The sequence below is a fragment of the Kitasatospora sp. NPDC056076 genome (assembly GCF_042266305.1).
Lineage (GTDB): Bacteria > Actinomycetota > Actinomycetes > Streptomycetales > Streptomycetaceae > Kitasatospora.
In genome coordinates, this window is record NZ_JBHJWG010000040.1 from 1 (window position 1) to 84445 (window position 84445).

Below are 84445 nucleotides of genomic sequence, written 5' to 3' on the forward strand. Positions count from 1 at the left end.
GCAACGGGGCTACAGCGTTCAGGTGGAGTTGTTGATCGGCGCTCGTTTCGGCGAGCTGCCCAGTAATTCCCGAGAAGCCGCTCAGCCCGTGGTCAGGCCCGCGACCAGTTCGTCGGCCGCGCCGTACGGGTCCAGCTCGCCGTTGACCACCCGCTCGGCCAGGCCGGCCAGGTGGCGGTCGCCGGAGAGGTCGCCGATCCGGGCGCGCAGCTCGGCCAGCGCGATCGCCTCGATCTCCTGGGCGGCCCGACGGCGGCGGCGCGCCGCCAGCTCGCCGGTCTCCTCCAGCCAGGCGCGGTGCTTCTCCAGGGCCTCGACCACCTCGTCCACGCCCTCGCCGCGGGCCGCGACGGTCTTCACGATCGGCGGGCGCCAGTCCCCCGCCTCGCGGGCCTCGCCGAGGCCCAGCATGTGGTTGAGCTCCCGGGCGGTGGCGTCGGCGCCGTCCCGGTCGGCCTTGTTGACCACGAAGACGTCGCCGATCTCCAGGATGCCCGCCTTGGCGGCCTGGATGCCGTCGCCCATCCCGGGGGCCAGCAGCACCACGGCGGTGTCCGCCTGGGCGGCGACCTCGACCTCGGACTGGCCCACGCCGACGGTCTCGACCAGGATCACCTCGCAGCCCGCCGCGTCCAGCACCCGCAGCGCCTGCGGCGCCGCCCAGGACAGCCCGCCCAGGTGCCCGCGGGTGGCCATCGAGCGGATGAACACCTCGGGGTCGGTCGCGTGGTCCTGCATCCGGACCCGGTCGCCCAGCAGCGCCCCGCCGGAGAACGGCGAGGACGGGTCGACGGCGAGCACCCCGACCCGCTTGCCGAGCCGCCGGTAGGCGGAGACCAACGCCGAGGTGGAGGTGGACTTGCCCACCCCGGGCGAGCCGGTCAGGCCCACCGTGTACGCCTGCCCGGTGTACGGCGCGAGCGCGGCCATCGCCTCCCGCAGCTGCGGGGCGGCGTTCTCGACCAGCGTGATCAGCCGGGCGACCGCCCGCGGCCGGCCCTCCCGGGCCTGCTCGACCAGCGTGGCGACATCGATCATCAGGAGCTCCTTGCGCGGATGCCGGCGGGTGGCGGCGGCGTACGGCGGCGAACGACGGCAGATGCCGAAGGGGCCGCGGACCACTTGTGGCGGTCCGCAGCCCCGGAGGTCGGAACAGATCAGGCCTTCGGCACGCGCACGATCAGCGCGTCGCCCTGGCCGCCGCCGCCGCACAGCGCGGCCGCGCCGACCCCGCCGCCGCGGCGCTGCAGCTCCAGCGCGAGGGTCAGCACCACGCGGGCACCGGACATCCCGATCGGGTGGCCGAGCGCGATCGCGCCGCCGTTGACGTTGACGATGTCGGCGGAGACGCCGAGGTCCTTCATCGACTGGTGGGCGACGGCCGCGAACGCCTCGTTGATCTCGATCAGGTCGAGGTCGGAGACCTCCAGGCCCTCCTTGCCCAGCGCGTGCCTGATCGCGTTGGACGGCTGCGACTGGAGCGAGTTGTCCGGGCCGGCCACGTTGCCGTGGGCGCCGATCTCGGCGATCCAGGTCAGGCCCAGCTCCTCGGCCTTGGCCTTGCTCATCACGACCACGGCGGCGGCGCCGTCGGAGATCTGCGAGGAGGTGCCGGCGGTGATCGTGCCGTCCTTGGTGAAGGCGGGGCGCAGCTTGGCCAGGCCCTCCACGGTGGTGTCGGCGCGGATGCCCTCGTCCTGGCTGAACAGCACCGGCTCGCCCCTGCGCTGCGGGATGGCGACCGGGACGATCTCGGCCTCGAAGACGCCGTCGGCCTGCGCCTTGGCGGCCCGCTGGTGGGAGGCGGCGGCGATCTCGTCCTGCACGTCGCGGGCGATGCCCAGACGGGTGTTGTGCTTCTCGGTGGACTCGCCCATCGGGATGTTCTCGTAGGCGTCGGTCAGACCGTCGTACGCCATCGCGTCGAGCACCTCGACCGCGCCGTACTTGTAGCCCTCGCGGGACTTCGGCAGCAGGTGCGGGGCGTTGGTCATGGACTCCTGGCCGCCGGCCACCACGATGTCGAACTCGCCGGCCCGGATCAGCTGGTCGGCCAGGGCGATGGCGTCCAGGCCGGAGAGGCAGACCTTGTTGATGGTCAGCGCCGGGACGTTCATCGGGATGCCGGCCTTGACGGCCGCCTGGCGGGCCGGGATCTGGCCGGCGCCGGCCTGCAGCACCTGGCCCATGATCACGTACTGGACCTGCTCACCCGTGATGCCGGCCCGCTCCAGCGCGCCCTTGATCGCGAAGCCGCCGAGGTCGGCACCGGAGAAGCCCTTGAGGGAACCGAGCAGGCGGCCCATCGGGGTCCGCGCACCGGCAACGATCACAGAGGTGGTGTTGGTCATGGGACGGGCCCCTTCGCACGTCGTGGCCAGGTGGTGAGGATGCGCTCAGGGTACTGACCCGTTTTCCGCCCGTCACCGGAGCGACGGTGTGATCGAGCGCACTGGCACCGTCCAGTCAACACCGTGTCAATGCGATCCGGGTGAACGTCCGGGTGATTCCCGGCGTGTGAGCAGGCTCGCACGTCCGGCACTGGCGCCGCCTCGGGGCCGTACGCTGCACTGGGTGCCACTGTCCGTCCACCGCCCCCTGGAGGCGCCGTGCTGACCCGCATCGACCACATCGGCATCGCCTGCCGAGACCTCGACAAGACGGTCGAGTTCTACCGCGCGACCTACGGCTTCGAGGTGTTCCACAGCGAGGTCAACGAGGAGCAGGGGGTCCGCGAGGCCATGCTCCGGATCAACGGCACGGACGACGGCGGCGCCTCGTACCTCCAGCTGCTGGAGCCCACCCGCCCGGACTCCACCGTCGCCAAGTGGCTGGAGAAGAACGGCGAGGGCGTGCACCACATCGCCTTCGGCACCGCCGACGTGGACGGCGACGCCGAGGCGATCCGCGACAAGGGCGTCCGGGTCCTGTACGACCAGCCGCGGATCGGCTCGATGGGCTCGCGGATCACCTTCCTGCACCCCAAGGACTGCGGCGGCGTGCTGACCGAGCTGGTCACCTCGGCCCAGCCGGGCGAGCACGAAGGGCACTGAAACGACCTCGGAACCGCTCCCGGTGCCGCCCGCTCCCGGGCGGCACACCGGAATTCGGCACTAGCGACCCGTCAGTAACGTGGTCCGGCAGCCGGAAAACCCCCACGCGGCCATTCCCCCGCGGTGCGCGCCCACTACAATGCCCAGGTGCGCGAAGACTCCGGGGGACGGAGGCGACGGGCACGGCCGATGACAGGCCTGTCCGCCCTCCGGTGGCCGGCCCGTCGCAGGGGAGTCCAGTACGCGGGCACGGCTGAACAGTCGCAAGACGGATCTGTCACCATTCTCCACAGGCAAGAGTTCGCCCAGGAGTCCACCCGGACGGGGGAACGCGGCACGTCCGCGCTCCCGCGACCAGGACTCCGACGACCGCGGCGGACGGCTCCGGCTTGGCAGCGGGTCGTCCGGTGGGCGCGGATGCAAGGACCAGTCGGACCAGGACCCCGGACACGGGTGGCCGGGACCGGCCCGGTCGAGGACGCGACCAGGAGATGGATGGGACCGCGGAGTGCGGGGCAACGACCGCTACGAGGTTGACGATCACCTCTCCCAGTTCGAGGCCGAGATGGGTCGGACTCGGAAGGAGCGGGACAAAGCAGTCGAGCATGCCGAGGACCTCGCCTACCAGGTGGAGGTGCTCCGGGCCAAGCTGCACGAATCCCGGCGCATGCTCGCCCAGCCGCGCGCCTTCGACGCCGTCTCCGGCCAGGCCGAGCAGATGCTGCGGACCGCCGAGATGCAGGCCCAGCAGATGCGCGCCGACGCCGAGCGCCAGCTGCGCGACTCCCAGGCCGCCACCCAGCGGATCATGGCCGAGACCGCCGAGCGCACCGCCCGGCTGGAGGCCGAGCTCGCCGCACGCCGCCGCCAGCTGGAGGACGAGCTCACCGAGCTGCGCCGCTCCGCCGAGCAGCACGTCAACGGCTGGGCCGAGCAGACCCGGTCCGGCTCCGAGCAGGAGGCCCAGCGCCTCCTCCAGGACGCCCGCGCCGAGTCCGAGCGGATGGTCGCCGCGGCCCGCGCCGAGGCCGCCGCCCTCTCCGACCACGCCCGCGCCCAGACCGCCGCCGACGTGGACGCCGCCCGCGGCGAGGCCCAGGCCGCCGCCGAGGCCGCCCTCCAGAAGGCCCAGAACGACGCCGAGCGACTGCTGCGCGCCGCCTCCGAGCACGCCCAGCAGGCCGGTGCCCAGGCCGCCGCCGATGTGGACGCGGCCCGCGGCCAGGCCCAGCAGGAGCTGGCCGCCGCCCACGCCGCCGCCGAGCAGCAGCTGGCCGTCGCCCACACCGAGATCAGCCGGCTCAAGGAGCAGGCCGCCGCCGAGCAGGCCCGCGCCGAGCAGCAGCTGGGCGCCGCGAAGGCCGAGATAGAGCGGCTGCGCGACGCGGCGATCGCCGAGGCCGAGCGCGCCCGCCGGGAGGCCACCGAGCTGCGGGTCCAGGCCGAGCAGGCCGCCGAGCAGCTGCAGGCCGACGCCGAGGCCGCCGCCGAGCGCAAGGTCGCCGACGGCGAGGCCGCCACCGAGCAGCGCTCGCAGACCGCCCGGGCCGAGATCGCCCGGCTGGTCGCCAACGCCACCAAGGAGTCCGAGGCCATCCGGGCCGAGGCCGAGGCGATCCGCAGCAACGCCGCCACCCGGCAGGCCGAGGCGGACGCCGCAAAGGCCGCCGCCGCCGAGGAGAGCGAGCGGCTGCGGGCCACCGCCGAGTCGGTCGCCGCCCAGTTGAAGGCCGAGGCCGAGGCGGCGATCGCCGAGCTGCGCGCCCAGGCCGACCGGGACGTGGCGGAGCTGCGGGCCCAGGCCGACGCCGACGCCCAGCGGCTGCGCGGCGAGGCCGAGGAGGCCGGCCGCGCGGCCGGCGCCAAGGACGCCACCGTGCACCTCGCCAAGGCCGCCAAGACCGCCGAGGAGGTGCTCGGCCGGGCCAACCAGGACGCCGAGACCGCCCGCGGCGAGGCCTCCGCCGAGGCCGAGCGGATCCGCGCCGAGGCGCACGCCGAGGCCCAGCGGCTGCGCGAGCAGGCCCAGGCCGCCGTCGAGCAGGCCCAGAACGCCGCCCTGGACGACGCCGCCGCGATCCGCGAGCGGATCGAGCAGATGCAGGACGAGGCCGCCCGGCTGCGCGCCGAGGCCGAGGAACTGCGCGCCCAGGCCGCCGCCGAGGCCGACCGGGCCCGCAGCGAGGCCCGCCGCCAGGCCGTGCTGCAGATCGAGGAGTCGGCGAAGAACGCCGAGGAGCTGCTCACCAAGGCCAAGGCCGACGCGGACGAGCTGCGCGCCGGTGCCGCCGGGGAGATCGAGCGGCTGCGCACCCAGGCCCAGGAGCAGGCCGCCGAGACCCAGGGCCGGGCCGAGCAGACCCTGGCCCGGGCCCGGACCGAGGCCGAGAAGATCACCTCGGCCGCCGAGCAGCAGGGCCAGGACGCGGTGACCGCCGCCAAGGCCGCGGCCGCCGAGAACCGCGCCGCCACCGAGCGGGAGACCGCCGAACTCCGGCGCGGCGCAACCGAGTTCGACCAGCAGGTGCGCACCGCGGCAACCGCCGCCGCGGAGGCCCTGGCCGCCGAGTCCCAGGCCGAGGCGAACGCCGTCCGGGACGCCGCGGTCGCCGACGCCGAGCGGGTGCGCTCCGAGGCCGACACCGAGGCCGCCCGCACGAGGGCCGAGGCCGAGGCCACCGCGAACGCGCTGCGCGAGGAGAGCCGGCGCGAGCACGAGGAGGCCGCCGCCGGGCTGCAGCGCGAGCGTGAGGAGACCGCCGAGCAGCTGGCCGGTGCCCGCACCGCCCGCGAGCAGGCCGAGCAGGGCGCCGCCGAGCTGACCGAGCGCACCGCCCGGGAGAGCACCGAGGTCCGCGCGGCCGCCGACCGGTATGCCGCCGAGCAGCGCGAGAACGCCGACCACGAGACGGCCGAGCAGCGCGAGGAGGCGGAGCAGTACGCCGCCGAGCACCGCGCCGAGGCCGAGCGGGCCGCGGCCGAGCTGCGCGCCCTCGCCCAGCAGGAGACCACCCAGCAGCGCGAGAGTGCCGAGGCCTACGCCGACCGCGTCCGCACCGAAGCCGAACAGCACGCCACCGAGCACCGCGCCGAGGCCGAGCAGTACGCCGCCGACCACCGCACCGAGGCGGAGCGGGCCGCGGCCGAGCTGCGCACCCTCGCCCAGCAGGAGACCACCCAGCAGCGCGAGAGTGCCGAGGCCTACGCCGACCGCGTCCGCACCGAAGCCGAACAGCACGCCACCGACCTGCGCACCGAGGCGGAGCAGTACGCCGCCGACCACCGCACCGAGGCCGACGAGCTGCTGGAGCAGGCCGGCGCCGCCGCCGAGCAGCGCCGGGCCGAGGCCGCCCAGGACGCCAAGGCCACCCGCGAGAAGGCCGCCGCCGAACTGGCGCTGGCCGACGAGCAGGCCGAGACGGTCCGGGCCGAGGCCGGCCGGGAGCTGTCCGAGGCCCGCGCCACCGCCGACGCCATCCGCGCCGAGGCCACCGCCGAGCTGGAGCAGGCACGCGCCGACGGCCAGGACGTGGTGGCCGCCGCCCGGGCCGAGGGCGCCGAGCTGGTCTCCACCGCCGAGGACGAGGCCGCCGAGGTCCGCCAGTCGGTGGCCGGCCTGCACGAGGCCGCCGCCGAGCAGATCGCCGCGCTGCGGGCCACCGCCGAGCAGGACGCCGCAGACACCCGCGAGCGGGCCGAGCAGGACGCCGTCGAGGTGCGCGAGCTCGCCGACCGCGAGACCGCCGACCAGCGCGACCTCGCCGAGCGGGAGACCACCGAGCAGCGCGAGGCCGCCGACCGGTACGCCGTCGAGGTGCGCGAGCTCGCCGACCGCGAGACCGCCGAGCAGCGCGACCTGGCCGACCGCGAGACCGCCGAGCAGCGCGAGCTCGCCGACCTCGAAACGGCCGAGCTGCGCGCCCGGACCGAGGCCGAGACCACCGCCCTGCGCGAGCGGACCGAGCTGGAGCTCACCGCCGAGCGCGAGGCCGCCGAGGCCGAGCTCGGCCGGCAGCGGGCCGAGGCCCAGGCCTACGACGAGCAGCTGCGCGCCGAGGCCGACGCCGAACTGCGGGCCGCCCAGGAGGCCGCCGAGCAGCTGCGCGCCGACTCCGAGGCGCAGGCCGTCCGCACGGTCGCCGAGGCCGACGCCCAGGGCCGGCGGGCGATCGCCGACGCCGAGGAGCTGGCTGCCGGGCTGCGCGCCGAGGCCGAGGAGTACGCGCTCGCCACCCGCACCCTGGCCGACGAGTACGACGCCTCCACCCACGCCCGCGCCGACGCCTACGACGCGCAGACCCGGGAGGCCGCCGAGCAGTTCGACAAGGCCACCCGGGACCGCGCCAAGTCCGTGCTGGAGAAGGCCTTCGCCGACGCCGAGTCGCTCGGCGAGGACGCCCAGACCACCGCGCTGGCCACCACGGCCGCCGCCGAGGAGCAGGCGGACGCGATGGTCGCGGCCGCCCGCAAGGAGGCCGACCGGCTGGTCGCGGCCGGCGAGGCGGCCGGTCAGGCCGAGGTCGAGAAGGGCCGTTCCGACGCCGACGTGCTGCTCGCCGAGGCCCGCCGGGACGCCACCGCGATCCGCGAGCGCGCCGAGGAGCTGCGCGAGCGCACCGACGCCGAGGTGGAGGCGCTGCACGAGCGGGCCCGCAAGGAGAACGCGGCGGCCATGAAGTCGGCCGGCGAGCGGGTGGACGCGCTGGTGACGGCCGCCCAGGAGCAGCTGACCGAGGCCGAGGAGCAGGCGGTGGCCACCGTCGCCGAGGCCGAGGACCGCGCCGCCGCCCTGGTCGCGGCCGCCGAGGACCGGGCGTCCGAGCTCACCTCGGAGGCCTCTGCGGAGGCCAGCAAGGTCCGGCTGTCCGCCGTCCGCAAGGCCGAGGGCCTGCTCAAGGAGGCGGAGACCAAGCTCGCCAACTCCACCGACCGGGCCGAGTCGCTGATCGAGAAGTCCGAGGCGAAGCTGCGCGCGGCCGAGACGGAGGCCGAGGAGCGCCTCGACGGCGCGGCCGCCGAGGCGGAGAAGCGGCTGCGCGACGCCGACCGCACCGCGGACGAGCAGATCGAGCTGGCGAAGGCGGAGGCCGAGCGGCTGATCGCCGAGGCGAAGGCCGAGGCCGAGCGGGTCACCGGCGAGGGCCGGCGCGAGCTGGACGAACTGGTGCGCCGCCGCAAGGACATCAACACCGAGATCTCCAGGGTCCAGGACGTGCTCTCGGCGCTGGAGGCGTTCGAGGCACCGACACCGGTCGCCCAGGTCAACGGGGGAAGCAACACCAAGAAGGACGGGGGCGCCAAGGCCGGTGCCGGAGTTGGCTCCCCCCGGTCGGGTGGCAATCGTTCCAAGAACGCACCACCCGATTGAGCGGACATTGACGGTCATTGTCCGTGAGACAACGGCATTTCGCCGTCGACACTCCGGTACCGTGTCAGGATTCCCTCAACCACCTCAGCGGTTTGACGACAGGAAGCCCAGAGTCCCATGAGCGACAGTCACTCCCCTCACGGCTTCGACCTGGTACGCCGTGGGTACGAGCGCGCCCAGGTCGACGAGCGGATCACCAAGCTGGTGGCCGACCGTGACAGTGCCTTGACCCGGATCAGTGCACTGGAGAAGCGCATCGAGGAGCTCCACCTCGAAACCCAGACCGCCCAGGCGGCGGTCGCCGAGCAGGAGCCCTCCTACGCCGGTCTCGGCGCCCGGGTCGAGAAGATCCTGCGGCTCGCCGAGGAGGAGGCCAAGGACCTGCGCGACGAGGCGCACCGCGCTTCCGAGCAGCACCGCGAGCTGGCCGAGGCCGCCGCCCAGCAGGTCCGCACCGAGGCCGAGAACTACGCCAAGGACCGCAAGGCCAAGGCGGAGGACGAGGGGCTGCGGATCGTCGACAAGGCGAAGAGCGACTCCGCCCAGCTGCGCGCCGAGGCCAACAAGGACGCCCAGAACAAGCGTGAGGAGGCGGACGCCCTCTTCGAGGAGACCCGCACCAAGGCCGCCCAGGCCGCGCTGGAGTTCGAGACGAACCTGGCCAAGCGCCGCGAGCAGTCCGAGCGCGACCTGGCCGCCCGTCAGGCCAAGGCCGAGAAGCGCCTGGCCGAGATCGAGCACCGGGCCGAGCAGCTGCGCCTGGAGGCCGAGAAGCTGCGCACCGACGCCGAGCGCCGGGCCCGCCAGACCGTCGAGACGGCCCAGCGCCAGTCCGAGGACATCGTGGCGGACGCCAACGCCAAGGCGGACCGCATCCGCAGCGAATCGGAGCGCGAGCTGGCGGCGCTGACCAACCGTCGCGACAGCATCAACGCCCAGCTGACCAACGTCCGCGAGATGCTGGCGACGCTGACCGGCGCGGCCGTGGCCGCCGCCTCGCTGCCGAACGACGACACCATGGGCGTGCCCGCCCAGCAGTCGCGCTGACGCAGCCGCTGACGCAGTCGCCGGCACAGCCGCCGACGCGGTCGTACGACAGGCCCTCACCCGCCCGGGTGAGGGCCTGTCGCGCGTGCGGCTGTCACCACCTCGGGGGCATTTACCGGGGGTAGGCCCCGTCCGGCCGCTGGTACCCGCTGCTGAGCTGGTTGCCCTCGTCGTCCGACACGGTGCCGTACCAGGAGGTGCACCAGACCGACACCGAGTCGGGCCAGTACTGCACCTCGAAGGGGTGCCCGGACCCGTAGTCGCCGTACGAGGTGACGATGAAGGTCTCGCCGGGGCGCAACCAGTAGTCCTCGCCCAGCGGCTCCAGGGTCAGCTCCACCAGCCCCTCGCCGCGGTTGGTCACCGGCATCCGGCCGGTGACCTCCAGCGCGGAGAAGTCCCAGCCCGCCTCGTCCGGGCTCATCCGGCGGCCGCCCGGGCGAGCAGCCGGCGCGCGGCCGCGTCGAACGCGCCCGGGGACTCCAGGGCGCTCAGGTGGCCCACCCCGGGGACGACGGTCAGCTCGGCGTCCGGGCGGGCCCGGTGCATCAGTTCGGCCTCCTCGGGCGCCACCAGGGCGTCCAGGGCGCCCGCGAGGAACGTCACCGGCACCCGGAGCCCGGCCAGCACCTCCAGGGAGTCAGGACGGGCCGCCATGGCCCGCTGGGCCCAGGCGACGGAGGCGGGCGGCGCGGCGGCCACCATCGCCTGCACCCGCTCCACCAGGTGCTGGGAGTCGGGCCCGAGCTGCCCGGCCGCGACCCGCTCGTCCAGCAGCAGCTGGACGCTGCCCCGGGCGGTCACGGCGGCGGCGATCCGCTCCCGGTCGGCCCGGGTGGCGTCCCGGTCCGCGGTGGCGCGGGTGTTGGCCAGCAGCAGGCCGGACAGCCGGTCCGGGTGGCGGCGGGCGAAGGCGAGCGCCACGTAGCCGCCCATGGAGAGCCCGCCGACCACCGCGCGGTCGATCCCGGCCGCGTCCAGCAGCAGCGCCAGGTCGTCGGCGACGAGGTCCAGCGAGGGTTCGTCGGCACCCAGCTCGGTCCCGCCGAAACCCCGCTGGTCGGGGGCGAGCACCCGGGCCTCGTCCCCGGTCAGTCCGGGCAGCGCGTCCAGCTGGGCGGACCACATCGAGGCGTTCAACGGAAAGGCGTGCAGCAGCACGAGGGGTGTTCCGGTACCGCTCTCGCGGACGGACACTGCGGAGGGGAGCTGACTCATGCAGCCACCGTATTGCGGCACGCCCGACGGGCCCACTCAGCGGGCCGCGATATCCGCTTTGTCCTAGCCTGCCAGAGAGCAAGGGAGCGCCAATGATCGAGTTGCACGACCTGACGAAACGTTACGGCAAGACGCTCGCGGTGGACCGGCTCAGCTTCTCGGTCCCGCAGGGAGTGGTCACCGGCTTCCTCGGCCCCAACGGCGCGGGCAAGTCCACCACCATGCGCATGATCCTCGACCTGGACCGCCCCACCAGCGGCCGGGTCACCCTCGACGGCAAGCGCTACGGGCAACTCAGCGAGCCGCTCAAGTACATCGGCGCCCTGCTGGAGGCCAAGGCCGTCCACCCCGGCCGCACCGCCCGCGACCACCTGCTCTGGCTCGCCCAGAGCAACCGGATCCCGGCCGGCCGGGTGGACGAGGTGCTCGCCCTGGTCGGCCTCACCCCGGTCGCCCGCAAGCGCGCCCGCGGCTTCTCCCTCGGCATGGGCCAGCGCCTGGGCATCGCCTCCGCCCTGCTCGGCGACCCGGAGATCGTCATGTTCGACGAGCCGGTCAACGGCCTCGACCCGGAGGGCATCCTCTGGATCCGCAACCTGATGAAGCGCCTGGCCGGCGAGGGCCGGACCGTCTTCGTCTCCTCCCACCTGATGAGCGAGATGGCCGTCACCGCCGACCACCTGGTGGTCATCGGCAGGGGCCGGCTGCTCGCCGACCTGCCGATGCCGGAGTTCATCCGGCGCAACTCCCGCTCCGCCGTCCGGCTGCGCACCCCGCAGCCCGAGCGCCTGCTCGACGTCCTGGCCGGGGCCGGACTGCGGCACGAACCGGGCCCCGACGGCTCCTACGAGGTGGTCGACGGCGACATCGCCCGGCTCGGCGAACTGGTCTCCGCGCACGGCGTGGTGCTGCACGAACTCAGCCCCCAGCAGGCCTCGTTGGAGGAGGCGTTCATGCAGATGACGGCGGACTCGGTGGAGTACCACGCGGGCGACGGCCCCGGCCGGGACGCCGCCGGCGCGCCCGGCACCTGGGGCGCGGGCTGGCAGACGGACGGAGCGGCGCCGACCGCGGCGGCGCAGCAGGAGGAGAACTGAGATGACGTCCTTCCCGGCGATCCTGCGCTCCGAGTGGACGAAGATCCGCAGCGTCCGCTCCACCGTCTGGACCCTCGCGCTGGCCTTCGTGGTCACCGTCGGCATCGGCGCGCTGCTGTCCCTGCTCACCAACAACAACTTCACCGAGTTCAGACGCCACGAGGAGACCCCGTTCGACGCCACCGGCACCGCCTTCTCCGGCATCATGCTCGGCGAGCTGGCCATCATCGTCTTCGGGGTGCTGGCGATCGGCAACGAGTACAGCAGCGGCATGATCCGGGTCACCCTGGCCGCCGTCCCCCAGCGCGGCACCCTGCTGGCCGGGAAGGCGACGGTGCTCGGCGGGCTGGCCCTGGCGGTCTCGCTGGTGACCGCCTTCGTCACCTTCTTCGTCGGCCAGGCACTGCTCGGCCCGCACTCCACCACGCTGGGCGAGCCGAACGTGCTGCGCGCGGTGCTCGGCGCCGCGCTCTACCTGACGATGCTCTGCCTGTTCTCGGCCGGCGTCACCGCCATGCTGCACAACCAGACGCTCGCCCTGGGCGTGCTGGTGCCGTTCTTCTTCCTGCTCTCGCCGATCCTCTCGGCGGTGCCGAAGGTCAAGACCCTGGCCCACTACTTCCCCGACTACGCCGGCTCGCGGATGCTGCTGGTGTACGAGCAGAACGGCCAGCCGTACGGGCCGTGGGCGGGCTTCACGATCTGCCTGGCCTGGACCGCGGCCGCGCTGGTCGGCGGCGCGCTGGTGCTCAAGAACCGGGACGCGTGACGGCCCGGCGGACTCAGTGGCGCGGAGCGCCGCGGCCCCGCAGCACGTTGGAGGCCCGGCGCTCCCGCGCTCCCCAGCACGCCCGGTGCCAGTGCCGCCGGTCGTCCACCCCGGCGCCGTGCATCGGCCAGGCCACCACGTGGCCCACCCCGGGCGGGATCTCCTGGTCGCAGCCCGGGCAGCGGTAGAACCGTCCCGACGTCCCGGCGACCGTCTGCACCACCCAGTCGTCACCCTGGTAGTTCTCGGTGCGGCGCAGCGATCCGCCCAGCGGGGCGGCGGCCGGTTCGGCGTTCTCGCGGTCGGCGGCGCTGTTGATCCGGTTGCGGCGGGGCACGGCGGACTGCCTCTCTTCCGGGGGCTCGAAGTCGCTCCAGCCTACGGGTGTCAAACCCTTTTATTGGCCCCTATCACGGCTTCGGTCGACCCGTCCGGGGTTTTTGCCGAGATCCACCCGATCATCGGGGAAATTCGGGGTTCCGCGTGCCATTGGCACATGACATCGGATACCCACGAGTGGACAGGCGGGGCCCGCAGACCCTGCGTGCACCCGAGGAGGCCCCCAGGATGACCAAGACCAGCCCGCGCGCCGAGACCCGCCGACCCGTCGGCGTGCGCCCACCCGCCCCGGGCCCGGCGCTCACCTGCGTACCGCCGCTGGCCGTCACCGGCGAACCGCTGACCGCCGCCCAGCGCACCGGCGCACTGCCGCCCGACACCGCCCCGGTACGGGTCGGCGCGTTCCTGTTGTCCGCGCAGTTCCCCGGGCAGAGCCACGGCGAGGTGCTGGAGCGCACCGTCCGGGCCACCGTCGAGGCGGAACGCGCGGGCCTGGACAGCGTCTGGCTGGCCGAGCACCACTTCGTCCCGTACGGGGTCTGCCCGGACGCCGCCACCCTCGCCGCGCTGCTGCTCGGCCGCACCCGCCGGATCGGCATCGGCACCGCCGTCAGCGTGCTCTCCACCAGCCACCCGGTGGCGCTCGGCGAGCAGGCCGCACTGCTGCACCTCACCTCCGGCGGGCGCTTCACGCTCGGGGTGGGCCGCGGCGGGCCGTGGATCGACCTGGACGTGTTCGGCAGCGGCGTGGACGCCTTCGAGAACGGCTTCCCGGAGCGGCTGGACCTGCTGCTGCGCTGGCTGCGCGGCTCCCGGGTCGGCGCGGACGGACCGCAGTTCTCCTTCCCCGAGGTCGCGGTGGTGCCGCGGGCCACCGAGCCGGTGCGCCGGCCGGGCCTGGGCAGCTGGCTCGGCCTGGACGAGCCGACCGGCCCGGTGCGCTTCCCCCGCCAGCGCCAGGACGCCGACGGCCTCGCCGAGGAACGCGACCGCACCGGACGGCCGGTGGCCGGCCCGCCGGTGGTGGTCGCCTGCACCTCCCCGGGCGGGGTGCGGCTGGCCGCCGAGCGCGGCCTGCCGATGCTGCTCGGCATGCACTCCGGCGACGAGGACAAGGTGCGGATGCTGGAGCTCTACCGCACCGCCTGGCTGGCCGCCGGGCGCGGCGAGGAGCAGCTCCGCCGGGTGACCCGCCAGCACGTCGCGGCGGGCGTGGCCCAGGTGGACGACCGCACCTCGGCGGCCCGGGCCACCCTGCTGAACGCGATGCCCGGCTGGTTCGAGTACGGGCTCGGCGCCCACCGCACCGTGGACGGCCGCGAACGCAAGATGCGCGACCCGCACCAGTACACCGAACTGCTCTGCGACCTGCACGCGGTGGGCACCCCGAAGCAGTGCGCCGACCGGCTGCTGGCCACCGCCGAGCGCACCGGCATCCGCCGCTTCGCCCTGCTCGCGGAGGGCAGCGGCGACCGCGAGGCGACCCTGCACAACATCGCCCGGCTCGGCTCCGAGGTGCTGCCGCAGCTGGGCTGACCGCCGGCCCGGACCGCCGCCCCTCCCCCCGCACCGGGGGACGGGGGCGGCCGGCTCCGGCCGGATCAGCAGTCCCGCAGCTCCTCGGACTGGTTGAGCAGCTGCTCCCGGACGGAGGTGAAGCGGTCGTACCGCGCCTCGTTGGCCTCCGACGGCACGAACACCGCCACCCGGTGACAGTTCTGGAAGGCCAGCCGGACACCGAAGTGGCGCTGCAGGGCGCCCCGGATGGCATCGCTGGCCAGGGCGCGCAGCAGCTGGCCGCGGGCCTGCTCGCTGGGCGGCGGCACCTGGTTGTCGGCGAAGTCGGTACCGTCGACCTTCGCCTGGGCGACCAGCGAGCTGATCAGGTCCCAGGCGTACGGCAGCGAGACGCGGACGCAGTCGACGAATTCCCGCTCGTCGACCTCGCCCCGCTCGGCCTTTTCCAGCAGGGCCGGTGAGACGTCGAGCGACATGGATTCTCCTCTCGCGGTCCACCCGCGCGGCGCCCGGGTGGTCATGCGTAGTCCAAGCTCACAGTGAGGGTGGGCGAAATCGCAGGAGGTGTCCGGAACACCGTCGGACCGGGGTTTCCGGCACCTGTTGCGAAGGCGGCGGCGCCACGGGACGTGACGTCCTGAACACCGACCGCGTCAGAACAGCGTGGCAGTCAACGGCGGAGCAGGCCGGTCGTTCCTGCGGATTGCTCCGGAAATACGCCGTGGTGCACCAGATTGGCCTGATCCCGTCGGATCGTTCATCTGAAGTCTCCGTCCCCGTTGACAGCGACCCCGCATCCGTAGCGTCACACACCGTAGCGACCCCGGGGGGCGTACGCCAGAGCGCGGCGAGCGGCGGCGGGTCCGCCGAACCTCCATGTTCGCGGGGTTCGCGCTTTCTTCACCCGGTCGTCTCGGAATCGCATCAACTGGCCCCGGTGGGCTAGCGTGGTCGACCGTGCGTCTCGTAATTGCCCGCTGCTCAGTCGACTATGCCGGTCGGCTCTCCGCCCATCTGCCCTCCGCCACCAGGCTCATCCTGGTCAAGGCCGACGGCAGCGTCAGCATCCACGCCGACGACCGCGCCTACAAGCCGCTCAACTGGATGTCCCCGCCGTGCGCCCTCAAGGAGGCCGACGGGGTCTGGACGGTGGTGAACAAGGCCGGCGAGAAGCTCATCATCACGCTGGAGGAGGTGTTGCACGACTCCTCCCACGAACTCGGGGTGGACCCCGGCCTGATCAAGGACGGCGTCGAGGCGCACCTCCAGGAGCTGCTCGCCGACCGGATGGAGGTGCTCGGCAGCGGCTGGTCGCTGATCCGCCGCGAGTACCCGACCGCGATCGGCCCGGTCGACATCCTCTGCCGCGACGCCGACGGCGCCACCGTCGCCGTCGAGATCAAGCGCCGCGGCGAGATCGACGGCGTCGAACAGCTCACCCGCTACCTCGAACTCCTCAACCGGGACCCGCTGTTGGCCCCGGTCAAGGGCGTCTTCGCCGCGCAGGAGATCAAGCCCCAGGCCCGCGTCCTGGCCACCGACCGGGGCATCGGCTGCGTGGTGCTGGACTACGACGAGCTGCGCGGCATCGACGACGACAAGCTCAAGCTGTTCTGACCGGTCACGGGGACTTCGTCCCCGTCGGGGACGGGGTGGCCGGACCGGTCGGCACGGCCGGGGTCGTCGCGGGTGCGGTCGGCGTCGCCGAGCCGGTCGGCTGGCTCGGCGACGGCGAGTTGCCGCTCCCGCCACCGGTGCCGCCGCCGGTCTGACCACCGCCGCCGTTGCCCCCGCCGTTGCCGCCCCCGCCCGACCCGCCGGGCTTCTGCCCCGGCGGCTGCTCCGACGGCTGCGGCTGCCCCGGGCCGGGCTGCTGCGACTGCTGCGGGGCCGCCGACCCGGTGGCCCCCGGCGAGGCGCTCGACCGCTTCGACGGTGTGGCGCTCGGCGAGTGCGAGGCACTGCCGCTCGCCGAGGGCTCCGTACCGGCCGCCGTCCCCGCCGGGGCACCCGGCTCGGTGCCGCCCGCCCCGGCCGTGCCCGGGGAGGCGTCGGGGGACGGCGCCGGCACCGGCGCGTTGCCGGTGTCCCCGACCTGGTCCAGCTGAGCGTGCGGGTCCTTCCCCTGGTGCTCCTCGGGCCCGGCGAGGCTCATTGCCACCGCCGTGCCGAGCACCCCGAAGGTGAGCAGGGCCGCGGAGGCCACCACCACCTTGCGCCGCCGCCCGGCCCGGGCCCGGGCCTTGAGGCCGGCCGGCACCCGGGCGGCGATCTTCCGGATCACCGGTCCGCGGCCCGACGCCGCCGGGGTCGCGGCGGCCGGCAGCTGACGGCCGTCGGCGCGCAGCAGGTCGATCATCCGGCCCGCGGCGGCCACCCCGCGCGGCTCCCCCGCGGTGGCCCGCAGGGTCAGGGCGGTCTCCAGTTCGGCGATCGCCCGGGAGGGCTGCCGGAGGCAGATCGCGAGCACGCCCGCCTCGTGGTGGAACCAGGCCTGGTCGACCGTCGAACCGGTCCGCCGGGCCGCCTCCAGGCCGAGCTGGAGGACCCGCTCCCAGGCGCCCCAGCGCAGCGCCAGCGCCAGTGCGGGGGCGGCGGCCCGGGCCAGTCGGACGACCGCCTCGTGCCGCCCCGCCGTCCGGTCCGCAAGCAGCACGCCGACCAGCACCTCGGCCTCGGCGGCGATCTGCGCCAGCGACACCGAGCTGTGCCCGACCCACCAGGCGAAGTGCTGGGCGGCGCCGTCCACGCAGCCGCGGGCCGGCCAGTGCGGGGCGAGCAGGTCGAGCGCCCCGGCGGTCAGCCGGTGGTGCCCGCCGATGGACACCGCGAGCCCGGCGTCGGCGAGTTCGGCCAGCGCGCTCTCGCCCTGGCCGACGTCGATCAGCGCGGGCAGGTGCGGCGCGGTGGGGCACTCGCCGCCGAGCGCGACGGCCAGCCGCAGCACGGCCTGCGCGGCCTCGCCGAGCCCTTCGGCGAGCCGGACGGCGGGCGAGGCGGTCTCGGCGACCGAGGGCAGCGGCACGGTGCGCCGCAGCGCGTTCTCCCGGATCGCCGGGTCGGGGTCGTGGGCGGGCTCCTCGACCGCGCCGAAGACGTCCCGCCGGTCCTCCTCCGCGGCGACCAGCGCGTCCACCGAGACGTCCCGCTGGCGCAGCAGCGCGGCGGCCTGGACGAAGCGCAGCGGCAGGCCCTCGGACTCGAACCAGAGGTCGACCGCCCAGGCCTTCTCGGCCACGTCCAGCGGCCGCCCGGCGAGCCGGGCGGTGAGGGCCAGACAGGCGGGCCGGGAGAGGCCGGGGACGAGGTGGTCGCGCAGCCGGGAGTCGGCGGGCAGCACCGGGCCGCCGGGGGCGACCGAGATCAGGAAGGCGCAACCGGGGGCGGCGGCGAGCAGCTCCTCCAGGTCGTCGCCGGCGGGCTCGGCCTCGTCGATCACGACGACCGCGCCGACCCCGGCGAGGTGGGCGGCCAGTTGGCCCGGGTCGGGGCGGTAGCCGGGGGCGTGGTGGGTGGCCGCGAAGAGGTCCTGGAGCAGGTCGGCGGCGGTGCGGCGGTGGCCGCAGAGCTGGACGACGCCGCCGGGGGCGAGGTCGGCGGCGGCCGCGGCGACGGCCGACAGCAGGGTGCTGCGGCCCGAGCCGGCCTGGCCGACCAGGCGTATCGAGCGGCCCTCGGCGAGCAGGCCGAGGAGTTCGGCGATGTCGGCCTCGCGGTCGAGCAGCGGCAGGTCGGTGGGGCCGGCGCCGAGGGCGAGCGGGCCGACCGCCCGGCCGACGCCGCCGACCGGGCCGCGGGCGGGCTCGCTGCGTTCGATCCGGCGCGGGCGGGGCCGCCACTCCTCCGGACAGGGCCGGGCCTCGGAGCCGTCCGGGGCGCCGACGCCGACCAGCAGGCCGCCGGAGACCAGTTCGCCGCCGCGGGTGCGGGCGGCCTCCTGCCGGAACTCCCCGGATGGCTGTGCCACGTTCTGCTCCGCATCGTGTTCGGCCGCCGGCGCCCCGCGCCGGCCGGCACACGTCTCGGTCGCGGCCGCGGGCGGGCTGTGGGCAGCCGGCCCCGGGCGGCCGTCATCTGACGGGCAGACTCTCGCACATCCGGGCCCGGCCGTGCAGTGCGGTCCCGGTGCGGGGAAGGTGAAGGCCGGAGCCGCCGGTCGGGCCCGGCCCGGTCAGGAGGGCGGCCCGAGGGGCGCGCGAACGGGCGTGCGGCATGTTCCGCGAGCCGCTCCGTACGCCCCCGGAACGGGCGTCAGGAGGCCTGGACCTCGGGGATCCCGCCGTCGACGGCGAGGATGCGGTGCAACTTGGTGGCCACCAGCAGCCGCTGGAGCTGGGCGGGGACGGCCCGCAGCACGAGCCGGCGGCCGATCCGGCCGGCCCGCCGGTGGGTGCCCATGATCACGCCGAGGCCGGTGGCGTCCCAGAACTCCAGCCGGCCGAGGTCGAGCACGAGGTCGCCGAGGCCGCCGTCCACGGCCTGGTGCAGCCGGGCCCGCGCGTCGGCGGCGGTGCGCACGTCGAGGCGGCCTTCGATGGCCAGCGCCGTGTGGTCGCCGGTGATGCGCATGCTCTCCTCCTTCGCCTGGGTGGTCTGGTGCGGGGCGGGTCCGGCCCCGGCCGGGACGGACCGGGAGGCGGGACGGCCCCTGGATCGGAGTGGGAGGGCCCGGGCGGAACGCCTGCGACGGCTCGGCTCGCGCCCGGCCCCGGTCGGAGTGCCGGGTTCCCTCATCTGACGGTGGAGCAGCGCCGCAGGTTGCTGGTTTCCGCCCTGATCTGAAGCAACTTCACTCGTCCGAGGGAATATACGCAGGAACTCTCCACACCTACGCTCGATTACCGCCCAAATCACCCGTCTGCGGCACCGGGCGTGAGGAAACTCACCCGGCCCGGTACGGCGGGCCGTACGATGCCCCGATCGCACGGCCCACCAGGGCGTTCGCTCAGTCCCGCGGGCTCACTTGCCCTCGTACGGGTAGAAGCCGCGGCCGCTCTTGCGGCCGAGGTCACCGGCCGTGACCATGCGGGCCATGATCTCCGGGGCGGCGAACTTCTCGTCCTTGGTCTCGGTGTAGATGTTGTGGGCGGCGTGCAGCAGGATGTCGACGCCGGTCAGGTCGGCGGTCTGCAGCGGGCCCATCGCGTGGCCGAAGCCGAGGCGGCAGGCGGTGTCGATGTCCTCGGCGGTGGCGACGCCCGACTCGTACAGCTTGGCGGCCTCGACGACCAGCGCGGTGATCAGGCGGGTGGTGATGAAGCCGGCCACGTCGCGGTTGACCACCACGACGTCCTTGCCGACGCCCTCGGCGTACGCGCGGGCGGCGGCCAGCGTCTCGTCGCTGGTCTTGTAGCCGCGGACCAGCTCGACCAGCTTCATCATCGGGACGGGCGAGAAGAAGTGGACGCCGACGACCGACTCCGGCCGCCGGGTGACGGCGGCGATCCGGGTGATCGGGATGGCGGAGGTGTTGGAGGCGAGGACGGCGCCGTCCTTGGCGAGCTTGTCCAGCTCGCGGAAGACGCCCTCCTTGACCTCCAGGTTCTCGAACACGGCCTCGACCACGATGTCGGCCTCGGCGACGGCGCCCAGGTCGGTGGTGGTGGTGATCCGGCCCAGCGCGGCCTCGGCGTCCTCGGCGCTCAGCCTGCCCTTGGAGACGAACTTCTCGTACGAGGCGCGGATGCCGGCGAGGCCCCGCTGCAGCGCCTCCTCGGTCACGTCCCGCAGCACCACCGGGTGGCCGGCCTGCGCGGACACCTGGGCGATGCCGGCGCCCATCAGGCCGGCACCGATCACGGCGATCTGCTTGCTGGACGCATTGCTCATGGCTGGGTCTCCCGACGCCGTCGCCGCCCTGCGGGCGGGCCCTGAAGGCGGCTCAGGGCAGGGGTCGCCGCCAAGGAGCCGCATTGCTCTGGCGGGGACTCTAATGCCCAGATCGCCCGTGCCATAGCAATCGGGAGTGTGATCTGCAACCGACCTGGTCACCCGACCAGGATGGTCGTCAGATGGTCAGACCGAGGTCCTGGGCGAGGATCGCCGCCTGCACCCGGCTGCGCAGCCCCAGCTTCGCCAGGATCCGGCTGACGTGGGTCTTGGTGGTCGCCTCCGCCATCTCCAGCCGGAGCGCGATCTCCCCGTTGGACATCCCCGCCCCGAGACAGGCCAGCACCTCCCGCTCACGCGCGGTCAGGCCCGTCACCGCCGTCCGGGCCTCCGGTCCGACCGGCCGCCCGGGGCGGGCGAAGGTGCCGATCAGCCGCCTGGTCACCGAGGGCGCGAGCATGCCGTCCCCGCGCGCCACCGTGCGGATCCCCTCGACCAGGGTGTCCGCCTCCAGGTCCTTGAGCAGGAAGCCAGCCGCGCCGGCCCGCAGCGCGCCGTAGACGTACTCGTCCAGGTCGAAGGTGGTCAGCACCAGCACCTGGGCCGCGCCGGCGTCCACCACCTGGCGGGTCGCCGAGACGCCGTCCAGCCGGGGCATCTGCACGTCCATCAGCACCACGTCGGGGCGCAGCTCCAGGGCCAGCCGGACGGCCTCCTGCCCGTCGGCGGCCTGCCCGACCACCTCGAACCCGGGCTCGGCCCGCAGGATCATCACCAGCGCCGCCCGCACCGCCGCCTGGTCCTCGGCCACCAGTACCCGGATCGTCATGCCCGTCCCCCGCTCTCCCGGCCGCACGGCAGCTCCGCGCGCACCCTCCAGTACCCGTCCCGCGGCCCGGCCTCGAAGCTGCCGCCGAGCAGCGCGGCCCGCTCCGACATCCCCACCAGCCCGGCCCGGGCGCCGGGCAGTTCGCGGCCCGGCCCGCCGCGGTACGGGCTGTCGACCGCGATCCGCAGCGCGTCCGGGCCGAACTCCAGCCGCAGTGCGACCAGTCCGGGCCCGGCGTGCTTGAGCGCGTTGGTCAGCGACTCCTGCACGATCCGGTAGGCGGCCAGCCCGACCGGCACCGGGAGGTCGCCGCGCTCGCCGCTCTCGGTCAGCTCGAAGTCCAGTCCGACGTCCTGCCCGGCGGCCCGGGCCCCCTCCAGCAGGGCGTCCACCGCGGCGAGGTCGGGGGCCGCGTACGACTCGTCGGCCTCTCCCCCGCCGCTGTCCCGGAGCAGCCCGATCATGCGGCGCATTTCGGCCAATCCCTGGACGCTGTTCTCCCGGATCACCGCCAGCACCTCGACCAGCGGATCGCCCTCCGGCAACCGCCGCCGCCGGGCGGCCGACTGGGCGCCGGTGGCGTGGATCGCGATCGCCGACAGGTGGTTGGCCACCACGTCGTGCAACTCCCGCGCCATCCGGGCGCGTTCGGCGACGACCGCCTCGCGCCGGTCCATCTCCGAGAGCAGCGCGGTCTGTTCGGCCCGCAGCCGCTCGTTCTCCGCCTGCTCCCGGTGCTTGCGCACCAGGTCCCCGGTCCACACCGGCGCCAGGAACACCAGTGAGCCGACCACCACGACCAGCAGCCCGGCCGAGGTCCCGGCGACGTACCAGACCAGGCTGGAGAGCACCAGCACGGTCGCGCCGCCGGTCAGGTGCAGCACCCGCGACATCCGGCCGGTGCCGTAGAGCACCGCCGCGTACAGCAGGTCGGTGTACATGATCGTGGTCGCCAGCAGGCTGCCGGCGACCAGGCTGCCCGCGAAGGCCAGCCCGCCCAGCGACACCGCCAGCACCGGCCGGGTCCGCCGGACCAGTTCCAGCCCCGCCATCACCAGCAGCGGGGCCGTCACGGCCCACAGCGGCAGCCGGTCCGCCCGGTCGTAGACCTTGAAGGCGATCAGCACCGCGCCGCCGAGCAGCCCGCTCAGGGCGATCAGCCGGTCCATCCGGCGCGGGGCGAGGGAGGGTACGAGCACGCCCCCATCTCACCATCCCCGGCGGCCCGCCCGGCTCCGGTGCGCGGAGGAGCCCGCTACATCGAAAGGTGCAGGCCCGGACGGCACCGGGCGACGACGACAGCAGCGCGCCCGCGCACGAGGCTGGGGACACCGTCGGAACGACCGGGAGCAGAAAGTGATCGTCACCCTCATCGTCGCGGCCGAGATCTCCTGGTGGATCGTGCTCGGCCTCGCCCTCTCCGCCCGCTACCTGCTGCGGATGCGCCGCACCAGCACCGTGCTGCTGATCGGCCTGCCGGTGGTGGACCTCGCCCTGTACGCCCTCACCGTGCTGAACCTGCGCGGCGGCGCGCAGGCGGGGTGGACGCACGCCCTGGCCGCGAGCTACGCCGGTTTCTCGGTCGGCTACGGCCCCTCGCTGGTCGCCTGGGCCGACCGGCACTTCCTGCACCGCTTCGCCGGCGGCCCCGCGCCGCTGCCCTCGCCCACGTACGGCCCGGAGCGGACGGCGCACGAGTGGCGGATCGCCCGCCGGACGGTCGTCTCCGCCGTGATCACCCTGGCCCTGATCAGCCTGCTCGTCCCGCTGTCGGCCGGCTCCGCCCACTTCAGCGCCTTCACCCAGTGGTACTGGAAGCTGGGCATCGCGGCCGTGGTCAACGTGGTCGTGGCCGGCTGCTTCTCGCTCTGGCCCAAGGAGGCGCCGGCGGGCGTCACCGTGGTGGACGGCCGGGTGGTCGAGCGGCCCGCCCCGGAGAAGGCGTCCCAGGACGCCTCCTAGGGCAGGCCCTAGCGGTTCTCCCCCGGCACCCAGAGCACGTCGCCGCGCTCCTTGTTGGCCACCCGGGCCAGGATGAACAGCAGGTCGGACAGCCGGTTGAGGTACTTCGCGGTCAGCGGGTTGACGGAGTCCCCGTAGGCGTCGATCGCCGCCCAGGTCGAGCGCTCGGCCCGCCGCACGACCGTGCAGGCCAGGTGCAGGTGGGCGGCGCCGGGGGTGCCGCCGGGGAGGATGAAGCTGCGCAGCTTCTCCACCTGCTCCAGGTAGTGGTCGCAGTCCCCCTCCAGCCGGTCGACGTAGGACTGCAGCACCCGCAGCGGCGGGTACTTCGGGTCCTCGACCACGGGCGTGGAGAGGTCGGCGCCGACGTCGAACAGGTCGTTCTGGACCCGGACGAGCACGGCCGCGACGTCCTCGGGCAGTGCGCCGACCGCGAGGGCCACCCCGATCGCCGCGTTCGCCTCGTTGGCGTCCGCGTACGCCATCAGCCGCGGGTCGGTCTTGGTGGTCCGGCTCATGTCGCCGAGCGCGGTGCTGCCGTTGTCCCCGGTACGGGTGTAGATGCGCGTCAGATTGACCATGCGGCCAGCCTAGCCGGGCACGTTAGGCGACGTTAACCCTTTGCCCGGGGGGAGCCGCCTCCAGCCAGGCCAGGAAGCCGGTGAGCGCGTCCTCGCTCATCGCCAGCTCCAGCGGCGCCCCGTTGTGCAGGCAGCGCAGCACCACCGAGCCGGAGAGCAGCGCCAGCTCCTCCTGGCCCTCCGGGTAGCGCCGGCCGAGGACCTCGATCTCCCGGCGGGGCAGGACCTTGCGCGGGCGGGGGGCGTACGAGAAGACCCGGAACCACTCGATCGAGTCGCCGCTGTAGCGGCCGATACCAAAAACCCACCCCTTGCCGTCGGTCGGTGGGACCGGGGCGGAGGTGGGCTTGCCGTTCTCGTCGAGGTCGGGCTGCGTCGAGGCGTCGGCGGGCATTTTGAGCCGGTAACTGCAGTCGAACGTGCCGCCGACCCGCTGGATCAGGCGGCGGCGTACGGCGAAGGCCATCAGGCCGATCACTCCCAGCGCCACGACCGCCGCACACACCACAAGCGCGAGGACCATGCTCACCTACCTCCTCGCTACCCGCGTTCCCCGTTTCACGGCCGTCCCGGACGGCCGCGCTGACCTACCAACTACGACGACAGTCCCGGGGTCACGCTCGCGCGTCCCCGGGACCGTCGGTCGACCCCGCCAAGTCGGGGTCCGGCACACTCAGGCGTGGGCCTTGAGGCCGCGCGCCGCGAACAGCCGGACCTCGGCGCGACGCTCGGCGTGCGCGTCCAGGTCGGACTTGGCCTCCTCCAGCGCGCGCTCGGCACGCGCGACATCGATCTCGTCCGCCAGCTCGGCGATCTCCGCGAGCAGAGACAGCTTGTTGTCGGCGAAGGAGATGAAGCCGCCGTGCACCGCGGCGATGACGGTGCCGCCGTCCACCGTGCGGATGGTGACCGGACCGGTCTCCAGCACGCTCAGCACCGGGGTGTGGCCCGGCATGATGCCGGTGTCACCGGAGGCCGTACGGGCGACGACGATGGTGGCCGCACCGGACCACACCTTGCGGTCGGCTGCGACCAGCTCGACGTGCAGCTCAGCCAACGTGGGCTCCTAGGCTCATGCAACCCCCGATTACTCGGGAGTTTCGGTAAGAATAACGGCCCCGCGCCTCCGGCATGAAACCGGCGGCACGGATTTGACCGGAATCACAGCCGATGTGCCGCGAGGGGTGGTCCCCAGGCTCGGGGGCCACCCCTCACGGTCACTCAGCTGCTACCGGCCGCGATTACTTCTTCGCCAGCTCGGCGGCGTTCTTCTCGAGGTCCTCGATGCCACCGCACATGAAGAAGGCCTGCTCCGGAACGGAGTCGTACTTGCCGTCGGCGATCGAGTTGAAGGCCTCGATGGTCTCCGACAGCGGCACGGTCGAACCCTCGACACCGGTGAACTGCTTCGCCACGTAGGTGTTCTGCGAGAGGAAGCGCTCGATGCGACGGGCACGGTGGACCGTGATCTTGTCCTCTTCGGACAGCTCGTCCATACCGAGGATGGCGATGATGTCCTGGAGGTCCTTGTACTTCTGCAGGATCCCCTTGATACGGACGGCCGTCTCGTAGTGGGTGGCCGTGATGTACCGCGGGTCGAGGATGCGGGACGTGGAGTCCAGCGGGTCGACGGCCGGGTAGATGCCCTTCTCCGAGATCGGGCGCGACAGAACGGTCGTCGCGTCCAGGTGGGCGAAGGTGGTGGCCGGGGCCGGGTCGGTCAGGTCGTCCGCGGGGACGTAGATCGCCTGCATCGAGGTGATCGAGTGACCGCGGGTCGAGGTGATGCGCTCCTGGAGGAGGCCCATCTCGTCGGCCAGGTTCGGCTGGTAGCCCACCGCGGAGGGCATGCGGCCGAGCAGGGTCGACACCTCGGAACCGGCCTGGGTGAACCGGAAGATGTTGTCGATGAAGAGGAGCACGTCCTGCTTCTCGACGTCACGGAAGTACTCCGCCATGGTCAGCGCGGAGAGCGCGACGCGCAGACGGGTGCCCGGCGGCTCGTCCATCTGGCCGAAGACCAGCGCGGTCTTGTCCAGGACGCCCGAGTCGACCATCTCGTCGATGAGGTCGTTGCCCTCACGGGTGCGCTCGCCGACGCCGGCGAACACCGACACACCACCGAAGTTCTCGGCGACGCGGTAGATCATCTCCTGGATCAGAACGGTCTTGCCGACACCGGCACCACCGAACAGACCGATCTTGCCACCCGTGACGTACGGGGTGAGCAGGTCGATGACCTTGATGCCGGTCTCGAACATCTCGGTCTTGGACTCGAGGTCCTTGAACTCGGGGGCCTTGCGGTGGATCGGCCAGCGGACCTCGACCTGCTTGTCGAACTCCGCCTTGTCGACGTTCAGCACGTCACCGAGGGCGTTGAACACCTTGCCCTTGGTGATCTGGCCGACCGGCACCGAGATGGCGGAGCCGGTGTCGGTGACCTGCGAACCGCGGACCAGGCCGTCGGTCGGCTGCATCGAGATGCCGCGGATCAGGCCGTCGCCGAGGTGCTGGGCGACCTCGAGGGTGAGGGTCTTCTTGCCCGAGCCGTCGGGGTTGTCCACCTCGACGTGCAGGGCGTTGAACATGTCCGGAATCGCGTCGACGGGGAACTCCACGTCGACGACCGGGCCGATGACCCGCGCGACGCGGCCCGTCGCCGTGGTCGGCTCAACAGTGGTGGTCATACTCATTCGCTCCCGCGGCTAGCGTCGGCGAGGGCGTTGGCGCCGCCGACGATCTCGCTGATTTCCTGGGTGATCTCGGCCTGACGGGCCGAGTTGGCAAGCCGCGTGAGCGACTTGATGAGCTCGCCGGCATTGTCCGTCGCGCTCTTCATCGCGCGGCGGCGGGCGGCGTGCTCGGAAGCGGCCGACTGCAGCAGCGCGTTGTAGATCCGGCTCTCGACGTACCGCGGCAGCAGCGCGTCGAGCACGCCCTCCGCCGACGGTTCGAAGTCGTACAGCGGGAAGATCTCCGACTTGGCCGGCGTCTGGTCGCTGAGCTGGACCTCGTCCAGCTTCAGCGGCAGCAGCCGCGCCGCGACCGCGTCCTGCGTCAGCATGGACACGAACTCGGTCGAGACCACGTGGAGTTCGTCCACGCCGCCGGTCTCGGCCGTGAAGGCCTCGATCAGCTCGGCCGCCACCGTCTTCGCGTCACCGTAGGTCGGCTTGTCCGAGAAGCCCGTCCACGAGTTCCCCACCGCCAGGTTGCGGAAGGTGTAGTACGACAGACCCTTCCGACCGACGATGTAGGTCACGACGTCCTTGCCCTCGCCGCGCAGGCGCTCGGAGAGCGTCAGCGAGGCCTTGATGGCGTTGGACGAGTAACCGCCGGCCAGGCCGCGGTCCGCCGTGATCAGCAGGACCGCCGCGCGGGTGGCGTTCGGGTTCTCGGTGGTGAGCGGGTGCTTGGCGTTGGACCGGGTGGCCACCGCCGTCACCGCCCGGGTGAGCTCATCGGCGTACGGAGCGGAGGCCGCCACCGCGCGCTGCGCCTTGCCGATGCGCGCCGCGGAGATCATCTCCATCGCCTTGGTGATCTTCTTCGTCGCGGTGACAGAGCGGATCCGGCGCTTGTAGACCCGAAGCTGTGCTCCCATGGGTCGTTACGTCCTTTCCCTCGCTACCGGACTCAGGCCTGCTCGGAGAGCAGCTTGCCGTCGGCGGTCTGGTACCCCTGCTTGAACGACTCGATCGCGCCGGTCAGGGCGTCGACGGTGCCGTCGGCCAGCAGGCCGGTCTCGACGATGCCGGCGAGCAGGTCCTTGTGCTGCAGGCGGACGAAGTCGAGGAACTCGCGCTCGAAGCGGCGGATCTCCGCGACCGGGACGTCGTCCAGCTTGCCGGTGGTGCCGGCCCAGATGGAGACGACCTGCTCCTCGACCGGGAACGGCTGGTACTGGCCCTGCTTGAGCAGCTCGACCATGCGCGCACCGCGCTCCAGCTGGGCCTTGGAGGCCGCGTCCAGGTCGGAGCCGAAGCCGGCGAAGGCCTCCAGCTCACGGTACTGGGCGAGGTCCAGGCGCAGACGGCCGGCGACCGAGCGCATGGCCTTGATCTGGGCGGAGCCACCGACGCGGGAGACCGAGATACCGACGTTCACGGCCGGGCGGATGCCGGCGTTGAACAGGTCGGACTCCAGGAAGCACTGGCCGTCGGTGATGGAGATGACGTTGGTCGGGATGTACGCCGAGACGTCGTTGGCCTTGGTCTCGATGATCGGCAGACCGGTCATCGAGCCGCCGCCGAGGGCGTCGTTCAGCTTCGCGCAGCGCTCCAGCAGGCGGGAGTGCAGGTAGAAGACGTCACCCGGGTAGGCCTCGCGCCCCGGCGGGCGGCGCAGCAGCAGGGAGACGGAACGGTAGGCCTCGGCCTGCTTCGACAGGTCGTCGAAGATGATCAGGACGTGCTTGCCGTCGTACATCCACTCCTGGCCGATGGCCGAACCGGTGTACGGCGCCAGGTACTTGAAGCCGGCCGGGTCGGACGCGGGAGCGGCCACGATGGTGGTGTACTCCAGCGCGCCGGCCTCCTCCAGGGCGCCGCGGACGGACGCGATGGTGGAGCCCTTCTGGCCCACGGCGACGTAGATGCAGCGGACCTGCTTCTCCGGGTCGCCCGAGCGCCAGTTGTCGCGCTGGTTGATGATCGTGTCGACGGCCACCGCGGTCTTGCCGGTCTGGCGGTCACCGATGATCAGCTGACGCTGGCCACGGCCGATCGGGGTCATCGCGTCGATGGCCTTGATACCGGTCTGCAGCGGCTGCTTGACCGACTTGCGGGCCATGACGCCGGGGGCCTGCAGCTCAAGGGCGCGACGGCCGCTGGCGGCGATCTCGCCGAGGCCGTCGATCGGGTTGCCCAGCGGGTCCACGACGCGGCCGAGGTAGCCGTCGCCGACCGGAACCGAGAGGACCTCGCCGGTGCGGCGCACGGTCTGGCCCTCTTCGATACCGCCGAACTCACCGAGGACGACGACACCGATCTCGCGGGTGTCGAGGTTCAGCGCGAGGCCGAGCGTGCCGTCCTCGAACTTCAGCAGCTCGTTCGCCATGACCGAGGGCAGGCCCTCGACATGCGCGATGCCGTCCGCCGCGTCAGTGACCGTGCCGACCTCTTCCACAGAAGCGGCGTCCGGCTGGTACGACTGGACAAAGTCGGCCAGCGCGTCCCGGATCTCCTCCGGACGGATCGTAAGCTCCGCCATCAGGCTTCCCTGCTCTCCTAGTTTGCGATCCTCGGCCCGCCGTTGAGGGCCGGCCGCAAGTACTCGACTCTCGGCCGGGTCGTATGAACCGGCCGTACGTTTTGCCGACTCCTTGGGGAGCCGGTTTCCCGACCGAGGGTCGGATGTGCTGCTCGGTCCTGCTCAGCCTTCGAGCGACTGGCGAGCGCCTTCGAGGCGGCTCGACACGGTGCCGTCGATGATCTCGTCGCCGATCTGCACCCGGACACCACCGACGACCTCGGGGTCGACGTCGATGTTCAGGTGGACCTGGCGGCCGTACATCCGGCCCAGAGCACCGCTGAGACGCTCCTTCTGGGTGTCCGACAGCGGCACCGCGCTGGTGACCAGGGCCACCATGCGGCCGCGGCGCGCGGAGGCGAGCTTCGAGTAGGACTCGAGGCCCTGCTCCAGGCTACGACCACGCGGCGCGTTGACGAGGGCGGTGACCAGCCGCACGGTGCCCGCGTTGGCGCGGCCGCCGAGCAGCTTGTTGATCAGCGCGGTCTTCGCGACGGCGCCGGCCTTCGGCTCGGTGAGCGCGGCGCGCAGCTCGTGCGAGCCGCTCACCACCCGGCCGAAGCGGAACAGCTCGTCCTCGACGTCGTCCAGGGCGCCGGCCTTGTCCGCGGCGATGACCTCGGCGTAGGCGGCGAGCTCCTCGGTCGCGTCCACCAGGTCACGCGCACCCGACCAGCGGGACCGGACCAGTCCGGAGACCAGGTCGACGGTCTCGCCCGAGACCTGACCGGTCAGCAGCGAGGTGACCAGCTGGGCCTTGTCCTGACCCGACCGGGACGGGTCGGTCAGGACGCGGCGCAGCGACACCTCGCGGTCCAGCACGACCGTGACGGCGGCGAGCTCCTCGGCCAGCTTGGCCGCGTCCACCGAGGTGGAGTCGGTCAGGCTGTCCAGGTTCTTCCGGCCGGCGGCGAGCGCCTCGCGGCTGGCGCCGATCACTTGGCCGCGCCCTGAGCCACGGTGGCCTTGGCCTCGAGCTCGTTCAGGAAGCGGTCGATCACGCCGCTCTGCCGGGCGTTGTCCTCGAGGGACTCGCCGACGATGCGGGAAGCCAGCTGGGTGGCCAGCGAACCCACGTCCTGACGCAGGGCGGCAGTCGCCTGCTTCTTGTCGGCCTCGATCTGGGCGTGGCCGGCGGCGACGATGGCCTCGCGCTGACGCTGGCCCTCCTCGCGCATCTCGGTGAGCTGGGCGGCGCCCTGCTCGCGAGCCTGCTCGACGATGCGGGCGGCCTCGTGGCGCGCCTCGGCGAGCTCGGCGCGGTACTGCTCAAGCAGGGCCTGGGCCTCGGCCTGAGCGGCCTCGGCACGCTCCATGCCGCCTTCGATGGCGTCCCGACGCTCCGACAGCACCTTCTCGATGCTGGGGAGGAGCTTCTTGCCGAGCAGACCGAAGACGATGAAGAAGCAGAGCAGGCCGATGATGACCTCGGGCCACGCGGGAAGCAGGGGGTTCATCTTCTCCCCCTCCTCCGCGAGGTTAGCCACGAAACTCATATCTGGACCTTCCTCGAAAGGGTCTAACGGCGGGGAATTACTTGCCGGCGCCGAAGACGAACGGCATGACGATGCCGATGAGGGCGAGCGCCTCGGTCAGCGCGAAGCCGATGAACATGTTGGAGCGGATCAGGCCGGCAGCCTCGGGCTGACGGGCCATGGCCTGGACACCGTTACCGAAGATGAGACCAACACCGATGCCGGGGCCGATCGCGGCGAGGCCGTAACCGATCGAGGCGACGGAACCGTAGACCTCAGCGAGGTTCTGCATTTCAGCTTGTCCTTTGCGGGGTGGTGGACCGGTGGTGGTTGGCCACCGGGCGTTCGGGAGGGGAAGCAGCCGGGGCTGCGAGGCTCAGTGCGCTTCTTCCAGGGCACCGGCGATGTAGCTGCTGGCCAGCATCACGAAGATGTAGGCCTGCAGGAACTGCACCAGCAGCTCGAAGGCGGTGAGGCCGACGGCGACCACGAAGGAGGCCGAGCCGTACAGCGCGCCCAGGGTCGGGCTGAGCAGGTACCAGGAGGCGACGGAGAACATCACGACCAGCAGGTGGCCCGCGAACATGTTCGCGAAGGCTCGGACCGCCAGGGTGAAGGGGCGCACGAAGATGTTCGAGAAGAACTCGATCGGGACCAGGATGAACATGACCCAGCCGGGGATGCCCGACGGCCAGCAGAGGTTCTTCAGACCGCCGACGAAGCCGTGCTTCTTGAAGGTCAGCGTCATGTAGGTGATCCACACGACCGCGGCCAGGCCCGCGGGGAAGGCGATCGACGCCGTCACCGGGAACTGCGCGAACGGGATGATCGACATGATGTTCATCAACCAGACGAAGAAGAACATCGAGACCAGCATCGGAACGTACTTCTCGCCGTTCTTGCCGATCGTCTCCATCACGATGGAGCGCTTGACGAAGTCGTAACCGATCTCGCCGACCAGCTGCAGCTTGCCGGGGACCAGTCGCGGCTTGGCGAAGGCGGCCCAGAAGAACACGACGACCAGCAGCGCGACGATGATCGACAGCAGCATCGGCTTGTTGAAGTCGATGCCGCCGACCGAGAAGATCGGCTTGAACTGGAACTCGTTCAGACCCGGGGCCGGGAAGCCGCAGCCAGCGTCCCCGAAGTGGCAACTGCCTGAGGCGAGGGACGTGAGTTCAGCACTCACCACGGACTCCTTCGTCGTGACGCATGGTTACGGCAACCTCGGTGTGTCGGCGTGGCCTGCGACCACGGAGCGGCACTGGAACTTGATGGGTATCTCGCCGACCCCGCACGACGGCGCGCTGCGCTGCTGCGGGATCATCGAAGACTGCGCGGGTCCGGGGGGCGATCAGTCCGCGATCCGGACAGACCAGGCCTCTTCCCGTACTCCGTTGTTGCGACGGACGATAGCAGCCCGTCAGTGCGGCATAAACACCGCCCCCCTCGTTGGGGGGACAGTTGGGCCTCGTCACTGTTGACGACCCTTGTCGGAGGGCTTGTCACCCTTGCTTTCCGAGGCGTGAGGGTCGACGTAGAACATCTTGGCCTTGAGTGCGCCGCGCACCTGGAAGCCGGTGAAGATCAGCACGCAGCCGATCAGCGTGAACGCGAAGGTCTGCCGGTTGAAGAGGTCGGTGTCCTTGAAGACCGCCAGGACGATGCCGACCAGCAGGATCTGGGTGGTGTACACCAGCAGCGCCGCGGCCATCATGATCTGCGGGTTCGACCTGGTCAGCCGGTCGAGCGCGATCTGGCCGGAGCTGAAGAAGGCCAGGACGAGCAGGGCGCCGAAGAGGGCGCCGAGCAGGCCCTTCCCACCGGCGACGGCGAAGGAGATCGCCATGGCGATGATCCCGGCGACCGCAGTGGGAATCGCGGCGCCTCGGAGGACCCGGGCGTCGGGGGACGGCATGTCGGCAGCTCCGGCGGCATGTCGATGTGGCGGGGGACGGGCACAGATGGTGGCGGGGTGACACCGGACCGAGTGGCCGCCGCCGGACCGCCCGCGGTGAGCGGCGGATCCGTCGAAGGAGACCGACCAGGGACGGAAGTCCTCCACCTGTCAGGTCTTTCGGCGCGTTCTCGGTACTCGTGAACGGTATCACAAACTATTTGATGAGAGCTTTACCATGAATGTGTGGCTCCTGTCACACTGATGGCGCAACGAATCCGCCGTACGGGTGAGCCCATTTGACGGATCGTCAACTTCGGTGTCACCGGCGGCCGGTGGCCTTGTGGTGGTCGGCGGACGCGGAGGACCCGTGGCCCGCTTCACCCAGAAGTTGCTTGTCCTTCGCCGACAGTTCGGCCATCGGGGCGGACGACGAGCGCCGCCGGTACCGCGGCGGGACGAAGGACTGCACCGCCCGGGGCGCCCGCGGCCGGAACCGCGGCGTCAGCAGGACCACCAGGCCGACCAGGCAGAGCCCGGCGAGGGTCAGCACCACCGTGCGGCCGGTCTTGGTCACCGAGAAGGCGACCGTGCCGAAGGCGATCAGCGCGGCCCAGAAGTACATGATCAGCACGGCCCGGCTGTGCGAGTGCCCGACCTGGAGCAGCCGGTGGTGCAGGTGGCGCTTGTCGGCGGCGAACGGGGACTGGCCGGCCCAGGTGCGGCGCACCACCGCGAGCAGCAGGTCGGCCAGCGGCAGCGCGATGACCGTCAGCGGCAGCAGCAGCGGGATGTAGATCGGCACCAGGGTGTGCACGGTGGCGGTCTGCGAACCGGTCTCGCTGTTGATCAGGTCCGGGTCGACCCGGCCGGTGATCGAGATCGCGGCGACGGCCAGCATCAGGCCGAGCATCATCGAGCCGGAGTCACCCATGAAGATCCGCGCGGGGTGCATGTTGTGCGCCAGGAAGCCCAGGCACATGCCGATCAGCAGCACGCTGAACAGCACGGCGGGGGCCGCGTCGGAGATCGTGTAGCCGTACCAGAGCCGGTAGCTGTACAGGAAGAAGGCCATCGCGGCGATGCAGACCATGCCGCCCGCCAGGCCGTCCAGCCCGTCGATGAAGTTCACCGCGTTGACCATGACGACGACCAGGGTGACCGAGATGACCATGCCCTGGGTCGGGCTCACCGCGACCGAACCGACGCCGGGCACCGGGAGGCTGATCACCGTGACGCCCTGCCAGACCATCACGCCGGCGGCGATCATCTGGCCGCCCAGCTTGACCAGGGCGTCCACGCCCCACTTGTCGTCCAGCACCCCCAGCAGGAACATGATCCCGGCGCCGGACAGCAGCGCGCGGATGTCACTGCCCCCGTTGAACACCTTGCTCAGGTTGTCCAGCTGGGAGGCGACCAGGATGCCCGCGCACAGTCCGCCGAACATCGCGATGCCGCCGAGCCGCGGAGTGGGCTCGCGGTGCACGTCGCGGGCGCGGACCGGGGGCATCGCGCCCGCCGCGATGGCGAACTTCCGGACCGGACCGGTCAACAGGTAGGTGACGGCGGCGGTGCAGAAAAGCACCAGCAGATACTCACGCACCACTGGCCTCCTGCATCACTGTCGAACGGGGAGGTACCGAAGGTACTCCCCTGCCTTCCCGGGGTTCGAGGTGCGTCGCCACGGCACACACCTTATTGAGTCGGACGCCCGGGACGTGCATCGCGGTTCGCTCTCCCGGGTAGGAGATCCGAATACCTGTGGACCCGCGGGCCTCAGACTCCCCCGGCGAAGGCCGCCGCCAGCTCCCGGACCCGCGCCGCGACCGGCCCCGGGGCCTCCCCGGCGAGCAGCCGGGCGATCAGGGCGGCGATCGCGGTCAGCTCCGCCTCCCCCATCCCCTGGCTGGTCACGGTACCCGTGCCCAGCCTGATCCCGGAGGTGTCGGCGGCCGGCGCCGGGTCGTACGGCAGTGCGCACTTGCCGAGCAGCAACCCGGCCGCCGCGCAGCGCCGTTCGGCCTCCGCGCCGGTCACGCCGAGCGGGCTGACGTCGGCGGTCACCAGGTGGGTGTCGGTACCGCCCGTCAGAGGGCGCATTCCGGCCTCTGCGAGCCCCCTGGCGAGCGCCTGCGCCCCGGACACCGCCCGCTGGGCGTACTCCTGGTAGGCGGGCGTTCCGGCCTCTGCGAGGGCCACCGCCTTGCCGGCCACCTCGTTCATCGCCGCGCCGCCCTGGCTGAACGGGAACACCGCCCGGTCGATCCGCTCGGCCAGCTCCGCGGTGGACAGCAGCAGACCGCCGCGCGGGCCGCGCAGCAGCTTGTGGGTGGCGGCCACCGTGACGTCCGCGTACGGCACCGGGGAGGGCGCCACACCGGCCGCGACCAGGCCGGTGGTCTGCGCGACGGAGGCGATCAGATAGGCGTCCACCTCGTCGGCGATCTCCCGGAAGGCCGCCCAGTCCGGGTGCCGGGGGTGGGAGATCGAGCCCGCCACGACGGCCTTCGGGCGGTGCCGCCGGGCCAGCTCGCGCACCTGGTCGAGGTCGATCAGGCCGTCGTCCGCGCGCACGCCGTAGCCGGTGAACTCGAACCAGCGGCCGGAGAAGTTGGCCCGCGAGCCGCAGCTGAGGTGGCCGCCGTGCTCCAGCGACATCGCCAGCACCCCGTCACCGGGCCGCAGCAGCGCCGCGTAGGCCGCGAGCATCGCCGAAGTCGCCGAGCGGGGCTGGACGTTGGCGTGCGGCGCGGCGAACAGCGCGCGGGCCCGGTCGATCGCCAGCAGCTCCGCGGCGTCCGCCAGCGCGCAGCCGGTGTGGTGCCGGCGGCCGGGGTAGCCCTCGGCGTACTTGTCGATCAGCGGCCCGGTCAGCGCCGCCAGCACGGCGGGCGAGGTGAGGTTCTCCCCCGCCAGCAGCTGAATCGTTTCGGCGCGCCGCTCGGACTCGGCGGCCAGCAGGTCGGCGATCTGCGGATCCGCCCGGTGCAGCGCCTCGGACGCCCACGGGCGCCCCGTCGTCGTGGTCGGGCCGGTCGCGGCATCGGTGACGGTCATGGCAGGGCTCCCGGGCGCGGCAGGGACGGTGCCCCCAGCGTAGGACCGCCGCCCCCGTACGGCCCGCCGAGAAGGGGCCGTTCGGGCCCGTCATCTGGCGCTCGGCTCGCTCTGTTTGTCTGGCGCTCGGCTCGCCTCCGGGCCGCTCTCACCCGGTGCCGACGGTCGGCGCTCCAATGCCCCTCTCCCCCAGCCTTCGGCCGGGGGTACCCCCATCTCGGGGCCTCCTCGCTTCTCCCTTTCGGCACCGGCGCGGCCCTTCGGCTCGCTCGCGCGGCTCACTCGGGCGCGTCAGCGCGGCGCGGGCACGCCCGTCAGCGCGGTGACCACCGGGTCGACCGCGTGGAATATCTCCTCGCCGCAGTTGCGGAACATGCCGATCGGAGCGCCGTACGGGTCGTCCACCTCGTCGGACTCCGGGGTCGCGGCCAGCAGCCAGCCGCGCAGCGCGGCGGCGGCCCGCACCAGGGCGCGGGCCCGCTCGGTGACGTCGGCGCCACGGCGCGGGTCGGGCAGGGTGCCCGGGTCGATCGTCCGGACCAGCCGGGTGAACTCCTTCATCGTGAAGGTGCGCAGGCCCGCCTCGTGGCCCATCGAGATCACCTGGGCGCGGTGGTCCAGGGTCGCGGTCAGCACCAGGTCGGCCTCGACCACGTGCTCGTCCAGCAGCTCCCGGCCGGTGAAGCCACCGCTGTCGGCGCCGTACTCGTCGAGCACGGTCGCCGCGTGGTCCTCCATCGGCGCCCCCACGTGGCCCCAGGTGCCGGCGCTCTCCACCAGGATCCGCCCGGCCACCCGGGGACTCAGCCGGGTGTCCAGCTCACGCCGGGTGAGCCGCTCGGCTATCGGCGAGCGGCAGATGTTCCCCGTACAGACGAACAGGATCCGGAAGTGGTCCAGCGGCCTGGGACCCACGCTCAGGTACGGCGCTATGCCGGGCCCGTCATGGAGCGAGGCGGTGGGTGTCAACTTCCGGCCTCCAGGTCGGGGACGACCTCCCTCAGCTGCTCGATGCTGATCGCCCCGGCCCGCAGGAGCACGGGCACCTTGCCGGTCACGTCGACGATGGACGAGGCGGTGGCGTGGTCGGCCCTGCCGCCGTCCAGGTAGACCGAGATCGCGTCGCCCAGCTGGGCCTGCGCCTCGTCACAGGTCGCCGGGGACGGGCCGCCGGTCTTGTTGGCGCTGGAGACCGCGAGCGGGCCCGTGCTGTTCAGCAGCTCGATGGCGACCGGGTGCAACGGCATCCGGACCGCGACGGTGCCGCGGGTCTCGCCGAGGTCCCAGCGCAGCGAGGGCTGGTGCTTGGCGACCAGGGTGAGGCCGCCGGGCCAGAACGCGTCGACCAGTTCCCAGGCCTGCTCGGAGAAGTCGGTGACCAGGCCGTGCAGGGTGGTCGGCGAGCCGACCAGGACGGGCGAGGGCATGTTGCGGCCACGGCCCTTGGCGGCCAGCAGCTCGCCGACGGCCTCCGGGGAGAAGGCGTCCGCACCGACCCCGTACAGGGTGTCGGTGGGCAGCACGACGAGTTCGCCGCGGCGGATGGCCGATGCGGCCTCCCGCAGGCCGGTGGCGCGGTCCCCGGCGTCGGCACAGTCGTAGCGGCGGCTCATCGGTGCGGTCCCCTTCCGGAAAGGCTCATGACGTTCACGGCGAGCTTCACAGCGCGGCCCTGCGGGCGGTCGTGCTGTGCTCGATCGTTCACAACCCGACCCTTCGGGCGGTTGTGAAGCGCGGTCGGTTGTTCAGGTCGCGGTGGTCGGCGGTGTCCGTCCACCCGCGTTCCTCGTTGAAGATCCACGGCACCTGGCCGCCCTGCTGGTCGGCGTGCTCGATCACCACCGCGCCGCCCGGGCGCAGCAGCCGGGCGGCCACCCGCTCGATGCCGCGGATGGTGTCCAGGCCGTCCTCGCCGGAGAACAGGGACATCTGCGGGTCGTGGTCGCGGGCCTCCGGCGCGACGTACTCCCACTCGGTGAGCGGGATGTACGGCGGGTTGGAGATCACCAGGTCGAAGCGGCCGTCCCAGGAGCGGTCGTCCTCGAAGGCCTTGGTGGCGTCACCGGCGTGCAGGGTGACCCGGGCGCGGTCCGGGCTGGCCTCGATGTTGCGCCGGGTGTACTCCAGCGCCCCCTCGTCCAGCTCGAAGGCGTGCACGGTCGAGCGCGGCAGCTCCTGGGCCAGGGCGAGCGCGATGGCGCCGGAGCCGGAGCACAGGTCGACCACCAGCGGCTCGGCGACGTCCATGTCGCGCACGGCGTCTATGGCCCACTCGACGACCGTCTCGGTCTCCGGCCGGGGCACGAACACCCCGGGGCCGACCGCCAGTTCGAGGTAGCGGAAGAACGCCCGCCCGGTGATGTGCTGCAGCGGCTCGCGGGCCTCGCGGCGCGAGACCGCCTCCCAGTAGCGGGCGTCGAAGTCGGCGTCCTGCACGGTGTGCAGCTGGCTGCGCTTGACGTTGTGGACGTAGGCGGCGAGTTCCTCCGCGTCGAAGCGCGGCGACGGCACGCCGGCCGCGGCCAACCGCTGGGTGGCCTGGGCCACCTCGGCGAGCAGCAGGTTCATCCGTACGACCTCATGTTTCTGCGCTCCGGCTCCGGTCTTGCGTCGGGCCGGGGCGCGCCGGTCTCAGTTCTCTTGGGCCGCGGCGAGCTTGGCCGCCGCGTCCTTGTCGACACAGGACTGGATCACGGCGTTCAGGTCGCCGTCCAGGACCTGGTCCAGGTTGTACGACTTGAACCCCGTGCGGTGGTCCGAGATGCGGTTCTCCGGGTAGTTGTACGTCCGGATCCGCTCGGAGCGGTCCACCGTGCGGACCTGGCTGCGACGCGCGTCCGAGGCCTCCCGCTCGGCCTCCTCCTGCGCGGCGGCCAGCAGCCGCGAACGCAGGATGCGCATCGCCTGCTCCTTGTTCTGCAGCTGGCTCTTCTCGTTCTGGCAGGACGCCACGATACCGGTCGGCAGGTGGGTGATCCGGACCGCCGAGTCGGTGGTGTTGACCGACTGGCCGCCGGGGCCGGAGGAGCGGTAGACGTCGATCCGCAGGTCGTTCGCGACGATCTCGACCTCGACCTCCTCCGCCTCGGGGGTGACCAGCACGCCCGCCGCGGAGGTGTGGATGCGGCCCTGGGACTCGGTGGCGGGGACGCGCTGCACGCGGTGCACGCCGCCCTCGTACTTCAACCGGGCCCAGACGCCCTGGCCGGGCTCGCTGTTGCCCTTGGTCTTCACGGCGACCGAGACGTCCTTGTAGCCGCCGAGGTCGGACTCGTTGGAGTCGATGATCTCGGTCTTCCAGCCGATCCGCTCGGCGTAGCGCAGGTACATCCGGAGCAGGTCGCCGGCGAACAGCGCGGACTCCTCGCCGCCCTCACCCGCCTTGATCTCCAGGATGACGTCCTTGTCGTCGCTCGGGTCGCGCGGGACGAGCAGCAGCCGCAGTTCCTCGGTCAGCTCGTCGCGGCGCGCCTCGGACTCCTTCACCTCGGAGAGGAACTCCGGCTCCTCGGCGGCGAGTTCGCGCGCGGCCTCGATGTCCTCGCCGGCCTGCTTCCACTGCCGGTAGACCCGGGTGATCGGGGTCAGCTCGGCGTACCGCTTGGCCAGCTTGCGGGCGTTGTTCTGGTCCGCGTGGACGGACGGGTCGGCCAGCCTCGTTTCGAGGTCGGCGTGCTCGACGAGGAGCTCTTCGACTGCCTCGAACATGGGGTGGCCTTCTTCCCGGTGACTCGGATCGTGTGGAGGGCGGAGCGGGGCGGAGCTGTGCGGTACGCGCTGGGACGCGAACGGCGCCGGCCCCCAGCGCCCCCGACAACGAGTACGGGGGCACCGGGAACCGGCGCCGAGGGAGCGCTAGGCCTTCGCGCTGTGCTGCTTGCCGAAGCGGGCCTCGAAGCGGGCCACGCGGCCGCCGGTGTCGAGGATCTTCTGCTTGCCGGTGTAGAACGGGTGGCACTGCGAGCAGACCTCGGCGCGGATCACGCCACTGGTCTCGGTCGAGCGGGTGGTGAACTCGGCGCCGCAGGTGCAGGTCACATTGGTGACCACGTACTCCGGGTGAACGTTGGGCTTCAAGGGGTTCTCCTAGTTTTCGGGAGGGCACCGGGTCGGCGGCTGGAATGCCGCACGTGAACCGGGACCGACGGACCAGTCTGCCAGGACCGGCCGCATCTTCCCAAACCGGGGCCCGCCGCGGCTTATTCCGGGGGACATTCCGGACGCTTCGCACCGGCCTCCCGGAGGGTGGCGCGGGCGCGCGCGGGCCGGCGGCTCAGCGGACGGCGGAGGCCTTCGCGGTGGGCTGCACGGACGACTTCACGGACGGCTTGGCGGCGCCCGCCGCCGGGGCCGTGGGGGCCGCCTGGGCGGGGTTCTCCGGCTGGGCCGAGACGACCGCCTGCGGGAGGGGCTGGTCGGCCTTGAGCGCCGCCCAGACGTTCCCGGCCTGCGGCTGCTGCTCGACCACCCGGTTGGGGTCGCTGGGCGCGGTCACCACCGGCAGGGTGACCATGGACAGCTGGTCCGGCCCGATCCCCTTGAGCTCCTGCACCAGCCCGACCAGGGAGTTCACCGAACCGAGCGCGGAGTCGGTGGTGACGCTCTTGGTCATGGTGTCGCCGATCGACCACAGCTTGACCGGGTTGGAGAACAGTCCGATCCCGCCGGCCTGCCGGAGCAGCGACTTGACCATCTGCTTCTGCAGCTCGATCCGGCCGAGGTCGCTGCCGTCGCCGACGCCGTGCCGGGTGCGCACGAAGGCCAGCGCCTGCTGCCCGTCCAGGTGGTGCTCGCCGGCCGGCAGGTCGAGCCCGCTGTCCTTGTCGTGGATGGCCACCGTGGTGGTCACGGTGGCCCCGCCTATCGCGTCCACGACCCGGGCGAAGCCGGCGAAGTCCACCTGGAGGTAGTGGTCCATCCGCAGCCCGGTGAGCTGCTCGGTGGTCTTGACGGCGCAGGTCGCGCCGCCCGCCTCGAAGGCGCTGTTGTACATCGCGCGCTTGGCCGCCGGGACGGCCTTGCCGGCGCCGTCGGTGCACTGCGGGCGGTCGACCAGGGTGTCGCGCGGGATCGAGACGATCGAGGCCCTGGAGTGGTCCTGGTAGACGTGGACCACCATCGCGGTGTCGGAGCGCGCGGTGTCACCGGTGTCCCCGCCGGCCAGGTCGCCGTTCTCGCCGACCCGCGAGTCGGAGCCCAGCACCAGGATGTTGAAGGAGCCGTCGGTGGCGGCCGGGGGCCGCGCCTCGCCGAGGCGGGAGTCGATGTCGACGCTCTTGATGTTGCCGTTGAGCTTCAGGTACGCGTACGCCCCCGCGCCGCCGCCGGCGACGACGAGCGCGGCGACCGCGCAGGCGGACCACCGCAGGACCTTGCGGCGGCGACTCGGGACCCTCTTGTGCTCGGCCATACGGTCCAGAGTAAATCGGACAAGAAGATCAAATAGTCCCAAGCTGTCCCAACTCTGGAACAAAGCGGCCCTGAACGCACGGAACCCCGGACCGCTCGCGCGATCCGGGGTTCCGTGCTGCAGCGGAGTCCGCCTACGGTCAGTCGCCCGAACCGGGGGTGGTCTTGGCGATCTGCATCAGGAACTCGGCGTTGCTCTTGGTCTGCTTCATCTTGTCCAGGAGCAGCTCGATCGCCTGCTGCGAGTCGAGCGCGTGCAGCACCCGGCGCAGCTTCCAGACGATGGCCAGCTCCTCGCTGCCGAGCAGGATCTCCTCCTTGCGGGTGCTGGAGGCGTCCACGTCGACGGCCGGGAAGATGCGCTTGTCCGAGAGCTTCCGGTCGAGCTTGAGCTCCATGTTGCCGGTGCCCTTGAACTCCTCGAAGATCACCTCGTCCATCCGCGAGCCGGTCTCGACCAGCGCGGTGGCCAGGATGGTCAGCGAGCCGCCGTTCTCGATGTTGCGCGCGGCACCGAAGAACTTCTTCGGCGGGTACAGCGCGGTCGAGTCGACACCACCGGACAGGATGCGGCCGGAGGCCGGCGCCGCCAGGTTGTAGGCGCGGCCCAGGCGGGTGATCGAGTCCAGCAGGATGACCACGTCGTGGCCCAGCTCGACCAGGCGCTTGGCGCGCTCGATGGCCAGCTCGGCGACGGTGGTGTGGTCCTCGGCCGGGCGGTCGAAGGTCGAGGAGATGACCTCGCCCTTGACCGACCGCTGCATGTCGGTGACCTCTTCCGGACGCTCGTCGACCAGGACGACCATCAGGTGGCACTCGGGGTTGTTGTGGGTGATCGCGTTGGCGACCGCCTGGAGCACCATGGTCTTGCCGGTCTTCGGCGGCGCGACGATCAGACCGCGCTGGCCCTTGCCGATCGGCGACACCAGGTCGATGATCCGGGTGGTCAGCACGCCCGGGTCGGTCTCCAGGCGCAGCCGCTCCTGCGGGTACAGCGGGGTGAGCTTGTTGAACTCGGGGCGGCCGCGGCCGGTCTCCGGGTCCATGCCGTTGACGGAGTCCAGCCGCACCATGGCGTTGAACTTCTCGCGGCGCTCGCCCTCGCGCGGCTGGCGCACGGCACCGGTGATGGCGTCACCCTTGCGCAGGCCGTTCTTGCGGACCTGGGCGAGCGAGACGTAGACGTCGTTCTGGCCCGGCAGGTAGCCGGAGGTGCGCACGAAGGCGTAGTTGTCGAGGATGTCGAGGATGCCCGCGACCGGGATCAGGACGTCGTCGTCGCCGATCTGCGTGTCGACCGCCGGACCGGCCTCGAAGCCGTCACGGCCGCGACGGCCCCGACGGTCGCGGTAACGGCCCCGACGGCCGCGACGGCCGTCGCCGAACTCGTCGTCGTCGTAGCCGCCCTGCTGGACCTGCGGCTGCTGGGCCTGCTGGCCCTGGCCGCCCTCGCGGCGCTGCTGGCCGTCGCCCTGGGCCTGCTGCTGGCCCTGCTGGCCCTGGCGGTCGGTGCGCTCGCGGCGGTTGCGGCGGTCGCGACGCGACTCGCGGCCGTCGGCGTCCTGCCCGGCCTGGGCCTCGCCGGCGTCCTGACGCTCGGTGCGCTCCGTACGCTCGGTGCGCTCGGTGCGCTCGCCGCCGTCCCGGCGGTCACGGCGCTCGCGGCGGTCGCGACGGGTCTCGCGACCCTCCTCGCGGCCCTCGAAGGCGCGGGTCTCGGCCGGACGGTCGGCCTGCTTGGGCTCGGCCACGGCGACGGTGGCGGCCTCGGCGACGGCCTCCGCGGCCGCGACGGGCGCGGTCGGGGCGCCGGCGGCCGAGGTGGCGCGGCGGCGGGTGCGCTCGGCACGGGCCGGCGCGGCGGTCTCGGCGGCGGCCTGGACCGGGATCTCGATCTGGGCCTGCGGCTCGGCGGCCGGGGCCGCGGCAGCGGCTGCGGCGGCCTTGGTGCGGCGGGCCGGCTTCTCGGCCGGGGCCTCGGCGTCCGCCTTGGCGGCGGTGCGCTTGGCGGCCGGGGCGCCACCGGCGGCGAGCAGCGGGTCCCCGCCGCTCTTCTCCTTGATGGTCTCGATCAGCTGGCTCTTGCGCATGCGTCCGGTACCGGTGATGCCCAGGTCCGCGGCGAGCTTCTGCAGCTCGGCGAGGACCATGCCGTCCAGGCCAGCGGCGGCACTGCGGCGGCGGCGAGCCGGGGCAGCGGGGGCGGCGGTCGCGTCCGACGCTTCGGCGTCCGGGCGCGCGCCCATCAGATCGGTGGAGTCGCTCACTAAGGGTCCTTCCCTGGAGCGGACGTCGGCCTGTCTGGCTCGGCGACCGGTTGTGCTGTCCTGACCAACGCTCGACTGCGTCGGTCCGAGGCGGTGATCCCTCGAATGGCGGGAGCCCGTCGAGGGAGAGCTGCGAGGTGCGGTGCGTGAAGCACGGTGGTGCTGAGGTGGCGCGTGGGCCGGTCGTGTGTCGACCTCCCCAGAGGGCGTTGCGCCCACGCTGCCTGCGAATCCCGGGCCCCCGTCGCGTGACGGTGGCCCGCGCTCCGCCCGTCCTGGCCCCTAGTGGGAGGCCGCGGGTGGGAGTCAGGTGCCGTCACGGCTTCGGGATGCGACCGCTTGTCGCGCAGGCAGGCTGCGTACGCGCTGCGGTGGGCTCCCGGAGAATCGTCGCCCCGGACCTCGCGGCGGTTCCACGGCAGTGGAACGCTGGGATCGGGACGCGGCGCACCTAGCCCCGGAGGGCACCTGGTGCAGCAATGAGGTTAACACTACCGACCCCCTCAGACATTCCCCGACCTCGAGCTTGCCAATCGTGTCCGGACGGCCCGGCTCTGCGCCGGGCCGAACCGGCAGCTCAGACGCCCAGTGGGAGCACGGTGGCCCCGGTGCGGTCGACGTCGAGCCGGTGCGCGGCGAACGCCGGGTCGCCGCCGTGGCCGTGGTGCCCGGCGAAGGAGAGCACCTTGTCGACGCCCGCCTCGTCGGTGAGCGCCAGCACGGTCGGGCCGGCCCCGGAGATGACCGCGGGGACGCCCTCCGCGCGCAGCGCGCCGACCAGCGCGGCGCTGTCCGGCATGGCGGAGGAGCGGTAGTCCTGGTGCAGCCGGTCCTCGGTGGCGGCGAGGAGCAGTTCGGGGCGCCTGGTCAGGGCCTCCACCAGCAGGCCGGAGCGGCCCGCGTTGACGGCGGCGTCGGCCAGCGGGACGGTCTTGGGCAGCAGGCCGCGGGCGGTCTCGGTGAGCACCTCGCCGGCCGGCACGAACACCACCGGGACGACCTGCGCGGAGGGCTCCAGGGCGACCGCCTTGGCCGACTCCTCGTCGGTCCAGGCGATGGTGAAGTTGCCGCGCAGGCAGGCCGCGACGTTGTCCGGGTGGCCCTCCAGCTCGGAGGCGAGGGCCAGCAGCGCGTCGTCGTCCAGCGCGGACGGGCCGCCGATGGTGACGGCGCGGGCGGCCACGATCCCGGCGCAGATGGCGGCCGAGGAGGAGCCCAGGCCGCGGCCGTGCGGTATCCGGTTGGCACAGACCACTTCGAGGCCGCGCGGCTGGCCGCCGAGCCGGTCGAAGGCGGCCCGCATCGAGCGGACCAGCAGGTGGCGCTCGTCCCGCGGCAGCGTCTGCGCGCCCTCGCCGGCGATGTCGACGGAGAGGCCGGAGTCGGAGACCCGGACGACGACGTCGTCGTACAGGCCCAGCGCGAGCCCGAAGGCATCGAAGCCCGGGCCGAGGTTGGCGCTGGTCGCGGGAACCCGGACCCGGACGGCGGCGGCACGGAACGCAGGACCGGCCATGCGGTGGACTCTCCTGGGGAAATCGGGCGGCGCGGAGCGCGTCGTCGGTGCGAGGTGGGGAAAGGGCCGCGGCCTCTCGGGCCTGGCGGTCGCTGTCGTCGGCGCGGCCCGTACCAGGACGGGCCCGGGGCATGTGCCACACGGCCGGTCCCAGAGTATCGAAGAGAGGTTCCCCAGTGGTACACCCCGTGGGCCTTCGATCTGGTGTGTTGCCGGTTCTGGCCGGAATGCGCACCCCCCGCGGTCAGGGAGTGGGGTGGAATCGGATCGGAATGCGCAGCGGAATTGACACAAAAGTGTCACCGGAGAACTGTGACGGGCCGACCCCCGAAAGGGTCGGCCCGTCGAACTGTCAGGCCCCGCCGTCAGTCCAGCAGTCCGAGCCGCTGGGCCGCGGCCTCCGGGTCGACCGGGACGACCTGCGGCTGCGGCGCGCCGGCCACCGCCCAGTCCGGGTCCTTGAGGCCGTTGCCGGTCACCGTGCAGACGATCCGCTGGCCCGGGTCGACCAGGCCGGCCTCCGCCTTGGCCAGCAGGCCGGCCACCGAGGCGGCCGAGGCGGGCTCCACGAAGACGCCCTCCTGCGCGGCCAACAGCCGGTAGGCGGCGAGGATCTGACGATCCGTCACCTTGTCGATGAGGCCGCCGGACTCGTCCCGCGCGGCGAGCGCGAAGTCCCAGGAGGCCGGGTTGCCGATCCGGATCGCGGTGGCGATGGTCTGCGGCTTGAGGACGGGCGCGCCGTCCACGATCGGGGCCGAGCCGGCGGCCTGGAAGCCCCACATCCGCGGGGTGCGGGCGGCCATCCCGTCGGCGGCGTACTCCCGGTAGCCCTTCCAGTAGGCGGTGATGTTGCCCGCGTTGCCGACCGGCAGGACGTGGATGTCCGGGGCGTCGCCGAGCATGTCGACGATCTCGAAGGCCGCCGTCTTCTGGCCCTCGATCCGCACCGGGTTCACCGAGTTGACCAGCGCCACCGGGTACTTCTCGGACAGTTCGCGGGCGAGCGTCAGGCAGTCGTCGAAGTTCCCGTCGACCTGGAGGATCTTGGCTCCGTGCACCAGCGCCTGGCCCATCTTGCCCAGGGCGATCTTGCCCTGCGGGACGAGCACGGCGGAGACCATCCCGGCCCGCACCGCGTAGGCGGCGGCGGAGGCCGAGGTGTTGCCGGTGGAGGCGCAGATGACGGCCTGGGCGCCCTCCTCCTTGGCCTTGGAGATGGCCATCGTCATCCCGCGGTCCTTGAAGGAACCGGTCGGGTTGGCGCCCTCGACCTTGAGGTAGACCTCGCAGCCGGTGCGCTCGGAGAGCACCTGGGCCGGTACCAGGGGCGTGCCGCCCTCCAGCAGGGTGACCACCGGGGTGGCCGCGGTGACCGGCAGGCGGTCCCGGTACTCCTCGATCAGGCCGCGCCACTGGTGGGTGTGCGCGCCTCGGACGACGTTCTCGGCAACGGCGTTCATGGCTGGTTCCTTATTCCCCTTCGACCCGCATGATGCTGGCCACGTCCCGCACGCTGTCCAGCGCGCGGAGCTTGTCGACCGTCGCCGACAGCGCGGCGTCGGTGGCACGGTGGGTGACCACGACGAGCGAGGCGTCGCCGTCGCGGCCCTGCTGGCGCACGGTGTCGATGGAGACGCCGTGCTCGGCGAAGACGGACGCGACCTGGGCGAGCACGCCCGCCCGGTCGTCCACGTCCAGGCTGACGTGGTAGCGGGTGACCACCTCGTCCATCGGCTTGGCGGGCAGCTGCGTGTACACGGAGTCACCGGGACCGGTGGACCCGGCCAGCTTGTTGCGGCAGACCGCGACCAGGTCGCCGAGCACCGCGGAGGCGGTCGGCGAGCCGCCCGCGCCCGGGCCGTAGAACATCAGCCGGCCGGCCGCCTCGGCCTCGACGAACACCGCGTTGTACGCCTCGCGGACGGACGCCAGCGGGTGCGAGAGCGGGATCATCGCCGGGTGGACCCGCGCGGTGACGGACGCGCCGTCGGCGGCCCGCTCGCAGATCGCCAGCAGCTTGACCACGCAGCCCATCGCCTTGGCGGAGGCGATGTCGGCGGCGGTCACCTCGGTGATGCCCTCGCGGTAGACGTCCGCCGCGGTGACCTCGGTGTGGAACGCGATCCCGGCCAGGATGGCGGCCTTGGCGGCGGCGTCGAAGCCCTCGACGTCGGCCGTCGGGTCCGCCTCGGCGTAGCCGAGCGCGGTGGCCTCCTCCAGCGCCTCCGAGTAGCCGGCGCCGGTGGTGTCCATCTTGTCGAGGATGAAGTTGGTGGTGCCGTTGACGATGCCCAGCACCCGGTTGACCTTGTCCCCCGCGAGGGACTCGCGCAGCGGGCGCAGCAGCGGGATCGCGCCCGCCACCGCGGCCTCGTAGTACAGGTCCACGCCGGCCGCGGCGGCCGCCGCGTGCAGCTCGGTGCCGTCCTTGGCGAGCAGCGCCTTGTTGGCGCTGACCACCGAGGCGCCCTTCGCGAAGGCGGACAGGAGCAGCGATTTGGACGGCTCGATGCCGCCCACCACCTCGACCACGACGTCGATGTCACCGCGGCCCACCAGGGCCTCGGCGTCGGTGGTGATCAGGTGCTCGGGCACCCCGGGGCGCACCCGGCCGGCCCGGCGGACCGCAATCCCGGCGAGCTCGACCGGGGCACCGATGCGAGCGGCGAGGTCGTCGGCCGTCGTCGTCATGATGCGCGCCACCTCGGAGCCCACCACACCACAACCCAGCAACGCCACCTTCAGCGGGCGCGTACGCATCATCCGACTCCGCTCTGCATTCTTCGTGCTTCGGTATTTCCGGCGGTTTTCAGGGGCCGCCGGTCACTTCGGTCCGTACCAGTCTCGGGGACTTTCCGCACGGATCTACGGTCGTTCCATGATCTGAGACGAGAATTTCGTCATCCGATATCCAGGCGCAGGAGATCCTCCTCCGTCTCGCGCCGGACGATCACCCGGGCCGCACCGTCCTTGACGGCGAGCACCGGAGGCCTGAGGGCGTGGTTGTAGTTGCTCGCCATCGAGCGGCAGTAGGCGCCGGTGGCGGGCACCGCGATCAGGTCGCCCGCGGCCAGGTCGGACGGCAGGAAGGCGTCCCGGACGACGATGTCGCCGGACTCGCAGTGCTTTCCGACCACCCGCACCAGCATCGGCTCGGCGTCGCTGGTGCGCGACACCAGCGCCACCGAGTACTCGGCGTCGTACAGCGCGGTGCGGATGTTGTCGGACATCCCGCCGTCCACGCTGACGTAGGTGCGCAGGCCCTCCAGCGGCTTGACCGTGCCGACCTCGTACAGCGTGAACGCCGTCGGGCCGACGATCGCCCGGCCCGGCTCCACGCTCAGCCGGGGGGCGTTCAGGTCGGCGGCGGCGCACTCCCGGCGGACGATCTCGGCCAGCGCGGCGGCGATCTCGGCCGGCTCGCGCGGGTCGTCCTCGCTGGTGTAGGCGATGCCCAGGCCGCCGCCCAGGTCGATCTCGGGCAGCTCGACGCCGTGCTCGTCCCGGATCCCGGCCAGCAGGCCGACCACCCGGCGGGCGGCGACCTCGAAGCCCGCCATGTCGAAGATCTGCGAGCCGATGTGCGAGTGGATGCCGCGCAGCTCCAGGCTGTCGTGGCCGAGCACCCGGCGCACCGCCTCGGCGGCCGCTCCCCCGGTGAGGGACAGGCCGAACTTCTGGTCCTCGTGCGCCGTGGCGATGAACTCGTGGGTGTGCGCCTCGACGCCGACGGTGATCCGGATCAGCACCTGCTGGCGCACGCCCTGGCGGGCGGCGATCGCGGCCAGCCGCTCGATCTCCTCGTAGGAGTCGACCACGATGTGCCCGACGCCGGTCTTCACGGCGTGCTCCAGCTCGTCCACCGACTTGTTGTTGCCGTGCAGCGCGATCCGCTCCGCCGGCATCCCGGCGGCCAGCGCCACCGCCAACTCCCCGGCGCTGCACACGTCGAGGTTGAGGCCCTCCTCGTGCAGCCAGCGCACGACCGCCTTGGAGAGGAAGGCCTTGCCGGCGTAGTAGACGTCCGCGTCGGCGCCGAAGGCGTCCCGCCAGGCGCGGGCCCGGCTGCGGAAGTCCTCCTCGTCCAGCACGTAGGCCGGGGTGCCGAACTCGGCCGCCAGCCGCTTGACGTCGATCCCGCCGACGGTGGCCACGCCCTCGGCGTCGCGGGCGACGGTGCGCGACCAGACCTTGGGGTCGAGCGCGTTCAGATCGGCCGGCGGGGCCTGGTAGTGGCCCTCGGGCAGGACATCACCGTGACGGGGGCCTGCGGGGTGTGCGGAGCGACTCATGTCCAAAGTCCTTCGAGACCTATGGCGAGGGGCGGCGACGGTCCTCGTTGACCGTCAGCCGCCCCCGCTGTGCGCTTGGGGGTGGTGCTTACATCCGCTCGGGCGCCGTCACGCCCAGGAGCGTGAGGCCGTTGGCGAGCACGGTGCGCGTCGCCTCGACCAGCCAGAGGCGGGCCCGGTGCGTGTCGTTGAGCTCCTCGTCGCCCTTGGGCAGGAACATGCAGTTCTCGTACAGGCGGTGGTACTTGCCCGCGAGCTTCTCCAGGTAGACGGCGACGCGGTGCGGCTCGCGCAGCTCGCCGGCCGTGGCCAGCACGCGCGGGAACTCGGCGAGGTGGCCGAGCACGTCGGACTCCCACTCGGTGGCGAGCAGCTCGGGTTTGAACTGCTCGGCCGTGCCCTTGTCCACGCCCAGCTCGGCCGCCTTGCGGGCGACACCGCACATCCGGGTGTGGGCGTACTGGACGTAGTAGACCGGGTTCTCGTTGGTCTGGCTGGTCAGGATGTTGATGTCGAGCGTGATCGTCGAGTCCGTGGAGGAGCGCGCCAGGGTGTAGCGGGCGGCGTCGACGCCGATCCAGTCGACCACGTCGTCGATCGTGATGATGTTGCCGGCCCGCTTGGACATGCGGACCTCTTCGCCGTCGCGAAGCATCTTCACGAACTGGCCGATCTTCACCTCGATGTTGTGGTTCATGTCGTCGCCCGCGCAGGCCGCGATGGCCTTGAGGCGGTTGACGTAGCCGTGGTGGTCGGCGCCCAGCATGTAGAGCGCGACCTCGGCGCCGCGGTCCCGCTTGGACAGGTAGTACGCGGCGTCGGCGGCGAAGTAGGTCTTGTCGCCGTCGGCCTTGATCAGGACGCGGTCCTTGTCGTCACCGAAGTCGGTGGTGCGCAGGAAGACCGCGCCGTCCTGGTCGAAGACGTGGCCCTGCTCGCGCAGCCGCTCGATGGCCTTCTCGACGGCGCCCGAGTCGTGCAGCGTCTTCTCCGAGAACCACACGTCGAAGTGGGTGCCGAACTCGTCCATCGAGCGCTTGATCTCGGCGACCATGAGCTTGAGGCCCTCGGTGCGGAAGACCTCCAGCTGCTCGGCCTCGGGCAGGTCGAGCACGCCCGGGACCGCGTCGGTGAGCGCCTTGGCGATGTCGACGATGTACTCGCCGACGTAGCCGCCCTCGGGCACCTCGCGGCCGTTCGCGGCGGCCTGGAGCGAGGCGGCGAACTTGCTGATCTGCACGCCGGCGTCGTTGAGGTAGTACTCGGTGGTGACGTCGGCGCCGGAGGCCCGCAGCACGCGCGCCAGCGAGTCGCCGACGGCCGCCCAGCGGACGCCGCCGATGTGGATCGGGCCGGTCGGGTTGGCGGAGACGAACTCCAGGTTGATCTTGAGGCCCTTGAGGGCCTCGTTGCGGCCGTAGGCCTCGCCCGCCTCGACGACGGTGCGGGCGAGCGCACCGGCGGTGGCGGTGTCCAGGGTGATGTTCAGGAAGCCCGGACCGGCGATGTCGACCTTGGCGACGCCGGTGATCCCTCGCAGGCGCTCGGCCAGGGCCTCGGCAACGGCTCGCGGCGGCTTGCCGGCCGCCTTGGCGAGCTGGAGGGCCACGTTCGTCGCGTAGTCGCCGTGGTCCCGGTTCTTGGGCCGCTCGACCGTCACGTGCTCGGGCACGGCGACGGCCAGCTCGCCCGCCTCGACGGCGGAGCTCACTGCGGCCTGGATTGCCTGGGAAAGGTCTGCGGGGGTCACGACGCCAAGCGTAGGCGAGACGGGGTACCCGCCCGCCACCCGGTTTGCCGGTTGAGACGCCGCGGGACGGCGCCCCCTGGGGTGTCAGCCGCGATCCGCACGCCCTGTTCGCTCAGGGCGAAACCCGGCGGGCCGTTCCGCGGCCGGCATCAGGCGCCGGACCAGGGCCACCAGGTCGGCGGGGTCGAAGGGCTTGCCGAGGTAGCCGTCCACCCCGACCGCCTCCCCCAGATCGAGGTCCGCCGGGGTGCAGGCGCTCACGATCGCGATCGGCAGCCCGCTGGTGTCCGGGGTCGCGCGCAGCCGGGCCGCCGTCCGCAAGCCGTCCAGCCGAGGCATCACCACGTCCAGCGTCACCACGTCGGGCTTCACCCGGCGGACGACCTCCAGGCACTCGGCGCCGTCGGCGGCGGTCACCACCTCGAAGCCCTCGAGCTCCAGGTTGACCCTGATCAGCTGGCGGATCACCTCGCTGTCGTCCACCACGAGGACCCGCCCGGACACGACCGACACCTCACCGAGGGTATCGGCGGCCCCGCCGCCCCGTCCGGCCTTTGGACACTTCCGCCCGCCGGGCGGCCGCCCGGCGCCCCGACGATCTTTCCGGAAACCCGTGCACGGACCCTGCTGGAAGCCTGGTAGTGTTCATCCCGTCGGAACGCGCGAGTGACCGACAGGCCAACCGGCCCCCGTAGCTCAGGGGATAGAGCACCGCCCTCCGGAGGCGGGTGCGTAGGTTCGAATCCTACCGGGGGCACTTCGCAGGAAGTGCAATCGAGGCCCAGATCAGTGGAGTTGATCCACGGATCTGGGCCTTCGTCATGTCCGGGCGCGGACGCCCGGGACGGGGTGCCGACGGGCCCGGGCCCCGGGGGGAGGGGCCCGGACCCGTCGGGTCAGGGGGCGCTGCCCTCGACCTGGGTGTACAGGGTCGCGATGGTGTGGTCGAAGTAGGCGCTGTACGAGGTGTCGTCGCTGTCGCCGCCCTGCTGGTAGCCGCCGATCGCGCCGACCACGTCCCCGGTCGCGGTGTTGATCCAGGGGCCGCCGCTGGTGCCGGACGGGTACGCCGGGCAGTCGATCACCCGCTGGTAGGCGCTCTGCTGGGCGGTGGTGTTGGTGCAGAGGCTGGGCGTCTCGGCGCCGGCCGGGTAGCCGTAGAGGCGGACGGTCGCGCCGAAGGACTCGTCGGTGCCGAGCTTGTTGCCGCCGACCACGTCCTCGACGTTGCGGCCGTTGCTGGGGGCGGTCTCCAGGATCGCGAAGTCCTCGTCCACGTCGCCGTTCTGGGACCAGCCGCTCGCCGTGTGGACCGCCGTCACCTGCCAGGTGCCGTACGGCGCGGAGCCGTCCCGGTAGCCGGGGGCGAAGGTCACCCCGCCGGGGCTGCTGACGCAGTGCGCGGCGGTCAGCAGCAGGTTGCCGGTGGCGCTGTGCAGCACGCTGGCGGTGCAGAAGTGGTTGCCGGGCCCGACCGGACCGCTGAACAGCGCGCCGACGGTGGAGGACTCCCGGTCGTCGGCGGGGGCGGCGGCGGTCCTGCCGAGCGCGGCGCTGCGCACGTCGGGCGCGGCGGACGTGGTCGGGGCGGGGGCCGTCGGGGTGTCCGTGGCGGTCGGCGTCCCGGTGGGCGTCGGGGTGTCCGTCGGGGTCGGGGTCGCGCTCGGGGTGGTGTCCGCGGCCGGGCCGGGCGAGGCCGGCGCCGCGGTGGCGGTGGCCGGCTCCGGGACGACGGCCCGGGTGCTGCGGGCCACCTTCCCGGCGGCCGTCGCGTCGGACAGGCTGAACCCGTGCGTCCCGGCCAGCACGGCGGCCACCACGAGGGCCGCCAGCGCGGTGAACAGCGAGGGGGCGAGCAGACGGTGACGGCGCGACCTCTCGCGGCTGTGCTGGCCCATTCCTGACTCCCCTGCCCTGGTCGGTGGCGCCTCGTTCGGTCAATGACTATGGCGCCCCAGCCTGGAAGCCTCGTTACCGTCGGCTTGGAGCTCGATGAGAAAAGCGCCCACCGGAGCAGGAGCGTAACCGGAACGGGCCCTGCGATGAAGGCGATGGACGTCGAAGACCGTGGACGTCGAAGACCGTGGACGTCGAAGGGCGGTGGACGTCGCGGCACGGCGGCGCCCCCCTCGCTCCCCCGGCGGTGGCCGGGGAGCGAGGGGGCGCGGGGGTTGCGGTGCGCCGCCGCGGTCAGTCGGCCGGCGGCCGGTCCGACCCCGCCTCCGCGCGGACCTCCGCCGCCGGCTTCACGTTGGCCTTCACGTCGGCCATCGCCGCGGCCCGCGGGCTCGGCCGGCCGTCCACGGCCGCCGGTGCGGCGGCCGGCGCCTGCGCGCCGCCCGGGACGGCGGTCGCCCCGGCGGGCGCCGGCCGGTGGTCGATCATCAGGAAGGCGACCAGAGCGGCCAGCAGCAGCACGCCCATCGCGACCCAGGTCGCGACCACGTAGCCGTGCACCGCACCCTGGGCCCGCACCAGCGGATCGCTGGTGATCCGGGTGGCCAGGTACGTCGCGGTGGCGCTGGCGGCGATCGTGTTCAGCAGCGCCGTGCCGAGCGAACCGCCCACCTGCTGGGCCGAGTTGATGGTGGCCGAGGCCGCACCGGCCTCGTGCGGGGCGACCCCGAGGGTGGCCAGGCTCATCGCCGGCATGAACACCAGGCCCATGCCGAAGCCGATCAGCAGCACCGAGGGCAGCACCATGGCGGCCCACGGGCTGTCCACCTTCATCTGGGTCAGCCAGGCCATGCCGCCCGCGGCCAGCAGCAGCCCGGGGGTGATCAGGTTCCGGGACGGCACCCGGGTCATCAGCCGGGCCGCGACGCCGGTCGAGCTCAGGATGATGGCCGCCGTCATGGGCAGGAAGGAGACGCCCGAGACCACCGGCGAGAAGTGCTTGATGGCCTGCATGTAGTAGGTCAGGAACAGGAACAGGCCGAACATGCCGACCATGGCCAGGCCCACCGAGAGGGCGCCGCCGCCGCGGTTGCGCTCGGCCACGATGTGGATCGGCAGCAGCGGGTGCGCGGAGCGCTTCTCGACCAGGACGAACACCCCGAGCAGCGCCACGCCCAGCAGCAGCGAGCCGATCACCAGACCGTCGCTCCAGCCCCGGGTGACGGCCTCGGAGGTGCCGAACACGATGGCCAGCAGGCCGCCGCAGCCGAGCAGCGCCCCGGGCAGGTCCAGCTTGATCCGGCGGCCCTTCTCGACGTGGTCGCGGTGGAGCACCCGGAAGGCCGCGAAGGCGGTCACCACGGCGATCGGGGTGTTCACGAACAGGCACCAGCGCCAGTCCAGGTACTCGGTGAGCAGCCCGCCGGCGATGAAGCCGATCGCGGCGCCGCCACCGGCGATCGCGCCGAAGATGCCGAAGGCCGTACTGCGTTCCTTCGGATCGGAGAAGGTGGTGGAGAGCAGGCCCAGCGCGGATGGGGCGAGCAGGGCGCCGAACGCGCCCTGGAGGGCACGGGCACCGAACAGCATGGCCGGGTCGACCGCCGCGCCGCCGAGGGCGGAGGCGAGGGCGAAGCCCAGCAGGCCGACGATGAACACGCGCTTGCGGCCGAAGAGGTCGCCCAGCCGGCCGCCGAGCAGCAGCAGGCCGCCGAAGGCGAGGGTGTAGGCGGTGATCACCCATTGCCGGTTCGCGTCGGTGATGCCCAGGTCCCGTTGGGCCGACGGCAGCGCGATGTTCACGATGGTGATGTCGAGGACGATCATGAGCTGGGCGATGGCGATGACCGTCAGCGCCCACCAGCGGCGACTGTCGGCGGTCCCATGACCGATGGCGGCGGGTTGAGCAGACACTGGTCGAGCCTTCCGGAGGGGGTACGGAGAGGTCACGCAGTCGCCTTCCAGCCAAACGCCGACCTCGGCGAATGGCAAGGAAAAACCTCACCAAATCGACCTTTGTCGGACAAAAGGACCAGGACCCCGGGACTCGCGACCGAGTCCCGGGGTCCTGGTCCCCACCACGCGCCCCGGCGCGCCGACGGCTCCGCCCAGGGCGCCGACGGCCCCGCTCAGAGCGCCGAGAGCTCCGCTCAGAGCGCCGAGAGCTCCGCGACCAGGTCGTCCAGCCCCAGCGAGCCCTGCGAGAGCGCCGCCATGTGCCAGGCCTTGAGGTCGAACTCCTCGCCGCGCGCCTCGTGCGCCGCCCGCGCCGCCGCCCGGCCCCGGAGCCAGGCCCGCTCGCCCAGCTTGTAGCCGATCGCCTGGCCGGGCATGCCCAGGTAGCGGACCAGCTCGCTGTCCAGGAAGTCGGCGGACAGGCCGCAGTACCGGCCGAAGAACTCCCGCCCGTGCTCGGGGCTCACCGGCTCGCCCGGCCGGTACGGGGAGTCCGCCGGGAAGTCCAGGCCGACGTGCATGCCGATGTCGACGATGACCCGCAGCGCCCGCATCATCTGGGCGTTGAGGAAGCCCAGCCGGTGGCCCGGGTCGGTGAGGTAGCCGAGCTCGTCCATCAGGCGCTCGGCGTACAGCGCCCAGCCCTCCAGGTTGGCGCTCACCCCGCCGAGGCTCACCTGGTAGCTGGAGAGCCGGTCCGCGACGTACACCCACTGCGCGAGCTGGAGGTGGTGGCCGGGGACGCCCTCGTGGTACCAGGTCGACACCAGGTCCCAGACCGGGAAGCGCTCCTCGCCGAGGACCGGCAGCCAGGTCCGGCCGGGGCGGCTGAAGTCCAGTGCGGGCTGGGTGTAGTACGGCGCGGCGGCGCTGCCGGGCGGGGCGATCCGCGACTCGACCCGGGTGACCGGCTCGGCCAGGTCGAAGTGGGTGCCCTGGAGGTCCCGGATGGCCTGGTCCATCAGACCCTGGAGGTACTCCCGGGCGGCCTCGGCGCCCTCGATCGCCGGGCCGTCCGTCTCCAGCCACTTCATCGCGGCCATCGGGCCGACGCCCGGGCGGACCTTCTCGGCCTCGGCCTCCATCTGCGCGAGCAGGTCGTGGAACTCGCTCCAGGCCCACGCGTACGCCTCGTCCAGGTCCAGGTCCGCGCCCGTCCAGTAGCGCACCCAGCGGGCGTAGCGCTCCCGCCCGGCGGTGTCCGGGGTGCCGGCGGCGGCCGGGCCGTACACGTCGCGCAGCCAGTCGCGCAGCGCGGCCAGCGCCTCGGCGGCGGCCACCGCGTGCACGGACAGCTCGGCCCGCACACTCTCCGGGGCGTCCTGGACGAACTCGCCGAACCAGCCGCCCGGGACGTCCCCGGCCAGCCACTCGCCGAACTGGCCGACCACCGTCCCGACCTGGCGCGGGCCGGACAGCAGCCCGCGCTCGATGCCCTCGGTCAGCGTCCGCCGGTACTGCTCCAGCGCCAGCGGGACGCGGGCCAGGCGGCGGCCGATCAGCTGCCACTCGGCCTCGGTGTCGGTGGCCATCAGGGTGAAGGCCTCCCGGGTGTTGTGCACCGGGGAGCCGAGGTTGCGCACCGCGCGGTAGTCCTCCCCGGCGTCGTGCACGGCGAGTTCGGCGGTCAGCCGCTCGCGCAGCAGGCGGGCGCAGCGGCGCTCGGCCTCGTCGTCCGCGGCGCCGGCCCGCTCGGCCTCGTCCAGCCGGGCCAGGGTGCGGCGGGCGAGGTCGGCGATCCGCTCGGCGCCGTCCGGGGAGAGGTCGGGCAGCCGGTCGTCCTCGGGGTTGAGGCCGAGGTAGACGGCGGTCAGCGGGTCGAGGTCGGCCAGCGCCTGGACGTAACCGTCGGCGATGCGGCGGGGAGTGTCGCCGCCGGTGGTGATCAGTTCTTCAACCATTCGGACATCATCGCGGTGCCCGGGCCGATTGCAAGCCCCCGTCATCGACCGTTGACCGGCTGGGGTCAGGGCTCTGACACAGGGTGAGCGGACCAAACACCCGTTCGGAGAGATCCGGTGCGTGACAGGTCCCGATCGGCACGACGCCCATTACGCTGACGGCCATGGAAGCCCGCCCCACCTCGGCAACCGACCCGGCCGCCCCCGGACCGCGCCCGCGCCGCTCCGGCTACCGGCGGCTGCCGGTCGAACAGCGGCGCGAGCAGCTGATCGCGGTCGCCCTGGAGCTGTTCGCCGTCCGACCGCCCGAGGAGGTCAGCCTGGACGACGTCGCCGAGGCCGCCGGCGCCTCCCGGCCGCTGGTCTACCGCTACTTCGCGGGCGGCAAGCAGCAGTTGTACGAGGCCGCGCTGCGCACCGCGGCGGACGAGCTGACCGGCCGGTTCGCCGTCCCGTCGACCGGGCGGCCGTCCGAGCAGCTGGCCGCCGCGCTGGACGGCTACTTCGCCTTCGTTGCCGAGCACGACGCGGGCTACTCGGCGCTGCTGCGCGGCGGTTCGGTGGTGGAGACGGCCCGGACCACGGCCATCGTGGACGACGTCCGGCGGGCGGCGCTCCGGCGGACCCTGCGGCACCTGGGCGTACGGGAGGCCGGGCCGCGGCTGACCCTGCTGGTGCGCTCCTGGATCGCGGTCGTCGAGGGCGCGTCGCTGAGCTGGCTGGACGAGGGGCGCGCGCTGCCGGTGGAGGGCCTGCGGGACTGGCTGGTGGACCAGTTCACGGCGATGGCGGCGGCGACGGCGCTGCACGATCCGCAGACGGCGGAGGTGCTGGCGGGGCTGCTCGCGCTGGAGGGGCCGCGGGCGGAACGGGCCGAGCGGCTGCGGGCGGTGCTGGGCGGTACTCCCCCGGACGGGGCCTGAGGGCCTCCCGACCCCCGTGCCAAGGGTCGGGCGGCGCACGCCCTACGCCTTGCCGAGCACCTGGCGCTGCCGGCCGAGGCCGTCGATCTCGATCTCGACGACGTCGCCCGGGGCCAGGAACGGCGTGCCCGGGTGGCCCAGGGTGACCCCGGCCGGGGTGCCGGTGACCATCACGTCGCCGGGCTCCAGCACCATGAACTGGCTCGCGTAGCGGACGAGTTCCAGCACCGGGAAGACCATCTCCGCGGTGCTGCCGTGCTGCCGCCGCTCGCCGTTGACCCAGAGCCGCAGCGTCAGGGCCTGCGGGTCGGCCACCTCGTCGGCGGTGACCAGCCAGGGCCCGAGCGGGGTGAAGGTCTCCGCCGACTTGCCCTTGTCCCACTGGCCGCCGCGCTCGAACTGGAACGCCCGCTCGGTGACGTCGTTGGCGATCGTGTAGCCGGCGATCACGGCGGCGGCCTCGGCGTGCGAGTCCAGGTAGCGGGCGGTGCGGCCGATCACGATCGCCAGCTCGGCCTCGTAGTCGGTCTTCTCACCGCCGCGCGGCACCAGCACCTCGTCGTAGGGGCCGACCACGGTGGAGCTCGGCTTGAGGAAGATCACCGGCTCGTCCGGGATCGCGGCCCCGGCCTCGGCCGCGTGGTCGCGGTAGTTGAGCCCGATGCCGACCACCTTGCCCGGCCGGGCCACCGGCGCACCCACCCGCAGTCCGGCCAGGTCCACCACCGGCAACGCGCCGGCGGCCACCTCCCGGGCCAGCTCGGCGGTGTCCAGCCCGGCCAGGAAGGCCCCGTCGAGGTCGCGGGCCCGCCCGGAGAGGTCGTACGCGGTGCCGTCCTGGCCCAGCACGACCGGGCGCTCGGCGCCCGGGGGTCCGACGCGGAGGAGCTTCATCGATCCGTCACCAGCCTTTCGTCGCAGCTCACCGGGGCGGCGCGGACACCGCTCCCGAGTCTGGCAACGAGGTATATCAACGGCCCGGGCCGGTGGACCAGACCGTCCCGATGGGCGGATTCCCATCAAATCGCACGAAGGCACGGGGGCCCGAATAGGCGGCCCGTACGGTTGACAGACCTCCCGGTCCGGCGGATCCGCCGAGCCGGGAAGCACGCCCAGGGCGAACGTCCGTGTGCCGAGGCGCCGCAGGGCGCAGGATCCGGGCATGGAGATCACCCGGGTACGCGACGAGTTGCACATGATCACCCTGGAGTTCGGCACCGCCTACCTCTGGCAGGACGACCACGGACCGACCCTGATCGACACCGGCATCGCCGGGTCGGCGGACGGCATCGAGAAGGCGATCCGCACCATCGGACCGGACCCGACGGCCGTACGCCGGATCGTGCTCACCCACCACCACGAGGACCACACCGGCTCCGCCGCCGAACTGGCCCGCCGCTGGTCCGCCGAGGTGGTGGCGCACCGGCTGGAGGCGCCGGTGGTACGGCGCGAGCAGCCCGCGGTGCCGCCCGTGCTCAGCCCCTTCGAGCAGCAGCTGTGGGACGGGCTGCCGCCGATCCCGCCAGCCGAGCCCTGCCCGGTGCACCGCGAGGTCGAGGACGGGGACGTGCTGGACATCGGCGGCGGCGCCGTGGTCGTGCACGTGCCCGGGCACACCGACGGCAGCATCGCCCTGCACCTGCCCGGGCCCGGGGTGCTGTTCACCGGGGACCTGGTGTCCAACGTCCGGGGGCGGACCGGGCCGGGGGTGTTCCACACCGACCCGGCACTGGCCCTCGCCTCCTTCCACCGGCTCGCCGCACTGCCGGTGGAGACCGCCGTCTTCGGGCACGGCGACCCGATCGCCGCCGGTGCCTCAGCCGCGCTGCGCGCCGCCGCCGAGCAGCACCCGCAGGTCTAGCGACGGCCCCTGGCCCGGGCCGAGCCGCTCGGCCTCCCCCCGCCAGTGCGCGAGGTCGCGCCGCAGGTCGGCCCGGGCCTCCGGGGCGGTGCCGGGCTGCTCGGCCAGCGCCTCCAGCAGGGCGACGGCGGCGGCCCGGCGGCCGGCCCGGGCCAGCCAGAGGGCCAGGTCGTGGCAGGTGCGCAGGGTGCGCGGGTCGGCCGGGCCGCAGGTCCGGGCGAAGTCGGGGACGAGCTGGAGCAGCATGTCCACCGCGTCCCCGGGCCGGCCCTCGGCGCCGTGCTGCCAGGCCTGGTCGGCCCGCCGGCGCAGCTGCTCCGGGCTCGGCCCCGGCCCCTGCACCCCGGGGCGGACGGCCCGCAGCCGCTCCAGCACCTCGGCGGCGTCGGCGGGCCGGTCCGCGGGCCGCTTGGCGAGCAGCCGGGCGACCAGCTCGGCCAGCGCCGGGTCCGTGCCGCGCACCCGGGGCGGGGTCTCGTCCATGTGCTTGCGCATGTACTCGTACGGCGAGTCGGCGCGGAACGGCCGCCGGCCGGTGCTGACCTCGTACAGCATCACGCCGAAGGCGTAGAGGTCGGCCCGGCCGTCCACGGTCCCGCCGGACCAGCACTCGGGCGCCAGGTACGGGACGGTGCCGACCACGCTGCCGGTGGAGGTGAGCCCGACCGACTGGGTGAGCAGCCGGGCGATGCCGAAGTCCAGCACCTTGGCCCGGCCCCCGCCGTCCAGGATCATGACGTTCTCCGGCTTGATGTCCCGGTGGATCACCCCGCTGCGGTGCGCGACGTCGAGCGCCTCGCAGACCTGGGTCATCCAGGCCAGCGCCAGTCCGTGCTCCGGCTGTCCGTCCTTGAGCACCGCGGACAGCGGGCGGCCGCGGACCAGCTCCATCACCAGGTAGTGGACCTCCCCCTCGACACCGGCGACCCGGCCGTAGTCGTGCACCGTGACGATGTGCGGATGGGACAGGTTCCCGGCCAGCTTGGCCTCGCGGACGAACCGGCCGACGGCCTCCTGGTCGGCCGCGTGCTCGGCCAGCAGCAGCTTGACCGCGACCGGCCGGTCCAGCACGGTGTCGGTCGCCCGCCAGACCACGCCGAAGCCGCCCTTGCCCAGCCACTCCTCCAGCCGGAAGCGACCGCCGAGCACCTCACCCTTGCGCATGCCCTCCCCCAACGTGCCCCCGCCCGAACGGCGTTCGCCGTCGGAGGGGTCACCATAGCGGCGGGCGGGGACGAACGGGTGAACGACGGAGGCCCCGGTGTCACAGCTCGGTCCGGCGTGGTGTCACGCCTTGGGCTTGGGCAGGCCCACCGGGTTGATCTCGGAGGTCTGGACGGCCTCGTTCTCCAGGCCCCAGCGCTTGAGCACCTGCCCGTACGTCCCGTTCCTGATCAGCTCGTTGATCGCGCCGTTGAGCGCCTTGACCAGGCCGTTGTCCTTGTGGGTGGTGGCCGCGATCTTGCCGAGGACGTCCGCGCCGCCGCCCGAGTAGGTGCCGACCACCTCGGTCTCTCCGGTCTGCACGGCGTGGAAGGCCAGGCTGGGGTTGGGGCCGGTGTAGACGTCGATCCGGCCGGAGGAGAGCGCCAGGTAGTACTCGGTGCCGGAGAAGTACTTGATGTCGATCGGCTTGAGGCCGTTGCGGACGTCCTCCTCGCTCCAGGAGATCAGCAGCTTCTCCTGGTTGGTGCCGGTGGCGACGCCGACGGACCGGCCGGCCAGGTCCTTGGCACCGGTGACCTTGATCCCGCTGCCCTTCTTGGTCTCGAAGCCGAGGACGTCCAGCCGGTAGGTGGCGAAGTCGTACTTCTCCTTGCGCTCCTCGGTGACGGTGATGTTGGACAGGCCGGCGTCGTACTTGCCGCTGTCCAGGCCGACGAAGATGTTCTCCCAGGAGACCGGGTTGAACTCGACCTTGAGGCCGAGCACGTCGCCGATGAGCGAGGCGATGTCCGGTTCGATGCCGATGATCGTCTTGTCGTCGTTGGCGTAGAAGTCCAGCGGCGGGGTGGTGCCGATCGAGTCGACGACCTTCAAGGTGCCTCTCTTCCGGATCTCCTCCGGGACCAGCGCCGCGATCGCGTCGACCTTGGCCGTCGAGACCCGGTTCTGCTGCGGCGACAGGTTCACCACGGTGCCGTTCGGCGCCGTGCTGCCCTTGGCCGGGGCGAGTTCCGCCGAGGCGCCGTTCGCGCCGCTGCCGCAGCCGGCCAGGACGAGGGCGGCGGCGAGCGAGCCGGCGGCGGTCACGAGGGCGCGACGGGGTAGGGACATGGCGGAACTCCTGCTCGGGTGAAGGGGGTTCGGGGAGAGGGGGCGGTAGCGGACGGCGGGGTGGGCAGCGGGGGTGCTACAGCACCTTGGCCAGGAAGGCCCGGGTGCGCTCCTGCCGCGGACGGTCCAGGACCTCGGCGGGCGGGCCCTGCTCGACCACCACACCGCCGTCCATGAAGACCACGGTGTCGGCGACCTCGCGGGCGAAGCCGATCTCGTGGGTGACCACGATCATCGTGGTGCCGCTGCGCGCGAGGTCCTTGATGACGTCCAGCACCTCGCCGACCAGTTCGGGGTCGAGCGCCGAGGTCGGCTCGTCGAACAGCAGCACCTTGGGCTCCAGGGCCAGCGCCCGGGCGATCGCCACCCGCTGCTGCTGGCCGCCGGACAGCTGCCGGGGGTAGGCGGCGGCCTTGTCGGCCAGGCCGACCCGCTCCAGGAGCGCCAGCGCCGCCGCCCGGGCCTCGGCCCGCGGGCGGCCCAGGGCGGCGATCGGCGCCTCGACCAGGTTCTCCAGCACGGTCAGGTGCGGGAACAGGTTGAAGTTCTGGAACACGAAGCCGATGCCGGTGCGCTGGCGCAGCACCTCGCGCTCCTTGAGCTCGTACAGCCGGTCGCCGGAGCGCCGGTAGCCGATCAGCTCGCCGTCGATGGCGACGTGGCCGCGGTCCAGCTTCTCCAGGTGGTTGATCGCCCGCAGCAGGGTGGACTTGCCGGAGCCGGACGGGCCGAGCACCACGGTGACCGAGCCGGCCGGGACGTCCAGGTCGACCCCGCGCAGCACCTCCAGCCGGCCGAAGCTCTTGTGCAGGCCGCGGACCTGCACCATCGGGGCGGCCCCGGCCGGGTCGGCGCGGTCGGCCGCAGGGGTCGGGTCGGCCTCGGTCGGCGTGGTCACGGGGTCCCTCCGGGGGTGCGGGCGTCGGTACGGGTGGGCAGGGTGCGGAGGAAGGCCCGCAGACGGTGCAGCGGGCCGGGCGGCGGGGTGCGCCGGGAGCCGCGGGCGAAGTAGCGCTCGACGTAGTACTGGCCGACCGACAGCACCGTGGTCAGCACCACGTACCAGACGGTGGCCACCATCAGCAGCGGCACCACCCGGCCGGTCCGGCCGTAGATCACCTGGGCCTGGTAGAAGAGCTCGCCGATGGCCATCACGTAGACCACCGAGGTGCCCTTGAGCAGCGAGATCACCTCGTTGGCGGCGGCCGGCAGGATGCCCCGCATGGCCTGCGGCAGCACGATCCGCCAGGCCTGCCGCCAGCGCGGGATGCCGAGCGCGGCGGCGGCCTCGCGCTGGCCGGCCTCCACCGCGATGATGCCGCCGCGGATGATCTCGGCGGCGAACGCGGCCTGGTGCAGCCCGAGGCCGAGCACCGCGGCGCCGAGCGCGCCGAGCACCCCGACCGTCTCGAACTCGCCGAAGGTCGGGCCGAACGGGATGCCGAAGCCGAACCGCTTGTAGAGGTAGGAGAGGTTGAACCAGAACACCAGCTGGACGATCAGCGGGATCGAGCGGAACACCCAGACGTACGCCCAGGCGATGGTCCGCAGCACCGCGCTGCGGGACAGCCGCATCCCGGCCACCACGGCGCCGAGCACGAAGCCCAGCACGGTGCCGTAGGCGGTGAGTTCGAGGGTGCGGCCGATCGCCTGGAGGATGGTGTCGGCGGTGAAGTAGAGGCGGAAGGTGGCCCAGTCCCAGCCGGGGTTGGTGGCCAGGCCGTGCAGGAACTGGAGCAGGACGACGAGGGCGGCCGCCCCGGCCGCCCAGCGCCACGGGTGCCGGGCGGGGACGGTCCGCAGGCCGGCCAGCTCGGCGGCGTCGAGGCCGGGGCCGGTCGCGGGGCCCGGACCGGTCGCGGGGTCGGGGCCGGGGGCGGCCGCGGGTCTCGGCCGGGACGGCGGTGCCGGGGTACTGGTGGTCATCGGAGGACTCCTTCGACAGGCCCTGCGGTCACGGGTGTTCGGGCGGACTGATCTGCGACTCCTTGATCGCCGAGTCGGCGAGCCCCCACTTGCGGAGGATCCGCTCGTACGTCCCGTCCTTGATCAGCTGGTTGACCGCCGCCTGGAAGGCCGGGGTGAGCGGGGAGCCCTTCTTGAAGGCGAAGCCGACGTCCAGGCGGTGGAACTCGTTGAGGAAGCGCACCCCGGCGGCCTCCTGCGCGGCCTGGTGGCGCAGTCCGTTGATGGTGGACATCTCGACGTCCACCCGGCCCTGCTGGAGGCCGGTCAGCAGGGCGCCGCCCTCGCTGAACGCCTTCACCTCGTACGGCTTCTTCCCGGCGTCGGTGCAGACGTTCTTCTTGTTGTTGAGCGTGGTCTCGAAGGTGGTGCCGGCGCCGGTGCCGATGGTCAGCCCGCAGAGCTGGGCCAGGTCGGTGACCGGCTGGACCGACGTGTTGTCCTTCTGCACCGCGAAGCCCTGGCCGTCGTCGATGTAGGTGACGAAGTCGATGGTCTTCAAGCGGGCGGTGGTGACCCCGAAGTTGCCGGTGCCGACGTCGAACTTGCCGCTGTCCAGGGCGGGCAGGATGGTCTCGAAGGCGGCGTCCTGGCGCTGCACGGTCAGGCCGAGGACCTTGGCGACGGCGTCGGTGAAGTCCACGTCGACCCCGACCGGCTTCTTGGTGGTCTGGTCGGCGTAGTAGGCGCTCGGCGGGGTGCCGAAGGACGAACCGAACTTCACCACCCCGGACCTGCGCACCTCCTCGGGCAGCAGCGCGGCGGCGGCCTCCGACCTGCCCACGCCGGAGACGACGTCCTCGGTGGCGGTGGCGGCCGGTCCGCCCGCCCCGGCCGCGCCCGCGATCTTCGGGTCCGAGCCGCACGCGGCCAGGGCCAGGACCGGCAGCAGCGCGGTGGTCGCGAGGAGGCGGCGGCGGACGGTGGTGGTTCTCACGGGGGGCCTTTCAGTGGGACGGGACCAGCACGGGCAGGGGCTTCTCGAAGGGGAGCGGGCCGATGGTCAGGGGATCGGCCGCGACGTCGAACAGCGGGGTGTAGCCGGCCGCCAGGTAGAGGCCCTTGGCCTCGGGCTGGCGCGGGCCGGTGGTGAGGTAGATCCGGCGGTAGCCGGCGGCCGCAGCGGTCCGCTCCAGTTCGGCGAGCACCCGGCGGGCCAGGCCCCGGCGGCGGTGGGCGGAGTGGGTCCACATCCGCTTCACCTCGGCGGTCCGCTCGTCGTAACGCTTGTACGCGCCGCCGGCCACCGGCTCGCCGTCCTCCAGCAGGAGCAGCAGCACTCCGTGCGGCTCGGCGAAGGCGTCGTCCGGGTAGCGGGTCATCTCCTGGTGGGCCTCGGGGCCGTAGCGGGTGACGTACTCGTGGGTGAGCTCGCGCAGCAGCGGTGCCACCAGCGGGTCCGCCAGGGTGACCCGGCGGAACTCCCACCCCGGAACCGGGCTCACGCCTGCACCGCGATCAGCTGGTGCCGGTCCCGCTCGGCGCGGGCCGCCGCCTCGGCCTCGGCCTCGGCCTCGGCCTCGGCCCTGGCCGCGTCGCGCTTGGCGACCTCCTCGCGGACGATCGGGATCACGTACCGGCCGAAGTCGATCGCGTCGTCCAGCAGGTCGTAGCCGCGCGCGGAGAGGATGTCCACGCCGAGGTCGTAGTAGTCCAGCAGCGCCTGGGCGACCGTCTCCGGGGTGCCGACCAGCGCGTTGGAGTTGCCGGCCCCGCCGGTGGCCGCGGCGGTCGGGGTCCACAGCGCGCGGTCGTAGCGCTCGCCGGCCTCGGCGATCTCGATCAGCCGCTGCGACCCGGTGTTCTCCGGGGCCCCGCCGACCGGGCGGCGCCTGGTCACCGGCTCCCCGCTCTCCCGGCGGGCCCGGATGGCGGCCACCGTGCGGTGCGCCTTCTCCCAGGCCAGTTCCTCGGTGGGCGCGATGATCGGCCGGAACGCCACCTGGATCCGCGGCAGGTCGCTCCGCCCGGCGGCCCGGGCCGCCTCGCGCACCCGCTCGATCTGCTCGGCGGTGCGGGCCAGCGGCTCGCCCCACAGGCAGTAGATGTCGGCCTCGGCCCCGCCGGCCGCGTAGGCGGCGTCCGAGGAGCCGCCGAAGGAGACCGCCGGGCGCGGCTGCTGGACCGGGAAGACGTCGGAGACGAAGTCGTGGAAGCGGTAGTGCGGGCCCTCGTGGTCGAAGGGCTCCCGGCTGGTCCAGGCCTTCTTCACGATGCCGATGTACTCGCGGGTGCGCTCGTAGCGCTGGTCCTTGGTGAGGAAGTCGCCCTCGCGCTGCTGCTCGTGGTCGGTGCCGCCGGTGATGAAGTGGACGGTCAGCCGGCCCTCGCTGACCTGGTCGAGGGTCGCGAAGGTCTTGGCGGCGAAGGTCGGGTAGGACACGTTCGGCCGGTGGGCGAGCAGGATCTGCAGCTTGTCGAGGCGCGAGGCGAGGAAGGCCGCCGCGGCCGCGGGCTCCGGGGAGCCGGAGCCGTACGCGAAGAGCACCCGGTCCCAGCCGTGGTCCTCGTGCGCCCGGGCCAGCCGCAGGGTGTAGTCGCGGTCGAAGGCGGCGGTGGTGCGCGGGGTGGTCTCCGAACCGTCGCCGGTGGCGGCGATGCCGAGGAATTCGACGGGCATGGCGGAACCTTTCGGGTGACTGACTCCGGCGGGCTGCGGGTGGGCAGGCCGGAGGCGGCCGCGGCGGGGCGCGGCCGTCGGGCGCGGGGCGGTGGAACGGGCATGCGGTGGCGCGGACGCGGGAGGAGGAGCGCGGGAGGAGGAGCGCGGGAGGAGGACGGACGCGAGCGGAACTGCCGGAGCGCAGAACGAGGGCGGTGGAGGCGAGGCGGCAGCGTGCGCCTGACGATCCGTCAACTACCGCGACGGACCATGGTTCCCGGCCCGCGACGGGGCACACCGAGGGAGGTCTCCCCGAAGGGATTCAGGGCCGGACGGGCGGCCCGCTGCCGGGTCAGCCGCGACACGCCGCGGACCACACCCGACCGAAGTCGATGTGGTCGCGGGTGACCAGGGGCTGCTCGGCGTACATGGCCTCAAGTTGAGCAGTCGGCCGAGCGGTACGTCAACCGTGCATCATTGCCGCACTGTTGCGATCTCCTGTCGCTTCTCCCCCCACCCCCGGGCGGCCCCGACCGCGCCCCGGCCGGCCCCCGATCACCCTTGACAGCCGTCGATCGCGCATGCGTACGATCGACGCGGAGTGCAGTGCGCTGCGCCGGACGCGTTGAGGGACGCGGGCCGGTGCCCGAGGGCCCGTACGTGATCACACCCGTACCTCTCCCCGCCCGCACTCCGCCCAGGAGCCGCCGCCATGGCCACCCCGCAGGACGTCCTGCCCGCCCCCGCACCGGTCCCCGTACCCGCACCCGCCCTCGCCCCCGCCCTCACCGGGAGCCCGCCACCACCCCCCGAGGCCCGGATCGTCGCCCGCCGCAGGCCCGGGCAGTGGATCGCCGCGGCCGTCGCCCTGCTGCTGGCCGCGATGGCGGTCGGCTCGGTGGTCCGCAACAAGGCCTTCCAGTGGGACGTGGTCGCCGAGTGGTTCACCGCCCGGTCCGTCCTCGACGGCCTGACCCTCACCCTGTGGCTGACCGCCGTCACCCTCGCCCTCGGCTTCGTCCTCGGCACCGTCCTCGCCACCATGCGGCTGTCCACCAACCCGGTGCTGCGCACGCTCAGTTGGGGCTACATCTGGATCTTCCGCTCCACCCCGCCGCTGGTGCAGCTGCTGTTCTTCTTCAACATCGGCGCGCTCTACCCGACGCTCGGCCTCGGCATCCCCTTCGGCCCCGAGTTCGTCACGGTCAAGACCGTCAACCTGATCGGCCCCACCCTGACCGCCGTCATCGGCCTCACCCTGCTGGAGAGCGCGTACGCCGCCGAGGTGATCCGCGGCGGCATCCTGTCCGTCGACCGCGGCCAGCTGGAGGCGGCCGCCGCGCTCGGGCTCGGCCGGTGGCGGGTGCTGCGCCGGATCGTGGTGCCGCAGGCGATGCGCGCGATCGTGCCGAGCGCCGGGAACATGCTGATCGGGGCGCTCAAGGGCACCAGCATCGTCAGCGTGCTGGCCGTCTCCGACCTGCTCTACTCGGTGCAACTGGTCTACCTGCAGTCCTACCAGGTCATCCCGATGCTGATGGTCGCCACCCTCTGGTACCTGGTGGTCACCACCGTGCTGTCGATCGGCCAGTACTACGTCGAACGCCACTTCGCCAGGGGCGCCAGCCGGGACGGCCTGCCGCCCACCCCGCTGCAGCGCGCCCGCGCCGCCCTCGCCCGGGTGGTCCGGGCATGACGACGACGCTCGTGATCGTCGGCGCCGGGCCGCGCGGCACCGGACTGCTGGAGCGGATCGCCGCCAACGCGGCCGAACTCCTGCCCGCCGACCGGCCGTTGGAGATCCACCTGGTCGACCCGTACCCGCCCGGCGCGGGCCGGATCTGGCGCCACGACCAGTCCCCGCTGCTGCGGATGAACTCGATGGCCGAGGACGTCACCATGTTCACCGACGAGCGCTCCACCGTCGAGGGCCCGGTCCGCCCCGGCCCCTCACTGGCCGAATGGGCCCTGCGGCAACGGGAGTTCGCGCCCTACCGGGAGGTCGCCGACCCGGCCGTACGGGCCGAGCTGAGCACCCTGGCGCCCACCGACTTCCCCACCCGGCGCGCCCAGAGCGCCTACCTGGACTGGGTGTTCCGCCGCGCCGTCGCCGACCTGCCGGCCCACGTCACGGTCACCGTCCACCGGGCCACCGTCCGGCGGATCGACGGACCGGCCGACGGCCCGCAGACCGTCCACCTGGACGGCACCACCCTCACCGCCGACCACGTCACCCTCACCCTCGGCCACCTCGACTCCGCCCCGCACCCCCGGTACGCCGAGGACGCCGCCTTCGCCGCCCGGCACGGCCGCTTCCACCTGCCACCCGCCTACTCCGCCGACGTCGAGGCCGAGTTGGCCCGGATCGCCCCCGGCGAGCAGGTGGCGCTGCGCGGCTTCGGCCTGGCCTCCGTCGACCTGGTCGCGATGCTCACCGAGGGGCGCGGCGGCCGCTTCGAACCCACCGGGGACGGGCCCGCCCTGCGCTACCTCCCGTCCGGCCGCGAACCGGTGCTGCACCTGGGCTCCCGGCGCGGCGTGCCCTACCACTCCAAGACCGACTACCGGCTCCAGGGGCCGCCCGCCCCGCTCCCCCGGTACTTCGACGCGGCCGCCGTGGACGCCCTGCTCGCCACTGGCCGACCGCTGCGGCTGCGCCGTGACGTCTGGCCGTCGATGGCCAAGGAGGTCGGCTTCGGGCACTACCACGAGCTGTTCCACGCCCACCCGGAGCGCACCGCGCTGCCCTGGACCGCGTTCCTCGCCCGGTACGACCGGCACGACTGGTACTCCCCCGAACTGGCCGCACTCGTCGCCGAGGCCGTCCCCGACCCGGCCGACCGGATCGACTTCGAACGGCTCGACCACCCGCTGGCCGGGCTCGAACTCGGCTCCGCCGAGGAGCTCCAGACCCACCTGCGCGCCTACGTCACCGCCGACGCCGACCGCCGCGCCGACCCGGCCCACAGCGCCGACCTGGGCGCCTTCCTCGCCCTGCTGTCGCTGTTCGGCCAGCTCCCCCGGATCCTCGCCTCCGGCCGGCTCACCGCCCGCTCGGTCGCCGAGGACGTCGACGAGTGGTTCTTCGGCTACTTCAGCTTCCTCGCCTCCGGCCCGCCCGGCTTCCGGCTGCGCCAGCTGCTCGCGCTCTCCGAGGCCGGGGTGGTGCGCTTCCTCGGCGCGGGCGTACGGATCGAACGGGACGAGGCCACCGGCACCTGGCGGGCCTCCGGCGCCACCGTGCCCGGCCACACCGTCACCGCCACCGCGCTGGTCGAGGCGTACCTGCCCAAGCACGCGCTGGCCCGCACCCTCGACCCGGTGCTGGACTCGCTGCACCGCACCGGGCGGGTCGCGGAGGAGGTGGTGAGCGACGCGGAACACACCCACCGCTCCGGGCTGGTCACCATCGACCCCGCCGACAGCCGGCTGATCGACCCGGCCCTGGACGGCGCCCCGCACCCGCGCCGCACCGCGCTCGGCCCGCACACCAGCCTCCGGGCGGCCGCCGCCTTCGCCCGGCCCCGCACCAACGCCCCGGGCTTCCGCCAGAACGACGCCGCCGCCCGGGCCCTGCTCCGTGCCCTGGCCGCACTCCCGGCGGCGGCCCTGGTGGGGTGAGACCCGGGGGGCGGAGCGGTGGCCGGTCCCCGGGGGGTCAGGAGTTCAGGGGCCGAGGATCTCCGCCACCAGGTCCTCGTCCGTGACGAAGGGCGGCGCGGAGATCACCCGTTCCCCGGCCCCCTTGACGCCCGTCCCGCGCTCCAGCTCGCGCACCAGCTCCGGGACGGGCTCCTGGCCGGCCTTCCGGATCCACCCGACCAGCCCCAGCACCCGGTCGCGGTCGATCCGCGCCCGCCAGGCCCGGGCGAGCCGGTTCGGCCCGCGGTGGGACCGGGCCCGCTGCCGGTACTCCGCCAGGTCCAGCCGGGCCTGGGTGCACCGCCGGTCGGTCGGGCCGAAGGCCTCGACCAGCTGGGGCAGCAGCTCCTCCAGCCGGGCCGCCGCGCCCGCGAAGTCGCCCCGCCCGGCCTGGCAGGCCGCGAGGTCGGCCCCGGCCTGGAGGACGAGCGGACCGCGCGGGCCCTGGGCCGACCTCAGCGCGGGCAGCAGCGCGGTGAGCAGCCGGATCGCGGTGACCGGGCGGCCGCACTCCCGGACCAGTGCGGTCAGCGCGTACCGCGCGTCCAGGGTGACCGGATCGATCGGCCCGGACGCCGAGGTCAAGTCCTCGATCAGGCCCTCCAGTTGCCGGACCCCCTCGGCCTGGCGGCCGGACCTGCCGAGGCACCGCGCGAGGTCCCGCCGAGCGGCGACCACCTCCGGATCGGCCCCGCCGAGCGCCCGTACGGCGGCCTCCACCACCGGTCGCAGCTGGTGCGCGGCCAGCGCGGGACGCTCGTCCCGCGCCGTGCGCACGACCCGCTCCAACCGGGCCCGGACGACCGCCGCGTCCTCGACCGGCACGGGCGGTTCGACGGGGCGCCCGATCTGCCGGGGAGCCGGGTACAGCAGCGCGGGCCGCCCCACCGGCCGGAGCCTCGGCTCCCGGGCCGGAGCACGCCGCCGGACGGGCGCGGACCGCTTCACCGGCGCCGCTCTCGGGGCGGCCGGCTCCGGGGCGGCCGACTCCAGGACCGTCGGGTCCGGGGCAGTCGCTTCCGGGGCAGCCGAGTCCGACCCGACCCGGTCGACCGGTGTCGCCGTCGGCGGCAGCTCCCGGCCCTCCGCCAGGTCCGCGAAGCACCGGGCGACCGTCCGGGCATCGGCCGGCCGCTCCGCCGGCTCCTTCGCCAGCAACCGGCCCAACAGCTCGGGGAGCCGGAGCGGCAGACCGTACTTCACCGGATCCACCGCCGGGGGCGGCTCGTTGAGGTGCTGGTACATCAGCACCGGCGTCGAGTCCCCGGTGAACAGCCGCTTCCCGGTGAAGAGTTCGACCAGGACGCAGCCCAGCGCGTAGAGGTCCGCCCGCCCGTCCACCCGGCCGCCGGTCCACCGCTCCGGCGCCATGTACGGCGGGCTGCCGATCACCGTTCCGACGGTGGTCAACCCGCTGGCCCCGACGTCCAGTTGGGCGATGCCGAAGTCCAGCACCTTGGGCAGGCCGTCCTCGGTGATCATCACGTTGTCCGGCTTGATGTCCCGGTGGACCATCCCCGCGTCGTGCGCGGCCGCCAGCGCCTCGCAGATCTGCCGGGCCCAGCGCAGGCCCACCTGCGGATCCGGCCGGCCCTCCCGGATCACCTGGGTCAGGGTGCGGCCGGTGAGCAACTCCATCACCAGGTAGGTGACCTGCTGCTCGTCGGCCTCGCCGTGGCCGAGGTCGTGCACCGTGACGATGTGCGGGTGCGACAGGTTGCCCGCCGCCGAGGCCTCCCGGGCGAACCGCAGCGCGGCCTTCGCCTGGTCGCCGTCGTCGTGCCGGATGACCTTGACCGCCACCGGCCGCCCGACCCGGGTGTCCTGAGCCCGCCAGACCACCCCGAACCCGCCCTGGCCGAGCTTCTCCTGGAGCTCGTACCGGTCGTCGAGGACGTCACCGACCCGCACCTGCCCTCCCCCCATCGGCTGTGTACCCACCGACTCTAGCGAGCGGCCCGGGCAGCGGCCCGCCCCGCCCTCAGGGACCGAAGATCTCCTCCACCACGTCCTCGTCCGAGACGTGGTCCGGCGCCTCGAACACCAGGTCGGCGACGCCCTTGAGGCCGATGCCCCGCTCCAGCGCGCCGACGCAGGCGGCCGCCTCCTCGTCGGTGCCGAAGTCCCACACCCGCAGCCGCCGGACCAGCACCAGGGCCTCGATCGGGCTCATCCGCGGCGCCCGGCGGCGGTGGCCGCCGCCCTTGCGGCCGGTCTGCGCCAGCCGCTGCTGGTAGCCGGCCAGGTCCTGCCAGGCCTGGACGGTGCTCGGGTGGTGGTCGCCCAGGGCCCGGGCCAGTTCGGGCAGCAGCCCGTGCAAGTGCACCACCGCGCCCTGGAGGTCGCCCCGGTTGGCCTGGTGGACGGCGAGGTCGTGCCGGGCCTTGAGGACCCGGCCGTCCTGCGGGCCCCAGACCGCGGCCAGGTCGGGCAGCAGTTCGCGCAGCAGCCGGACCGCGGTGACCGCCGAACCGCTCTCGCCGATGCACCAGGCGAGGTGGTAGCGGGCTCCGAGAGTGTCCGGGTCGGTCGGGCCGAGCGCGGAGCGCATGTCGGCCACCACGCTGGAGAGCAGCCGGATCGCGCCGTCCAGGTCCCCGGTCCGGCTGAGGTACCAGGTGAAGTCCCGCCAGGCGCCCAGAGTGTCCCGGTCGGCCGCGCCGAGCGCGGTGACGCTCTCCTGGGCGACCGCCTGCAGCAGGATCGCCGACTCGCCCGCCGTCGCGGCCCGGTACGCGGCCGCCCGGCGCTCGCGCAGCCCGGCCCGGACGGCGTCCTCGGACGCGGGGGCCGCGACCACCGGCGGGGTGGTCAGCGGGGACAGTACGGAGGGCGCCGCAGGAATCGCGGGAGCCGCGGGAGCCGCGGGCGGCACCGCAGGCGGCGAAGGCACCGAAGGCACGGGCCGCGCCGGCGGTACGACCGGCGGCACCGCGGGCGGCGCGGGCGGCACGGCCGGAGCAGCGGGCACAGCAGGGACGATGGGCGCAGCAGGGGCGACGGGCGCAGCAGGCGTGGCCAGCTCGGCGAGCCGCCGCTCGACCGTCCGGGCGTCGGCCGGCCGCTCCGCCGGCTCCTTCGCCAGCAGCTCCGCGACCAGCCCGGCCACCTGCGGCGGCAGCCCGAACCGGGCCGGGTCGAGCGCCGGGGGCGGCTCGTTGAGGTGCTGGTACATCAGCACCGGCGTCGAGTCCCCGCCGAACGGCCGTGCCCCGGTGAAGAGTTCGACCAGGACGCAGCCCAGCGCGTAGAGGTCCGCCCGCCCGTCCACCCGGCCGCCGGTCCAGCGCTCCGGCGCCATGTAGGCGGGGCTGCCGACGATCGTGCCGGTGGTGGTCAGCCCGCCGGCGCCGGTGTCCAGCTGGGCGATGCCGAAGTCCAGCACCTTGAGGTGCCCGGCGTCGGTGATCATCACGTTGTCCGGCTTGATGTCCCGGTGCACCATGCCCGCGTCGTGCGCGGCCGCCAGGGCCCCGCAGATCTCCCGCCCCCAGCGCAGGCTGAGCGCGGGCTCGGGCGGTCCGGCCCGGAGCACCTCGGTCAGGGTGCGGCCGGTGAGCAGCTCCATCACCAGGAAGGTGACCTGCTGGTCGCCGAGTTCGCTCTGCCCCAGGTCGTGCACGGTGACGATGTGCGGGTGCGAGAGGTTCCCGGCCGCGCAGGCCTCCCGGACGAAGCGCAGTGCGGCCTTCGCCCGGTCGCCGCCGTGGTGCCCGATGACCTTGACCGCCACCGGTCGCCGCATCCGGGTGTCCTGGGCCCGCCAGACCACTCCGAACCCGCCCTGGCCGAGCTTCTCCTGCAGCTCGTACCGGCCGTCCAGAACGTCCCCGACTCGCACGCGCCCTCCCCCTCCCGTGGTGACGCCCAGACTCTACCGACGGCCCTCCCCACCCGACGGCCCTCCCCACCCGACGGCCCAGGTGGAAGGATGGGGAGGAGCCCCGCGACGGTGCGACGGCTCCACCCGTACAGCCCGAGGAGCGCAGTCATGGCCAAGCAGGCCCCGCAGAGCGACCCGGTGCAGGACGCCCCCGAGGTGTCCGCGCCCCAGCACGCGGCCGCCGGCCTGCCCGCCGTCGGTCACAGCCTGCGGATGGCCGCCGAGCAGATGGGCGCCCGGCGCACCCTCGCCACCCTGCGCAAGGTCAACCAGCCGGACGGCTTCGACTGCCCCGGCTGCGCCTGGCCGGAGCCGGGGAAGACCCACACCGCCGAGTTCTGCGAGAACGGCGCCAAGGCCGTCGCCGAGGAGGCCACCGAGCGCCGGATCCGGGCCGAGTTCTTCGCCGCCCACCCGGTCGCCGACCTGGCCGACCGCTCCGGCTACTGGCTGGGCCAGCAGGGCCGGCTCACCGAGCCGATGCTGCTGGACGAGGGCGCCACCCACTACACCCCGGTCTCCTGGGACGACGCCTTCGCGCTGATCGCCGAGGAGCTGCGCGCCCTGGACACCCCGGACGGCGCCGCCTTCTACACCTCCGGCCGCACCAGCAACGAGGCCGCCTTCGCGTACCAGCTGTTCGCCCGCCGGCTCGGCACCAACAACCTGCCGGACTGCTCCAACATGTGCCACGAGTCGTCCGGTTCGGCGCTCACCGAGACGCTCGGCGTCGGCAAGGGCAGCGTCAGCCTCAAGGACCTCTACCAGGCCGACCTGATCATCGTGGCCGGCCAGAACCCGGGCACCAACCACCCCCGGATGCTCTCCGCGCTGGAGCGCGCCAAGCGGGCCGGCGCCACCGTGGTGAGCGTCAACCCGCTGCCGGAGGCGGGCCTGGAGCGGTTCAAGAACCCGCAGAACGCCCGCGGCCTGGTCGGCCACGGCACCAAGCTGACCGACCTCTTCCTGCAGATCCGCCTCGGCGGCGACCTGGCACTGTTCCGCGCGCTCAACCGGATGATCCTGGAGGCGGACGGCGTCGACCGCGCCTTCGTCGCCGAACACTGCCACGGTTTCGAGGAGTTCGAGGAGCAGGCCGGGAAGACGGACCGCGACGAGGTGCTCGCGGCGACCGGTCTGCCCTGGGAGCAGATCGAGGAGCTCGGCCGGCTGGTGCTGGCCTCGAAGAAGATCATCGTCTGCTGGGCGATGGGCCTCACCCAGCACAAGCACGCGGTGCCGACCATCCGCGAGGTGGTCAACTTCCTGCTGCTGCGCGGCAACGTGGGCCGCCCGGGCGCCGGGGTCTGCCCGGTGCGCGGGCACAGCAACGTCCAGGGCGACCGCACCATGGGCATCTTCGAGCGGCCCGCCAAGGCCTTCCTCGACGCGCTGGAGAACGAGTTCGGCTTCGAGCCGCCGCGCGCGCACGGCCTCGACTCGGTGGACACCATCCGCGCGATGCGCGACGGCAAGGTCAAGGTGTTCTTCGCGATGGGCGGCAACTTCGTCGCCGCGACCCCGGACACCGAGGTCACCGAGGCCGCGATGCGCCGCTGCCGGCTGACCGTCCACGTCTCCACCAAGCTCAACCGCTCGCACGTGGTCACCGGCGCCCGCGCCCTGATCCTGCCCACCCTGGGCCGCACCGACCGGGACGTCACCGCCGCCGGCGCCCAGTTCGTCAGCGTCGAGGACTCGATGGGCCAGGTCCACTCCTCGCGCGGCGGACTGCGCCCGCCCGCGCCGGGACTGCTCTCCGAGACGGCGATCGTCTGCCGCCTCGCCCGCGCCGTCCTCGGCCCGCGGGACACCCTGCCGTGGGAGGACTTCGCGACCGACTACGACACCCTGCGCGCCCGGATCGCCCGGGTGGTGCCGGGCTTCGAGGACTTCAACGAGAAGGTCCGCCGCCCCGGCGGCTTCACCCTCCCGCACGGCCCCCGGGACACCCGCACCTTCCCCACCGCCACCGGGAAGGCCAACTTCACGGTCAACCCGCTGACCGCCCCCGAGGTCCCGCCGGGCCGGCTGCTGCTGCAGACCCTGCGCTCGCACGACCAGTACAACACCACGATCTACGGCCTGGACGACCGCTACCGCGGGATCAAGGGCGGCCGCCGCGTCGTCCTGGTCAACCCGGCGGACGCCGCCGAACTCGACCTCGCCGAGGGCCGGTACGTCGACCTGGTCAGCGAGTGGACGGACGGCACCGAACGCCGCGCCCCGCACTTCCGGGTCGTCCACTACCCCGTCGCCCGCGGCGGCGCGGCGGCCTACTACCCCGAGACCAACGTGCTGGTGCCGCTCGACTCCACGGCCGACATCAGCAACACCCCGACCTCCAAGGCCGTGGTGATCCGCTTCGAGCCCGACACCGGCGCGGCCGGGTAGGGCCCTTCCCCCGGCCCGGCACGGGAGAGGCCGCCCGGCGTCCTGGGACGCGGGGCGGCCTCCTCCGTGCCGGGCCGTGCGCGGTCAGTGCAGCAGGCCGCCCAGCGGCAGCGTCGCGCTGGGGCTGCCCGGCGCGGGGGCGCTCGCCGAGCCGGTGCCGCTCGGGCTGCCGGTGCCGGAGGGCGTCCCGGTGCCGGTCGGGGTGCCCGTCGGGGTCGGGGTGGGCTTGTCGCTCGGCGTCTGGGTCGGCGTGCCCGTCGGCGTCTGGGTCGGGGTACCGGTGGGCGTCCCGGTCGGCGTGCCCGGGTCGGTCGGCGTCTGGGTCGGGGTGCCGGTGCCGGACGGCGTCCCGGTCGGCGTGCCGGTGCCGCCCGGGGTGGGCGTGGCCGGGGTGCCGCCGGGGGCCGGCGGGGCCGGGGTCTGGTTGGCCGGGCTCGGCGCGATCGGGGTGACGGTGTCCCAGCCCTTCGGCAGGTCCGGCACCTTCCAGGCGCCGCCGGCGTCGTCGGACGCGCCGTCCGGGTCGGGGCGGACGGCGCCGAGGATCGCCATCGAGCCGACCGGCGAGACCTTGATGAACGCACCCGGCCGCGGCGCCTGGACGACGAGTCCGCCGCCGATGTACATCGCGACGTGCGAGGCGTCCTGGAAGTAGACCACCAGGTCGCCGGGCCGCAGCTGGTTCAGCGGGACGTGCGGCAGCTGCGCCCACTGCTCCTGGCTGGTGCGCGGGATCGGCTTGCCGGCGTGCAGCCAGGCCTGCGAGGTGAGGCCGGAGCAGTCGTAGGAGTCCGGGCCGGTGCCGCCCCACAGGTACGGCTTGCCGAGCTGGGCGAGCGCGAAGGCGACGGCGCCGCGGCCGGCCAGCGAGGGGGTGCGTTCGCCCTTGCCGAGGGCCCCGGAGGCGAGGAAGGCGAGCTGGGCCTCGTCGGCCTTGGCCTTCTCCAGCTGTTCGAGTTCGGTGCGCTGGGCGCCGGTGAGCGAGGAGACCAGCTGTTCGACCGAGGCGAGGTCGGCCGTGACCTTGGCCTTGGCGGCGTCCTGCTGGACGACCAGCGCCTGCGAGGTCTTGAGGGCTTCCTCGGTCTGCTTCTTCAAGCCGTCGAGCGCGTCCCGGTCGGCCTTCAGCTTGTCCAGGAACTCGGACTGCGAGCGGCTGGCCGCGGCGAGCAGTTCGGCGATGGTGACGGCCTCGTACGGGTCCTTGGAGAGCAGCAGCTCGGCGTAGGCGGAGGAGGCGCCGTTGCGGTACTGGGCGGCGGCGAGCTGGGAGGCGATGTCCGTCCCGGCGTCGACCTGCTTCTGCTGCTTGTCGAGCTTGCCCTGGAGGTCGGTGAGCGTGGTCTGCTGCTCGGTGACCTTGGCGACCGCGCCGTTGTACTGCTCGGTGGCGGCCTCGGCGCTCTGGTAGAGCCCGTGCAGCTGGTCGAGCAGCGGGCCGAGGGTGGCCTTGGCCGCGGCGAGCGGGTCGGCTCCGGGGGCGACGGCGATGCCGGCGCCCGGGTCGGGTGCGGCGTACGCGGCCTGGGCGGCGACCGGCAGCGCGAGGGCGGCGGCCGCGAGGACGGCTCCGCACCTCAGGGCGGCCCGCACCCAGGGGCGCACTCCTGACGTCTCCGTGCGCTGTGCAGCCCCGCCCATGGGTGGTCCTCCCCGCCCTTGCCCTGCCCTGCCCCGGTGGCGCCGTCCGCGGGCTCCCCGGGGACGATCCCGCAGATCCTCCCACGGGTTACTCGCCGGAAACAGGGCGCACGCGGACCAGGAGGTTAATTCTCGATTGATCCGTCGATCCGCACGGCTGTTGTGAGACAGGTCTCAGCAAACGGGGGCGAACCAGGACGTTCTCCGCTAATGTCCAGCTCAGCGCGGCCCAGGTCACCCCTCCGAAAGCTCCCGGACACCGGTGGGCCACCAGCGGAACCACGATTCCCGGCTCAGTTCACCTTCCGTTTACCCAACAGACCTACGGTCGCGACGTCATCAACGTCCGTGCGACAACTACGACGATTGTTTGGGTATGGAACACATCTCGTTCCTGGTAGCCGTTGTGATCATCACGGCGCTCGCCTTCGACTTCACCAACGGGTTCCACGACACCGCCAACGCGTCCGCCACCGCGATCGCGACCGGGGCCCTTCGTCCGAAGGTCGCGGTCACCATCGCGGCCCTGCTGAACTTCGCAGGCGCGTTCCTGTCGGTGAAGGTCGCCACCACCATCTCCGGTGGCATCGTCAACGAGAAGGCCGGCATCCACCCCGAGGTGATCTTCGCCGCCCTGGCGGGCGCGATCCTCTGGAACCTGCTGACCTGGCTGCGCGGCCTGCCGTCCAGCTCCTCGCACGCCCTGTACGGCGGCCTGATCGGCGCCACGATCGTCGGCGTCGGGATGAACGGCGTCAACTTCGACACCGTGATCACCAAGATCATCATCCCGGCGGTCGCCTCCCCCCTGGTCGCCGGCCTCGCCTCCTGGGGCGCCACCAAGCTGGCCTACGCGATCACCCGCAAGGGCAACGGCGCCGCGACCGACAAGGGCTTCAAGACCGGCCAGATCTTCTCCTCCTCGCTGATCTCGCTGGCGCACGGCACCAACGACGCCCAGAAGACGATGGGCATCATCACCCTGACCCTGGTCTCGGTCGGCGCCCTGCCGCACGGCGCGCTGCCCCCCACCTGGGTGATCGTCTCGGCGGGCGCCGCGATCGCGCTCGGCACCTACATGGGCGGCTGGCGGATCATCCGCTCGATGGGCAAGGGCCTGGCGGACATCAAGCCGCTGCAGGGCTTCGCCTCCGAGTCGGCCGTCTCCACCGTCATCCTGACCTCCTCGCACATGGGCTTCGGCCTCTCCACCACCCAGGTCTGCACCGGCGGCATCATGGGCGCCGGCCTCGGCGGCCCGAAGCCGGAGCTGCGCTGGAGCCTGGTCCGCCGCATGGTCTACACCTGGGGCCTGACCCTGCCGGCCGCCGGCCTGGTCGCCGGCGGGGCCGCCGCGCTGGCCCGCCAGGGCGCCTGGGGCGTCGCCCTGGTCGGTGCCGTGCTGGTGGCCGGTTCGGCCACGATGTGGATGATCTCCCGCCGCCAGCCGGTCGGCGCGGACAACGTCAACGACGTCCCCGAGGTCACCCCGGTCGAGGTCGCCACCACCCCGGCCACCGCCGCCCCCACCCCCGCCTCGACCACGGTCGCGGCCTGAGCGCCGTCGATCGAGGAGCCTTCACCATGCACATCAAGTGGAACGCCCTGGCCCAGACCGCCGGCATCAGCTTCGGCGTCACCGTCGCCGTGGTCGCCGTCTTCGCCCTCGGCATCCTGGCACTGTCCCGCCGGGAGGCCGCGCTGAGCTCCCGTGAGGCGGGCGGTCAGGCGGCCGGCGGCGGCAGGCCGGCCCTGCTGGCCGGCGCGTACGCCTGCTTCGCGCTCTGCGCCTGCGCCGTGGTCTACGGCCTGGTGCTGATCGCGGCGCCGTAAGGCGTCACGGCACCGAGCAACGCCGACGGGCCGGGGAGAGTCCAACTCTCCCCGGCCCGTCGGCGTTCGCGCCCGCGCGTTCCCCGTCCCCGGTCAGCTCTCCTGGGTGGTCCGCAGGGCGGTCTCCCGGATGAACAGCACGGTGACGAAGGCCAGCGCCGCGAAGGGCGCGGCCCACAGGAAGACCGTGCCGACGCCGTGGCCGAAGGCGTCGGTGACCAGCGGCAGGATCGGGGCCGGCAGCTTCGCCAGGTCCGGGATGCCGCCGCCGGAGGCCGCGGCCCCGGCCGGGATGTGGGCCGCGGCGAGGTTCTCGGCCAGGTAGTGGCCGACCTTGTTGGACATCAGCGCGCCCAGCGCGGAGACGCCCATCGCGCCGCCCATGGTGCGGAAGAAGGTGACGACGGAGCTGGCCGCGCCGAGCTCGTGCCGGGGCACCGTGTTCTGCACCGCGAGCACCAGGTTCTGGCTGGTCAGGCCGAGGCCGATGCCGGTGAGCGCCATGTAGAGGGAGAGCAGCCCGTAGTCGGTGTCGGCCCGGGCGGTGCCGAGCAGGCCGAAGCCGATCGCGAGCAGCGCGGTGCCGGCGACCAGGTAGGCCTTCCACTTGCCGTACTTGGTGATCAGCCGGCCGGCCACCGCGGAGGAGACCGCCAGGCCGATGATCATCGGCAGCGTCATCAGGCCGGCCGTCGTCGGGGACTTGTCCCGGGCCAGCTGGAAGTACTGGCTGAGGAAGGTGGTCGCGCCGTACATCCCGACGCCGACCAGCACGCTCGCGATCGCGGCCAGGGTGACGGTGCGGTACTTGAACAGCGACGGCGGGATGACCGGCTCGGCGGCGCGGCGCTCGACCACGACGGCCAGCGCGGCCAGCAGCAGGCCGCCGCCGACCATGGCCGCGGTCTGCCAGGACAGCCACGGGTAGTTGGTGCCGGCCAGCGTGATCCAGATCATCAGCAGGCTGACGGCGCCGGTGATGACCAGCGCGCCCAGGTAGTCGATCTTCGCCGGGCGCTTGACCACCGGCAGCTTGAGGGTGCGCTGCACCACCAGGATCGCGGCCAGCGCGAACGGGATGCCGACGTAGAAGCACCAGCGCCAGCCGAGCCAGGAGGTGTCGACGATGACGCCGCCGATCAGCGGGCCGCCGATGGTGGCGAGGGCGAACACCGCGCCGAAGTAGCCGCTGTACCGGCCGCGCTCGCGCGGCGGGACCATCGCGGCCAGGCAGATCTGGCCGAGCGCGACGACGCCGCCGGCGCCGATGCCCTGGAGGGCGCGGCAGGCGATCAGTTCGCCGGTGTTCTGCGAGAGCCCGGCCAGCGCGGAGGTGGCGATGTAGATCAGCAGGGCGATCTGGAGCAGCAGCTTCTTGCTGGCCAGGTCGGAGAGCTTGCCCCAGATCGGGGTGGAGGCGGTCAGCGTGAGCAGGGCCGCGGTGATCACCCAGGTGTAGGCGGACTGGCCGCCGTGCAGGTCGGTGAGGATGTGCGGCAGGGCGTTGGAGACGACGGTCGACGAGAGCACGGCCACGAACAGGCCGAGCAGCAGGCCGGACAGCGCCTCCATCACCTGCCGGTGGGTCATCGGGCGGTCGTCGTCGACGGCGGCTGCGGCTCCGGTCGAGGCCTGGGCGGTCACGGTCATCTGGGTCCTTCGCGCGGGAAAATTCGTTGCCTTAAGCAACCATACGACCGATAGTTGAGTAAGGCAACCTTCTTCAAGTCCAAGTAAAGCCCCGCCCGACGTGAGAGTTCCGCCACTCCCCCGCGGCCCGTCGGGCCCCCGCCCCGACCCGACGCCCCGTCACCACCAGGCGTTCCTCGTCCGCCACGGCGTCGGCACCGCCCGGCGACCGTGGCCGAGAACCGGCGAGGGAGGTAGGACAAGCGAGTTAGTTCATGGTATTAAGTATCCGTTTTCCGCCGATACGCAAGGAGATGTGGATGACCGCCCCGGGGCAGGGATTCGTCGCCGAACTGAAGGGCGCGGTCACACCGCGTGCGGCACTGCTGGTGATCGGCGTGCTGCTGCTGCAGCTCGGGTTCATCACCTCGTACGTCGGGGCGCTGCACCACCCGGCCCCGCACCAGCTGTCGATCGCGGTGGTCGCCCCGCCGCAGGTCACGCCCAAGCTGGTCCAGGCCCTGGAGTCGGTGCCGGACGAGGCGGTCAAGCCGGTCACCGCGCCGGACGCCGAGACGGCGACCCAGCAGATCAAGGACCAGAAGATCTACGCCGCGCTGGTCGTGAACCCGACCGGCACCGAGGACACCCTGCTGACCGCCGGCGCCCGCGGCACCTCGGCCGCCAAGGCCGCCGAGAGCATCACCACCGCGCTGGACAAGTCCCAGGGCCGCACCGTCAAGGTCGAGGACGTCGTGCCGCTCGCCAAGGGCGACACCAACGGCCTGACCGCCTTCTACCTGGTCATCGGCTGGTGCGTCGGCGGCTACCTGGTCGCCTCCATCCTCGGCATCAGCGCCGGCTCCAAGCCGGCCAACCTCCACCGCCTGCTGATCCGCCTCGGCGTCCTCGCGCTGTACTCGGTCGGCGCCGGCCTCGGCGGCACGGTCATCGCCGGGCCGGTCCTGGACGCGATGCCCGGATCGATCCTGTCGCTGACCGCCATCGGCGCCCTGGTGGTGTTCACCGTCGGCGCCTTCACCATGGCCCTGCAGTGCCTGTTCGGCATCATCGGCATCGGCCTCGCGGTGCTGGTCTTCGTGGTGCTCGGCAACCCGAGCGCCGGCGGCGTCTACCCGGCCCCGATGATGCCGCCGTTCTGGCGGGCGATCGGTTCGCTGATCCCCAACGGCGCCGGCACCAGCGCCACCAAGTCGATCGCCTACTTCGGCTCCACCAACCTGGGCATGCCGATCCTGGTCCTGGTGGTCTGGGCGCTGGTCGGCATCGCCGTCGCCTTCCTGGCCGTCCTGCGCACCCCGCGCGAGGCCGGGCGCGAGCTCGACGCCGAGGCGCCCGCCGCGGCCTGAGCCGCCGCTCCCCCGCGTACCACCGGGCCCCTCGCCGCGACCGCGGCGAGGGGCCCGGTCGTTCCTGCGGGTCCGTGCCTCAGCCGCCCGTGAGCGGCCCCGGGTCGGCGACGATCGCGCGCACCACGCCCACCGCCGCCCCCAGCAGCGGCCCGCGCCGGCCGAGCCGGGAGACCGTCAGCCGGTCCTGCGCCCAGGGCCGGACCGTCACCCGGGCCGCCAGCTCGTGCCGCATCGCCGGCAGCAGCCAGGGCGCCAGCCGGGCGTAGCCGCCGCCCAGCACCACCTCGGCCGGGTCCAGCAGGTTGACCGCCCCGGCGGCGGCGATGCCGAGCGCGGCACCGGCCCCGGCCAGCGCCGCCCGGACCGGCTCGTCCCCGGCGCCGGCGCGTTCGGCGAGCAGCGTCACCCAGTCCCCGCGCACCCCGGCCAGCCCGGCCGCCCGCAGCACCGCCGCCTCGCCCGCGTACTGCTCCAGGCAGCCGTGCGACCCGCAGGCGCAGCGCCGCCCCTCCGGGTGGACGGGCACGTGGCCCAGCTCGCCCGCGTAGCCGCGCGCCCCGCGCAGCAGCCGGCCGCCGACCACCACGGCGGCGCCGACGCCGGCCTCCGCGGAGACGTAGAGGAAGTCCTCCGGGCCCTCGCCCAGCCAGCGTTCGGCCAGGCCGCCGAGGTTGGCCTCGTTGTCCGCGTCGACCGGAAGCTCGGCCAGGCCGTCGCCGACCACGCGCAGCGCCGGGCGCAGTTCGGCGGCCAGCGGGACGTCCTGCCAGCCGAGGTTGGCGGCCCGCTGGAGCACCCCGCCGCTGCCGACCAGCCCGGGCACGGCCAGGGTCAGCCCGGCCGGGCGCAGGCCGGACTCGGCGACGGCCGAGCGCACCAGCCGGGCCAGGTCGGCCATCACCGCGGCGGGTTCCCGGCCGTGGTTGGCGCTCTCCTCGCGCCGCCAGGCCCGGACCTCGCCGCGCAGGTCGACCACGCAGACGCCCAGGTGGCGGACCCCGATCTCGGCGCCGAGGCCGCCGGGCCCGAGCGGGTTGAGGCCGAGCGCGGTGCCGGGGCGGCCGACCTTGCCGCTGGGGGCGGCCGGGCCCTCCTCGACGACCAGGCCGGCCGAGATCAGCTGTTCGGCGAGCGAGGAGACCGCGGCCCTGGTCAGCCCGGTTCCGGCGGCCACCTCGGCGCGCGAGCGGGGGCCGCGCGCGATCAGGCCGAGCACCAGGGCCAGGTTGGCCCGGCGCATCCCCTGCTGACTGGCGGGCCCGGTCCGGACGCCGTCCGGCTCCCCGCGCATAACCTCACCTCACGGTCGTAGGGCGTGTCTTGTGGATCTTGTCGGATGGGCCGCGGCGTCGGGGTGCGTGCATCGCAAGGCGGAGGAGGGAGGCGATGCGGAGCATCGGGCGACCGACGACAACGCGGCGAGGTGCGTGCCCTGGCGTCGCGGACCCGGCAGGGATCCGCAAGACACGCCCTATGGCACATCCCGTGGCATCTCGGGTGCAGCGTAACCGGGTTCCGGCTCCGCGTGCGCCCGGGCGGCGGGGCTGGTGAAGACCCAGCGCCGCATCGCCCAGAAGCGGAACAGCATGGCGACGAAGGTGCCGACCACCATCCCGCTGAGGAAGTCGGCGACCTCCTGCTGGAACGGGTCGACGTACGGCTCGCGCAGGTCGAGGGCGTACCGGGAGAGCGCCAGCGGGATGTCGTTGACGCCGATCGCCACCGCGCTGACCAGGAAGAACAGCAGGGCCTCCGGTCGGCGCCCGTCCGTCCGGAAGGCCCAGCGGCGGTTGAGCACGTAGGAGACGACGGTGGCGATCACCGTCGCCACCGTCAGGGCCACCACCGGCTGGTGCTGCAGGACGGTGAACTTGAGCTCGACGTCGATCACCGTGGTGAGGACGAAGCAGCCGCTGCCGACCGTCAGGAACTTCACCAGCCGGCGGTGCCGCACCAGGAACGGCCGCAGCCGCGCCGGCACCCGGGCCAGGACGCGCTGCGTGGGGGACGGCATCTCCGCAGTGTGGCACGCGGCGGGGGCGGGGCGGCGGGTCCGCCGGTCCGGCCCCGCCCCCCCCCCCCCGCCGCGGCGGCCCGCACCCCGGCCGGCGCCAGGGCCAGCGCCACCCACTCGCGCACGGCG

General features: G+C 73.1%; 70 protein-coding genes and 1 tRNA gene. 17 read left to right on the top strand and 54 right to left on the bottom strand.

Features of this window, described 5'->3' with window-relative positions; translation table 11 throughout:
• Positions 1-81: 81 nt before the first annotated feature.
• Both meaB and ACFC1T_RS28190 read right to left on the bottom strand, forming a co-directional pair.
• Positions 82-1038, bottom strand: a complete 957-nt coding sequence (gene meaB, locus ACFC1T_RS28185) for a methylmalonyl Co-A mutase-associated GTPase MeaB (protein ID WP_360233689.1) — start codon at positions 1036-1038, stop codon at positions 82-84.
• Positions 1039-1157: 119 nt separating this feature from the next.
• Complete coding sequence (locus ACFC1T_RS28190) at positions 1158-2351, bottom strand: acetyl-CoA C-acetyltransferase (protein ID WP_375892941.1); 1194 nt, start codon at positions 2349-2351, stop codon at positions 1158-1160.
• 258 nt (positions 2352-2609) lie between these two features.
• Here ACFC1T_RS28190 and mce point away from each other — a divergent pair, with 258 nt between their 5' ends.
• The 3 genes from mce (at position 2610) to ACFC1T_RS28205 (ending at position 9468) form a co-directional block, all read left to right on the top strand.
• Positions 2610-3053, top strand: a complete 444-nt coding sequence (mce, locus tag ACFC1T_RS28195; protein WP_375892942.1) for a methylmalonyl-CoA epimerase — start codon at positions 2610-2612, stop codon at positions 3051-3053.
• 508 nt (positions 3054-3561) lie between these two features.
• Positions 3562-8421 carry a hypothetical protein gene (locus ACFC1T_RS28200; protein WP_375892943.1) on the top strand — a complete coding sequence of 1620 codons (4860 nt, stop codon included), beginning with the start codon at positions 3562-3564 and terminating at the stop codon, positions 8419-8421.
• Positions 8422-8538: 117 nt separating this feature from the next.
• Positions 8539-9468 (top strand): cellulose-binding protein, encoded by a 930-nt coding sequence (locus tag ACFC1T_RS28205; protein ID WP_188306039.1) that lies wholly within the window; start codon positions 8539-8541, stop codon positions 9466-9468.
• A gap of 112 nt (positions 9469-9580) precedes the next feature.
• On the opposite strand, the gene ACFC1T_RS28210 is transcribed toward ACFC1T_RS28205, so the two are convergent.
• Positions 9581-9892, bottom strand: a complete 312-nt coding sequence (locus tag ACFC1T_RS28210) for a hypothetical protein (RefSeq protein ID WP_375892945.1) — start codon at positions 9890-9892, stop codon at positions 9581-9583.
• Positions 9889-10686 (bottom strand): alpha/beta fold hydrolase, encoded by a 798-nt coding sequence (locus ACFC1T_RS28215; RefSeq protein WP_375892947.1) that lies wholly within the window; start codon positions 10684-10686, stop codon positions 9889-9891. Before ACFC1T_RS28215 ends, ACFC1T_RS28210 begins: the two co-directional genes overlap by 4 nt.
• 92 nt (positions 10687-10778) lie before the next feature.
• Here ACFC1T_RS28215 and ACFC1T_RS28220 point away from each other — a divergent pair, with 92 nt between their 5' ends.
• Positions 10779-11783, top strand: coding sequence for an ABC transporter ATP-binding protein (locus ACFC1T_RS28220; protein WP_375892948.1), 1005 nt, complete (start codon positions 10779-10781; stop codon positions 11781-11783).
• 1 nt (position 11784) lies between these two features.
• Positions 11785-12552 (top strand): ABC transporter permease subunit, encoded by a 768-nt coding sequence (locus ACFC1T_RS28225; protein ID WP_375892950.1) that lies wholly within the window; start codon positions 11785-11787, stop codon positions 12550-12552.
• A 13-nt stretch (positions 12553-12565) separates the two neighbouring features.
• Here ACFC1T_RS28225 and ACFC1T_RS28230 read toward each other — a convergent pair whose 3' ends face one another.
• Complete coding sequence (locus ACFC1T_RS28230) at positions 12566-12889, bottom strand: ATP/GTP-binding protein (RefSeq protein ID WP_375892951.1); 324 nt, start codon at positions 12887-12889, stop codon at positions 12566-12568.
• A gap of 230 nt (positions 12890-13119) precedes the next feature.
• On the opposite strand from ACFC1T_RS28230, the gene ACFC1T_RS28235 reads away from it, so the two are divergent.
• Entirely contained in the window at positions 13120-14427 is a 1308-nt protein-coding gene (locus ACFC1T_RS28235) for an LLM class flavin-dependent oxidoreductase (protein WP_375892953.1), read from the top strand.
• A gap of 65 nt (positions 14428-14492) precedes the next feature.
• Here the strand turns inward: ACFC1T_RS28235 and ACFC1T_RS28240 are convergent, their stop codons facing one another.
• The gene (locus ACFC1T_RS28240) at positions 14493-14885 is read right to left on the bottom strand and encodes an SCO5389 family protein (RefSeq protein ID WP_350504362.1); all 393 of its coding nucleotides are present in this window, start codon (positions 14883-14885) and stop codon (positions 14493-14495) included.
• Positions 14886-15366: 481 nt separating this feature from the next.
• On the opposite strand from ACFC1T_RS28240, the gene nucS reads away from it, so the two are divergent.
• Positions 15367-16026: an endonuclease NucS gene (gene nucS, locus ACFC1T_RS28245; protein ID WP_188306031.1), complete on the top strand. Its 660-nt coding sequence runs from the start codon at positions 15367-15369 to the stop codon at positions 16024-16026.
• A gap of 4 nt (positions 16027-16030) precedes the next feature.
• On the opposite strand, the gene ACFC1T_RS28250 is transcribed toward nucS, so the two are convergent.
• The 5 genes from ACFC1T_RS28250 to ACFC1T_RS28270 form a co-directional block, all read right to left on the bottom strand.
• A complete protein-coding gene (locus ACFC1T_RS28250; RefSeq protein WP_375892955.1) occupies positions 16031-18376 on the bottom strand; it encodes an ATP-binding protein in 2346 nt (781 codons plus the stop codon).
• A 284-nt stretch (positions 18377-18660) separates the two neighbouring features.
• Positions 18661-18978, bottom strand: coding sequence for an STAS domain-containing protein (locus ACFC1T_RS28255; RefSeq protein ID WP_375892956.1), 318 nt, complete (start codon positions 18976-18978; stop codon positions 18661-18663).
• 390 nt (positions 18979-19368) lie between these two features.
• Entirely contained in the window at positions 19369-20238 is an 870-nt protein-coding gene (locus tag ACFC1T_RS28260; protein ID WP_375892957.1) for a 3-hydroxyacyl-CoA dehydrogenase family protein, read from the bottom strand.
• 178 nt (positions 20239-20416) lie between these two features.
• Positions 20417-21067 carry a response regulator gene (locus ACFC1T_RS28265; RefSeq protein WP_375892959.1) on the bottom strand — a complete coding sequence of 217 codons (651 nt, stop codon included), beginning with the start codon at positions 21065-21067 and terminating at the stop codon, positions 20417-20419.
• Positions 21064-22266 (bottom strand): sensor histidine kinase, encoded by a 1203-nt coding sequence (locus tag ACFC1T_RS28270; protein WP_375892961.1) that lies wholly within the window; start codon positions 22264-22266, stop codon positions 21064-21066. The genes ACFC1T_RS28265 and ACFC1T_RS28270 overlap by 4 nt, the downstream gene beginning before the upstream one ends.
• Before the next feature lie 157 nt (positions 22267-22423).
• On the opposite strand from ACFC1T_RS28270, the gene ACFC1T_RS28275 reads away from it, so the two are divergent.
• Positions 22424-23029 carry a hypothetical protein gene (locus ACFC1T_RS28275; protein WP_375892963.1) on the top strand — a complete coding sequence of 202 codons (606 nt, stop codon included), beginning with the start codon at positions 22424-22426 and terminating at the stop codon, positions 23027-23029.
• A gap of 8 nt (positions 23030-23037) precedes the next feature.
• Here ACFC1T_RS28275 and ACFC1T_RS28280 read toward each other — a convergent pair whose 3' ends face one another.
• The 26 genes from ACFC1T_RS28280 to ACFC1T_RS28405 all read right to left on the bottom strand — a co-directional run bounded on the left by ACFC1T_RS28280 (position 23038) and on the right by ACFC1T_RS28405 (position 51030).
• On the bottom strand, positions 23038-23610 hold the full coding sequence (locus ACFC1T_RS28280) for a cob(I)yrinic acid a,c-diamide adenosyltransferase (protein WP_375892965.1): 573 nt from the start codon (positions 23608-23610) through the stop codon (positions 23038-23040).
• A 22-nt stretch (positions 23611-23632) separates the two neighbouring features.
• Entirely contained in the window at positions 23633-24133 is a 501-nt protein-coding gene (locus ACFC1T_RS28285; protein WP_030057523.1) for a DUF2550 domain-containing protein, read from the bottom strand.
• Between the two features lie 150 nt (positions 24134-24283).
• Positions 24284-24667, bottom strand: coding sequence for a F0F1 ATP synthase subunit epsilon (locus ACFC1T_RS28290; RefSeq protein WP_375892967.1), 384 nt, complete (start codon positions 24665-24667; stop codon positions 24284-24286).
• A 184-nt stretch (positions 24668-24851) separates the two neighbouring features.
• On the bottom strand, positions 24852-26297 hold the full coding sequence (gene atpD, locus ACFC1T_RS28295; RefSeq protein ID WP_375892969.1) for a F0F1 ATP synthase subunit beta: 1446 nt from the start codon (positions 26295-26297) through the stop codon (positions 24852-24854).
• 2 nt (positions 26298-26299) lie between these two features.
• On the bottom strand, positions 26300-27214 hold the full coding sequence (locus tag ACFC1T_RS28300) for a F0F1 ATP synthase subunit gamma (protein WP_375892970.1): 915 nt from the start codon (positions 27212-27214) through the stop codon (positions 26300-26302).
• Positions 27215-27246: 32 nt separating this feature from the next.
• On the bottom strand, positions 27247-28821 hold the full coding sequence (gene atpA, locus ACFC1T_RS28305; protein WP_375892972.1) for a F0F1 ATP synthase subunit alpha: 1575 nt from the start codon (positions 28819-28821) through the stop codon (positions 27247-27249).
• A gap of 162 nt (positions 28822-28983) precedes the next feature.
• A complete protein-coding gene (locus tag ACFC1T_RS28310; RefSeq protein ID WP_375892974.1) occupies positions 28984-29799 on the bottom strand; it encodes a F0F1 ATP synthase subunit delta in 816 nt (271 codons plus the stop codon).
• Complete coding sequence (locus ACFC1T_RS28315) at positions 29796-30356, bottom strand: F0F1 ATP synthase subunit B (RefSeq protein WP_375892975.1); 561 nt, start codon at positions 30354-30356, stop codon at positions 29796-29798. Before ACFC1T_RS28315 ends, ACFC1T_RS28310 begins: the two co-directional genes overlap by 4 nt.
• Positions 30357-30393: 37 nt before the next feature.
• On the bottom strand, positions 30394-30627 hold the full coding sequence (gene atpE / locus ACFC1T_RS28320; RefSeq protein ID WP_350504378.1) for an ATP synthase F0 subunit C: 234 nt from the start codon (positions 30625-30627) through the stop codon (positions 30394-30396).
• An 84-nt stretch (positions 30628-30711) separates the two neighbouring features.
• Positions 30712-31524 (bottom strand): F0F1 ATP synthase subunit A, encoded by an 813-nt coding sequence (gene atpB / locus ACFC1T_RS28325; RefSeq protein ID WP_375892976.1) that lies wholly within the window; start codon positions 31522-31524, stop codon positions 30712-30714.
• Positions 31525-31809: 285 nt separating this feature from the next.
• Positions 31810-32253 (bottom strand): hypothetical protein, encoded by a 444-nt coding sequence (locus tag ACFC1T_RS28330; RefSeq protein WP_375892977.1) that lies wholly within the window; start codon positions 32251-32253, stop codon positions 31810-31812.
• Positions 32254-32554: 301 nt separating this feature from the next.
• The gene (locus tag ACFC1T_RS28335; protein ID WP_375892979.1) at positions 32555-33835 is read right to left on the bottom strand and encodes an MraY family glycosyltransferase; all 1281 of its coding nucleotides are present in this window, start codon (positions 33833-33835) and stop codon (positions 32555-32557) included.
• A 173-nt stretch (positions 33836-34008) separates the two neighbouring features.
• Positions 34009-35289: a serine hydroxymethyltransferase gene (gene glyA / locus ACFC1T_RS28340; protein ID WP_375892981.1), complete on the bottom strand. Its 1281-nt coding sequence runs from the start codon at positions 35287-35289 to the stop codon at positions 34009-34011.
• Between the two features lie 291 nt (positions 35290-35580).
• Positions 35581-36222: a protein-tyrosine-phosphatase gene (locus ACFC1T_RS28345; RefSeq protein WP_360233710.1), complete on the bottom strand. Its 642-nt coding sequence runs from the start codon at positions 36220-36222 to the stop codon at positions 35581-35583.
• A gap of 32 nt (positions 36223-36254) precedes the next feature.
• The gene (locus ACFC1T_RS28350) at positions 36255-36902 is read right to left on the bottom strand and encodes an L-threonylcarbamoyladenylate synthase (RefSeq protein WP_375892982.1); all 648 of its coding nucleotides are present in this window, start codon (positions 36900-36902) and stop codon (positions 36255-36257) included.
• Between the two features lie 88 nt (positions 36903-36990).
• Entirely contained in the window at positions 36991-37857 is an 867-nt protein-coding gene (prmC, locus tag ACFC1T_RS28355; RefSeq protein WP_375892984.1) for a peptide chain release factor N(5)-glutamine methyltransferase, read from the bottom strand.
• A gap of 63 nt (positions 37858-37920) precedes the next feature.
• Positions 37921-38997: a peptide chain release factor 1 gene (gene prfA / locus ACFC1T_RS28360; protein WP_375892986.1), complete on the bottom strand. Its 1077-nt coding sequence runs from the start codon at positions 38995-38997 to the stop codon at positions 37921-37923.
• A gap of 147 nt (positions 38998-39144) precedes the next feature.
• Positions 39145-39366: a 50S ribosomal protein L31 gene (gene rpmE, locus ACFC1T_RS28365; RefSeq protein ID WP_327680707.1), complete on the bottom strand. Its 222-nt coding sequence runs from the start codon at positions 39364-39366 to the stop codon at positions 39145-39147.
• 196 nt (positions 39367-39562) lie between these two features.
• The gene (locus tag ACFC1T_RS28370; RefSeq protein ID WP_375892988.1) at positions 39563-40699 is read right to left on the bottom strand and encodes an LCP family protein; all 1137 of its coding nucleotides are present in this window, start codon (positions 40697-40699) and stop codon (positions 39563-39565) included.
• Between the two features lie 139 nt (positions 40700-40838).
• On the bottom strand, positions 40839-42965 hold the full coding sequence (gene rho, locus ACFC1T_RS28375; RefSeq protein ID WP_375892990.1) for a transcription termination factor Rho: 2127 nt from the start codon (positions 42963-42965) through the stop codon (positions 40839-40841).
• 577 nt (positions 42966-43542) lie between these two features.
• A complete protein-coding gene (gene thrB, locus ACFC1T_RS28380) occupies positions 43543-44481 on the bottom strand; it encodes a homoserine kinase (protein ID WP_375892992.1) in 939 nt (312 codons plus the stop codon).
• A gap of 365 nt (positions 44482-44846) precedes the next feature.
• A complete protein-coding gene (gene thrC / locus ACFC1T_RS28385; RefSeq protein ID WP_375892994.1) occupies positions 44847-45944 on the bottom strand; it encodes a threonine synthase in 1098 nt (365 codons plus the stop codon).
• A 10-nt stretch (positions 45945-45954) separates the two neighbouring features.
• The gene (locus ACFC1T_RS28390; RefSeq protein ID WP_375892996.1) at positions 45955-47247 is read right to left on the bottom strand and encodes a homoserine dehydrogenase; all 1293 of its coding nucleotides are present in this window, start codon (positions 47245-47247) and stop codon (positions 45955-45957) included.
• A 137-nt stretch (positions 47248-47384) separates the two neighbouring features.
• Positions 47385-48776: a diaminopimelate decarboxylase gene (gene lysA / locus ACFC1T_RS28395; RefSeq protein ID WP_375892997.1), complete on the bottom strand. Its 1392-nt coding sequence runs from the start codon at positions 48774-48776 to the stop codon at positions 47385-47387.
• An 88-nt stretch (positions 48777-48864) separates the two neighbouring features.
• Positions 48865-50526, bottom strand: coding sequence for an arginine--tRNA ligase (gene argS / locus ACFC1T_RS28400; RefSeq protein WP_375892999.1), 1662 nt, complete (start codon positions 50524-50526; stop codon positions 48865-48867).
• An 84-nt stretch (positions 50527-50610) separates the two neighbouring features.
• Positions 50611-51030, bottom strand: a complete 420-nt coding sequence (locus tag ACFC1T_RS28405; RefSeq protein ID WP_375893040.1) for a response regulator — start codon at positions 51028-51030, stop codon at positions 50611-50613.
• A 181-nt stretch (positions 51031-51211) separates the two neighbouring features.
• Between ACFC1T_RS28405 and ACFC1T_RS28410 the strand changes: the two genes are divergently transcribed.
• Positions 51212-51283 (top strand) — tRNA-Arg (locus ACFC1T_RS28410).
• 139 nt (positions 51284-51422) lie between these two features.
• Here ACFC1T_RS28410 and ACFC1T_RS28415 read toward each other — a convergent pair.
• From ACFC1T_RS28415 to ACFC1T_RS28425, 3 genes are all read right to left on the bottom strand, one after another.
• A complete protein-coding gene (locus ACFC1T_RS28415; RefSeq protein WP_375893000.1) occupies positions 51423-52424 on the bottom strand; it encodes a trypsin-like serine peptidase in 1002 nt (333 codons plus the stop codon).
• A gap of 292 nt (positions 52425-52716) precedes the next feature.
• Positions 52717-54336, bottom strand: a complete 1620-nt coding sequence (locus ACFC1T_RS28420) for an MFS transporter (RefSeq protein WP_375893002.1) — start codon at positions 54334-54336, stop codon at positions 52717-52719.
• A gap of 236 nt (positions 54337-54572) precedes the next feature.
• Positions 54573-56279 (bottom strand): DUF885 domain-containing protein, encoded by a 1707-nt coding sequence (locus tag ACFC1T_RS28425; RefSeq protein ID WP_375893004.1) that lies wholly within the window; start codon positions 56277-56279, stop codon positions 54573-54575.
• A 164-nt stretch (positions 56280-56443) separates the two neighbouring features.
• Between ACFC1T_RS28425 and ACFC1T_RS28430 the strand changes: the two genes are divergently transcribed.
• Positions 56444-57202: a TetR/AcrR family transcriptional regulator gene (locus ACFC1T_RS28430; RefSeq protein WP_375893006.1), complete on the top strand. Its 759-nt coding sequence runs from the start codon at positions 56444-56446 to the stop codon at positions 57200-57202.
• A gap of 42 nt (positions 57203-57244) precedes the next feature.
• Here ACFC1T_RS28430 and ACFC1T_RS28435 read toward each other — a convergent pair whose 3' ends face one another.
• On the bottom strand, positions 57245-58096 hold the full coding sequence (locus ACFC1T_RS28435; protein WP_375893008.1) for a fumarylacetoacetate hydrolase family protein: 852 nt from the start codon (positions 58094-58096) through the stop codon (positions 57245-57247).
• A 268-nt stretch (positions 58097-58364) separates the two neighbouring features.
• Between ACFC1T_RS28435 and ACFC1T_RS28440 the strand changes: the two genes are divergently transcribed.
• A complete protein-coding gene (locus tag ACFC1T_RS28440; protein ID WP_375893010.1) occupies positions 58365-59063 on the top strand; it encodes an MBL fold metallo-hydrolase in 699 nt (232 codons plus the stop codon).
• Here the strand turns inward: ACFC1T_RS28440 and ACFC1T_RS28445 are convergent.
• From ACFC1T_RS28445 to ACFC1T_RS28475, 7 genes are all read right to left on the bottom strand, one after another.
• Positions 59019-60227, bottom strand: coding sequence for a serine/threonine-protein kinase (locus ACFC1T_RS28445; protein WP_375893012.1), 1209 nt, complete (start codon positions 60225-60227; stop codon positions 59019-59021). The genes ACFC1T_RS28440 and ACFC1T_RS28445 overlap by 45 nt on opposite strands.
• A gap of 123 nt (positions 60228-60350) precedes the next feature.
• Positions 60351-61340, bottom strand: coding sequence for a transporter substrate-binding domain-containing protein (locus ACFC1T_RS28450; RefSeq protein WP_375893013.1), 990 nt, complete (start codon positions 61338-61340; stop codon positions 60351-60353).
• 76 nt (positions 61341-61416) lie between these two features.
• On the bottom strand, positions 61417-62169 hold the full coding sequence (locus ACFC1T_RS28455) for an amino acid ABC transporter ATP-binding protein (RefSeq protein WP_360233704.1): 753 nt from the start codon (positions 62167-62169) through the stop codon (positions 61417-61419).
• Positions 62170-62234: 65 nt separating this feature from the next.
• Entirely contained in the window at positions 62235-63266 is a 1032-nt protein-coding gene (locus tag ACFC1T_RS28460; protein WP_375893014.1) for an amino acid ABC transporter permease, read from the bottom strand.
• A gap of 28 nt (positions 63267-63294) precedes the next feature.
• Positions 63295-64242: an ABC transporter substrate-binding protein gene (locus ACFC1T_RS28465; RefSeq protein WP_375893016.1), complete on the bottom strand. Its 948-nt coding sequence runs from the start codon at positions 64240-64242 to the stop codon at positions 63295-63297.
• 10 nt (positions 64243-64252) lie between these two features.
• Positions 64253-64750, bottom strand: a complete 498-nt coding sequence (locus ACFC1T_RS28470) for a GNAT family N-acetyltransferase (protein ID WP_375893017.1) — start codon at positions 64748-64750, stop codon at positions 64253-64255.
• On the bottom strand, positions 64747-65925 hold the full coding sequence (locus ACFC1T_RS28475; RefSeq protein WP_375893019.1) for an LLM class flavin-dependent oxidoreductase: 1179 nt from the start codon (positions 65923-65925) through the stop codon (positions 64747-64749). The genes ACFC1T_RS28470 and ACFC1T_RS28475 overlap by 4 nt, the downstream gene beginning before the upstream one ends.
• Positions 65926-66619: 694 nt before the next feature.
• Here ACFC1T_RS28475 and ACFC1T_RS28480 point away from each other — a divergent pair.
• Both ACFC1T_RS28480 and ACFC1T_RS28485 read left to right on the top strand, forming a co-directional pair.
• On the top strand, positions 66620-67603 hold the full coding sequence (locus tag ACFC1T_RS28480) for an amino acid ABC transporter permease (protein WP_375893021.1): 984 nt from the start codon (positions 66620-66622) through the stop codon (positions 67601-67603).
• On the top strand, positions 67600-69528 hold the full coding sequence (locus ACFC1T_RS28485) for an FAD/NAD(P)-binding protein (RefSeq protein ID WP_375893023.1): 1929 nt from the start codon (positions 67600-67602) through the stop codon (positions 69526-69528). The genes ACFC1T_RS28480 and ACFC1T_RS28485 overlap by 4 nt, the downstream gene beginning before the upstream one ends.
• Positions 69529-69573: 45 nt before the next feature.
• Here ACFC1T_RS28485 and ACFC1T_RS28490 read toward each other — a convergent pair whose 3' ends face one another.
• Positions 69574-71460 carry a protein kinase gene (locus ACFC1T_RS28490; RefSeq protein WP_375893024.1) on the bottom strand — a complete coding sequence of 629 codons (1887 nt, stop codon included), beginning with the start codon at positions 71458-71460 and terminating at the stop codon, positions 69574-69576.
• A 70-nt stretch (positions 71461-71530) separates the two neighbouring features.
• On the bottom strand, positions 71531-73390 hold the full coding sequence (locus ACFC1T_RS28495) for a protein kinase (RefSeq protein ID WP_375893026.1): 1860 nt from the start codon (positions 73388-73390) through the stop codon (positions 71531-71533).
• A 150-nt stretch (positions 73391-73540) separates the two neighbouring features.
• On the opposite strand from ACFC1T_RS28495, the gene ACFC1T_RS28500 reads away from it, so the two are divergent.
• Complete coding sequence (locus tag ACFC1T_RS28500; protein ID WP_375893027.1) at positions 73541-75826, top strand: FdhF/YdeP family oxidoreductase; 2286 nt, start codon at positions 73541-73543, stop codon at positions 75824-75826.
• Between the two features lie 84 nt (positions 75827-75910).
• Here the strand turns inward: ACFC1T_RS28500 and ACFC1T_RS28505 are convergent, their stop codons facing one another.
• Positions 75911-77467 (bottom strand): NlpC/P60 family protein, encoded by a 1557-nt coding sequence (locus ACFC1T_RS28505; RefSeq protein ID WP_375893028.1) that lies wholly within the window; start codon positions 77465-77467, stop codon positions 75911-75913.
• A 376-nt stretch (positions 77468-77843) separates the two neighbouring features.
• On the opposite strand from ACFC1T_RS28505, the gene ACFC1T_RS28510 reads away from it, so the two are divergent.
• Both ACFC1T_RS28510 and ACFC1T_RS28515 read left to right on the top strand, forming a co-directional pair.
• On the top strand, positions 77844-79025 hold the full coding sequence (locus ACFC1T_RS28510; RefSeq protein WP_375893030.1) for an anion permease: 1182 nt from the start codon (positions 77844-77846) through the stop codon (positions 79023-79025).
• 26 nt (positions 79026-79051) lie between these two features.
• On the top strand, positions 79052-79300 hold the full coding sequence (locus ACFC1T_RS28515) for a hypothetical protein (RefSeq protein WP_375893031.1): 249 nt from the start codon (positions 79052-79054) through the stop codon (positions 79298-79300).
• Between the two features lie 93 nt (positions 79301-79393).
• On the opposite strand, the gene ACFC1T_RS28520 is transcribed toward ACFC1T_RS28515, so the two are convergent.
• Positions 79394-80950 carry an MDR family MFS transporter gene (locus ACFC1T_RS28520; protein WP_375893033.1) on the bottom strand — a complete coding sequence of 519 codons (1557 nt, stop codon included), beginning with the start codon at positions 80948-80950 and terminating at the stop codon, positions 79394-79396.
• Between the two features lie 299 nt (positions 80951-81249).
• On the opposite strand from ACFC1T_RS28520, the gene ACFC1T_RS28525 reads away from it, so the two are divergent.
• The gene (locus tag ACFC1T_RS28525; RefSeq protein WP_375893035.1) at positions 81250-82299 is read left to right on the top strand and encodes an ABC transporter permease; all 1050 of its coding nucleotides are present in this window, start codon (positions 81250-81252) and stop codon (positions 82297-82299) included.
• A 79-nt stretch (positions 82300-82378) separates the two neighbouring features.
• Here the strand turns inward: ACFC1T_RS28525 and ACFC1T_RS28530 are convergent, their stop codons facing one another.
• Positions 82379-83593 (bottom strand): ROK family protein, encoded by a 1215-nt coding sequence (locus ACFC1T_RS28530; RefSeq protein WP_375893036.1) that lies wholly within the window; start codon positions 83591-83593, stop codon positions 82379-82381.
• A gap of 180 nt (positions 83594-83773) precedes the next feature.
• Positions 83774-84316, bottom strand: a complete 543-nt coding sequence (locus ACFC1T_RS28535; protein ID WP_375893038.1) for a GtrA family protein — start codon at positions 84314-84316, stop codon at positions 83774-83776.
• Positions 84317-84445: the final 129 nt, after the last annotated feature.

Bases quoted from the DNA above. Each gene is read 5' to 3' on its own strand.
- thrC (WP_375892994.1), bottom strand. From the start codon at position 45,944: ATGAACGCCGTTGCCGAGAACGTCGTCCGAGGCGCGCACACCCACCAG.
- glyA (WP_375892981.1), bottom strand. From the start codon at position 35,289: ATGACCGTCACCGATGCCGCGACCGGCCCGACCACGACGACGGGGCGC.
- ACFC1T_RS28285 (WP_030057523.1), bottom strand. From the start codon at position 24,133: ATGGTCCTCGCGCTTGTGGTGTGTGCGGCGGTCGTGGCGCTGGGAGTG.
- ACFC1T_RS28485 (WP_375893023.1), top strand. From the start codon at position 67,600: ATGACGACGACGCTCGTGATCGTCGGCGCCGGGCCGCGCGGCACCGGA.
- ACFC1T_RS28505 (WP_375893028.1), bottom strand. From the start codon at position 77,467: ATGGGCGGGGCTGCACAGCGCACGGAGACGTCAGGAGTGCGCCCCTGG.
- ACFC1T_RS28425 (WP_375893004.1), bottom strand. From the start codon at position 56,279: ATGGTTGAAGAACTGATCACCACCGGCGGCGACACTCCCCGCCGCATC.
- ACFC1T_RS28255 (WP_375892956.1), bottom strand. From the start codon at position 18,978: ATGCGCATCACCGGCGACCACACGGCGCTGGCCATCGAAGGCCGCCTC.
- ACFC1T_RS28525 (WP_375893035.1), top strand. From the start codon at position 81,250: ATGACCGCCCCGGGGCAGGGATTCGTCGCCGAACTGAAGGGCGCGGTC.
- lysA (WP_375892997.1), bottom strand. From the start codon at position 48,776: ATGAGTCGCTCCGCACACCCCGCAGGCCCCCGTCACGGTGATGTCCTG.
- ACFC1T_RS28535 (WP_375893038.1), bottom strand. From the start codon at position 84,316: ATGCCGTCCCCCACGCAGCGCGTCCTGGCCCGGGTGCCGGCGCGGCTG.
- ACFC1T_RS28260 (WP_375892957.1), bottom strand. From the start codon at position 20,238: ATGAGCAATGCGTCCAGCAAGCAGATCGCCGTGATCGGTGCCGGCCTG.
- ACFC1T_RS28280 (WP_375892965.1), bottom strand. From the start codon at position 23,610: ATGGTCAATCTGACGCGCATCTACACCCGTACCGGGGACAACGGCAGC.
- ACFC1T_RS28515 (WP_375893031.1), top strand. From the start codon at position 79,052: ATGCACATCAAGTGGAACGCCCTGGCCCAGACCGCCGGCATCAGCTTC.
- ACFC1T_RS28390 (WP_375892996.1), bottom strand. From the start codon at position 47,247: ATGATGCGTACGCGCCCGCTGAAGGTGGCGTTGCTGGGTTGTGGTGTG.
- meaB (WP_360233689.1), bottom strand. From the start codon at position 1,038: ATGATCGATGTCGCCACGCTGGTCGAGCAGGCCCGGGAGGGCCGGCCG.
- ACFC1T_RS28220 (WP_375892948.1), top strand. From the start codon at position 10,779: ATGATCGAGTTGCACGACCTGACGAAACGTTACGGCAAGACGCTCGCG.
- atpA (WP_375892972.1), bottom strand. From the start codon at position 28,821: ATGGCGGAGCTTACGATCCGTCCGGAGGAGATCCGGGACGCGCTGGCC.
- ACFC1T_RS28500 (WP_375893027.1), top strand. From the start codon at position 73,541: ATGGCCAAGCAGGCCCCGCAGAGCGACCCGGTGCAGGACGCCCCCGAG.
- ACFC1T_RS28435 (WP_375893008.1), bottom strand. From the start codon at position 58,096: ATGAAGCTCCTCCGCGTCGGACCCCCGGGCGCCGAGCGCCCGGTCGTG.
- thrB (WP_375892992.1), bottom strand. From the start codon at position 44,481: ATGGCCGGTCCTGCGTTCCGTGCCGCCGCCGTCCGGGTCCGGGTTCCC.
- ACFC1T_RS28370 (WP_375892988.1), bottom strand. From the start codon at position 40,699: ATGGCCGAGCACAAGAGGGTCCCGAGTCGCCGCCGCAAGGTCCTGCGG.
- ACFC1T_RS28300 (WP_375892970.1), bottom strand. From the start codon at position 27,214: ATGGGAGCACAGCTTCGGGTCTACAAGCGCCGGATCCGCTCTGTCACC.
- prmC (WP_375892984.1), bottom strand. From the start codon at position 37,857: ATGAACCTGCTGCTCGCCGAGGTGGCCCAGGCCACCCAGCGGTTGGCC.
- atpD (WP_375892969.1), bottom strand. From the start codon at position 26,297: ATGACCACCACTGTTGAGCCGACCACGGCGACGGGCCGCGTCGCGCGG.
- ACFC1T_RS28225 (WP_375892950.1), top strand. From the start codon at position 11,785: ATGACGTCCTTCCCGGCGATCCTGCGCTCCGAGTGGACGAAGATCCGC.
- ACFC1T_RS28235 (WP_375892953.1), top strand. From the start codon at position 13,120: ATGACCAAGACCAGCCCGCGCGCCGAGACCCGCCGACCCGTCGGCGTG.
- ACFC1T_RS28430 (WP_375893006.1), top strand. From the start codon at position 56,444: ATGGAAGCCCGCCCCACCTCGGCAACCGACCCGGCCGCCCCCGGACCG.
- ACFC1T_RS28480 (WP_375893021.1), top strand. From the start codon at position 66,620: ATGGCCACCCCGCAGGACGTCCTGCCCGCCCCCGCACCGGTCCCCGTA.
- ACFC1T_RS28215 (WP_375892947.1), bottom strand. From the start codon at position 10,686: ATGAGTCAGCTCCCCTCCGCAGTGTCCGTCCGCGAGAGCGGTACCGGA.
- atpE (WP_350504378.1), bottom strand. From the start codon at position 30,627: ATGCAGAACCTCGCTGAGGTCTACGGTTCCGTCGCCTCGATCGGTTAC.
- ACFC1T_RS28530 (WP_375893036.1), bottom strand. From the start codon at position 83,593: ATGCGCGGGGAGCCGGACGGCGTCCGGACCGGGCCCGCCAGTCAGCAG.
- ACFC1T_RS28475 (WP_375893019.1), bottom strand. From the start codon at position 65,925: ATGCCCGTCGAATTCCTCGGCATCGCCGCCACCGGCGACGGTTCGGAG.
- ACFC1T_RS28455 (WP_360233704.1), bottom strand. From the start codon at position 62,169: ATGGTGCAGGTCCGCGGCCTGCACAAGAGCTTCGGCCGGCTGGAGGTG.
- ACFC1T_RS28350 (WP_375892982.1), bottom strand. From the start codon at position 36,902: ATGAGCCGCCGCTACGACTGTGCCGACGCCGGGGACCGCGCCACCGGC.
- ACFC1T_RS28210 (WP_375892945.1), bottom strand. From the start codon at position 9,892: ATGAGCCCGGACGAGGCGGGCTGGGACTTCTCCGCGCTGGAGGTCACC.
- ACFC1T_RS28460 (WP_375893014.1), bottom strand. From the start codon at position 63,266: ATGACCACCAGTACCCCGGCACCGCCGTCCCGGCCGAGACCCGCGGCC.
- ACFC1T_RS28240 (WP_350504362.1), bottom strand. From the start codon at position 14,885: ATGTCGCTCGACGTCTCACCGGCCCTGCTGGAAAAGGCCGAGCGGGGC.
- ACFC1T_RS28205 (WP_188306039.1), top strand. From the start codon at position 8,539: ATGAGCGACAGTCACTCCCCTCACGGCTTCGACCTGGTACGCCGTGGG.
- ACFC1T_RS28520 (WP_375893033.1), bottom strand. From the start codon at position 80,950: ATGACCGTGACCGCCCAGGCCTCGACCGGAGCCGCAGCCGCCGTCGAC.
- prfA (WP_375892986.1), bottom strand. From the start codon at position 38,997: ATGTTCGAGGCAGTCGAAGAGCTCCTCGTCGAGCACGCCGACCTCGAA.
- ACFC1T_RS28265 (WP_375892959.1), bottom strand. From the start codon at position 21,067: ATGACGATCCGGGTACTGGTGGCCGAGGACCAGGCGGCGGTGCGGGCG.
- ACFC1T_RS28440 (WP_375893010.1), top strand. From the start codon at position 58,365: ATGGAGATCACCCGGGTACGCGACGAGTTGCACATGATCACCCTGGAG.
- ACFC1T_RS28190 (WP_375892941.1), bottom strand. From the start codon at position 2,351: ATGACCAACACCACCTCTGTGATCGTTGCCGGTGCGCGGACCCCGATG.
- ACFC1T_RS28445 (WP_375893012.1), bottom strand. From the start codon at position 60,227: ATGCGCAAGGGTGAGGTGCTCGGCGGTCGCTTCCGGCTGGAGGAGTGG.
- ACFC1T_RS28330 (WP_375892977.1), bottom strand. From the start codon at position 32,253: ATGCCGTCCCCCGACGCCCGGGTCCTCCGAGGCGCCGCGATTCCCACT.
- ACFC1T_RS28315 (WP_375892975.1), bottom strand. From the start codon at position 30,356: ATGAGTTTCGTGGCTAACCTCGCGGAGGAGGGGGAGAAGATGAACCCC.
- ACFC1T_RS28415 (WP_375893000.1), bottom strand. From the start codon at position 52,424: ATGGGCCAGCACAGCCGCGAGAGGTCGCGCCGTCACCGTCTGCTCGCC.
- ACFC1T_RS28510 (WP_375893030.1), top strand. From the start codon at position 77,844: ATGGAACACATCTCGTTCCTGGTAGCCGTTGTGATCATCACGGCGCTC.
- ACFC1T_RS28450 (WP_375893013.1), bottom strand. From the start codon at position 61,340: ATGTCCCTACCCCGTCGCGCCCTCGTGACCGCCGCCGGCTCGCTCGCC.